The 114,259-nt window shown below is 69.7% G+C and carries 97 protein-coding genes and 5 tRNA genes; 31 read left to right on the top strand and 71 right to left on the bottom strand.

Features of this window, described 5'->3' with window-relative positions; all coding sequences use genetic code 11:
- Positions 1 to 22: 22 nt before the first annotated feature.
- Both OOK40_RS32425 and OOK40_RS32420 read right to left on the bottom strand, forming a co-directional pair.
- Entirely contained in the window at positions 23 to 1,036 is a 1,014-nt protein-coding gene (locus tag OOK40_RS32425) for an NAD(P)H-dependent glycerol-3-phosphate dehydrogenase (protein WP_266488746.1), read from the bottom strand.
- Complete coding sequence (locus OOK40_RS32420; RefSeq protein ID WP_266488744.1) at positions 1,033 to 1,785, bottom strand: 1-acyl-sn-glycerol-3-phosphate acyltransferase; 753 nt, start codon at positions 1,783 to 1,785, stop codon at positions 1,033 to 1,035. The genes OOK40_RS32425 and OOK40_RS32420 overlap by 4 nt, the downstream gene beginning before the upstream one ends.
- Positions 1,786 to 1,933: 148 nt before the next feature.
- On the opposite strand from OOK40_RS32420, the gene cofC reads away from it, so the two are divergent.
- Together cofC and OOK40_RS32410 are read left to right on the top strand one after the other, a co-directional pair.
- The gene (gene cofC, locus OOK40_RS32415; RefSeq protein ID WP_266488741.1) at positions 1,934 to 2,611 is read left to right on the top strand and encodes a 2-phospho-L-lactate guanylyltransferase; all 678 of its coding nucleotides are present in this window, start codon (positions 1,934 to 1,936) and stop codon (positions 2,609 to 2,611) included.
- Positions 2,612 to 2,833: 222 nt separating this feature from the next.
- The gene (locus OOK40_RS32410; RefSeq protein WP_266488739.1) at positions 2,834 to 3,037 is read left to right on the top strand and encodes a hypothetical protein; all 204 of its coding nucleotides are present in this window, start codon (positions 2,834 to 2,836) and stop codon (positions 3,035 to 3,037) included.
- A 73-nt stretch (positions 3,038 to 3,110) separates the two neighbouring features.
- On the opposite strand, the gene OOK40_RS32405 is transcribed toward OOK40_RS32410, so the two are convergent.
- The 4 genes from OOK40_RS32405 to leuC form a co-directional block, all read right to left on the bottom strand.
- Positions 3,111 to 3,776, bottom strand: coding sequence for an HU family DNA-binding protein (locus OOK40_RS32405; protein ID WP_266488737.1), 666 nt, complete (start codon positions 3,774 to 3,776; stop codon positions 3,111 to 3,113).
- A 143-nt stretch (positions 3,777 to 3,919) separates the two neighbouring features.
- Positions 3,920 to 4,147 carry a hypothetical protein gene (locus OOK40_RS32400; RefSeq protein ID WP_142213448.1) on the bottom strand — a complete coding sequence of 76 codons (228 nt, stop codon included), beginning with the start codon at positions 4,145 to 4,147 and terminating at the stop codon, positions 3,920 to 3,922.
- Positions 4,148 to 4,251: 104 nt separating this feature from the next.
- Positions 4,252 to 4,845: a 3-isopropylmalate dehydratase small subunit gene (gene leuD / locus OOK40_RS32395; protein WP_266488736.1), complete on the bottom strand. Its 594-nt coding sequence runs from the start codon at positions 4,843 to 4,845 to the stop codon at positions 4,252 to 4,254.
- Between the two features lie 5 nt (positions 4,846 to 4,850).
- Positions 4,851 to 6,275, bottom strand: coding sequence for a 3-isopropylmalate dehydratase large subunit (gene leuC / locus OOK40_RS32390; RefSeq protein WP_266488734.1), 1,425 nt, complete (start codon positions 6,273 to 6,275; stop codon positions 4,851 to 4,853).
- Positions 6,276 to 6,418: 143 nt separating this feature from the next.
- Between leuC and ndgR the strand changes: the two genes are divergently transcribed.
- Complete coding sequence (ndgR, locus tag OOK40_RS32385) at positions 6,419 to 7,135, top strand: IclR family transcriptional regulator NdgR (RefSeq protein ID WP_058942291.1); 717 nt, start codon at positions 6,419 to 6,421, stop codon at positions 7,133 to 7,135.
- Positions 7,136 to 7,199: 64 nt separating this feature from the next.
- Here ndgR and OOK40_RS32380 read toward each other — a convergent pair whose 3' ends face one another.
- The 11 genes from OOK40_RS32380 to OOK40_RS32330 form a co-directional block, all read right to left on the bottom strand.
- Positions 7,200 to 8,168: an MEDS domain-containing protein gene (locus OOK40_RS32380; protein WP_266488728.1), complete on the bottom strand. Its 969-nt coding sequence runs from the start codon at positions 8,166 to 8,168 to the stop codon at positions 7,200 to 7,202.
- Entirely contained in the window at positions 8,158 to 8,511 is a 354-nt protein-coding gene (locus OOK40_RS32375; RefSeq protein ID WP_266488726.1) for an STAS domain-containing protein, read from the bottom strand. The genes OOK40_RS32380 and OOK40_RS32375 overlap by 11 nt, the downstream gene beginning before the upstream one ends.
- Before the next feature lie 96 nt (positions 8,512 to 8,607).
- Positions 8,608 to 8,680: transfer RNA gene (locus OOK40_RS32370), tRNA-Glu, on the bottom strand.
- A 21-nt stretch (positions 8,681 to 8,701) separates the two neighbouring features.
- Positions 8,702 to 8,773: transfer RNA gene (locus tag OOK40_RS32365), tRNA-Gln, on the bottom strand.
- A gap of 16 nt (positions 8,774 to 8,789) precedes the next feature.
- A tRNA-Glu gene (locus OOK40_RS32360) sits at positions 8,790 to 8,862 on the bottom strand.
- Positions 8,863 to 8,946: 84 nt separating this feature from the next.
- Positions 8,947 to 9,019: transfer RNA gene (locus OOK40_RS32355), tRNA-Glu, on the bottom strand.
- 21 nt (positions 9,020 to 9,040) lie between these two features.
- Positions 9,041 to 9,112, bottom strand: a tRNA-Gln gene (locus tag OOK40_RS32350).
- A gap of 86 nt (positions 9,113 to 9,198) precedes the next feature.
- Entirely contained in the window at positions 9,199 to 9,918 is a 720-nt protein-coding gene (locus OOK40_RS32345) for an HAD family hydrolase (protein ID WP_266488724.1), read from the bottom strand.
- Positions 9,919 to 10,058: 140 nt separating this feature from the next.
- Positions 10,059 to 11,534: a glutamate--tRNA ligase gene (gltX, locus tag OOK40_RS32340; RefSeq protein WP_266488721.1), complete on the bottom strand. Its 1,476-nt coding sequence runs from the start codon at positions 11,532 to 11,534 to the stop codon at positions 10,059 to 10,061.
- Complete coding sequence (locus OOK40_RS32335; RefSeq protein ID WP_266488719.1) at positions 11,527 to 12,318, bottom strand: fumarylacetoacetate hydrolase family protein; 792 nt, start codon at positions 12,316 to 12,318, stop codon at positions 11,527 to 11,529. The genes gltX and OOK40_RS32335 overlap by 8 nt, the downstream gene beginning before the upstream one ends.
- 107 nt (positions 12,319 to 12,425) lie before the next feature.
- Positions 12,426 to 12,599, bottom strand: coding sequence for a hypothetical protein (locus OOK40_RS32330; protein ID WP_266488717.1), 174 nt, complete (start codon positions 12,597 to 12,599; stop codon positions 12,426 to 12,428).
- A 582-nt stretch (positions 12,600 to 13,181) separates the two neighbouring features.
- On the opposite strand from OOK40_RS32330, the gene OOK40_RS32325 reads away from it, so the two are divergent.
- From OOK40_RS32325 to OOK40_RS32290, 8 genes are all read left to right on the top strand, one after another.
- The gene (locus tag OOK40_RS32325) at positions 13,182 to 16,745 is read left to right on the top strand and encodes a sensor histidine kinase (protein WP_266488715.1); all 3,564 of its coding nucleotides are present in this window, start codon (positions 13,182 to 13,184) and stop codon (positions 16,743 to 16,745) included.
- Between the two features lie 9 nt (positions 16,746 to 16,754).
- Entirely contained in the window at positions 16,755 to 17,168 is a 414-nt protein-coding gene (locus tag OOK40_RS32320; protein ID WP_142214992.1) for a roadblock/LC7 domain-containing protein, read from the top strand.
- Between the two features lie 128 nt (positions 17,169 to 17,296).
- On the top strand, positions 17,297 to 17,701 hold the full coding sequence (locus tag OOK40_RS32315; RefSeq protein ID WP_142213456.1) for a DUF742 domain-containing protein: 405 nt from the start codon (positions 17,297 to 17,299) through the stop codon (positions 17,699 to 17,701).
- On the top strand, positions 17,682 to 18,263 hold the full coding sequence (locus tag OOK40_RS32310; protein ID WP_266488710.1) for an ATP/GTP-binding protein: 582 nt from the start codon (positions 17,682 to 17,684) through the stop codon (positions 18,261 to 18,263). The genes OOK40_RS32315 and OOK40_RS32310 overlap by 20 nt, the downstream gene beginning before the upstream one ends.
- A gap of 348 nt (positions 18,264 to 18,611) precedes the next feature.
- On the top strand, positions 18,612 to 21,776 hold the full coding sequence (locus tag OOK40_RS32305) for a nitrate- and nitrite sensing domain-containing protein (protein WP_266488707.1): 3,165 nt from the start codon (positions 18,612 to 18,614) through the stop codon (positions 21,774 to 21,776).
- Positions 21,777 to 21,786: 10 nt separating this feature from the next.
- The gene (locus OOK40_RS32300) at positions 21,787 to 22,200 is read left to right on the top strand and encodes a roadblock/LC7 domain-containing protein (protein WP_037649449.1); all 414 of its coding nucleotides are present in this window, start codon (positions 21,787 to 21,789) and stop codon (positions 22,198 to 22,200) included.
- Positions 22,201 to 22,298: 98 nt separating this feature from the next.
- Positions 22,299 to 22,862, top strand: coding sequence for a DUF742 domain-containing protein (locus OOK40_RS32295; RefSeq protein ID WP_266488705.1), 564 nt, complete (start codon positions 22,299 to 22,301; stop codon positions 22,860 to 22,862).
- Positions 22,843 to 23,424 (top strand): ATP/GTP-binding protein, encoded by a 582-nt coding sequence (locus tag OOK40_RS32290; RefSeq protein ID WP_050791473.1) that lies wholly within the window; start codon positions 22,843 to 22,845, stop codon positions 23,422 to 23,424. The genes OOK40_RS32295 and OOK40_RS32290 overlap by 20 nt, the downstream gene beginning before the upstream one ends.
- Positions 23,425 to 23,766: 342 nt before the next feature.
- On the opposite strand, the gene OOK40_RS32285 is transcribed toward OOK40_RS32290, so the two are convergent.
- The 4 genes from OOK40_RS32285 to OOK40_RS32270 all read right to left on the bottom strand — a co-directional run bounded on the left by OOK40_RS32285 (position 23,767) and on the right by OOK40_RS32270 (position 32,007).
- Entirely contained in the window at positions 23,767 to 23,985 is a 219-nt protein-coding gene (locus OOK40_RS32285) for an acyl-CoA carboxylase subunit epsilon (RefSeq protein ID WP_266488702.1), read from the bottom strand.
- Positions 23,986 to 24,013: 28 nt separating this feature from the next.
- Positions 24,014 to 25,597, bottom strand: a complete 1,584-nt coding sequence (locus tag OOK40_RS32280; protein ID WP_266488701.1) for an acyl-CoA carboxylase subunit beta — start codon at positions 25,595 to 25,597, stop codon at positions 24,014 to 24,016.
- Positions 25,598 to 25,751: 154 nt separating this feature from the next.
- The gene (locus OOK40_RS32275) at positions 25,752 to 28,034 is read right to left on the bottom strand and encodes a polysaccharide lyase 8 family protein (RefSeq protein WP_266488699.1); all 2,283 of its coding nucleotides are present in this window, start codon (positions 28,032 to 28,034) and stop codon (positions 25,752 to 25,754) included.
- Positions 28,035 to 28,137: 103 nt separating this feature from the next.
- A complete protein-coding gene (locus OOK40_RS32270) occupies positions 28,138 to 32,007 on the bottom strand; it encodes an endo-alpha-N-acetylgalactosaminidase family protein (protein WP_266488697.1) in 3,870 nt (1,289 codons plus the stop codon).
- Between the two features lie 232 nt (positions 32,008 to 32,239).
- Between OOK40_RS32270 and OOK40_RS32265 the strand changes: the two genes are divergently transcribed.
- Positions 32,240 to 33,451, top strand: a complete 1,212-nt coding sequence (locus OOK40_RS32265) for a glycoside hydrolase family 64 protein (protein ID WP_266489278.1) — start codon at positions 32,240 to 32,242, stop codon at positions 33,449 to 33,451.
- Positions 33,452 to 33,621: 170 nt separating this feature from the next.
- Here the strand turns inward: OOK40_RS32265 and OOK40_RS32260 are convergent, their stop codons facing one another.
- The 4 genes from OOK40_RS32260 to OOK40_RS32245 form a co-directional block, all read right to left on the bottom strand.
- The gene (locus tag OOK40_RS32260) at positions 33,622 to 34,371 is read right to left on the bottom strand and encodes an SDR family NAD(P)-dependent oxidoreductase (protein ID WP_266488694.1); all 750 of its coding nucleotides are present in this window, start codon (positions 34,369 to 34,371) and stop codon (positions 33,622 to 33,624) included.
- A 97-nt stretch (positions 34,372 to 34,468) separates the two neighbouring features.
- Positions 34,469 to 34,900, bottom strand: coding sequence for an Rrf2 family transcriptional regulator (locus tag OOK40_RS32255; protein WP_266488692.1), 432 nt, complete (start codon positions 34,898 to 34,900; stop codon positions 34,469 to 34,471).
- Positions 34,901 to 35,064: 164 nt separating this feature from the next.
- Positions 35,065 to 36,558 (bottom strand): transposase, encoded by a 1,494-nt coding sequence (locus tag OOK40_RS32250; RefSeq protein ID WP_266484976.1) that lies wholly within the window; start codon positions 36,556 to 36,558, stop codon positions 35,065 to 35,067.
- A gap of 295 nt (positions 36,559 to 36,853) precedes the next feature.
- Positions 36,854 to 37,366, bottom strand: coding sequence for a hypothetical protein (locus tag OOK40_RS32245; RefSeq protein ID WP_266488691.1), 513 nt, complete (start codon positions 37,364 to 37,366; stop codon positions 36,854 to 36,856).
- 241 nt (positions 37,367 to 37,607) lie between these two features.
- On the opposite strand from OOK40_RS32245, the gene OOK40_RS32240 reads away from it, so the two are divergent.
- Complete coding sequence (locus tag OOK40_RS32240; RefSeq protein WP_266488689.1) at positions 37,608 to 38,222, top strand: YceI family protein; 615 nt, start codon at positions 37,608 to 37,610, stop codon at positions 38,220 to 38,222.
- A gap of 91 nt (positions 38,223 to 38,313) precedes the next feature.
- On the opposite strand, the gene OOK40_RS32235 is transcribed toward OOK40_RS32240, so the two are convergent.
- A complete protein-coding gene (locus OOK40_RS32235; RefSeq protein ID WP_266488686.1) occupies positions 38,314 to 39,504 on the bottom strand; it encodes a S8 family peptidase in 1,191 nt (396 codons plus the stop codon).
- Positions 39,505 to 39,680: 176 nt separating this feature from the next.
- Here OOK40_RS32235 and OOK40_RS32230 point away from each other — a divergent pair, with 176 nt between their 5' ends.
- From OOK40_RS32230 to OOK40_RS32220, 3 genes are all read left to right on the top strand, one after another.
- Positions 39,681 to 40,502, top strand: coding sequence for a helix-turn-helix transcriptional regulator (locus OOK40_RS32230; protein WP_266488683.1), 822 nt, complete (start codon positions 39,681 to 39,683; stop codon positions 40,500 to 40,502).
- On the top strand, positions 40,499 to 40,741 hold the full coding sequence (locus OOK40_RS32225) for a DUF397 domain-containing protein (protein WP_266488681.1): 243 nt from the start codon (positions 40,499 to 40,501) through the stop codon (positions 40,739 to 40,741). The genes OOK40_RS32230 and OOK40_RS32225 overlap by 4 nt, the downstream gene beginning before the upstream one ends.
- Positions 40,742 to 40,879: 138 nt before the next feature.
- Positions 40,880 to 41,263, top strand: coding sequence for a hypothetical protein (locus OOK40_RS32220; protein ID WP_266488679.1), 384 nt, complete (start codon positions 40,880 to 40,882; stop codon positions 41,261 to 41,263).
- Positions 41,264 to 41,334: 71 nt separating this feature from the next.
- On the opposite strand, the gene OOK40_RS32215 is transcribed toward OOK40_RS32220, so the two are convergent.
- The 4 genes from OOK40_RS32215 to OOK40_RS32200 form a co-directional block, all read right to left on the bottom strand.
- Positions 41,335 to 41,604: a DUF1876 domain-containing protein gene (locus OOK40_RS32215; protein WP_266488677.1), complete on the bottom strand. Its 270-nt coding sequence runs from the start codon at positions 41,602 to 41,604 to the stop codon at positions 41,335 to 41,337.
- Positions 41,604 to 42,938, bottom strand: a complete 1,335-nt coding sequence (locus OOK40_RS32210; RefSeq protein WP_266488675.1) for a hypothetical protein — start codon at positions 42,936 to 42,938, stop codon at positions 41,604 to 41,606. The genes OOK40_RS32215 and OOK40_RS32210 overlap by 1 nt, the downstream gene beginning before the upstream one ends.
- A 353-nt stretch (positions 42,939 to 43,291) precedes the next feature.
- Entirely contained in the window at positions 43,292 to 46,390 is a 3,099-nt protein-coding gene (locus tag OOK40_RS32205) for a glycoside hydrolase family 3 N-terminal domain-containing protein (protein ID WP_266488673.1), read from the bottom strand.
- A 53-nt stretch (positions 46,391 to 46,443) separates the two neighbouring features.
- The gene (locus OOK40_RS32200; RefSeq protein WP_266488672.1) at positions 46,444 to 47,418 is read right to left on the bottom strand and encodes a LacI family DNA-binding transcriptional regulator; all 975 of its coding nucleotides are present in this window, start codon (positions 47,416 to 47,418) and stop codon (positions 46,444 to 46,446) included.
- Positions 47,419 to 47,675: 257 nt separating this feature from the next.
- On the opposite strand from OOK40_RS32200, the gene OOK40_RS32195 reads away from it, so the two are divergent.
- A complete protein-coding gene (locus OOK40_RS32195; protein ID WP_266488670.1) occupies positions 47,676 to 49,547 on the top strand; it encodes a ricin-type beta-trefoil lectin domain protein in 1,872 nt (623 codons plus the stop codon).
- A 41-nt stretch (positions 49,548 to 49,588) separates the two neighbouring features.
- Here the strand turns inward: OOK40_RS32195 and cimA are convergent, their stop codons facing one another.
- The 5 genes from cimA to ureA form a co-directional block, all read right to left on the bottom strand.
- On the bottom strand, positions 49,589 to 51,187 hold the full coding sequence (gene cimA, locus OOK40_RS32190) for a citramalate synthase (RefSeq protein ID WP_266488669.1): 1,599 nt from the start codon (positions 51,185 to 51,187) through the stop codon (positions 49,589 to 49,591).
- Positions 51,188 to 51,610: 423 nt separating this feature from the next.
- Complete coding sequence (locus tag OOK40_RS32185; RefSeq protein ID WP_266488667.1) at positions 51,611 to 52,219, bottom strand: TetR/AcrR family transcriptional regulator; 609 nt, start codon at positions 52,217 to 52,219, stop codon at positions 51,611 to 51,613.
- A gap of 75 nt (positions 52,220 to 52,294) precedes the next feature.
- Positions 52,295 to 53,314, bottom strand: a complete 1,020-nt coding sequence (locus OOK40_RS32180) for an agmatine/peptidylarginine deiminase (protein ID WP_266488665.1) — start codon at positions 53,312 to 53,314, stop codon at positions 52,295 to 52,297.
- A gap of 10 nt (positions 53,315 to 53,324) precedes the next feature.
- Complete coding sequence (locus tag OOK40_RS32175; protein ID WP_266488663.1) at positions 53,325 to 55,007, bottom strand: urease subunit alpha; 1,683 nt, start codon at positions 55,005 to 55,007, stop codon at positions 53,325 to 53,327.
- Positions 55,007 to 55,693 carry an urease subunit gamma gene (gene ureA, locus OOK40_RS32170; protein ID WP_266488661.1) on the bottom strand — a complete coding sequence of 229 codons (687 nt, stop codon included), beginning with the start codon at positions 55,691 to 55,693 and terminating at the stop codon, positions 55,007 to 55,009. Before ureA ends, OOK40_RS32175 begins: the two co-directional genes overlap by 1 nt.
- 130 nt (positions 55,694 to 55,823) lie before the next feature.
- Between ureA and OOK40_RS32165 the strand changes: the two genes are divergently transcribed.
- Positions 55,824 to 57,254, top strand: coding sequence for a cytosine permease (locus tag OOK40_RS32165; protein WP_266488659.1), 1,431 nt, complete (start codon positions 55,824 to 55,826; stop codon positions 57,252 to 57,254).
- 83 nt (positions 57,255 to 57,337) lie between these two features.
- On the opposite strand, the gene OOK40_RS32160 is transcribed toward OOK40_RS32165, so the two are convergent.
- Positions 57,338 to 58,426 (bottom strand): branched-chain amino acid aminotransferase, encoded by a 1,089-nt coding sequence (locus OOK40_RS32160; RefSeq protein ID WP_266488657.1) that lies wholly within the window; start codon positions 58,424 to 58,426, stop codon positions 57,338 to 57,340.
- Between the two features lie 230 nt (positions 58,427 to 58,656).
- Positions 58,657 to 59,700 (bottom strand): 3-isopropylmalate dehydrogenase, encoded by a 1,044-nt coding sequence (locus OOK40_RS32155; protein WP_266488655.1) that lies wholly within the window; start codon positions 59,698 to 59,700, stop codon positions 58,657 to 58,659.
- A gap of 148 nt (positions 59,701 to 59,848) precedes the next feature.
- Between OOK40_RS32155 and OOK40_RS32150 the strand changes: the two genes are divergently transcribed.
- The gene (locus OOK40_RS32150) at positions 59,849 to 61,447 is read left to right on the top strand and encodes a metallophosphoesterase family protein (protein ID WP_266488652.1); all 1,599 of its coding nucleotides are present in this window, start codon (positions 59,849 to 59,851) and stop codon (positions 61,445 to 61,447) included.
- A gap of 27 nt (positions 61,448 to 61,474) precedes the next feature.
- Here the strand turns inward: OOK40_RS32150 and OOK40_RS32145 are convergent, their stop codons facing one another.
- The 3 genes from OOK40_RS32145 to OOK40_RS32135 all read right to left on the bottom strand — a co-directional run bounded on the left by OOK40_RS32145 (position 61,475) and on the right by OOK40_RS32135 (position 63,944).
- A complete protein-coding gene (locus OOK40_RS32145) occupies positions 61,475 to 61,603 on the bottom strand; it encodes a hypothetical protein (protein ID WP_266488649.1) in 129 nt (42 codons plus the stop codon).
- A 296-nt stretch (positions 61,604 to 61,899) separates the two neighbouring features.
- The gene (locus OOK40_RS32140) at positions 61,900 to 63,183 is read right to left on the bottom strand and encodes a phosphatase PAP2 family protein (protein WP_266488647.1); all 1,284 of its coding nucleotides are present in this window, start codon (positions 63,181 to 63,183) and stop codon (positions 61,900 to 61,902) included.
- Positions 63,184 to 63,401: 218 nt separating this feature from the next.
- A complete protein-coding gene (locus OOK40_RS32135) occupies positions 63,402 to 63,944 on the bottom strand; it encodes a GNAT family N-acetyltransferase (RefSeq protein WP_266488646.1) in 543 nt (180 codons plus the stop codon).
- A 104-nt stretch (positions 63,945 to 64,048) separates the two neighbouring features.
- Between OOK40_RS32135 and OOK40_RS32130 the strand changes: the two genes are divergently transcribed.
- Positions 64,049 to 64,504 carry an SRPBCC family protein gene (locus OOK40_RS32130; RefSeq protein WP_266488643.1) on the top strand — a complete coding sequence of 152 codons (456 nt, stop codon included), beginning with the start codon at positions 64,049 to 64,051 and terminating at the stop codon, positions 64,502 to 64,504.
- Entirely contained in the window at positions 64,501 to 64,851 is a 351-nt protein-coding gene (locus OOK40_RS32125; RefSeq protein ID WP_266488641.1) for a helix-turn-helix transcriptional regulator, read from the top strand. The genes OOK40_RS32130 and OOK40_RS32125 overlap by 4 nt, the downstream gene beginning before the upstream one ends.
- Positions 64,852 to 64,970: 119 nt before the next feature.
- On the opposite strand, the gene OOK40_RS32120 is transcribed toward OOK40_RS32125, so the two are convergent.
- From OOK40_RS32120 to OOK40_RS32110, 3 genes are all read right to left on the bottom strand, one after another.
- On the bottom strand, positions 64,971 to 65,210 hold the full coding sequence (locus OOK40_RS32120) for a hypothetical protein (protein WP_266488639.1): 240 nt from the start codon (positions 65,208 to 65,210) through the stop codon (positions 64,971 to 64,973).
- Between the two features lie 115 nt (positions 65,211 to 65,325).
- Positions 65,326 to 66,957: an L-glutamate gamma-semialdehyde dehydrogenase gene (gene pruA / locus OOK40_RS32115; protein WP_266488638.1), complete on the bottom strand. Its 1,632-nt coding sequence runs from the start codon at positions 66,955 to 66,957 to the stop codon at positions 65,326 to 65,328.
- Between the two features lie 35 nt (positions 66,958 to 66,992).
- The gene (locus tag OOK40_RS32110; protein ID WP_266488636.1) at positions 66,993 to 67,919 is read right to left on the bottom strand and encodes a proline dehydrogenase family protein; all 927 of its coding nucleotides are present in this window, start codon (positions 67,917 to 67,919) and stop codon (positions 66,993 to 66,995) included.
- 175 nt (positions 67,920 to 68,094) lie between these two features.
- Here OOK40_RS32110 and OOK40_RS32105 point away from each other — a divergent pair, with 175 nt between their 5' ends.
- Entirely contained in the window at positions 68,095 to 69,333 is a 1,239-nt protein-coding gene (locus OOK40_RS32105) for a CdaR family transcriptional regulator (RefSeq protein ID WP_266488634.1), read from the top strand.
- Here the strand turns inward: OOK40_RS32105 and OOK40_RS32100 are convergent.
- The gene (locus tag OOK40_RS32100; RefSeq protein ID WP_266488633.1) at positions 69,328 to 69,915 is read right to left on the bottom strand and encodes a TetR/AcrR family transcriptional regulator; all 588 of its coding nucleotides are present in this window, start codon (positions 69,913 to 69,915) and stop codon (positions 69,328 to 69,330) included. The genes OOK40_RS32105 and OOK40_RS32100 overlap by 6 nt on opposite strands.
- Positions 69,916 to 70,011: 96 nt before the next feature.
- Here OOK40_RS32100 and OOK40_RS32095 point away from each other — a divergent pair, with 96 nt between their 5' ends.
- A complete protein-coding gene (locus OOK40_RS32095) occupies positions 70,012 to 71,586 on the top strand; it encodes an MFS transporter (protein ID WP_266488631.1) in 1,575 nt (524 codons plus the stop codon).
- A gap of 56 nt (positions 71,587 to 71,642) precedes the next feature.
- Here the strand turns inward: OOK40_RS32095 and serA are convergent, their stop codons facing one another.
- From serA to OOK40_RS32065, 6 genes are all read right to left on the bottom strand, one after another.
- Positions 71,643 to 73,235 (bottom strand): phosphoglycerate dehydrogenase, encoded by a 1,593-nt coding sequence (serA, locus tag OOK40_RS32090; RefSeq protein ID WP_266488629.1) that lies wholly within the window; start codon positions 73,233 to 73,235, stop codon positions 71,643 to 71,645.
- A gap of 261 nt (positions 73,236 to 73,496) precedes the next feature.
- A complete protein-coding gene (gene ilvC / locus OOK40_RS32085; protein ID WP_266488627.1) occupies positions 73,497 to 74,498 on the bottom strand; it encodes a ketol-acid reductoisomerase in 1,002 nt (333 codons plus the stop codon).
- A 73-nt stretch (positions 74,499 to 74,571) separates the two neighbouring features.
- Positions 74,572 to 75,096 carry an acetolactate synthase small subunit gene (gene ilvN / locus OOK40_RS32080; RefSeq protein WP_266488625.1) on the bottom strand — a complete coding sequence of 175 codons (525 nt, stop codon included), beginning with the start codon at positions 75,094 to 75,096 and terminating at the stop codon, positions 74,572 to 74,574.
- Positions 75,097 to 75,122: 26 nt separating this feature from the next.
- Positions 75,123 to 77,009 carry an acetolactate synthase large subunit gene (locus OOK40_RS32075; RefSeq protein ID WP_266488622.1) on the bottom strand — a complete coding sequence of 629 codons (1,887 nt, stop codon included), beginning with the start codon at positions 77,007 to 77,009 and terminating at the stop codon, positions 75,123 to 75,125.
- Between the two features lie 204 nt (positions 77,010 to 77,213).
- Positions 77,214 to 80,042, bottom strand: coding sequence for a bifunctional diguanylate cyclase/phosphodiesterase (locus OOK40_RS32070; protein ID WP_266488620.1), 2,829 nt, complete (start codon positions 80,040 to 80,042; stop codon positions 77,214 to 77,216).
- A gap of 349 nt (positions 80,043 to 80,391) precedes the next feature.
- On the bottom strand, positions 80,392 to 81,342 hold the full coding sequence (locus tag OOK40_RS32065; RefSeq protein WP_266488618.1) for a 2-hydroxyacid dehydrogenase: 951 nt from the start codon (positions 81,340 to 81,342) through the stop codon (positions 80,392 to 80,394).
- Positions 81,343 to 81,423: 81 nt separating this feature from the next.
- On the opposite strand from OOK40_RS32065, the gene OOK40_RS32060 reads away from it, so the two are divergent.
- Both OOK40_RS32060 and OOK40_RS32055 read left to right on the top strand, forming a co-directional pair.
- Entirely contained in the window at positions 81,424 to 82,422 is a 999-nt protein-coding gene (locus OOK40_RS32060; protein ID WP_266488617.1) for an aldo/keto reductase, read from the top strand.
- 111 nt (positions 82,423 to 82,533) lie between these two features.
- Entirely contained in the window at positions 82,534 to 83,682 is a 1,149-nt protein-coding gene (locus OOK40_RS32055) for a sorbosone dehydrogenase family protein (RefSeq protein ID WP_266488616.1), read from the top strand.
- Positions 83,683 to 83,748: 66 nt separating this feature from the next.
- Here OOK40_RS32055 and OOK40_RS32050 read toward each other — a convergent pair whose 3' ends face one another.
- The 3 genes from OOK40_RS32050 to OOK40_RS32040 all read right to left on the bottom strand — a co-directional run bounded on the left by OOK40_RS32050 (position 83,749) and on the right by OOK40_RS32040 (position 87,993).
- Positions 83,749 to 86,802 (bottom strand): helix-turn-helix transcriptional regulator, encoded by a 3,054-nt coding sequence (locus OOK40_RS32050; protein WP_266489275.1) that lies wholly within the window; start codon positions 86,800 to 86,802, stop codon positions 83,749 to 83,751.
- Positions 86,803 to 86,869: 67 nt separating this feature from the next.
- Positions 86,870 to 87,043: a hypothetical protein gene (locus tag OOK40_RS32045; RefSeq protein ID WP_266488615.1), complete on the bottom strand. Its 174-nt coding sequence runs from the start codon at positions 87,041 to 87,043 to the stop codon at positions 86,870 to 86,872.
- Between the two features lie 167 nt (positions 87,044 to 87,210).
- Positions 87,211 to 87,993 carry a GNAT family N-acetyltransferase gene (locus OOK40_RS32040; protein ID WP_266488614.1) on the bottom strand — a complete coding sequence of 261 codons (783 nt, stop codon included), beginning with the start codon at positions 87,991 to 87,993 and terminating at the stop codon, positions 87,211 to 87,213.
- A 161-nt stretch (positions 87,994 to 88,154) separates the two neighbouring features.
- Between OOK40_RS32040 and OOK40_RS32035 the strand changes: the two genes are divergently transcribed.
- Positions 88,155 to 89,138, top strand: a complete 984-nt coding sequence (locus OOK40_RS32035) for an IS481 family transposase (protein ID WP_266486907.1) — start codon at positions 88,155 to 88,157, stop codon at positions 89,136 to 89,138.
- Positions 89,139 to 89,308: 170 nt separating this feature from the next.
- Here the strand turns inward: OOK40_RS32035 and OOK40_RS32030 are convergent, their stop codons facing one another.
- From OOK40_RS32030 to OOK40_RS32015, 4 genes are all read right to left on the bottom strand, one after another.
- The gene (locus OOK40_RS32030; protein ID WP_266488613.1) at positions 89,309 to 89,878 is read right to left on the bottom strand and encodes a hypothetical protein; all 570 of its coding nucleotides are present in this window, start codon (positions 89,876 to 89,878) and stop codon (positions 89,309 to 89,311) included.
- A gap of 66 nt (positions 89,879 to 89,944) precedes the next feature.
- Positions 89,945 to 90,520: a GNAT family N-acetyltransferase gene (locus tag OOK40_RS32025; protein ID WP_266488611.1), complete on the bottom strand. Its 576-nt coding sequence runs from the start codon at positions 90,518 to 90,520 to the stop codon at positions 89,945 to 89,947.
- A gap of 25 nt (positions 90,521 to 90,545) precedes the next feature.
- Complete coding sequence (locus OOK40_RS32020) at positions 90,546 to 92,750, bottom strand: MMPL family transporter (RefSeq protein WP_266488609.1); 2,205 nt, start codon at positions 92,748 to 92,750, stop codon at positions 90,546 to 90,548.
- Between the two features lie 202 nt (positions 92,751 to 92,952).
- Positions 92,953 to 95,055 carry a phosphocholine-specific phospholipase C gene (locus tag OOK40_RS32015; RefSeq protein WP_266488606.1) on the bottom strand — a complete coding sequence of 701 codons (2,103 nt, stop codon included), beginning with the start codon at positions 95,053 to 95,055 and terminating at the stop codon, positions 92,953 to 92,955.
- Positions 95,056 to 95,317: 262 nt separating this feature from the next.
- Between OOK40_RS32015 and OOK40_RS32010 the strand changes: the two genes are divergently transcribed.
- Positions 95,318 to 96,217 (top strand): hypothetical protein, encoded by a 900-nt coding sequence (locus OOK40_RS32010; protein ID WP_266488603.1) that lies wholly within the window; start codon positions 95,318 to 95,320, stop codon positions 96,215 to 96,217.
- Between the two features lie 409 nt (positions 96,218 to 96,626).
- Here the strand turns inward: OOK40_RS32010 and gatB are convergent, their stop codons facing one another.
- From gatB to OOK40_RS31970, 8 genes are all read right to left on the bottom strand, one after another.
- On the bottom strand, positions 96,627 to 98,135 hold the full coding sequence (gene gatB / locus OOK40_RS32005) for an Asp-tRNA(Asn)/Glu-tRNA(Gln) amidotransferase subunit GatB (RefSeq protein ID WP_266488600.1): 1,509 nt from the start codon (positions 98,133 to 98,135) through the stop codon (positions 96,627 to 96,629).
- Between the two features lie 16 nt (positions 98,136 to 98,151).
- Complete coding sequence (locus OOK40_RS32000) at positions 98,152 to 98,394, bottom strand: hypothetical protein (protein WP_266488598.1); 243 nt, start codon at positions 98,392 to 98,394, stop codon at positions 98,152 to 98,154.
- On the bottom strand, positions 98,391 to 99,896 hold the full coding sequence (gene gatA / locus OOK40_RS31995; RefSeq protein ID WP_266488596.1) for an Asp-tRNA(Asn)/Glu-tRNA(Gln) amidotransferase subunit GatA: 1,506 nt from the start codon (positions 99,894 to 99,896) through the stop codon (positions 98,391 to 98,393). The genes OOK40_RS32000 and gatA overlap by 4 nt, the downstream gene beginning before the upstream one ends.
- 5 nt (positions 99,897 to 99,901) lie before the next feature.
- Positions 99,902 to 100,198 (bottom strand): Asp-tRNA(Asn)/Glu-tRNA(Gln) amidotransferase subunit GatC, encoded by a 297-nt coding sequence (gatC, locus tag OOK40_RS31990; RefSeq protein ID WP_016642027.1) that lies wholly within the window; start codon positions 100,196 to 100,198, stop codon positions 99,902 to 99,904.
- A gap of 131 nt (positions 100,199 to 100,329) precedes the next feature.
- The gene (locus OOK40_RS31985) at positions 100,330 to 102,471 is read right to left on the bottom strand and encodes a bifunctional diguanylate cyclase/phosphodiesterase (RefSeq protein ID WP_266488583.1); all 2,142 of its coding nucleotides are present in this window, start codon (positions 102,469 to 102,471) and stop codon (positions 100,330 to 100,332) included.
- Positions 102,472 to 102,787: 316 nt separating this feature from the next.
- Complete coding sequence (gene ligA, locus OOK40_RS31980) at positions 102,788 to 104,971, bottom strand: NAD-dependent DNA ligase LigA (RefSeq protein ID WP_266488582.1); 2,184 nt, start codon at positions 104,969 to 104,971, stop codon at positions 102,788 to 102,790.
- Between the two features lie 15 nt (positions 104,972 to 104,986).
- Positions 104,987 to 105,982, bottom strand: a complete 996-nt coding sequence (locus OOK40_RS31975) for a methionine synthase (RefSeq protein WP_266488579.1) — start codon at positions 105,980 to 105,982, stop codon at positions 104,987 to 104,989.
- Positions 105,979 to 106,677 carry an SDR family oxidoreductase gene (locus OOK40_RS31970; RefSeq protein ID WP_266488576.1) on the bottom strand — a complete coding sequence of 233 codons (699 nt, stop codon included), beginning with the start codon at positions 106,675 to 106,677 and terminating at the stop codon, positions 105,979 to 105,981. The genes OOK40_RS31975 and OOK40_RS31970 overlap by 4 nt, the downstream gene beginning before the upstream one ends.
- A 57-nt stretch (positions 106,678 to 106,734) precedes the next feature.
- Here OOK40_RS31970 and OOK40_RS31965 point away from each other — a divergent pair, with 57 nt between their 5' ends.
- Positions 106,735 to 107,064 (top strand): DUF427 domain-containing protein, encoded by a 330-nt coding sequence (locus OOK40_RS31965; protein WP_266488574.1) that lies wholly within the window; start codon positions 106,735 to 106,737, stop codon positions 107,062 to 107,064.
- Positions 107,065 to 107,118: 54 nt separating this feature from the next.
- On the opposite strand, the gene mnmA is transcribed toward OOK40_RS31965, so the two are convergent.
- Positions 107,119 to 108,249 carry a tRNA 2-thiouridine(34) synthase MnmA gene (gene mnmA / locus OOK40_RS31960; protein WP_266488572.1) on the bottom strand — a complete coding sequence of 377 codons (1,131 nt, stop codon included), beginning with the start codon at positions 108,247 to 108,249 and terminating at the stop codon, positions 107,119 to 107,121.
- 61 nt (positions 108,250 to 108,310) lie between these two features.
- Here mnmA and OOK40_RS31955 point away from each other — a divergent pair, with 61 nt between their 5' ends.
- Positions 108,311 to 109,024 (top strand): N-acetylmuramoyl-L-alanine amidase, encoded by a 714-nt coding sequence (locus OOK40_RS31955; protein WP_266488569.1) that lies wholly within the window; start codon positions 108,311 to 108,313, stop codon positions 109,022 to 109,024.
- A gap of 28 nt (positions 109,025 to 109,052) precedes the next feature.
- Here the strand turns inward: OOK40_RS31955 and OOK40_RS31950 are convergent, their stop codons facing one another.
- From OOK40_RS31950 to OOK40_RS31940, 3 genes are all read right to left on the bottom strand, one after another.
- Positions 109,053 to 110,216 (bottom strand): cysteine desulfurase family protein, encoded by a 1,164-nt coding sequence (locus OOK40_RS31950; protein ID WP_266488567.1) that lies wholly within the window; start codon positions 110,214 to 110,216, stop codon positions 109,053 to 109,055.
- A gap of 133 nt (positions 110,217 to 110,349) precedes the next feature.
- A complete protein-coding gene (locus OOK40_RS31945) occupies positions 110,350 to 110,712 on the bottom strand; it encodes a DUF4190 domain-containing protein (RefSeq protein WP_266488565.1) in 363 nt (120 codons plus the stop codon).
- 20 nt (positions 110,713 to 110,732) lie between these two features.
- Positions 110,733 to 110,888, bottom strand: coding sequence for a hypothetical protein (locus tag OOK40_RS31940; RefSeq protein ID WP_266488563.1), 156 nt, complete (start codon positions 110,886 to 110,888; stop codon positions 110,733 to 110,735).
- 103 nt (positions 110,889 to 110,991) lie between these two features.
- On the opposite strand from OOK40_RS31940, the gene OOK40_RS31935 reads away from it, so the two are divergent.
- Positions 110,992 to 111,606, top strand: coding sequence for a TetR family transcriptional regulator (locus tag OOK40_RS31935; RefSeq protein ID WP_266488561.1), 615 nt, complete (start codon positions 110,992 to 110,994; stop codon positions 111,604 to 111,606).
- On the opposite strand, the gene OOK40_RS31930 is transcribed toward OOK40_RS31935, so the two are convergent.
- Positions 111,575 to 112,564, bottom strand: a complete 990-nt coding sequence (locus OOK40_RS31930; protein WP_266488559.1) for a YafY family protein — start codon at positions 112,562 to 112,564, stop codon at positions 111,575 to 111,577. The two genes, OOK40_RS31935 and OOK40_RS31930, sit on opposite strands and share 32 nt — an antisense overlap.
- Before the next feature lie 96 nt (positions 112,565 to 112,660).
- Between OOK40_RS31930 and OOK40_RS31925 the strand changes: the two genes are divergently transcribed.
- Positions 112,661 to 113,230, top strand: coding sequence for a TIGR03086 family metal-binding protein (locus tag OOK40_RS31925; protein WP_266488556.1), 570 nt, complete (start codon positions 112,661 to 112,663; stop codon positions 113,228 to 113,230).
- Between the two features lie 315 nt (positions 113,231 to 113,545).
- Here OOK40_RS31925 and OOK40_RS31920 read toward each other — a convergent pair.
- Positions 113,546 to 114,259, bottom strand: a 714-nt coding sequence (locus OOK40_RS31920) for a thioesterase family protein (RefSeq protein ID WP_266488554.1), incomplete at its 5' end; no start/stop codon positions are given.

The raw sequence follows: 114,259 nt of genomic DNA, 5'->3' as shown, positions 1-114,259 counted from the left end.
CTACCCGCTGGCTTGAATCACGTCAGTGCCGCTCCGCCTTGGCGCTGCGTGACATCAGTTCCTTCAGCGCGACGACCGGCGGCTTGCCCTCGTGGACGATGCCGACGACCGTCTCGGTGATCGGCATGTCGACGCCGTGCCTGCGGGCCAGATCCAGTACCGATTCACAGGACTTGACGCCCTCGGCGGTCTGCTTCGTGGCCGCGATGGTCTCCTCGAGCGTCATCCCGCGGCCGAGGTTGGTGCCGAAGGTGTGGTTGCGGGAGAGCGGCGAGGAGCAGGTCGCGACCAGATCGCCCAGTCCGGCGAGCCCGGAGAAGGTCATCGGGTCGGCGCCCATCGCCAGGCCGAGGCGGGTGGTCTCGGCGAGGCCGCGCGTGATCAGCGAGCCCTTGGCGTTGTCGCCGAGGCCCATGCCGTCCGCGATGCCGACGGCGAGGCCGATGACGTTCTTGACGGCGCCGCCCAGTTCGCAGCCGACCACATCGGTGTTGGTGTACGGGCGGAAGTACGGGGTGTGGCAGGCGGACTGGAGCCGCCGGGCGACGCTTTCGTCGCGGCTGGCGACCACCGCGGCGGCGGGCCGGCGCTGGGCGATCTCCTTGGCCAGATTGGGGCCCGTGACGACGGCGACGCGTTCGGCGGAGACCTTGGCGACCTCTTCGATGACCTCGCTCATGCGCTTGGCGGTGCCGAGTTCGATGCCCTTCATCAGGGAGACGAGCACGGTGTCCGGCGCGAGGAGCGGTGCCCACAAGGCGAGATTGCCGCGCAGGGTCTGGGAAGGGATGGCCAGCACGGTGAACTCGGCACCGGCCGCGGCCTCGGCGGGGTCGCTGGTCGCCCGTACCGCCTCGGGCAGCTCAATTCCCGGCAGATAGTCGGGGTTGGTCCGGGTGGCGTTGACCGATGCGGCGAGTTCGGCGCGGCGGGCCCACAGGGTCACCTCGCAGCCGGCGTCGGCGAGAATCATGGCGAAGGCCGTGCCCCAGGAGCCGGTTCCGAATACTGCTGCCTTGGTGGCGGCGCGCGTCACTTGGTGCCCTCCTCGGCGGCCTTGCGGCGCTGGTGCGCGAGGACTTCGCGCAGATCGTACGGCTTGTCGGGGGCCTTCTCGCCGCGGATCTCCTCCAGCAGCGCGGTGATCGCGGCCATGATGTCTTCAGTCGCCGCCTTCAGCACCTCGGGGGTCGGCTCCTGACCGTAGAAGCGGTCGAGGTCGACCGGCGGGCCCGCCTTCACCTGAAGCGTCTTGCGCGGGAAGAAACGGACCTTGTTCTCCTTGGCGTACGGCGGCATCGCCAAGTTGGCGCCCCACTGGGCGATCGGAATGACCGGCGCCTTGGTCAGCAGCGCCGCACGCGCGACTCCGGTCTTCGCGGTCATCGGCCACATACCGGGATCGCGGGTGAGCGTGCTCTCCGGGTAGAAGGCGACGCATTCACCGCGCTCGATGGCCTCGACGGCCGCGCGGAAGGCGCCGAAGGCGTTGGAGGACTCTCGGTAGACGGGAATCTGACCGGTGCCCCGCAGGAGGGTGCCGACAACGGGCGCCTTGAAGAGCACGGCCTTGGCCAGGAATCGGGGCACACGTCCGCTGTTGTACTGGAAGTGCCCGTAGGAGAACATGTCGAGGTACGAGTTGTGATTGATAGCGGTGATGAATCCGCCGTCCGCCGGAATGTGTTCCATTCCCTGCCAGTCCCGCTTGAACAGAACCAACAGCGGCGGTTTAGCGATGACCGCCGCCAGGCGGTACCAGAAGCCGATTCTACGGCGGGACACTCGGACACCTTCCTCTATTGCCGGGCTACCGCCCGGCTGCTGGGGGTCAAGTGTCGCCCCAGGCCCCTGGTCTGTCGAGAACACCGTACGCCTCGGCTCCGGGCCCGGGCCTCCGGCTCATCAAAGGCTCGCGCCACAATGGGGCCCGATGCGCATGGACGGAGAGCTCGCCACGAACACCGACTCGACGGACGGCTGGTCCCTGGTGGTCCCGCTGAAGCCCCTCGTTCTGGCCAAGAGCAGGCTCGCGGGGGCCGCCGACGGCATTCTGCGGCCGCATCTCGCGCTCGCCTTTGCCCAGGACACGGTGGCCGCGGCGCTGGCGTGCGGCGTGGTACGGGATGTGGCGGTCGTCACGGACGATCCGGCGGCGGGCGGCGAGCTGGCCGCTCTGGGCGCGCGGATCGTGCCGGACAGCCCGGGCGCCGGCCTCAACGCGGCGCTCGCGCACGGGGCGGAGGTGGTGCGGGCGCTGCGTCCGGGCGCGGCCGTCGCGGCACTCAACGCCGATCTGCCCGCATTGCGCCCCGAGGAATTGGCCCGGGTACTGGTTCGCGCTTCGGTATTTCCCCGGGCATTTCTGGCGGATGCGGCCGGAATCGGCACGACTTTCCTCTCCGCGGCACCGGGCACGGAATTGCGTCCGGCTTTCGGTGGCCGATCCCGCCGTCGGCATTTGGCGTCGGGGGCCGCGGAAATCCTGCTCGACGGCGTGGATTCGGTCCGGCAGGACGTGGACACGGGGGACGATCTGGCGGCCGCGCTGGCTCTGGGAGTGGGACCGCGGACCGCTGAGCGCTGGGCCGCGGGCGCCCGCACCCTCTAGGCCCTGTCTGACAAATAGCGCCGTCCGCCCGCAGGGCGGGGTGCGCGGCGTCCGGTGCGTGCAATCGCAAGGCGGAGGATCATCCTCGTACTGGACGTACTTGGATGACTCCGACAACGCAGCGAGTGTGCGTGCCGGGCGTCGCGCGCCAGGCGAGATTTGTCAGACACGGCCTAGTGCCCACACCCTCTGGATTCCGAGGACACCCCCTAAGCTGCCGGTATGCAGGCGACCTCGTACACCTACGACTCCGAAACCCGCAGCGGGAGTGTGCTGCTCGACGACGGCACCCCGGTGGAGTTCGATGCCGCGGCCTTCGACGCGGGCGGTCTGCGGCTGCTGCGGCCGGGCCAGCGGGTCCGTATCGAGACCGAGGGCCAGGGTGAGGCCCTGCGCATCACGCTGGTGACACTGGCAACCCTCTGAAACGCCGCGGGCCGGGCTCCCCGAGGGGAGCCCGGCCCGGCGCGTGAGTGGCCCTGTGACCTTGTGCCGCTTACTACCTGGCGGCGCTCTTCTTGGCGGCGGTCTTGCGCGCCGTCGCCTTCTTGGCGGGCGCCTTCTTCGCCGTCGCCTTCTTGGCCGGCGCGGTCTTCTTGGCGGCGGCCTTCTTCGCCGTCGCCTTCTTGGCGGGCGCCTTCTTCGCCGGAGTCGCCTTCTTGGCGGCGGCCTTCTTCGCGGTCGCCTTCTTGGCGACCGTCTTCTTCGCCGCGGTCTTCTTCACTGCCGCCGCCTTCTTGGCGACCGTCTTCTTCGCGGCGGCCGCCTTCTTGGCGACGGTCTTCTTGGCGGCCGCCTTCTTGACGGTCGTACGGGCTGCGGCGACGCCGCCCGTGAGACTCCCCTTGGGAGCCTTCTTGACGGCGACTTCGCCGCCCCTGGGGAGCTTCTTCGAGCCGCTCACCAGGTCCTTGAAGCCCTGCCCCGCACGGAAGCGCGGAACCGAGGTCTTCTTGACCCGCACGCGCTCACCCGTCTGCGGGTTGCGGGCGTAACGGGCAGGACGGTCGACTTTCTCGAACGAGCCGAAGCCGGTGACCGAAACCCGGTCTCCGCCGACAACTGCGCGGACGATCGCGTCAAGTACCGCGTCGACAGCGTCTGCGGCCTGCTGACGGCCGCCGACCTTGTCGGCAATCGCTTCTACGAGCTGCGCCTTGTTCACGTCTTCCCCTTCGGAGACATTGGCCGGAACGAATGCGTCCAGGCTTTTTCGCACGTTAGGCAGATATATACCGCAAATCAAACACGAAACGGGCTAATCACCCTAGTGCCGCAACGAAGTCGACCTTCGCGGAACTTCGGGTGTCAGTCGCCTTCAGGGAATCGGCCCTCGTCGAGGTCCTTCATCAAGCGGTCCAGGCGCCTAGCCGCATCCGGGAGATCGTGCTTCGCCGCTGCCGTGACGACCAGCAGCTTCCGGGACAGCGCCATCCTTACGCCCTCCGGGACTTGCAGTGCGCGCACTCTTGTGTGCGCTTCCTTCAGTCGGGCGGCGACTGCCTCGTAGAGCTCGAGTTGGCTGTCGCGTTCCATGCACCGATTGTGCCATCTGGGGCGAGTTGTCGCCCGGCAGGGTCTCAACAAGCGACTGCGCCCCCCACCGGACGGTGGGGGGCGCAGTACGGGAAAAGCGCTGCTCAGGCCTGAATTGTGCGGGGTTTGAAGGCCGGTCGGGAGGCCTCGTAAGCCGTGATGTCGGCTTCGTTCTGAAGGGTGAGGCTGATGTCGTCCAGCCCGTTCAGCAGCCTCCACCGGGCGTTCTCGTCAAGGTCGAAGTCGGCCGTGATTCCTTCGGCCAAAACCTGTCGCTTCTCCAAGTCCACGGTGACGTCCGCTGTCGGGTCGGCTTCGGTCAGCTCCCAGAGCGCGTCCACGACCTTCTGGTCCAGAACCACGGTCAGCAGACCGTTCTTGAGCGAGTTGCCGCGGAAGATATCGGCGAACCGGGAGGAGATGACGGCCTTGAAGCCGTAGTTCTGCAGGGCCCACACGGCGTGCTCGCGGGAGGAGCCGGTGCCGAAGTCGGGGCCCGCCACCAGAACCGTGGCGCCCTGCCGCTCGGGCTGGTTGAGGACGAAGGAGGAGTCCTTGCGCCAGGCCTCGAAGAGCCCGTCCTCGAAGCCGTCGCGGGTGACCTTCTTCAGCCAGTGGGCCGGGATGATCTGGTCGGTGTCGACGTTGCTGCGGCGCAGCGGGACGGCCCGGCCGGTGTGTGCAGTGAAAGCTTCCATGGTGCTCAGACTCCGACGGTCGCGGGGGCTTCGGACAGGTCGGCGGGCGAGGCCAGATGGCCCAGTACCGCGGTGGCGGCGGCGACCTGCGGCGAGACCAGATGGGTGCGTCCGCCCTTGCCCTGCCTGCCCTCGAAGTTGCGGTTGGAGGTGGACGCGGAGCGCTCGCCGGGGGCCAGTTGGTCGGGGTTCATGCCCAGACACATCGAGCAGCCCGCGTGCCGCCATTCGGCGCCCGCCTCGGTGAAGACCTTGTTCAGGCCCTCCTCGACGGCCTGCAGCGCGACCCGTACGGAGCCGGGGACCACCAGCATCCGTACGCCGTCGGCGACTTTGCGGCCGTCCAGAATGGCGGCGGCCGAGCGCAGGTCTTCGATGCGGCCGTTGGTGCAGGAGCCTACGAAGACGGTGTCGACCTTGATGTCGCGCAGTGGCTGGCCGGCGCTCAACCCCATGTATTCCAGGGCCTTTTCGGCGGCGTGGCGCTCCGAAGCGTCCTCGTACGAAGCCGGGTCGGGGACGCTGGACGACAGGGGCGCGCCCTGGCCGGGGTTGGTGCCCCAGGTGACGAACGGCGCCAGTTCGGTGGCGTCGATGAACACCTCGGCGTCGAAGACGGCGTCGTCGTCGGTGCGCAGCGTCTTCCAGTACGCGACGGCGGCGTCCCAGTCCTCGCCCTCGGGGGCGTGGTCACGGCCCCGCAGATAGTCGAAGGTGGTCTGGTCCGGGGCGATCATTCCGGCCCGGGCGCCCGCCTCGATCGACATGTTGCAGATGGTCATCCGGGCCTCCATCGAGAGCTTCTCGATGGCGGAGCCGCGGTACTCCAGGATGTATCCCTGGCCGCCGCCGGTGCCGATCCGGGCGATGATGGCCAGGATCAGGTCCTTGGCGGTGACGCTGTCGGGCAGTTCGCCCTCGACCGTGATGGCCATGGTCTTGGGGCGGGCCAGCGGCAGCGTCTGGGTGGCCAGGACATGCTCCACCTGGGAGGTGCCGATGCCGAACGCCAGCGCGCCGAACGCGCCGTGGGTGGAGGTGTGCGAGTCGCCGCAGACCACGGTGGTGCCGGGCTGGGTCAGACCCAGCTGGGGGCCCACGACGTGGACGACACCCTGCTCGACGTCACCCAGCGGGTGCAGCCGTACACCGAAATCCGCGCAGTTCTTGCGCAGCGTCTCCAACTGGGCGCGGGAGACCGGGTCCGCGATGGGCTTGTCGATGTCGATCGTCGGGGTGTTGTGGTCCTCGGTCGCGATGGTGAGGTCGAGACGCCGCACCTGCCGGGCATTCTGGCGCAGCCCGTCGAAAGCCTGGGGGCTGGTGACCTCGTGCAGCAGATGCAGGTCGATGTAGAGGAGGTCGGGCTCGCCCTCGGCGCGCCGGACGACATGGTCGTCCCAGACCTTCTCCGCGAGTGTCCTACCCATCGCTTTCCCTCCGGCCGGCTGTTCGCCGACGCAACTAGAGATCTTGTGCAGAGCCCGTTGGTCCGCGGGCCGCCACTACAGAGTCGCAAGTTCGCGGGAAATTTGAACTTGCGTTTCACAGTGTGAGACGTGAATATCGTTGCATGGACAACTCTAGCGGCGTCGGCGTTCTCGACAAGGCAGCTCTGGTACTGAGCGCTCTGGAGTCCGGTCCGGCCACCCTCGCCGGGCTGGTCGCGGCGACAGGGCTTGCACGACCCACGGCACATCGCCTTGCCGTGGCACTGGAACACCACCGGATGGTGGCGAGGGACATGCAGGGCCGGTTCATCCTGGGCCCGCGGCTGGCCGAGCTGGCCGCGGCGGCGGGCGAGGACCGGCTGCTCGCCACGGCGGGACCCGTTCTCACGCATCTGCGCGATGTGACGGGCGAGAGCGCGCAGCTCTACCGCCGGCAGGGCGACATGCGTATCTGCGTGGCAGCGGCGGAACGGCTGTCCGGACTGCGGGACACCGTGCCGGTCGGCTCCACGCTCACCATGAAGGCCGGGTCGTCGGCCCAGATCCTGATGGCCTGGGAGGAGCCGGAGCGCCTGCACCGGGGCCTGCAGGGCGCCCGTTTCACGGCCACGGCCCTGTCCGGCGTACGGCGCCGGGGCTGGGCCCAGTCGATCGGTGAACGCGAGCCGGGCGTGGCGTCCGTCTCGGCGCCGGTGCGGGGGCCGTCGAACCGGGTCGTGGCCGCGGTGTCGGTCTCGGGCCCGATCGAGCGGCTGACCCGTCACCCCGGCCGGATGCACGCGCAGGCGGTCATCGACGCGGCGGGCCGCCTGAGCGAGGCGCTGCGACGCTCGGGCTGACCCCCGCCGTCCTCGCCCGCGGCGGGGGGTCGGCCTGATGTTCAGTCCGACCCCGGCGGGAAACTCAAGGCCAGTGCAGGGCGCGCGCGCCCGCGCAGCGGAGCCGCAGTCGCAGACCGCCGTCGGTCATCGCACGGATCTCCACCGCCTCGCACAGGCTCCGCACCAGCCACAGCGCGTCGTCCGCCGACGGCTGCGGTCCCGGTGGGACGAAACCAGCGAAGCACCCCGGCACGGTCGCCTGCCGCCCCAGGCCCAGCAGGTCCCAGACCACCGCGCCCGGCTCCTCCCAGACCCGCAGCTCCGCATCGGACGCCCCGCGCGCGAGCAGCCAGGTCAGCGCCTCGTTCACCCGGGTCTCGGCCTGCGCGACGCGCTCCTCGTTCAGGCTCGCCGTCTCTGCCCGCAGCCGCGCGAAGCGCCGTACCGCGTCCAGCGAGGCCGGTGGCTCCAGGAGCGCGGCGTGCGGGGGCGGCGGCGGGAGCGGGCTGTCCCTGGACGCGGCGTAGGTCTCCGGTTCGGTGTAGGTGCCGCAGGGCAGCACCAGGTCCCCCACCACATGGCGGGGATGGGTCGCCCAGGCCGCCTCCACGACGTGGTCCGGCACGCTGCGGGTGTCGTACGGGCAGATCAGCCGAGCGTCGGTGTGGGCGAGCAGGACATTGAGCCCGGACTCCAGCCGCTTCCAGTCGTTGATCTGCCGGGTGCACTGCCCCGCCCAGACCGGTTCGACGATCATCCGCACCGGGCGGCCCCGCGCCCGGAAGCTGTCCGTGTACCGCAGCAACGCGGCGACCCGGTCAACCGGCAGGCGGCCGAAGCAGGCGATCTCGGCGGTGTCGAGGGCGTGCGCCCGCTCCCCCAGCGCGTCCCGCAGGAGCGCGATGTTCGCGGGGGTCGTGGCAGCGAGCACCGGCTCCCCCGCGGCCAGCCCTTCGTCGGCGAACGGCACGGCCATCGCCAGGAACTCTTCCTCGTCGCCGTACAGACAGGCCTGGTGCTCAAAGCCGCCCGGGACCCGGTCAGTTGACACGGCGGTCTCCCAGCCGCAGACCGGGTGTGTCGTCCCAGCCCACGAGCGCGATCACATTCCGCAGATGCGGGGCGAGTCCCGCCAACTCCACATGGTCGCCCGGCTTTCGGGTCCGGGCCAGGCCTATCAGCAGGCGCAGTCCGCCGAGGTCGAGGAACTCCAGCCCCGAGAGGTCGAGTTGGAGATCCCCTTCGACCGAGGCGATCACGTCGAGAGCGCCGCTCAGGTGTCGGTGGGCATGGACGTCGACGATGCCCTCGATCCTCAGCCCCGGGGGCTGTTGGATGCGGGAGATGCGTAACTCCGCGGTACGTACGAGAGGTTCCGCGCCGACAGCATCCATGGGCGGAGTATCCGCCAGGGGCTGCCGCCGCAGGAAGGTCCGTACGCGAAGAACGCGAAGAGGCCCTCCGCGATGGCGGAGGGCCTCTTCGATGCGTACCCCCGACCGGATTCGAACCGGCGCTACCGCCTTGAGAGGGCGGCGTGCTAGGCCGCTACACAACGGGGGCTTTGCGGATGAGCTCCGCGAGCTGGCCTACCAGGACTCGAACCTAGAATGACGGTACCAGAAACCGTAGTGTTGCCAATTACACCATAGGCCATGGTGGTTTAGACCAGTACCCCCGACCGGATTCGAACCGGCGCTACCGCCTTGAGAGGGCGGCGTGCTAGGCCGCTACACAACGGGGGCCCTAGCGATCCCACCCGGCAGAGCCGGGTGATGTCACTGCGCGGTCATCGGGTGCGACCCTGAATGATCAGCAGGATGGATCTGTACCCCCGACCGGATTCGAACCGGCGCTACTGCCTTGAGAGGGCAGCGTGCTAGGCCGCTACACAACGGGGGCTTTGCAGAAGAACTCTGCGAGCTGGGCTACCAGGACTCGAACCTAGAATGACGGTACCAGAAACCGTAGTGTTGCCAATTACACCATAGCCCACCAAAACTCAACCCCGAGAGGGGGTTTGTTTGGTTTGCGCTCCCCGGCCGGACCTCTCGGCCCACTCGGGCGGCGCAGGAAGAACATTACCTGAAGGTGTCCGGCGCTCCAAAACGAGTATCGCGCCGCAGCAGGCCGGGGAGCTGGGCGAGACCGGTGATACGCGTGAGTTCAGGACGCCCTCCGAGGCCGGTGCGGTCCAGCCAGATACCGGTGAGACCCGCGGCCACGGCCCCCAGTGCGTCGATGTCCGGCTGGTCCCCCACGTACGCGACCTCTTCGGGCGGCAGCGCGAGGGCCTCGCAAGCCGCGTGGAACGCCTCGGGGGCGGGCTTGGACACACCCAGCTCGGCCGCGCACACGACCGCCTCGAACCGGTCGCGTACGCCAAGGACGCGCAGCTTGCGGTCCTGGTTGTGGAGCGAGGAGTTGGACAGGACCGCATGGCGGTAGCCGTCGGCGAGCAGGTCGAGCGCGGGGACGGCGTCCGGGAAGAGCGACCAGGCGGCCTCGAAGTGCACGATGTAGCGCTGGAACCAGGCGTCGGCCTCGGCATCGCCGAGTGGCCGGCCGGTGAAGGACCGCACGCGGTCGCGGCGCTGCCCCTGCCAGTCGGTCTCACCGGCGGAGAAGCGCGCCCAGTGCTGGTCGGTGATCTCGCGCCAACGACCGAGGGCCTGGTCGACGGAGTCGTATCCGTCCACCAGGCCCTCGGCTTCGAGGTGCCGCTGCATTCCGGCGCGGTCGGCGCGGGCGTAGTCGAAGATCGTGTCGTCGATGTCCCACAGGACCGCGCGGATCGGCATGAGCCGACCGTACCCGCCGCGCCGCCCCCTGCTGGGGGTTCGGGGGTTATCCCCCGATGAGTGCAGTGTCGATGTCCCACAGGACCGCGCGGATCGGCATGAGCCGAGCTTAGAACGCGGGCTTCGGCGGTGCCTCGGAGTCAGGACGCGAGCTTCTCCAGCGCCGCGTCGATCCGCGCCAGCGTCTTGTCCTTGCCCAGGATCTCCAGCGACTCGAACAGCGGCAGGCCCACCGTGCGGCCCGTGACCGCGACGCGTACCGGGGCCTGGGCCTTGCCGAGCTTCAGGCCGTGCTCCTCGCCCGCCGCCAGGACCGCGTTCTTCAGGGACTCGGGGCTGGACCAGTCCGCGTCGGCCAGCTTCTCGCGGGCCGTGCGCAGCAGCGCGTCGGAGCCCTCCTTCATCGCCTTCGTCCAGGACGCCTCGTCCTCGACCGGGGCGTTCAGGAAGAGGAAGTCGACATTGGCCGTGATGTCCGAGAGGACGGTCACCCGGGTCTGGGCGTGCGGGGCGATCGCCTCCCAGGCCGCCTGGTCGAACTGCTCCGGGGCCCAGTTGGCGTGCGGGGCCCGCAGCCAGGGGCCGCACGCCTCGGTGAAGGCCTTCACATCGAGGCGGCGGATGTGGTCGGCGTTGATCGCCTCGGCCTTCTTCAGGTCGAAGCGAGCCGGGTTGGCGTTGACGTCCACCACGTCGAACTTCGCCACCATCTCCTCGATCGAGAAGACGTCCTGGTCGGCCGAGAAGGACCAGCCGAGGAGGGAGAGGTAGTTGAGCAGGCCCTCCGGGAGGAAGCCGCGCTCCCGGTAGATGTTCAGGGACGCCTGGGGGTCGCGCTTGGAGAGCTTCTTGTTGCCCTCGCCCATGACGTACGGGAGGTGACCGAACGCGGGGATCTCCTTGGCGATGCCCAGCTCGATCAGCGCCTTGTAGAGCGCGATCTGGCGCGGGGTCGAGGAGAGCAGGTCCTCGCCGCGCAGTACGTGCGTGATCTCCATCAGCGCGTCGTCGACCGGGTTGACCAGCGTGTACAGCGGGGCGCCATTGGCGCGGACGATGCCGTAGTCCGGCACGTTGTCCGGGGTGAAGGTCAGCTCGCCGCGGACCAGGTCGGTGAAGGTGATCGGCGCGTCGGGCATCTTGAAGCGGACGATGGCCGGGCGGCCCTCGTCCTTGTACCGCGCGATGCGCTCGGCGGAGAGGTTGCGGCAGGTGCCGTCGTAACCGGACGGCTTGCCGGCCAGACGGGCGGCGTCGCGGCGGGCCTCCAGCTCGACGGCGGTGCAGAAGCACTCGTACGCGTAGCCGCCGGCCATCAGCTTCTCGGCGACGTCCTGGTAGACGTCCATCCGCTGCGACTGGCGGTAGGGGGCGTGCGGGCCGCCCGCCTCGGGGCCCTCGTCCCAGTCCAGGCCCAGCCAGCGCATCGAGTCGAGCAGCTGGTTGTACGACTCCTCGGAGTCGCGGGCCGCGTCGGTGTCCTCGATACGGAAGACCATGGTGCCGCCGGTGTGCCGGGCGTAGGCCCAGTTGAACAGGGCGGTGCGGACCAGGCCCACATGGGGGTTGCCGGTCGGGGACGGACAGAAACGTACGCGGACGTTCGCGTTAGCCACGCTTGATCACCTTGTTGGTGAGAGTGCCGATGCCTTGAATGGTGACGGCGACCTCGTCGCCGACGTTGAGCGGGCCGACCCCGGCCGGTGTGCCGGTGAGGACGACGTCGCCGGGGAGCAGTGTCATCGCCTCGGAGGCATTGACGATCAGCTCCTCGATGGAGTGGATCATCTGGCTCGTACGGCCGAGCTGGCGCTGTTCGCCGTTGACCGTGCACTGGATGGCAAGGTCGCTCGGGTCGAGGTCGGTCTCCACCCAGGGGCCGAGCGGGCAGGAGCTGTCGAAGCCCTTGGCCCGGGCCCATTGCTTCTCGCGCTTCTGGACGTCGCGGGCGGTGACGTCGTTGGCGCAGGTGTAGCCGAGGATGACGTCCTTGACCCGCTCGAGCGGGACCTCGCGGCACATCCGGCCGATGACCACGGCCAGTTCGGCCTCGTGGTGCAGTTCCTGCGAGAAGGAGGGGTACGCGATGGGGTCGCCGGGGCCGATCACCGAGGTGGACGGCTTGAAGAAGGCGAACGGCGCGTCGGGGACCTCGTTGCCGAGCTCCGCGGCGTGCTCCGCGTAGTTGCGGCCGAAGGCCACGACCTTGCTGGGAAGCACGGGCGGCAGCAGCCGGACCCTGTCCTTGGAGCCGGGAGCCAGCGGGACCTTGGTGCCGGAGAGCTCGAAGTCCGCGAACGGGATGCCCTTGATGATGTCGAGGACGAGGCCGTCGGGGCCTTCGCCCTCGACCGCGCCGAAGGCCACATTGCCGTCGATGGAGAACCTGGCGATGCGCACGGGATGCGGGTGCCCCTCTTTTGATGACGCTGGCTGGAGTCTGACGCTCCAGGCTAACGCGGGTGCGGGGACCGCCTCGCGTATTGGTGGGGGCACCGCCTCGCGTATTACTGGGCGGGGGCGTCCATCAGGACCGTGCGGCGGGGGTTGGCCGTCTGCATGGGAAGATCGATCGCGTGCTCCGGCTGTTCCGGCATCTGCAGTTCGTCCGCGTCCGTGAGGTGCGCGAGCGTGGTACGCCGGGGGTTGGCTATGTTGCGGAACATCATCGTCGTCTTCATCGGTTGTTTCAGACCTTGTCGGTGTGCGGGCGCTGCGGTTAACGCCGGGTTGACGGATTTCCCATCCCTGTAAAGCGTCAGGCTAAACATCCAATTCCCCGGGAAAGCCCGGAAGACTCAGCGATCTACGTGTGAGTTTCCTCACGAGTTGACAGTCAATTCGGACATTCCGGATGACGGGTCAGTTGAGGGAAACGGACATTGCGCCACTGAAGCGACCATTCCGCTCCTGATCATCGCTACTGGGACACCCCCCACCCCTAAGCGACTCGTACGGAAAAGTCCGTTTCATCCGTGAACCATTTCTACGTCTTGTGACGCGACGCTCACACCGCGTCATCCAGGTCACAGGCCGGTACACGGCTCTTGTTGGAGATCCTGCACTGTGCTGGAATTCCACGCACCGCCGCGGTTTCAGGCCGGCGCGCATGGGGCGCAACGCAGCGCCGAGTGGCGGCGGGAAAGGGGGAGCAGCGCCGGTCACTCAACGACCACCATGGGGCACCATATTTTCGCCCCGAGACGCCGACACCGTCCCGCCGTGAGAGCGGAGGGACGCCTGGTCCAGAGGTTGCGACGCTAGTGCAGGGACGTTTCAAGAGGGATGGCAGCGCTGCGGCGGAACAGGAGCCGCGCGGCGGGACCGACCGCGGCTCCTCGCCCCAGCACACCCAAAACCAGGGACCGGCAGCGCCCGGCGACAGCGGCGAACGTGCCGCGCGCCCCGGCACTGCGGCACCCGGCGGCGAGAGGCCCACGGCCCCGCTGAAGCCGAAGGGACCGACGGACACCGGGCCGCGAATAGCCCTGCGCAACTGGCGCATCAGCACGCGCCTTGTCTCCCTGCTGACCCTGCCGGTCGTCGCAGCGACCACGCTGGGCGGACTCCGTATCAACGAGTCCATGGAAGACATGAAGCAGCTGGATCACATGCAGCTGCTCACCAAGATGACCAAGCAGGCGACCGAACTGGCGACGCAGCTCCAGACGGAGCGCGACCTGTCGGCGGGCCCGATTCGCAACGACCCTGCCGCCGTCACCGACTTCAAGGTCACAGGTCCCCGCACCGCGACCGACCGGGCCAGGAACGCCTTCCTCGATGCCACCCGCGACATCCCCAACACGGATGAGGACGAGGCCCTGGAGAGCATCCGGGCCAACGCGAACCAGATCGCCGTCCAGGTCCACGAACTCAACGGCATCCGGGCCAACGCGTACAAGGCGGAGCAGCCGACCTCCCTCACCATCGACAAGTACAGCCGGCTGATCGACGCCCTGCTGAGCCTGTCCCAGGACATGGCGCAGGCGACGAACAACCCGGAGATGATCAAGCGGACCCGCGCCCTGGCGGCCTTCTCGTCCGCCAAGGAGTACGCCTCCATCCAGCGCGCCGTCATCGCCGCAGCGCTCCCGATCGGCGACAAGGGCGTGGTCCCCGGCCTGACCGAGTCCGACCGGCAGTACGGCCAGGCCGCCCGCGAGCAAGGCGAGACCCAGCTCAAGGCCTTCAAGGCGGTCTACGAGTCCTCCGGCGGCAACGCCGACGAGCTGACGGAACCGATGGAGGACGGCAACCCGACCATCGAGGCGGCCGAGCTCTACGCCAAGCGCGTGCTGGACACCAAGAACGGCCTGGCTTCCCAGAAGCCCATTCGCTCGCACCTGGACTGGACCGACGACTACACGGTCCGCATCAACGCCATGAAGACCATCGAGGCCACGCTGCTCGGCCAGATGGAGACCAAGGCCCGTGAGCTGCGTGAGGCCTCGCAGCGCGAGGCGATCATCAACGGTGCACTGATCCTCATCGTCCTCGGTGTCTCCCTCGTGGGCGCCTTCGTCGTGGCCCGCTCCATGATCCGCTCGCTGCGCCGGCTGCAGGACACCGCGACCAGGGTCGCCCAGGACCGTCTGCCCGAGCTGGTCAAGCAGCTGTCCGAGTCGGACCCGCAGGACGTCGACACCTCCGTCGAGTCCGTCGGTGTGCACTCCCGGGACGAGATCGGCCAGGTGGCCGCGGCCTTCGACGACGTGCACCGCGAGGCCGTCCGCCTCGCCGCCGAGCAGGCCCTTCTGCGGGGCAACGTCAACGCGATGTTCACCAACCTCTCGCGCCGCAGCCAGGGTCTTATCCAGCGTCAGCTCTCGCTCATCTCCGAGCTGGAGTCCCGCGAGGCCGACCCGGACCAGCTGTCCTCCCTCTTCAAGCTGGACCACCTCGCGACCCGTATGCGCCGGAACGGCGAAAACCTCCTCGTCCTCGCGGGCGAGGAGCCGGGCCGCCGGTGGACCCGGCCGGTCCCGCTGGTCGACGTGCTCCGTGCCGCCGCCTCCGAGGTGGAGCAGTACGAGCGCATCGAACTGGCCTCGGTCCCCGGGACCGAGGTCGCCGGACGCGTCGTCAACGACCTCGTGCACCTCCTCGCCGAGCTGCTCGAGAACGCGACCTCCTTCTCCTCGCCGCAGACCAAGGTCCGCGTCACCGGTCACGCACTGCCCGACGGCCGTGTGCTGGTCGAGATCCACGACACCGGCATCGGCCTCTCCCCCGAGGACCTCGCCGCGATCAACGAGCGGCTGGCGTCGCCGCCCACCGTGGACGTCTCGGTCTCGCGCCGCATGGGTCTGTTCGTGGTCGGCCGGCTGTCCCTGCGACACGGCATCCGCATCCAGCTGCGCCCCTCCGACTCCGGTGGTACGACCGCGCTGGTCATGCTCCCCGTCGATGTCGCCAACGGCGGCAAGAAGCCTCCGACGGGCATGCCCGGTGCGGGCGGCCAGGGCGCCGTTCCCCCGGGGCCGGGTGGTCCGGCGGGTATCGGCGGCCGTCCCGGCGGTACGGGCGGCGGCCGTCCCGGTCTCGGCGGCGGCCCCGGCGCGGGTCCCGCAGGGGCTCCCGCGGGCGGTCGGCTCGGTACCGGTGCGCCGCGCGGCCAGGTCGGTGCGGGCTCGGGTGCGCGTGCCGCGCTGCCGGCCCGTGACGGTGCTCCGGGCCAGGGCCAACAGGCCTCCCAGGGGCAGGGCCGCGGTCTCGCCGGGGCCTTCGGCTCCGGTGCGGGACGTGGCGCGCAGAACGCCCCGGCCCGCAACGAGCGGCAGAACGGCTTCCCGCAGAGTGCGCCGGGCGCGGGCGACCGCGGCCGGCAGCTGCCGGCGTCCGGCGGTCCGCGCGCCGAACTGCCCGGCAGCCCCCGCCGCGAGGAGCCGCAGCGCCCCCAGGCCACCAGCTGGGGCAACGAGCAGCAGGGCGCCCCTCGGCGCCATGCCGCGGACTCTCCGCGCGGGCACGAGGACAGCGACTCCGGGCGCGGTGCGGGCTCGACGTCGGAGTTCGCGCGGCCCGACTACAACGCGGGCCCGCCGCGCGGTGGTGCCGGTGCCACCGGGCAGTTCGTACGGCCCGACGTGTTCGGCGCTCCGGACTCCTCGTCCACGGGTCAGTACGCCCGCCCGGACGTGAACGGCTCGGGCGCCGGTTCGCAGGACCCGGCGTCCACCGCGCAGTTCGCGCGTCCGGACTTCAACGCCCCGCCCGCTCCCGCCCAGGCTCCGCGTCCGCGCGGTGGCCAGGACGGCTTCCGCGCCCCGCGCCCCGCGAATGCGCTGCCTCCGCAGCCGCAGCCCGAGGCGCTGCCGCCGGCCGGTCCCGGCGACGGCCGTACTCCGCTGTACGACACGCTGGAGACGAACTGGTTCCACGGTCCGCAGAGCGGTCAGTCCGCGCAGCAGCAGCCGCAGGGTCCGTCGGCAGCTGTCCCGCAGCAGCCGGCGGAGCGTCCCGTTCCGCCGATGCCGCAGCGCGCCCCCGCGCAGAGCCCGGCGACCCCGGGCAACGCGCCCAACGCGAGTGGTGCCGCATGGCGCTCCTCGCCCAATGACGAGTTGGTACGCCAGGCCGAGCGGGTCAGGAAGCCCGCGGCGGGCGGCGTCACCACCTCTGGTCTGCCCCGTCGGGTCCCGCGCGCCAACCTTGTGCCGGGAACCGCCCAGGAGCAGAACCACCAGGCCGGACCGCAGGTTTCGCGTGCACCCGATGATGTACGCGGCCGGCTGACCAATCTCCGTCGTGGCATTCAGCAGGGCCGTCAGCAGAATTCGACGACCGGCAGCTTCAACCTCGGCCCCACTCACCAGCAGGAGCACTAGTTGAGCCCGATGAGCCAGGCGGCGCAGAATCTGAACTGGTTGATCACCAATTTCGTGGACAACACCCCTGGGGTGTCCCACACAGTGGTGGTCTCCGCCGACGGTCTTCTGCTGGCAATGTCAGAAGGTTTCCCGCGCGACCGCGCCGATCAGCTGGCGGCCGTGGCCTCCGGGCTGACCTCGCTGACCGCGGGCGCCTCCCGGATCTTCGAAGGCGGCCCGGTCAGCCAGACCGTGGTCGAGATGGAGCGCGGTTTCCTGTTCCTCATGTCCGTCTCCGACGGTTCCTCGCTGGCCGTGCTCGCACACCCCGAGTGCGACATCGGCCTCGTGGGCTACGAGATGGCCCTCCTGGTCGACCGGGCGGGCAGCGTCCTCACTCCGGACCTGCGCGCCGAGCTCCAGGGGAGCCTGCTGCACTGATATCCGCCTCCCCCACGAGGTGTTTCAGATAGACGCCACCGCACAGTTACCGTCAGGCCGCCCACAGGCCCCCCACCGGCTCCACTCAGACGGCACGCAGACCACTTGCTGTCACGCCCGGAGGATTCATGACCCCGCCACCCGCCTCTCACGATCCGTACGGCGCCTCAGTCGACGCGTCGTACGGAGAAGGCGATCAGCCGCTGGTCCGTCCGTACGCCATGACCGGCGGCCGGACCCGGCCGCGCTACCAGCTCGCGATAGAGGCACTGGTCAGCACCACGGCCGACCCGGCGCACCTGGCCGGGCTGCTGCCGGAGCACCAGCGGATCTGCCACCTGTGCCGTGAGGTCAAGTCGGTGGCCGAGGTCTCGGCGCTGCTGTCGATGCCGCTCGGGGTTGCCCGTATCCTCGTCGCCGACCTGGCGGAGGCGGGCATGGTGGCCATCCATCAGCCGGGCAACGGAGAGGCCGGCGGCACGCCGGATGTGACACTGCTCGAAAGGGTGCTCAGTGGACTTCGCAAGCTCTAGCGGCGGCGCTGCCCGATCGACAACCAGCGCGAAGATCGTGGTGGCGGGCGGCTTCGGCGTGGGCAAGACCACGTTCGTCGGCGCCGTCTCGGAGATCAACCCGCTGCGTACCGAAGCCGTGATGACGTCTGCGTCCGCGGGCATCGACGACCTCACGCACACCGGGGACAAGACCACCACGACGGTGGCCATGGACTTCGGCCGTATCACCCTGGATCAGGACCTGATCCTGTACCTGTTCGGCACTCCCGGACAGGACCGCTTCTGGTTCATGTGGGACGACCTGGTCCGCGGCGCCATCGGCGCCGTCGTCCTCGTCGACACGCGCCGTCTCGCGGACTGCTTCCCGGCGGTCGACTACTTCGAGAACAGCGGACTGCCCTTCGTCGTCGCCCTCAACGGCTTCGAGGGACATCAGCCGTACAATCCGGAGGAAGTGCGGGAGGCGCTGCAGATCGGCCCGGACACCCCGATCATCACGACGGACGCCCGTCATCGTGCCGATGCCAAGTCCGCGCTGATCACGCTGGTGGAGCACGCCCTGATGGCCCGCCTCAAGTAGACACCGACATACGGCAGTTGTCGTAGTTATGCGTGGGCGGACTGTGTCCTTTGACACGGTCCGCCCTCGTGTTCATAACGTTTCGACAGAGAATTAAGATGGCTCGGCCACCCGGTGCATCCGGCCGGTGTCCCTGCGCTCACTTTTTACCCGCAATTTGACGCCACTTGCTCTATATGCCCGAAATATCTCGGGTCTGCACACACGGAATGGCCAATTCCAACTGTTTGGAACGGGGCCCCTCCGCGTGCTGGAATTCGACGAACTCCCGAGTAGTAGAGCTCTGAACGAAACACGGCACAGCGTAGGTGCCGACGCCGAGAGGTTGTTGGTCGAGTGAGGCGAAGCATGACGAGCTCCGCAGAGCAGCAGGCGCGGGGTAACTTCACCCCGCCGCCGCGCACAGCGGCGTCGCCTGCGGATGCGCCCGGTCCGTCCCCGGCCACCGGAAGCTCCAGCCGGCTGTCCCCGCGCAACTGGCGGGTGCCCACCCGTCTGAACGCGATCCTGCTCATACCCGTGCTCGTCGGGCTGGTGATGGGCGGCTTCCAGGTCAAGTCGTCCATCGACACCTGGCAGGAGGCACAGGACGCCGAGAAGACGGCGCTGATCGTGCGCGCCGCCTCGGAGTACGGCCAGGCGCTGCTCAACGAGCGTGACCTCACGGCGCCCAAGCTGCTCGCCGGTGCCCGCCAGGATCCGGAAGTCACCAAGGCGTACGCGAACACGGACAACGCGAAGAGTAAGTTCGACGAGGCCGTCAAGGTTCTGCCCGAGAAGCAGGGCCTGGAGCGCCGTCTGAGCCTCTTCCGGGCCGAGGAGCCCGGCCTCGCCGACATCCGCAAGTTCGCCTACACCGAGGCCGTCGAGAAGAAGTCCGCGGTCGGCACCGAAGAGAGCTACGTCAAGGTCCAGCACTCGCTGATGGAGTTCTCCAACGAGCTAGGCCTGGGCACCGGCAACATCACCAGCTACGGCCGTACGGTCTACGCGGTCCAGCTGGCCAAGGCCGCCGCGTCGCTCCAGCGCTCCATCGGTCTGCACCTGCTGATCCGGCCCAGCCAGGACGACACGATCCGCGCGAAGCAGACCATCGCGTTCAACTCGTACAACTACCTCGAGCAGATCGCGCTCGCCGAGTACGTCTCCGGCGGTACGCAGGACGACGCCGACAAGCTCGAGCAGATCATGACGGCCAAGGCCGTCGAGGGCGGCAAGAAGCTCAAGGCCGCCGGCCTCAACCCGCCGAAGGACGACAAGGGCTCGGTCCTGGCGGGCATGTCCGCCGCGATCGGCCAGGGGCTCAGCCCCAAGGAGCTGAAGCAGGGCGGCACCACGCCCGAGGTGTGGATGGGTGCGGCCACCGCCAAGTTCGACGGCTACACCGAGATCGAGAACGACCTCCTCACCAAGTCCGTGACCGAGGCCGCCGAGATCTCCGACGACGCCAAGCGCGACGCCATCACCACCGGCGCCATCGTCGTGATCGCCCTGCTCACCGCCTTCATCCTGGCCGGTCTCATGGCCCGCCAGATGAGCCGCTCGATGCGCCAGCTGCGCACCGCCGCCTTCGGCATCGCCGAGCAGCGCCTGCCGATGCTGGTCGACCAGCTCTCACGTACGGAGCCGGGCCGCGTCGACACCCGGGTGCAGCCGATCCCGATCGACACCCAGGACGAGATCGGCGAAGTCGCCCGCGCCTTCGACCAGGTCCACCGCGAGGCCGTGCGGCTCGCCGCCGAGCAGGCCATGCTCCGTGGCAACGTCAACGCGATCTTCACCAACCTCTCGCGCCGCAACCAGTCGCTGATCGAGGGCCAGCTGACCCTGATCACCGACCTGGAGAACAACGAGGCCGACCCGGACCAGCTGGAGAACCTCTTCCGGCTGGACCACCTGGCGACCCGTATGCGCCGCAACGGCGAGAACCTCCTCGTCCTCGCGGGCGAGGAGCCCGGCCGCCGCTGGAACCAGCCGGTGCCGCTCGTCGACGTGCTGCGTGCCGCCTCCTCCGAGGTGGAGTCGTACGAGCGCATCGAGCTCACCGGTGTCCCGGAGACGGACATCCACGGCCAGGCCGTGACCGACCTCGTGCACCTGCTGGCCGAGCTTCTGGAGAACGCCACGACGTTCTCCTCGCCGCAGACCAAGGTTCGGGTGACGGCAACCCGTCTCCCCGACGGTCGAGTCATGATCGAGATCCACGACAAGGGCATCGGCCTGACTGCCGAGGACTTTGCCGACATCAACCACAAGCTGGCCAACCCGCCGACCGTGGACGCCGCCGTCTCGCAGCGCATGGGCCTGTTCGTGGTCGGCCGCCTCGCCGACCGGCACGGCGTCCGCGTCCAGCTGCGCCCCTCCGGCGAGCAGGCGGGCACCACCTCGCTGGTCATGCTCCCCGACGCCATCACCCACGGTGGCGGTGGCGAGGCGCTCCCCGAGGACGACTTCACGGTCTCCCAGATCATTCCGGAGCAGCAGTCCTACGAGCACCCCCCGCTCCAGAGTGCGCCGATGCGCACGGCGGCGGAGCTCGGCTTCGACGACTCGCGGTACGAGGAGCAGTCCGAGGGCTCTCCGCAGCTCGACCCGGTGGGCCGCTCGCTGATGCGCGAGGAGCGCCGTGCGGCGCTGGAGGCGCAGGCTCAGGGCGGTGAGCGCCCCCTCTTCCGCGACGAGGCGGACTACCCGCAGGAGCAGCAGCAGTACGGCTCCGAGTACGGCCAGGAGTTCCAGGAGCAGGGTTACGCCCAGGACCAGCAGGCGTACGACGGCTACCAGACGCCCGGTGGCTACCCCGAGCACCAGGAGTACCAGGAGCAGCAGGACCAGCCCGCGGGCGCATATGCGGAAGCCAATTACCAGGCTTCGCAGGGGTCCGACGCTCAGTACGACGGTCAGTACGACACCCCGTCCCACCAGGCGGAGTGGCAGGATCAAGGTCCGTACCAGGGTGCGTACGAGCCGGAGTACCGGGCGGAAGCGGAATCTGCCCCCGGCGCTCCCGCGAACGCTCCCGACCGCGTAGGCTTCGACCGACCCGGGCCCGCTCCGAGCAGCAGCCACGCGATGACCAACGCCGGTCTCCCGCGGCGCGGCAGCACCCAGCAGCCGCAGTCCGAGCAGCAGTGGCAGCAGCCGGCGGAGCAGGACCGACAGGCTCCGCAGAGCGATCAGACCGAGGCGCCCGGCAACAGCATCAGCGCCACCGGCTCCGAGGACTGGCGCTCGACCAACGACGAGCGCTGGCAGCGGGCGGAGAAGCTTCGCGATCCGAAGGCGGGCGGGGTCACCTCCTCCGGCCTTCCGCGGCGGGTGCCCAAGGCCAATCTCATCGAGGGCACCGCGGAGCAGACGCCCCAGGGCGGCCCCCAGGTCTCCCGCGCCCCGGACGCCGTGCGCGGCAGGTTGAGCAACCTGCGGCGCGGTGTCCAGCAGGGACGCAGCGCGGGAACGGACACGAACGGACTGGGCTTCGGCCCGGGCAGTACCTACAACCAGGAGCGTTAGTGTGAGCCCGATGAGCCAGGCGGCGCAGAATCTGAACTGGTTGATCACCAACTTCGTGGACAACACCCCTGGGGTGTCCCACACAGTGGTGGTCTCCGCCGACGGACTCCTGCTGGCGATGTCCGAGGGTTTCCCGCGGGACCGAGCCGATCAGCTGGCGGCAGTTGCCTCCGGTCTGACCTCGCTCACCGCGGGGGCGTCCAGGATCTTCGAAGGCGGTGCGGTCAACCAGACGGTGGTGGAGATGGAACGAGGCTTCCTCTTCCTCATGTCCATCTCCGACGGTTCCTCGCTGGCCGTACTCGCACACCCCGAGGCCGACATCGGTCTGGTGGGTTACGAGATGGCTCTGCTGGTGGACCGTGCGGGCAGCGTGCTGACGCCGGACCTCCGTGCGGAGCTCCAGGGAAGTCTTCTCAACTAACAGACAGACAGTGCGTTTCACGCCACCGCACCATAGGGTGCGGTGGCGCGGGCTCCACAGGGACATGGAACCGGCGAGCGGCAGTCGGAGGAGGAAACGTGGCAACACCCCCGGGCGGACGCCCCTATGACGGTGCTCACCAAACGCCTGGTGATCACTCTCAGAACCGTTTCAACTTTCCTTCTACGCCGAGCAGACAGGGCGCCCAGCAGCCCTACCAGCAGCCGCAGTCGCCGTACGACCCGTCGTACAACCAGCCGCAGCAGCCGCGTATTCAGCCGGTGCAGCCCCGGCGGGCGCCGGAGGCCGCACCCGCGGCGCACAACCCGTTGGTGCGTCCCTACGCCATGACCGGCGGCCGTACGCGGCCGCGCTACCAGCTCGCCATCGAGGCACTGGTCAGCACCACGGCCGATCCCTCCCGGCTGCAAGGGCAGTTGCCCGAGCACCAGCGGATCTGCCGGCTGTGCATCGAGATCAAGTCGGTCGCGGAGATCTCGGCGCTTCTCACCATTCCCCTCGGCGTTGCCCGGATCCTCGTCGCCGACCTGGCGGAGGCCGGACTTGTCGCCATTCACCAGCCCGGCGGCGACGAGTCCGCCGGCGGCCAGCCAGCCGTGACACTGCTCGAAAGGGTGCTCAGTGGACTTCGCAAGCTCTAGCGGCGGTGCAGCCCGCTCAACCACCAGCGCGAAGATCGTGGTGGCGGGCGGCTTCGGCGTGGGCAAGACCACGTTCGTCGGCGCCGTCTCGGAGATCAACCCGCTGCGTACCGAAGCCGTGATGACGTCTGCGTCCGCGGGCATCGACGACCTCACGCACACCGGAGACAAGACGACGACCACCGTCGCGATGGACTTCGGCCGTATCACCCTGGACCAGGACCTGATCCTGTACCTGTTCGGCACGCCCGGACAGGACCGCTTCTGGTTCATGTGGGACGACCTGGTCCGCGGCGCCATCGGCGCCGTCGTCCTCGTCGACACGCGCCGCCTCGCGGACTGCTTCCCGGCGGTCGACTACTTCGAGAACAGCGGACTGCCCTTCGTCATCGCCCTCAACGGCTTCGACGGACACCAGCCGTACAACCCGGAAGAGGTGCGGGAGGCGCTGCAGATCGGCCCCGACACCCCGATCATCACGACGGACGCGCGGCACCGCGCGGACGCGAAGAGCGCGCTCATCACCCTGGTTGAGCACGCGCTGATGGCGCGCCTGCGGTAAGCCGCCTGCCGCGGTCGCGTGTCTGTCTCTGTGGGGAAGCCCCCGCGCTCCTTCGGGAGGGCGGGGGCTCTCTGCTGTACGGGGGGGCGCCTGCGGCGGGCCTGTTCCCCACCCCGCCCCTTCCCGAACTGGGGGCAAGCCCCCAGCCCCCCGACGGGGCTCCGCCCCGAACCCCGTATGCGACCTTCGGCCGCATGTCCTCAAACGCCGGACGGGCTGAACTTCAGCCCCGCCGGCGTTTGAGGCGCGGGGGTCCGGGGGCAGCGCCCCCGGGAACAAACAACGGCCCCGTCCACCAACACCGGTGGGCGGGGCCGCAGAAGGCCGTAGGAAGGCCGGGCGTCAGCCCTGCCAGCTGTGGGAGGGCTGGAAGCCCCGCTGGCGCTCCAGGCGGCGCCAGCCGGCCGTGGAGCGGCCACGGTGCGCGGCCGGAGCCTCAGGCTGCGCGGCCGCACGCGCGAGCAGCACCGCGGTGATCGCGGCCAGCTCCTCGGGGTCGGCTTGACCCTTCTCGACGCGCAGCAGAGAGGAGGACAACGGGCTTTCGGCGGAAGTACTCATGGGCGATCAGGCTCCAGTCTTCGCAGGATCACTGCGGGGGGTTGCCGTGTTTGCGGGAGGGCAGGTCGGCGTGCTTGGTGCGGAGCATGGCCAGGGATGCGATCAGCACCCCGCGGGTCTCGGCCGGGTCGATGACGTCGTCGACCAGACCGCGCTCGGCGGCGTAGTACGGGTGCATCAGCTCGGCCTTGTACTCCTTGACCATGCGCACCCGCATCGCCTCGGGGTCCTCGGCATCGGCGATCTGCCGGCGGAAGATGACATTGGCGGCACCCTCGGCGCCCATCACCGCGATCTCGTTGGTCGGCCACGCGTAGGTCAGGTCCGCGCCGATGGACTGGCTGTCCATCACGATGTACGCCCCGCCATACGCCTTGCGCAGGATCAGCGAAATACGGGGCACGGTGGCGTTGCAGTACGCGTACAGCAGCTTCGCGCCGTGCCGGATGATCCCGCCGTGCTCCTGGTCCACCCCGGGCAGGAACCCCGGCACGTCCAGCAGCGTCACGATCGGGATGTTGAACGCGTCGCACATCTGCACAAACCGGGCCGCCTTCTCGGAGGCCTCGATGTCCAGCACCCCGGCCAGCGACTGCGGCTGGTTGGCCACAATCCCCACCACCTGCCCGTCCAGACGGGCCAGCGCGCAGATGATGTTGCGGGCCCAGCGCTCGTGGATCTCCAGGTAGTCGCCGTCGTCGACGAGCTCCTCGATCACCTTGTGCATGTCGTAGGGCCGGTTGCCGTCCGCCGGCACCAGGTCCAGCAGCGCCTCACTGCGCCGGTCGGCCGGATCGTCCGAAGCCACCACCGGCGGGTTCTCCCGGTTGTTCGACGGCAGCATCGCCAGCAGATAGCGCACCTCGGCGATGCAGGTCTCCTCGTCGTCGTAGGCGAAGTGCGCCACCCCCGAGGTCTCGGCGTGCACATCCGCACCGCCCAGCCCGTTCTGCGAGATCTCCTCACCCGTCACCGCCTTGACCACATCCGGCCCGGTGATGAACATCTGCGAGGTCTCCCGCACCATGAACACGAAATCGGTCAGCGCCGGACTGTAGGCAGCCCCGCCCGCGCACGGGCCCAGCATCACCGAAATCTGCGGGATCACCCCCGACGCACGGGTGTTGCGCTGGAAGATCCCGCCATACCCGGCCAGCGCCGAGACACCCTCCTGGATCCGCGCACCCGCACCGTCGTTCAGCGACACCAGCGGCGCACCCGCCGAGATCGCCATGTCCATAATCTTGTGGATCTTCGTGGCATGCGCCTCACCCAGCGCCCCGCCGAAGATCCGGAAATCATGCGCGTACACAAACACCGTGCGGCCCTCGACCGTGCCCCACCCGGTGATCACACCATCCGTGTACGGCTTCTTCGCCTCCAGACCGAACCCCGTCGCCCGGTGCCGACGCAACTGCTCGACCTCATGGAACGACCCCTCATCCAGCAACAGCCCGATCCGCTCCCGCGCCGTCAGCTTGCCCTTCGCATGCTGCGCCTCGGTCGCCCTCTCACTCGGCCCACGACGGGCCTCCTCACGAAGGGCATGCAGTTCGGCCACGCGTCCGCGCGTGTCACTCGGCTCGCTGGTGGTCTCGTCCAAAACGGTCATGCATCGACCCTACGGATCCGACCAAGAAAACAGTCCCGTCGACTCCACACAGTCTCCGGAGCGTTCTCCTGTCACCACCGAACAGAACGCTTGCCCACTGCAGCCCTAGTACCAGCTGAGTGCCACCAAGCTTTGTGGAGGTTCAACAAGGCGTTCACCTGAGAGCCACTTCACAGTGTTGGGCGGCTCCGGCGGTGCCGCCGGTGATCCGCAGCCGCAGCGAGTCTCCCGTGGAGAGGACTTCGACCGACGCGTCCTTGCTGGTCACCTTACGCACCGGGTGGTGCCAGGTGATCTCCAGCGGCGCTCCCGTGCGCGGCGGCTCGCTGACATGCAGGCTCGCAGTGTGCCGATTACTCCGAACGAGGGCACTCGCCGGTGCCGTCACGGTGAGGGGGCCCACCGTACCGGGCTGCCAGAAGTTCGCCGCGGTCAGTCCCAGGGAGCGGACGGCGACGGCCTGGCAGGCGCCGCTGTTGGCGAGGATCCGCAGCCATCGTTCGTCCCCTGCGCGGGCGGCGAGCGCGCGGCGTCCCGCCCCGGGCATCAGCAGATACGCGTACGAGGCGTCCACCGGGTCGGTCCCGTGGTCGAGCCAGAGGGTCTGGTAGCGGCGGGTGACGCGCTCGGTCGAGCTGGTGGTGTTGATGTCGCTCCAGGCTCCGGTGCGCTCCTCGCGCAGGGTGCGCAGTCGCTGCGTACCGCACGGGAAGACCCAGCCGCCGTGGCCTTCGAGGTGGGCCCAGCCACGGCCGAGGGTGAGTTCGTTTCTGCCGTCGGCGCCGAGGTTGCGGTTGTCGACGATCGTCTCGACGGGTAACCCGTCGGTGCTGGTGATGCCCGCGCCCAGGCAGATGACGGCATCCGCGACGCAGAACCACGACTTGCGGGCCTGGAGGGTGGAGCCGAGGCCGAGCAGATGCTGGCCGACGGCCGCGAATTCGCCGTCGCTCGCCCCGCCGACCCACGTCGCGGCGGGCTTGGGTTCACCCCATTCACCGCCCGCCCGGTCGGCAAGTCGCTTGGTCGACACGGTCGTTCCGGGCAGCCGGTAGAAGTCGACGGTGGGCCAGAACCAGTCGGTGTACTGGCCGCCGTTGCCGGGGGTCCACCAGTAGGTCATCCCGGCTCCGGTGTGCCAGCCACGAGGATTCTCGCCGTTGCCGCACTCGTAGTACGCGATCCGCTCCGAGGCCATGGCGATGTTCGCGGCCCAGCCGGGCCGGCGGTGCACGGCCCGGTCCATGGAGGCGAAGAGCTGATGGCCGACCGGCTCGGGCGCCGCGGCCACGGGCGCGGCGGCGACCGCGTGCAGCCGGGAGAGGTCGGCCACGCCGAACTGGCCCGCGGTGAGGATCGGGGTGATGGTGTCCCGCTCGATCCAGCCCTTGATCCGGGCGTGCCACCTGTCCCGCTCGGCGGCCGATGCCCCGCCCGCGAGCAGCGCGATCGCGGCGATGAGCCCCTGCCCGTGGAAATGATCGCTGCGCATGAGCCTGCGGTCGTCGCTCTTGAGGTAACCCCGGCTGATGGCACGGCCGTTGACGCTGTCCATCATCAGCCCGTCGTGGATCAGCGGCGCGTACGCGTGCTCGACGCTGTCCAGGATGATCTGCCGGCCTGGGTCGGTGACGGCCCAGGCCGAGCCCGCGAGCAGGGCGAACAGGCGGCCCAGACCGTCGAGCATGACCTGTCCGTACGTGCCGGAGTAGGCGACCCAGGTGTGCTGGACGAACGAGCCGTCGGCGTAGAGGCCGTCGCCCTTGGTGACGTAGGGGAAGACGGGCGAGAGGGCGTCCCGGGCGAGGGCGATCTTGGCCGGGTTCCGGCCGAGGACGCCGCGCAGCACGACGGAGCGGCACAGGTCGACGCGGTTGGCGCCCGTGGAGGTACCGCTGTAGTCGCCGAGCACCGCGTCGGGGATGAAGTGGTCGACGGCGGCGAAGGCGGCCTCGCGCTGTGCGGCGGTGAGCCGGTCGTACAGGACGGTGACGGTGTCCATGAGGAGGCGGGGGCTGCCTATCCGCCAGTCCCACCAGTTGCCGTAGCGGGTGGTGGACGGGTTGTAGATCTTCGCTGCGAGATGGTCGAGGCCCCGGACGATGTCGGCGAGGAGTCCGGCGTCACCGGTGAGGCCGGTGCCCGGCTGTGCGTACGCCTGGGTCATGGTCCACAGGCGGCTGTAGCTCTGGGTGATCCCGGCGGACGGGTTGAAGGGGTAGCCGGGCCACAGGGAGGTGTCGGTGGGGGCCATGGAGGTACGGAATCCGGCGGCGAGCCGCCCGGTCTCGGCGAGGCGGGACGCGTAGGGCTCGGCTGCCGGGTCGTAGCCGGTGCCGAGGCTGATCTCCAGCCACCGCTGCCGCAGGGTCTCGTACTCGTCGTCGGCCATGGCGGGTCCTGGAGAGGCGAGGACGAAAGCGCTCGCTGCCATCATCCCGAGAACGGTTCGGCGTGACCACACGGCAGCCTCCTGAAAGGGGTGGGAAGCGCTTGCCCCTCGGTTTCCGCATTCCACACGAGGGGCAAGCGCGGCTCAGTTACCCCGGGGCTCCGCATTTGAACCGCGCACTGCCCCAGTCGGCGTGGTCATTGCCGTTCCCGTCGCCGCCGTCGCCGACGACCAGATCGGCATACGAGGCGCCGGTGACGTCCGCGGTCAGCTGCCAGGCGGCGTCCGCGGCCTTCAGGACCGGCGACTTCACCTTCTCGGCGCCGTCCGCCAGCACGCTGAACTGGACGCTGCCGCGCGAGGTCTGGACGTCGTCCACCCCCACCTCGGCGGTGAAGGACGTGCACTGCCCGCCCAGGTAGTAGCGGACCTTCGCCGGAGCGTGCGTGCCGAGCCCCTTGGCGTACGCCACTGACCCGATCGTCAACGGGCTGCCGTCACCCGTCCCCGTCTCGCCGTTGGAGACATCGCGCTCGACCGGCCCCCAGCCGTTCTCCGCGGACGTCCAGTCGATGTCACTGGCCCAGGCGTCGGCGGCGGGCGGTGGCGGAAGGGTGCGTACGGAGGTCGAGGCGGTGAGCTTCCGCGCGGAGGCGCCCACGGTGTAGGTGACCTGTGAACCCAGCGTGTACGTCTGGTACTTGGCGTCGGCGGGCGGTGTGACCTGCCAGGCGGCGGTGACCTTCGCACCCGGTGCGACCGCGTCGAAGAAGACCGGCCCGGCGGGCTCAGCCGTCCACCCGTCGGGCAGTGCGAGAGCGATCGAGACACCGGTCGCGGGCTGCGCCTCGTAGCTGGTGAACACCGCCTTGACCTCGTTCTTCCGGCCGGGCTCCAGGGTCTCGGCGGCCGGTTCGACGCTGAGCGTCCCGCAGGCCGCCTGCCCGTCCGCCGGACCCAGGTCGGTGACGGTGAAGCCGTCGAGGACGAAGTCGGCACCGTCCGGGGCGTCGTCCCGTTTGCGCAGACCGGTCCAGGTGTCGCCGCAGCCCGCCGTGACGGTCTCGGTGAAGTGCCTGGTGGCGCTCCCCCAGCTACCGCTGGGAGGTGCCCCCAGCTGCCCGATCGGAGTACGGCGGGTCTCGACGGAGGCGGGGGCCCCGTCCGCGCCGATCCGGTCGTATCCGGTGACCCACTCGTACGCGCCCGCATGGCTCGACTGGTAGTCGTACTCGACCCTGTAGCTGTGCCCGTTGCTCATCGGCACGGTCCAGGGTGCCGTGCGGTAGACCAGACCGGTGTTCTCCTCGTGGGACTTCAGGGACTCGGCCCCGCCCAGCACGTCGTCGATCAGCTTCCCGTTCCAGCCCGTCTGGGTGTACGGGGCGTGCTTCTGCGCGATGTGGGTTCGCGGGTCGGTGACGCCGCCCGCGTCGCCCTTGAGGAAGGGGCCCCAGCCCTGGTCGACGGCCTCGAAGTCCTCGTACGCCACCGTGCCCGGCCTGGTCGCGGGTGCGTTCTTGACGACGCGCACGTCGTCGATCCGCACCCGCGCCGAACTGCCGCTCGCCGCCTCGGCCTTGAGGGTGGCCGTGCCGTCCGCGGGCGCGGCGAAGGTCAGCTTGGCCCGCTGGAAGTAGGTGTCGTGCCGGTCGGACGCGGCGACCTGGTCCTTCGCCGTCGAGCGCTCGACTGTGACGGACGCGCCGCCGGCGGACAGGGTCGTACGGCGCTCCTTGCCCGGCTGGACCTCGATCCAGGCGGACGCGCTGTAGCGGGCCCCGGGTGTGAGCCCGGTCAGCCGCTGGGAGAGCGAGGCGGCGGACGTCCCGCTGAGCACGGCACTGTTGCGGCCGTGGTCGTCGGTGTCCCGGGCGACCGTGCCGCGCGTGGACCAGTCGTCCAGGCCCGCGTCGTTGAAGCCGGGGTCGGCGACCGGCCCGCCCTCGCCCCACCGCGGGTCCGCGGGGGCGGGCGCGCGGTCCGGGTAGAGGACGTACGGCTGCCCGGCGGCCGCGGTCAGGCTGATCCTTCCGCCGACCGCACGCACGGTGCCGGTCTTGACGCGCCCGTTGTCGGTGAGCTTGTAGACGGTGTACGAGGCTGCGCCGCCGACGGCCCAACTGCTGCTGCCACCGGCCTTGTTGTAGTGGTAGAGCTTCCTTCCGCCGTCCCACGGCAGCAGATAGGCGTCGCCGTCCAGGACCTTGCGGCCGTGGTCGTAGAAGGTGCGGCGGCCGTCCTCGACCGCGCCCCGCACGCCGCCGGTGAAGGTCAGATCGTTGCCGTTCCAGCGGGTGATCTTCTCCTGCTGAAGATATTTGGCGGGCAGGTCGCGCTGCCAGACATTGGCGTAGAAGGCGTTCCAGTCGCTCTCGCCCGTCCAGCCCTCGAAGTCCTCCAGGGCGGTCTGGCCGAGGACCGGGTGGTTGTTCCAGACGTCCTTCTCACCGTTGCGGATGAAGCGGATGATCCGGGAGTTGAGGCCCTTGTTGGTGGCCCCGCCGTAGTCGAGGTCGTTGGCCCAGTGCGACCAGAGCGAGGCCCGTTCGAACTTGTCGGCCCATTCGGTGCCGACGTTCCAGCCCTGTGCCTGCACGGCTCGCATGGTCTTGTCGGCGATCCAGCCGTGCGTGTAGTAGACGTCGATGTAGAGGAGGGAGAGATTGCGGTCAGTCTCGTCCCTCAACTGCTGGAATCTGCGGGCCAGATCACCGCTGTTGATGTCCCGGCGCTGGTCGATGTAGTAGCTCTGGTTCAGCCAGTTCCAGCCGGGCTTGGTCTTGTCGACGAGGCTCTCGCTGAAGTGGTGCGCCTCCGGGTACGACTCGGTGGCGTTCACATGCACACCGAAGGTCGCGCCCCACTTCTTGCCGTGCTTGAGCAGCGTATTGAGGTCGGTGAGTCCGCCGGCCCGCTTGTTGTAGTTGCCGCCGTAGTCGGGATGCGCGGAGTCGTGGCCCTCGGAGCCGTATCCCTTGAGCAGCGCCAGCTGGCCGAGCCCGTCGGTGGCGAGCGAGATCCGCTTGACGTCGTCCAGGGTGCGCAGGAAGGGGTGGGTGGCCTGGCTGGCGAAGTTGAACGGGATATGGGTGATCACCCGGTCCGGCGTCTGCTCGCTGCCCGGGGCCCTGACCCCGATCGAGCGGAAGGCGACGGCTCCGTCCTGCCAGTCGACCTTCTTGTCGCCGTTGGCGTCGGGGGTGACGACGACCTTCGCCCAGGGCAGGTCCCTGCCGCTCTCGGGCTTCGGGGCGCCGCTCCCCCGGTAGGTCCACTGCCCCGACCAGACGCCGACGCGCGTGCTGCCGTCCGGCGCTTTGCGGGCCTGGTGCCAGAAGCGGGCGTCGTCGCCGCCGGTGGCGCCGCTGGGCCTGTCGTAGCTGGAGTTGGACTCGACGGCGGCGGCGAGGGAGCCGGTGTTGACGAGGGCGTACGAGGCGCCGACCGGTGCCGCGTCCGGCGCCGTCTGGTCGGTGACCCTGCCGAAGACGTCGGCGGTCCGCGTCGAGTCGGGGTCGAGTCGCGTGAAGGCGGTCTCGGCGCCGGAATCCGTACTGCCGACCGAGACGAGGTCGTGTCCGGGGATGTCGATCGTGCCCACGCGGAAGGCCTCGGTGTCGCGGACCGCGGTGACCTTGAAGGTCAGGGCCCGCCCCGCGACGGTCAGCCTCGCGTCGATCTCGACCCCGGGCAGCGCGGCGAAGGCCAGGATGTACGCGGCACTCGACGCCGTGAGGGTGGGCATGCCCTTCAACTGCACCGCGTACGCCGTGCCGTTGAGGGTGACCTCGGTGACCGCGCTCGTACTCCCGAGGAGCGTGGCCCCACCGGTCCGGTCGGTGTACGTCAGGACCCGCGGAAAGTCCTTGGCCACGGCGACCGAGAGCTGCGGCGAGCCGATGACGGCAGGGGCTTCGTCCTCGCCCGCGGCGGCCGGGAGCGCGGGTCCTGCGAGGGCGAACACGGCGGATGAGACGGCGGTGAGGGCGCACGCCGCACGGAGTCTTCGTGGCATGGGGACTGAGTAGCCCTCCGTTCTCGCCATCGTCAACGAAGTCGTGCGCTCCGGCGAGCGGTAGTCCAACAACCGCCGCGCGTTAGTCCAAGTCGCCGCCCGGACCGTCAGGTTGTGAAGCCCGAAAGAATCTGAGAGCGCTCTCAGTCACAACTCTTGACGGCTGCTTCACGCGTCGCAAGAGTGGGCTTCCCCCCACAACTCCAGGAGTACATCCGTGATATCCCGACGTATGTTCCTGACAGGAACAGCCGCTGCAGCGACCGCACTCACCTATCCGGCCTGGGGAAGCGCTCTCAGCCCCCGGGCCAAGGCCGCGCCCCCCACCTGCGAACTGGCCCTGGAGAACAGGTCGCTGCCCGGCACGGTCCACGCCTATGTCACCGGCCACGCACAGGACACCAACCAATGGGTGCTGCTGCGCGCGGACGGAAGCGTCTACCGGCCCGACTCCCCCTCCGCGCCGCAGACCCCGCTCCCCGTCGACTGTGCGATCCCGCTGAAGGGGGCGGGCGCGGGCCCGGTCGTGCTGACGCTTCCTCAGATGTACGGCGCGCGCGTCTACTTCGTACGCGACAGCAAGCTGGACTTCTTCCTCAACCCCGGGCCCTCCCTCGTCGAACCCGCCTTCGCGACGGAGGCCGACCCCAACTACGGGCGCACCTGGTCCTTCTGCGAGTTCACCTTCAACCCGCAGCAGCTGTTCGCCAACATCAGCTACGTCGACCTGGTGACCGCGCTCCCCATCGGCCTCACGCTCGAAGGCGACGAGACCCACACCGTCGCGCCGCTCCCCGACGGCGCGCTGAAGAAGATCGCCGACGACCTCACCGCGCAGGCCGCGCACGACGGGCAGCCCTGGGACAAGCTGATCATCCGCGGGTCGGACGGCGAGGTGCTGCGGGTCATATCACCGCAGACCGTAATGGCGCCCTACTTCGACCGGCCGGCCGAGATGCCCTTCCGGGACGTCTTCGACGACTACATCGACAAAGTCTGGGAGAAGTACCGCTCAACCGACCTCAAGGTCGACCTCCAGGGCGGGCGCGGCGTGCTCACCGGCCGCGTGAACGGCGACGTCCTCAGCTTCACCGGGGGGCACAGCTTCGCCAGGCCCGCCTCGAAGGACATCTTCACCTGCAATCACGGGCCCTTCGCGAACAACCCGGGCGACCCGGACGACAAGAAGGCCCTGCTGGCCAGGATCGCGGCCGCCTTCAACCGGACGACACTGCTGACGCATCCCGACCAGCCGAACGGTGCGACCACGGCGGACTACTACCTGGACCCGGCCACCAACCACTGGTCGCGCGTGGTCCACGCGAACACCCCGATCGGCTATGCCTTCCCGTACGACGATGTCCGGCCGGACGGACAGCCGGACGTGTCGGGGGCGGCGTTTGACGGGAACCCGAGGCGGTTCACGGTGACGGTCGGGAGCTGACGGCAGGGCGGGCTGGGTGTGCGGCCGCGCCGCACACCCAGCCCGCCCATCAGTAGGACGTGTGAAGGTCGGAGTCGGTCAGGATATGGACGGACGGAATGTTGGTTCACCCGGCGTCGGCGTTGCGGGCCATGGAGAACATGCCGACCCGATGGGAGGAGATGGGCCGTTCAGATCTGGGTGATGCCGCCGTCGACGAACAGTTCGGCTCCGGTGGTGAAAGAGCTCTGGTTCGTGGCGAGGAAGAGGGCCGCGGCGGCGACTTCGTCGGGGTGCCCTACCCGGCCGAGCGGGATCGCGGGCGCGGGGCCGCCCTCCTCCTGCTGGGCCTGCGCCATCGCGGCCCTCGCCTGATCTCCGCCGGGGGTCGCGACCGGTCCGGGGGTGAGTGTGTTGACCCGGATGCCACGGCCCGCCAGCTCGGCCGCCCAGGCGCGGCCGAAGCTGCGGATGGCGGCCTTGGTAGCGGCGTAGACGCTGAGCCCCGGGATGCCCTGAACGGCAGAGCTGGAGGAGAGCAGGATCACTGAGGCGCCGTCCGGAAGCAGCGGCAACGCCTTCTGGACGGTGAAGAGCGTTCCCTTGCCATTGATGTCGGAGGTCTTGTCGTAGCTTTCCTCGGTGATCTCCCCGAGCCGGGCATACTCGCCGACGCCCGCGTTGGCCACCACGACATCCAGTCGTCCGCTGCGGGCGTCGATCGTCGCGAAGAGCCGGTTGAGATCATCGAGCTTCGACACGTCGCTTTGCACGCCGATGGCCTTATCCCCGACGGCATCGACTGCCGCGTCAAGCTCGGCCTTACGCCGGCCGGTGAGGTAGACGGTGGCTCCTTCGGCGGCGAAGCGGCGGGCAATGGCGAGACCGATCCCGCTTGAGCCACCGGTCACGAGCGCCACCTTGCTGTCGAGCTGTCCCATGATTTCCCTCCTCGATGTAACTATTTTTGTTACATCTCTAGGCGTTCGGAAGTAGGGTGTCGCCTCCGGTTCTTCGTGCCCCGGAGGCCCAGGTGAACTATCGGGCGGCCAGCACGCTCCGCAGCACCTCCGCGAGCGTGGTGCGGGCCAATTCGCCTCGCACGGCGCCCTCGATCCCGTCGTAGATGCGCTGCATCGCCGGCTGGATGCCGGAGCCCACCGGGCACTCCTGGTTCGGAGTGGCACGGTGCATGGCGAACAGCGCGCCGGGTTCGACGGCCTCATAGACGTCCAGAAGCGTGATGGCCTCCAGCTCACGCGTCAGCGTCCAGCCCGCGCCCGCCCCGCGCCGGGACTCGACGAGCCCCGCCTTGCGCAGCTCCGCCAGCAAGCGTCGGATGACCACAGGATTGGTGTTCACGCTTTCCGCGATCTGCTCAGAAGTGGCGACCTCTCGGCCGTAGCGCTTGTTGAGCTCCATCCATGCCAGGGCATGGGCCGCGATCGTCAGCCTGCTGTTCGCACTCACTCGCTCTCCTCACCTCCCTACAGTCGTAACGTTAAGTGTTACGACTGTAGGGCGTCAAGCCGTTACGCAACCCACTCAGGCGGCCTGCCTCGACGTCCGCCGGGGGTTCAGGAACATCCGCGCCCACATCCTGAGGCTGTCGCACGGCTCCGGCCCGGTGAAGGTCAAGAGTGCTTCTTGGGCGTGTGATTGATGAGCTTGTTGAGGTTGTGTACCGTGCCGAGGAGCTTGATCTCGGCGTCCACCGCCTGGCGGCCGCGGTAGTTGAGGTGTCGTCCGAAGCGTTGGAAGATCTGGGCGAATCCCGGCTCGACCAGGGCACTGCGTTGACGGTACTGGGCCCGTCCTGTTGGGGTGGCGAGGCGGGCCGCCATGTCCTGCTGGCCGGCAGGGGCCTGCTGACGTTTCGCGGGAAAGCCTGCCTGGTCGGCATCGCTGGTGACCGAGACCAGTAGCGGGAGGTCGGCGAGGGCCTCGAAGGACGCGGCGGAAGCGTACCCACTGTCGGCGAGCCAGAGTTGGATGTCGCCGGGGAGCCGTGCGGCCTGGTGATTGTGCTGGGTCTTCTTCACCATCAAAACGAGGGCCGTCCTGTCCGAGGGATTGTCGTGCGCTTCGATAGCCAGCAAGAATTGACGGCGGGCGCACACGATCTGGATGTTGTATCCCTGTAGGTAGCCGCCGCGTTTGCCGGGAATCAGCCGGGAGTCGGGATCGCTCAGGCAGGCACGGGACTCCGGGGAGGGGGCCGGTCGGGGTGTGCGGGCCCGCTCCAGCCAGGCCCGCATCTTCACCAGTCGCGTTCGCTGGCGAACGAGGACGGTCTTTTGCTCCATCGGGACCGGCGGCCGTCCGTTCGCTCCACGACGTCCTGCCGCCCGGTCCTCTCGGACGCGGAGCTCGTACTTCTTCAGCTTCTCCTGGTGAGCCTCGGTTTCGGCAGCCAGGCGCTTCTCCGCGCGGGCCACCATCCGCTCGGCGGCTTCGACCTTGATCCGGATCTCGGTGGGTGAAGGCATAGCCCGTTCATGCAGTCTGTCCCTGGCCAAGTGGGCCCGGGTGAGCCGGTCGCACAGCCGGGACAGGCGAGGCCAGTTGTCGCACGCGTCCTCGCCATCGCCCTGTGCTGCCGAGCCATCGGCCTCGACGCTCAGCGCGTGGTCGACTACATCCTCCATCAGCGCGTGGATCTCTTTCTCGCACTGGGAGATGGTCTCCTCCAGGCGCTGGAGCCGCTGGTTGGCGTCGCGTGAGGCGTTCGCCTCCATCGGTGAGCCGTCCACGGCCACTGCCGAAAGATCGACCAGGCCACGTCGGCCGCACAGCGACAACACCTGCACGAACAGCGAGTTCAAGGCGGCACGGTGGCGTCGTACGAACCGCGCGACGGTGGAGTGGTCCACTCGGCGGTTCGCGGTGATGATTCGGCAGCCCACGTCGTCCCAGCAAGCCTGCTCGATGCGACGGGAGGAACGCACTCCCTTGCTGTAGCAGTACAGGAGCAACGCAATCAGGCTCGCGGGAGGGTAGGCCACCCCGCCCCGCCCGTCGTCACGGTAGCTGTTCTCGAACGCCGATAGGTCAAGTAGCTCGACGACGTCGAGAACCTTCCAGCACAGGTGCTCGGGCGGCAGCCACTCCCGGACATCCCGCGGCATCTCAAGATCACATTCACGGTCGCACGACAAGAAGTTCCGCCCCACCAGCCAAGATTCCGACGCTTCCCTAATCCTCGGAACCGAACAACGAATCGCTCTTGACCTTCACCGGGCCGGAGCCGTGCGACAGCCTCTCCTCTGCCCGGCCCATGTTCCCAAACCCACCGGCACCTGCCCGGGACGACAGCCCGGCGTCAAGAACCATCATCGGGCACCTCGCTACGACGTCGGCAATACCGTCAAACGCGAAGTCACCGTCGCAGCGCTTCAAGCGACCTGAAGATAAAGAACAAGCTCAGCAGCCGCCGCAGTTGTAGTACAGGACGTCCCAGTGGCTGCCCTCGTCCGCGTAGATGTTCCCCGACCCCGACTTCCACTGCGGAGCCCCGTCACCGGGCCGCGCCCCGATGTACGTGAAGGTGTTCCTGATGTAGTTCCCGACGCACGTGTACTTGCTGTAGTCCAGCTTGTAGCCGTTCCAGTGCGAGTACGTCCCGCTCGCGTGCCCGGCTTCCGTACCCCCGGTGATGTTGAGCGCGCACCCGCTCGCGCTCCTGAGCGTCTGCGCCCCCTTCGCGGTCGCGAGGTTCAGCTGCTCGAAGGACGTACACGTCGGGTTGTTGCGGTCGGAGCAGCCGCCGGACGAGGACCACGTGATCCCGGACGAGCGGAACATCGACGTCGCCGTGGCATGGCTGATCTTGGTGACCGCGTGAGCATCGGTCGCGCCGGTGATGACGCCGAAGCCGGGCGCGAAGAGCGCGCCGGTGACGAGCGCGAGGGCGGTTGTTACGGAGCGGATTTTCATGGGGTTCCCTCCTGCTGATGACTTTTGAGGACCGTGGATTCCTGGGGGACGGCCGTGCAGGTGGAGCGCCGTGCAGGTGGAGCAGAGAGATGGTCCCGACTTCTACGCGCGTCCGCCAGAGCGCGGTCGCGACCTCCGGGTGAACCTCTCGCGAAGATGTTGAACTTTGAAGGGAATGCATCTACAGTCGATGTCGTTGAAGCTTAAACAACACGCCACCACGTCCCCCAAGGAGTGCGTCATGGGTCTCTTCAACCGCAAGGCCGACACCGCTGCAGCCACCGCCACCGCCACCCGCGAGGTGGACCCGGCGCTGATCGCCCTCACCGGCGACTACAGCATCGACCCGGCCCACAGCAGCATCGGCTTCACCGTCCGCCACGCCATGGTCACCAACGTCCGCGGCTCGTTCGGGGACTTCTCCGGCAGCCTGCACCTCAACGGCGCCGACCCCCACCACTCGACCGCCGAGATCGACGTCAAGATCGCCAGCATCGACACTGGGATCGCCGACCGCGACGGCCACCTGCGCAGCGCCGACTTCTTCGAGGCCGAGCAGTACCCGCTGATGACCTTCCGCTCCACACAGGCCGAGCAGCTGGGCGGCGACACGTACCGCATCACCGGTGACCTGACGATCAAGGACGTCACGCGCCCGCTCGCCATCGACCTGGAGTTCAACGGCTCCGCCACCGACCCCTACGGCAACGAGCGCGTCGGCTTCGAGGGCAAGGCCGAGATCCTGCGCTCCGACTGGGGCCTGACCTGGAACGCGGCGCTCGAGACCGGCGGCGTCATGGTCAGCGACAAGGTCAAGCTGACCTTCGACATCTCCGCCATCAAGGCCGCCGCCTGATCCTCGGCGCCCCACCCCCTGAGCGCGCCCGCCCTGCCGTCCCCCGCGGCCGGGGCGGGCGCTCGGTCGTGCGGCCGCCTGATCCCGCGGCTCAGAGGCCGTCGGTGTAGAGGAGCTTGTTGGGCGACCCGGGGCTGACACTGGTCAGGACGTTCTTGGTGGACCAGATTCCCAGCCAGGCCGCGACCTGGTCCGGCGCCGCGGTCGGGTTGATCGCCTTGTAGAGCGCGGCAGCCCCCGCGACATGCGGAGAAGCCATGGACGTGCCGCTCAGGGCGACGCTGCCACCGCCGAGCTTCGCGGAGACGATGGCGGCGCCGGGAGCATAGAGCGAGACGCATTCGCCGTAGTTCGAGAAGTCGGTCTCCTCGTCGCGGCGGCCGGACGCGGCGACCGTGACCACGCCGTCCGCGGACGCCGGCGAGACGCTGCAGGCGTCCGTCGCCTCGTTGCCCGCCGCGACGACCGGCAGGACTCCGCTGTCCGCGAGCGCGGTCGCCGCCTCGTTCACCGTGACGGACTTGTCGCCGCCGAGGGAGGCGTTGAGCACGGCGGGCTGCACGGCGTGCTCGGCCACCCAGTCGAACCCGGCGAGGACCCCCGACCAGGTGCCCGTGCCCTCACAGTCGAGTACGCGGACACTCACCAGCGACACACCGCGCGCGACACCGTAGGTCGCGCCGCCGACCGTGCCCGCGACATGCGTTCCGTGCCCCTGGCAGTCCCGGCCGCGCTGCCCGTCCCCGACGACGTCATAGCCGTACGTGGCGCGCCCGCCGAACTCGCTGTGGCCGAAGTCGATTCCTGTGTCGAGGATGTACGCGGTGACACCCGTGCCGGTGCCATGCACGCTGTACTGGGTGCTGAGCGGCAGACGGCGCTGATCGATCCGGTCGAGACCCCAGGACGCGGACGATACTCGCGGCGCACGGACCTCCTCCGTGGGCAGCACGGAGACCTCGGCATCCTCCTCGACGGCAGAAACACCGGGCATCGTGCGCACCGTCTTCAGCTGAAGCGCGGTGAGCGTGGTGGCGAAGCCGCGCAGTGCGGACTTGTAGGAGTACTGCGACGTCAGGCCGAGCTTGCGCACCAGCTCGTCCGGGTCGGCGCTCGCGCTGAGCGACACGATGTAGCGGCCCTTCAGTGCCTTCGCGGAGTGGTACAGCGGGGCCGGGCTGGGGGCGGACGGCTCGGCGGACGCGGAGAGCGGTCCGGCGGACATCAGGAAGGCGGCAAGGGCCGCGGCGGCAAAGGCTTTGAGCCTCGTTCGGTTTGGCATGCGCACAAGTCAAGCGGGCAAAAACGATCACGGTCAATCACGTACGGTCGCTGTTCGAGCACTTTTAGTAGTGGTTCGATTTACGCCCCCCATGTGGACCGGTGCGCTGGGCCGTACGGCCAGTTCGTACGGCCCGTGACGGGTCAAGCGCGCTCTGCGATGGGAAGGGGGCCACCATGCACTCGGCTAAACGGCCCAAGCGGGTCACCTCTTGGCACGTCATCGGCGCGCAGCTCGCCGTCTTCCGGAACGCGGCACGTTTGACCCAGGCGGAGCTCGCGCGGCAACTGGGCGCGGGGGAGGAAACCATCGCGTCCATCGAGCAGGGACGCAGGCCGCTGAAGCTGGACCTGGCGGAGATCCTGGACGAGCTGCTCGAAACGAAGATGGCGTTGCAGACGGCGGTACGGAAGGTGCCGGAACGGGAGCGGTTTCCGGCGTTCGCGCAGGACTTCGTGGACCACGAGCAGGAGGCGCTTACCTTGCTCTGGTACGAGAACCAGGTCGTACCGGGACTGCTCCAGACTGAGGAGTACGCCAGAGCAGTCTTCGGCTGCCTCTATCCGCCGCTTGACGAAGAAGAGCTGGAAGAGTGGGTCTCCGCCCGCCTCAACAGGCAAAGAATCCTTGAGCGCAAGCCCCGGCCAATGGCCAATTTCCTGCTGGAGGAGGCCACTTTGCACCGCCCCATCGGGGGCCACTGCGTACTGCGCAACCAGATCCGGCACCTGCGGCAGTGCGCCGAACTCCCTTTTCTGGGGCTGCAGATCATGCCGACCAAACGAGAGAAGCACGCAGGGCTAGCGGGCCCCATGGTGCTCTTGGAGACTCCCGACCACGACCAACTGGCCTATATCGAAGGGCCCCTGGTCAGTTTCCTACATGATGATCCAGACAAGGTCAGTGTCCTTCAGCAGAAATATGGGATGCTGCGTTCGCAGGCCCTCTCCCCCGCGGAGAGCATGGGCCTGCTGGACGAACTGCTAGGAGAATCATGAACTGGTTCAAGTCCAGTTACAGCAGCGATCAAGGTGGAGACTGCGTCCAAGTTGCCTACGACTGGCGGAAGTCGAGCTACAGCAGCGACCAGGGGGGCGCGTGCGTAGAGGTCTCCGCGCACCCCCTCGCCGTCCACGTCCGCGACTCCAAGAACCCCACCGGGCCCATCCTCACCGTGACCCCGGACGCCTGGGCCGCCTTCGTGCCCCAGGTGTCGCGTTCAGACCAAACAGAGTAGAATTCGCCCTGATTCGAGCTTTTTTGAGCCGAATGACGCGCATACGTTACGACCGTAACGGTCCCTCAACGTTTTCACACTCATGCGTGCACCAAGTGGTGATTCTCCATGCGACGCGTATTTCTCCTCATATCTGCTGTGCTGCTCGGCATCGCGGGTATGTTCGCTCCGAACGCCTGGGCCGGTAGCGCCCACTTCGTTTCTGTTGACGGTTCAAGGTCCGGCAACACCTTGACTGTTACCGGCAAGGAAGCCGGGCTGGGCAACCTGGAACAGGTCAACATCACACTGGACGCCACCGCCAACTGCATCAATCCTGGTGGTCACGGCCCCAAGGCTGCCAACAAGCAGTCCTTGAACTCGTCGGTAGACGTCCCGGTGCAGAACGGCAAGGCCATCTTCAGCCTGTCCGTTACTGCCTCGTTCAGCCCTGAATGCAGCCCGCCGATGACTGTCACCTTCACCAACGTCGTGGTTACCGACACGACCAACGGCATCTCGAAGAACCTGGGCAACTTCTAGAGCCGACAACAGCAACAGAACGACCCGCGACGCGACCACGCTCGCGGGTCGTCCGTTGCTCGCCCACAAGCTCAGGCGCGGAGGTGATCCACCCGCTGGCCGGTGTGGGTCTCGATCTCCGATGCCGCTTCGTGCAGCAGCCGATGAGTCACCTCGCTGAGGGCACGGGCCACGGCCAGTTCGTCTCCGATGTGCGGGACGTTCTGGTCCGCACGATTACGGTGCGCCGTGCCCTCCCCGAGGATCAGTTCCGAGTTCTGACCTCGCAGCCTGGCCTCGGCCTTGGTCAAGTGGTCGTTCTCCGTGATGACGATCTCGACATTCCACTTCTTGGTCTGCATCAGAAGCCACCTCCTCCGTCGAATCCGCCCCCGCCTCCGAAGTCTCCGCCGCCACCCCAGTCGCCTCCGCCGAAGTCGGAGGAGCTGAAGTCGGCCCCGGAGTAGTCACCGCCGCCGTAGTCGCCGCCGCCGTATTCCGCCGCGTACGCCGGGGTGGAGAGCGCGCTGCCCAGCAGCGTGCCGACGAGCAGGCCGGGCAGGAGGCCGCCGCCGAAGTAGCCGCCCGCCCACGGGCCGTAGGCGGGGCCCGCCTCCCAGTACGGGCGGCGGCCGGACGCCGTATCGACCGTGCGGGCCATCGGGTCCTCGCCGTCCTCCAGACGGGCGGCGTCGGCGGCGCAGACCGGGACCTGGCGGGGGAAGCCGCCCGCCGGGGTCCAGGTCATGTCCGCCGTCGAGGGGCCATGGCGCGGGTCGAAGAAGCACGGAGACCGGCGCTCCGGAATGGCCTCGCCCGTACGGCGGGCGTCCAGGACCGCGAGTGAGAACCGGCCGTCTTCGAGGGCTTGCGTGACCGGGCGTACGTCACTGGGGTGTTCGGCCGCGCCCATCAGGGATTTCGCCTTGTCGTACGAGTCGAGTGCGCGCTCGTAATCGGCGCGCATGGCGTCGTCCGCGCCCTTCTCCGAAGGGTGGAAGTCGAGCCGGTCGAGCTCCTCGCCGAAGGCGGTGATGTCCTCGTCGACGACCACGCGCAGCTTGTCGAGCGCGGCCCGCTCCTCGGCGGCCTTCCTCTGGCGCTTGCGGCGGACGATCGTGTACGCGCCCGCGCCGCCGGCGGCCACGACCGCGCCGAGCACGATCAGGGTTCCGTAGTTCGAGCTGTCGTCGGGGCCGGTGCCCCAGGAGGACGGGGCGCTGCCGCGCAGCTGGGGCAGGGCCTGGTCGACGAAGTTGTTCAGCTGGGTCGCGGCGTCGGCGCCGGGGGGCGTCTTGACCGCGGTGACGAGGTTCTGCACGGCCTGGTTGGACATGACGCTGCGGTCCGCGCCCGCGTTGAAGCCGTTGCCGAGGCGGACGGCGTACAGGCCGGTGATGCCGGTCTCGGTGCGGAGGTTGCGCAGGACCGAGTCCGGGGGGAACTCGGCGGCGTTGGGAAGGACGGCCACGAAGAGGGGCTTGTCGGCGTCCTTGATCTTCTGGGTGAGGGCGTCGGCGTCGGCCTTCGAGAGCTGGCCGGAGGCGCGGGGATCGACGTAGACCGGGCTCTTCTTCAGCGCTTCGGCCACGGTCTCGGGGCCGGTGGCGGCTTGCGCTTCCGTCGCCGCAAGGAGGGCGGTGGCGGAGAAGGCGAGCAGCAGACCGGACAGTGCGGTGAGCAGCCGGGTCTTCATACTTCGACGCTACCCGAATCAGGGCGAATCTGGGCAAGCACGGGCCTTACGGAACCGGGACGCGGTCCCGGGGCCACCGCCCCGGCCCCCTTGCGGAGGCTCCGCCCCCGAACCCCTGCGCCTGCGCCTGCGGCGGGCCTGTTCCCCTACCCGCCCCTTCCCGAACCGGGGGCGCTGCCCCCGGACCCCCGCGCCTCAAACGCCGGCGAGGCTGAATGTGAGGCCCCGCCGCACATTCAGCCCGTCCGGCGTTTGAGGACATGCGGCCGAAGGTCGCATACGGGGTCCGGGGCGAAGCACCGTCGGGGGTCTGGGGGCTTGCCCCCCGTTACGGGAAGGGGCGGGATTGGGGACTAACCCGCCCTGAACGCCGCCGTCAGCTTCGCCACCGCCCCCCTCACCTCACCCCCCAGCGCCAAGTGATCCGCCTCCGCGAACGGCTTCGCCGACGCCGGCGTCACGTGCTGGCCGATCTTCTGCTGGGCGATCAGGCGGGCCTGGGAGACGAGCGCCCGGGCCTCCGGGGAGTCGCCGCGGCCCGTCGCCTCCAGAACCCTTGCCGCGAGGGCGATCGCCTTGAGGGTGAGCTCCCCTCCCGACGGGGGCTTGCGGAGCGTGGTCAGGCCCCAGCCGTAGGGGTACTGCGGGTCGTACGCCGCGTCGCCGACGTTGATCGGCAGCTGGTCGGCCGACTTGGGCCAGGTGACCGGCAGCTGCCCGGTGAAGGGCCGCTTGCCGTAGAGGACATCGGCGACGCCGTCGCCCTCTGTGCCGGGGAGCCAGGAGGCGACGAGCGCGTCGATGTCGCCGAGACGGTCGCCGATGAGCTGGGGGCGGCCCGAGACGATGAGGACCGCGCACTTCATGGCCCCGCAGACCTTGTCGACCGCCGCCTTGTCCGCGGCGCCGAGCTCCAGGTCGTGGCCGTTGCCGACGTCGCCGATGCCCTCCGCGTACGGGGTCTCGCCGACGACGACCACGCCGACGTCATGGCCGTCCGTCGGCGCGGAGGCGTCCTTGGAGTAGGTGAGGGCCGCGTCCGGCGCGGCCTTCTTCATGGCCTCCAGGATCGTCGTGCCGGTGGTGATCTTTCCTGAGGAGCCCTGCCAGGTGACGGTCCAGCCGCCGGCCTGGTTGCCGAGGTCGTCGGCGTTGGACCCGGCGACGTACACCTTCTGCGACGGCTTCAGCGGCAGCACCGCGCCGTCGTTCTTCAGCAGGACCTGGGACTTGGCGGCGGCCTCGCGGGCGACCGCGCGGTGTGCGGCCGAGCCGACCGTGCCGATGTTGGCGGTGTCCGCGTACGGCTTCTCGAAGAGGCCGAGCGTGAACTTCTGGGTCAGGATCCGGGAGACCGCGTCGTCGATCCTGGCCCGGCTGATGCGGCCCGCGTTCACCTCGTCCAGAAGGGTCTTGTGGAAGTCGGGGTACGCCGTCGGGACCATGATCATGTCGAGTCCCGCGTTCACCGACGTGCGGACGTCACTCGCGTAGTCGCCGGGAATCTGGTCGATCGCCTGCCAGTCGCTGATGACGAAGCCCTTGAATCCCATCCGGTCCTTGAGCACGCCGTTGATCGTCTCGGCACTGGCGTGCATCTTCACGGGGCCCTGGTCGTCGCCGACGATGTCGAGCGAGGAGTACGAGGGCATGACCGAGCCGGTACCGCGCTTCACCGCTTCGGCGAAAGGCGCGAGGTGGACCGCTTCCAGCTCCTGACGGGTGACCTTCGTAATGCCCTGGTCGATCGTGTACGAGCCGGTGGCGGACGAGCCGTACTCCGTGCCGCCGTCGCCGACGAAGTGCTTCGCGGTGGTCAGCACCTTGTCGTTGCGGTCGAGGTCCTTGCCGGAGGGCGGTCCCTGCATGCCCTTGATGACGGTCTCCATGGCGGTGACCAAGGCCGGGTCCTCGCCGAAGGCCTCGTACGAGCGGCCCCAGCGCTCGTCGCGGGTGACGCAGAGGCAGGGTGCGAAGTCCCACGGAATGCCGGTGGCGCGTACTTCCTTCGCCGTCACCGCTCCGGTCTTCTCGGCGACGGCCGGGTCACGGGTGGCTCCGATGCCGATGTTGTGCGGCATGATCGTCGACCCGATGACATTGTTGTGGCCGTGGACCGCGTCCACGCCGTAGATCAGCGGGATCTGGAACCGCGTTGCCTGGGCGCGCAGTTGGTAGGCGTCGACCATCCTGGCCCAGGCCTCGGGGGCGTTGGGCGTGGGCACCGAGCCGCCGCCGGAGAGCAGTGAGCCGAGGTCGTACCGTGCGATGTCACCCTGGGACTTGAGGGCGTTGCGCTCGGCCTGGGTCATCTGGCCGGCCTTCTCCGCGAGTGTCATCCGGGAGAGGAGGTCGGCGACGCGCTTCTTCACCGGGAGCCCGGCGTCGAGATACGGCAGTCCGTGGGCGTCGACGACGACCTGCGGGGTCTCGGCCGGCGGCTTGGCGCCGGTGACGGTGAGTTTGAGCGGGATCGTCTCGGCGGACTCGGCCGCGGAGTCCTTCTTGGTGGCGACTGTGACGGTCTTGGACGTACCGGAGACCGATCCGGCCGGGAAGGTGACGGTGCCGGAGACCGGGGCGTAGTCCGTGCCCGCTTCGGCGCTGCCGCCCTCGGTCGTGTACGCGACGGTCACGGGCTCGTCGATCGGGCCGGAGCCGGTGGTGGCGACGGAGATCTTCACCTGGGCGGTGCCGCCCTCGTCGACCGGGTACACGGCGGCGTCGGTGATGACCTTCGCCTTCAGGGCCGGGTCGGCCTTTCCGTACAGCTCGACGCCGTCCATCGCGAACCTTCCGGGCTCGCCGGGCGGCAGGGTGAGCGCGTATCCCCACATCTCGTTGAGTCCGAGGATCTGGTCGATGCCGCCGACGGGCTGGTAGTCGGCGCGGTAGACGAAGTCGGCGAAGGGGATCTCGACGAGGTGCCAGCCCTCCCAGTCGTCGGTGAACGACGTGGTCCACAGCTCGGACGCCTCGCCGTTGGCGCCGCCGTCCTTGAGCTCGAAGTTGATGCGCTTGCCGGAACCGGGCGGCAGGGGTGCGGTGTTCTGGCCGTACCACCAGAAGCGGATGCCCTTGTGCACCGTCCAGTCGTGGGCGGGCTTGTCGAAGGCGAAGTCGTGGGTGAGTCCGCCCCAGCCGCTGATGTCGTAGCTGCCTTCGAGGACCTTGGCGCCTTCGGGGGCGTCGGCTCGCTCCTTGAGTTCCAGCCTGGGCTGGTCGTCGGCGTCGCTGCCCCAGGTGAAGATGCCCTCGGCGGGCGGGTTCGCGAAGGGGACCTCGCCCTCGAAGCGGTCGACGGCGACGGGGGCGGGGTCGTCGGCGGCGGCACTGGGGACGGCGGCGGCCAGCAGACCGGCGAGCACGGCGGTCGCGGCGAGCACCGCGGTTGTGGTCCTGGTTCCGGTTCCGGCTCTGCTTTTGAAGCGCGTGCGGGTGCGGGGTGGCATTGCGGCTCCTTCGTAGGTCATGACGCAGGAACAGGTCAGGGAGCGGCGACAGGTCAGGGAGCGGAGCGGCGGACGACCAACTCCGTTGGGAGGACGACCGGTTCGTCCGGCGCCGGGGTGCCGCCGAGGTGGGCGAGCAGCATCCGCGCCGCCGTTTCGCCCATCTCCCGCATGGGCTGGCGCACGGTCGTCAGGGGCGGTTCGGTGTGCTGCGCGACGGGGAGGTCGTCGAAGCCGACGACGGCGATGTCGTCGGGCACGCTCCGGCCGGCGGCACGCAGGGCTCTCAGCACGCCGACCGCGCTGAGGTCGTTGTGCGCGAAGACCGAGTCGAAGGGGGTGCCGTCGGCGAGGTGCCGTTCGACCGCGAGCTGTCCGGAGAGCTCGGTGAAGTCGCCCTCGGCGATCGTGCCGGTCGGCAGGACGTCCCGGAAGCCGTCCAGCCGGTCGCGTACGCAGCCGAAGTGGCGGCGGCCGGTGACGATCAGCGGGCGGGTGCGGCCCGAGGCCAGCAGATGCCGGGCAGCCGAGGCTCCGCCCTCGCGGTTGGTGGTCGCGACGGAAGGGAATTCGGGGTGGTGGCCGCGGTCGTCGATGAGGACGACCGGGAGGCCCTCGCGGTGCATCGCGGTGATCGTGCCGAGGGTGTTCTCCGGTTCGATCACCAGCAGTCCGTCGAAGGCGCGGGCCGAGACCTGGCTGGTGAAGCGCTCGACGGACTCGGCGCCGCGGTTGCAGGTGAAGAGCAGCAGCCCGTATCCCGCGGCCTCGACGGTGTCGACGACTCCCTGGAGGACCTCGCCCATCCAGGGCCAGGTGAGCGGGGGCGTCAGCATCCCGACCGTACGGCTGGTGCCGCGGGCCAGGCCGACGGCGCCGCTGCTGGGGACATAGCCGAGGCTTGCGATCACTTCACGAACACGGGAAGCGGTGCCGGAGTCCACCTCGCCCTTGGTGTTGAGGACGCGGGACACGGTGGTCTTGCTGACCCCCGCCTCACGTGCGACGTCGGCGATCGTGACTCGCATCGGGGGCCTCCGCGTCGAGGGCTTGGGCGGGTGCTGGGACCGGTTCCGGAACCGGTCCCGGGGTCTGGGCGGTGAGTTAACCCCTGGCGAAGAGTGCCGTCAATACTTCACGCCGAGATTGGTCCGAACCCAACTTCTGGGCGGATCTTGGCCGTTGTGCGTTCAGATCCTGAATGCGCAATCCCTTGACGGCCATACCCAACGGCAGTTCACTCTGGCCTCGACCCCCACACCACTGCCGGAGAGGGCCCCAGCCCATGGCACGACGCAGAAGAACGATCAGGATCCTGCTCGCATCCGCCCTGGCCGCCGCCGGACTGACCGGTCTGACGACCGGCTCGGCGCAGGCCGCGGGCGAGCAGGTGAACATCTGGCTCACCACCACCGACGACGCCGGCGGCAGGCATGTCACACGAGGGCTCCAGCAGCAGACGCCCCTCACCTTCCAGGCGGGCAGCGGCGGTTCGGGAACCAACATCACCGTCGACGAGAGCACCCGCTTCCAGACCTTCACCGGCGGCGGAGCCTCCTTCACCGACACCGCGGCCTGGCTGATGAAGAGCAGCGGCGCACTCTCGCAGGCGACCCGCGACGAGACGATGAAGAAGCTCTTCTCCCCCACCGAGGGCATCGGGCTCTCCTTCGTACGCAATCCGATGGGCGGCTCCGACCTGGCCCGCTTCGGCTACACCTACGACGACGTCCCGGCAGGCCAGACCGACCCCTCCCTGTCGAAGTTCTCCGTCGCGCACGATCTCGCCGACGTACTGCCGCTGACCAGACAGGCCAAGCAGCTCAACCCCGCGCTGACGACGGTGGCATCGCCGTGGACCGCGCCCGCGTGGATGAAGGACAGCGGAGAGCTCAACGGCGGCTGGCTGAAGTCGGAGTTCTACGGCGCCTACGCCGACTACTTCGTGAAGTATCTGAACGCCTACCGCGACCAGGGCATCCCGGTCGACTACGTCACCGCTCAGAACGAGCCGACCTGCTGCGCCGGTTATCCGTCGATGAGCTGGAACGCCTCGGGTCTGGCCTACTTCACCAAGAGCGAGCTGCTGCCCAAGCTCCAGTCCGCGGGCCTGCCCACCAAGGTGCTCGCGCACGACTGGAACTGGGACACCTACGACGCGTACGCCGCGGCGACGGTGAACGACGCGGCGGTGCGCAGCCACCCGAACTTCGGCGGGATCGCCTGGCACGGCTACGGCGGCAATGTCTCCCGGCAGACCGAGGTGCACAACCAGTACCCGCAGCTGGACGCCTTCCAGACCGAGCACTCGGGCGGCACCTGGATCGGCAACCAGCAGCGCGAGGACATGCTGAACATCGTCGACTACACCCGTAACTGGGTGAAGTCGGTGACCAAATGGTCCCTGGCCGTCGACCAGAACCGGGGTCCGCACAACGGCGGCTGCGGCGGCTGCGACGGGCTGATCACCGTCCACAACGGGGACAGCCGGCACGGCCAGGTCGACTACATGATCGAGTACTACACGATGGGCCACCTCACGAAGTTCGTCCGGCCCGGCGCCCAGCGGATCGCCTCCACGGCGAGCGCGGCCGTGCCGAACGTGGCCTGGCGCAACCCGGACGGCTCGAAGGCGCTGATCGCGTACAACGACTCCTCGTCGGCGCAGTCCCTCACCGTCAACTGGGGCGGGCAGCACGCCACGTACTCGCTGCCCGGCAAGACGTCCGCGACCTTCACGTGGTCGGGCACGCAGGGCGGCGGTACGGACTCGACGGGGAGCCTCGTCGGGCTGGCCGGAAAGTGCCTCGACGTGGCGGGCGGCTCCGGCGCCGACGGCACGGCCGTACAGCTGTGGGACTGCAACGGCACGGCTGCCCAGCGCTGGACGGTCCGCTCCGACGGCACCGTCCAGGCGCTCGGCAAGTGCCTGGACGTGACGGGAGGATCGACGGCCGACGGCACGAAGGTCCAGCTGTACGGGTGCAACGGCTCGGGCGCGCAGCAGTGGCGGTGGCAGGCGTCCACCGGCGACCTGGTGAACGCACCGGCCGACAAGTGCCTTGACGTGACAGGCAATTCATCGGCGAACGGGGCCCGGGCGCAGATCTGGTCGTGCACCGGAGCCGCCAACCAGAAGTGGCGGCTCCAGACCTGAGCCCTCAGCCCTGACCCGGCAGCGCTGAACCTGTCCGGCCGCTACTCGGCGGGCTCGACCCCGGCGCGCAGCAGGCCGTAGGTGTACGCGTCCTCCAGTGCCTGCCAGGAGGCGGCGATGACATTGTCGGCAACGCCGACCGTGGCCCACTCGCCGCCTCCGTCGCCCGTGGTGATCAGGACGCGGGTGGTGGACTCGGAGCCGTGGCGGCCTTCGAGGATGCGGACCTTGTAGTCGATCAGCTCCAGCTTGGCGAGCTGCGGATAGATCTTCTCCAGCCCGACCCGCATCGCCCGGTCCAGCGCGTTGACCGGGCCGTTGCCCTCGGCGGTGGCGACGATGCGCTCGCCCTTGGCCCACAGCTTCACCGTGGCCTCGTTGGCGTGCGTGCCGTCGGGGCGGTCCTCGACGATGGCCCGCCAGGACTCCGTACGGAAGTAACGGCGCGCCCGGCCCTCCGCCTCCTCGCGCAGCAGCAGCTCGAAGGAGGCGTCCGCGGCCTCGTAGGTGTAGCCCTTGAGCTCGCGCTCCTTGACCCGCTCGACGACCCGGCCGACCAGCGCGCGGTCGCCGCCGAGGTCGATGCCGAGCTCTTTGCCCTTGAGCTCGATGGAGGCGCGGCCCGCCATGTCGGAGACGAGCATCCGCATGGTGTTGCCGACCTGCTCGGGGTCGATGTGCTGGTAGAGATCGGGGTCGACTTTGATGGCGGAGGCGTGCAGCCCGGCCTTGTGCGCGAAGGCCGAGACCCCGACATAGGGCTGGTGGGTCGAGGGCGTGAGGTTGACGACCTCGGCGATGGCGTGCGAGATACGGGTCATCTCGGCCAGCGCGCCCTCGGGCAGCACCTTCATCGCGTACTTGAGCTCCAGCGCGGCCACGACCGGGAACAGGTTGGCGTTGCCGACGCGCTCGCCGTAGCCGTTGGCGGTGCACTGGACGTGCGTCGCGCCGGCGTCGACGGCGGCGAGGGTGTTGGCGACGGCGCATCCGGTGTCGTCCTGGGCGTGGATGCCCAGGCGCGCGCCGGTGTCCGCGAGGACGGTGGAGACGACGGCCTGGATCTGGGCCGGGAGCATGCCGCCGTTGGTGTCGCACAGCACGACGACATCGGCGCCCGCGTCGGCCGCGGCGCGGACCACGGACTTGGCGTACTCCGGATTGGCGCGGTAGCCGTCGAAGAAGTGCTCACAGTCCACGAAGACGCGGCGGCCCTGTTCGCGCAGGTGGGAGACGGTGTCGCGGACCATCTCCAGGTTCTCTTCGAGGGTCGTGCGCAGGGCCAGCTCGACATGCCGGTCGTGCGATTTGGCGACCAGGGTGATCACCGGAGCGCCCGACTCCAGGAGGGCCCTGACCTGCGGGTCCTCAGCGGCCCTGGCGCCGGGGCGGCGGGTGGCGCCGAAGGCGACGAGCTGGGCGTGCTGGAAGGTGATCTCCTGCTGGGCACGGGAGAAGAACTCCGTGTCCCGGGGGTTGGCACCGGGCCAGCCGCCCTCGATGAAGCCCACGCCGAATTCGTCCAGGTGCCGCGCGATGGTCAGCTTGTCCGCGACGGTGAGGTTGATGCCCTCGCGCTGGGCTCCGTCGCGGAGCGTCGTGTCGAAGACATGGAAGCTGTCGTCGGTCTCCGTGGTCATGGCTGAGTTGACTCCTGTCGGATTCGTGGCTCCGGAAGTTCTGGCTCCACTTGCCCCCATCTTCGCGCGGTTCGCTCCTTGGCCGGGGTGGGGCCGTAAAACGAAAAAACCTCTCGCGGGTGCGAGAGGTCTGCGCGCGGGTCTGGGGCACGGTGCCGCTGCCGCGGGGGGTTACTGTCCACGGGTCAGCGGTCACTGCGGACCGGCGCGCTCTTGCCGATAATCATGGCGAATGAGAGCACGGTGGCAGTGTGCCACAGCCCGGGCGGGTGTGGACGACAGTCTCACGATGCGGTCGCCCACGCGCCGGGGCAGCCCATTTCAGCCCGTCCGGCGTTTGAGGACATGCGGCCGAAGGTCGCATACCGGGGGTCCGGAGCGAGGCCCCGTCGGGCGCAGCGGCCTCCCGAGGAGCTGCGGGGCCTACGCTCCCGAGAAGAGCGAGTCGTCGAGGAACTCCCTCACATGGGCCAGAACCTGGGGCCGCCCGGTGCCCGGTATGCCGACGGCGACATGCACGCTGAAGCCGTCGAGGAGGGCACGGAGCCGGGCGGCGTAGCGGTCGGCGTCGACCGCGCGGAACTCGCCGCGCGAGATCCCCTCGGCGAGCAGCGCGACCAGATCCCGGTGCCAGACCCCCTCGATGGCGGCCTGGCGGGCCCGCGCGTCGGCGTCGGCGCTCTGCGAGCGGTTCCAGACTTCGAGCCAGAGCGTCCAGTGGGGGTCGCGCGGCCCGTCGGGCACGTACAGATCGACGTATGCGTCGAGCCGCTCGCGCACCGGGCCCTGCCGGGAGAGCAGCGCACCGCGCTCGGCGCCGAGGCGGCCCTCGCTCCACTCCAGTGTCTGCAGCAGCAGTTCGTCCTTGGTGCGGAAGTAATAGAGCAGATGCCCGCTGCTCATCCCGACCTCCCGCCCGAGCCCGGCCATCGTCAGCCCGTCGAGCCCGCGCTCGGCGATGGTGGCCATGGCGGCTGCGAGCACGGACTCTCGGGGCGGCGCGATATTGCGGCGGCGCGGGGCGGGGGTCATACGGCGGCAACCGCACTCAGGAACACGTTCACCCGTATGTTCTACCGGATCGCGAACCGTCAGGAGGGCGGACGATCAGACCCTCGGCTGCTGCTGCGTGATGCAGTGGATGCCGCCGCCCCCGGCGAAGATCGTCCGGGCGTCGACCAGCGTGACCGTGCGGTCCGGATAGAGCCTGCGGAAGATGCCCGCGGCGATCTCGTCGCGCGGGTCGTCGAAGGAGCACAGCACCACACCCCCGTTGCAGACGTAGTGGTTGATGTAGGAGTAGTCGGCCCAGCCGCCGTCCTCGTCCCGTGTGACCGTGGGCGCGGGGACCTCGATGATCTCGATGCGGCGGCCGCGGGCATCGGTCTGGAGCCTGAGCATCTCCACGTTCTCCTTGCAGAGCTCGTGGTCGGGGTGGGCCGGGTCCGGCTGGGTGTGGGCCACTATGACGCCCGGCCCGGCGAAGGCGGCGACGATGTCGACGTGGCCCAGGGTGCCGAAGCCGTGCGGCGGGTAGTCGGCACTCAGTCCGCGCCGCAGCCAGATCGCCTTGGTCGTGCCGAGCTTCCCGTGGATCTCGGCCTCGACCTCGTCCTTCGTCCAGCCGGGGTTGCGCTCGGGGCCCAGCTGCACCGTCTCCGTGAGCAGCACCGTGCCTTCTCCGTCGACGTGGATGCCGCCGCCCTCGTTGACGAGGGGCGAGCCGTGCACGGGCACCCCGGCGAGGTCCGCGACATGGCGGGCTATCTTCGCGTCGTGGTCCCAGCTGGCCCAGTGCTGCGCGCCCCAGCCGTTGAACACCCAGTCCACGGCGGCCAGTTGCTTCCCGTCGGTGACGAAGGTCGGGCCGATGTCGCGCATCCACGCATCGTCCAGTTCACGCTCGACGAGGTCGATGTCCGGGCCGAGGAGCGCGCGGGCTTCCGTCGCCTGGCCGGGCCCGACGACCATGGTGACCGGTTCGAAGCGGCGTACCGCCTGGGCGACGGACGCCCAGGCGTGGCGGGACTCGGCGAGGTCGTCCCCGGTGAAGGTGACGTTCGGGCCGGGCCAGGCCATCCAGGTGCGCTCGTGCGGGGCCCACTCGGGCGGCATACGGAAGGTCATCGGTGATCCCTTACAGGAAGTAGAGGCGGTTGAGGGAGATCGATTCGGCGGGCTCGGACCGCAGCGGTTCGCCGTCGAGCGTGACCAGGCCGGTGCGGCCGTCCACCCCCACGTCGCCGGTGCGGGAGTTGAGCCGCAGGTCGGCCGGGCCGATGCCGCGGGTGCCGCGCACCGCGACCCGGCGGCGGCGCGTCGGCATCATGTCGGAGCCCAGTTCGGTCGCGGCCCCGGCGACGAAGGCGACCGAGATGTCCGCGGCCGTTGCTCCGTACGACCCGAACTGCGGCCCCAGGACCAGTGGTTCACAGGTGTCGGTGGCGGCGTTCGGGTCGCCCGTAACCCCGTAGGCCGGGAAGCCCGACTTCAGTACGAGCTGCGGTTTCGCCCCGAAGTACTGCGGCTTCCACAGCACGATGTCCGCGAGTTTGCCGACCTCGATGGAGCCGATCTCGTGGGCGAGCCCGTGCGCGATGGCGGGGTTGATCGTCAGCTTGGCCATGTAGCGCAGTACGCGCGCGTTGTCGTCGTGGGCGCCGTCGCCCTCCATGGGGCCCAGCTCGGCCTTCATCTTCCCGGCCATCGCGAAGGTGCGGCGTACGGTCTCGCCCGCGCGCCCCATGCCCTGCGCGTCCGAGGAGGTGATACCGATCGCGCCGAGGTCGTGCAGTACGTCCTCCGCGCCCATCGTCCCGGCCCGGATCCGGTCGCGGGCCATGGCGGCGTCGCCGGGAAGGTCGGTCTTGAGGTCGTGTACGGAGACGATCATCCCGTAGTGCTCGGCGACCGCGTCCCGGCCGAAGGGCAGGGTCGGGTTGGTGGAGGAGCCGATGACGTTCGGCACACCGGCCATCTTGAGCACGTTCGGTACGTGGCCGCCGCCGCAGCCCTCGATGTGGAAGGCGTGGATCGTACGGCCGTCCAGGACCTTCAGGGTGTCCTCGACGGACAGGCATTCGTTCAGGCCGTCGCTGTGCAGGGCTACCTGGACGTCGTACTCCTCGGCCACCCGAAGTGCGGTGTCGAGGGCGCGGGTGTGCGCGCCCATGTCCTCGTGGACCTTGAAACCGGACGCGCCGCCCTCGGCGAGCGCCTCGACGAGCGGCGCGTCGTTCGAGGACGAACCGCGGGCGAGGAAGCCGATGTTGACGGGCCAGGCGTCGAAGGCGTTGAAGGCGTGCCGCAGGGCCCACGGCGAGTTGACGCCGACGCCCCAGACCGGCCCGAACTCCTGGCCGATGACGGTGGTGACGCCGGAGGCGAGCGAAGCCTCCATGATCCGCGGCGAGAGCAGATGGACATGGGTGTCGACGGCACCGGCCGTGGCGATCATGCCCTCGCCGGGGACGATCGAGGTGCCCGTGCCGACGACGACGTCGACGCCGTCGAGGGTGTCGGGGTTCCCGGCCCGCCCGATGGCCGCGATACGGCCCTCGCGGATGCCGACGGACACCTTGCGGATGCCCTGCACGGCGTCGATGACCAGCACGTTGCTGATCACGACATCGCAGGTCTCCTGGACGGCCGCGGCCTTGAGGTGCAGTCCGTCGCGCGCGGTCTTGCCGAAACCGGCGAGGAATTCGTCGCCGTGCTTCTGGGCGTCCGACTCGACGCGGACGACGAGTCCGCTGTCGCCCAGGACGACGCGGTCCCCGGCGCGGGGGCCGTGCACGGATGCGTACTCGTACGGGTCCATCAGGTGCCCTCCGCGCCCAGGTAGCCGCATGCCGCCGCGCGTCGCAGGGCGTCTTCCTTCGCGCCCGGCCCGTCCAGCGGGCCGTCGACCAGTCCGGCGAAGCCGATCGCGATCCGGTCACCGCCGATGGGCAGCAGGCCGACCTCGGCCTCGCCGCCCGGGTCGAAGCGGACGGAGGATCCGGCGGGAGCGCACAGGCGCATGCCGTAGGCCGCGGCCCGGTCGAAGTGGAGCCGGGGGTTGGCCTCGAAGAAGTGGAAATGCGAGGTGACGCTGACGGGGACGGCCGCGGTGTTGCGCACGGTGAGCCGCAGTGCGGGCTCGGGCTCGGCGTCCGCGGGGCCGGGTAGGAGGGCGCCGGGTGCGCCGGCTCCCAGACCGGCGCCGCCGATGGGGTCGGAGACCACGGCGAGCCGTGATCCGTCGTCGAAGACGGCCTCCACATGGACCTCGGTGACCACGTCCGCCACACCGGGAAGAACGTCGTCGGGGCCCAGCACGCCGCGCGCGGCCTCGATCGCCTCGGCGAGCCTGCGTCCGTCGCGCGCCGCCTCGCAGACGGTGTCCGCGATGAGCGCGGTGGCCTCGGGGACATTGAGCCTCAGGCCGCGGGCCCGGCGGGCCCGCGCAAGTTCGGCGGCGCCGAAGATCAGCAGCCGGTCCCGCTCGGTCGGGGTCAGTCGCACGTCACCACACCTCCAGTTCGAACGACACTCTAACGGCGAGTTTCCTTTCACGGAAGCATTGACGTACCACCATTGCCTCAGTCACATTGAGCGTCACTCAAACAGTCGCCGACCGAGCAGGGAGTCCCCCATGCCGATAGAACAGCGCGGAGTCGACACGATCCCCGACGAAGAGCGCACAAGTGGGCCCCGCGACCTCGTGTCGATCCTTCTGGGCTCCAACCTCTGCCTGGGCGTCATCGTCTTCGGCTGGCTGCCGCCGTCATTCGGGCTCGGCCTGTGGCCGTCGGTGACCGCGATCGTCATCGGCACGCTGGCCGGCATCCTCGTCACAGCGCCGCTCGCCCTGATCTCCCTGCGCACGGCGACCAACCTCTCCACGTCCAGCGGCGCCCAGTTCGGCGTACGCGGCCGGCTCGTCGGCTCGGTCGTCGGTCTGCTGCTCTCGCTCGGGTACACGGCCCTGACGCTGTGGATCGGCGGCGACGTCATGGTCGGCACCCTGTCCCGGCTGATCGGCCTGCCCGAGGGCGGAGCGACCCGCGCCCTGATGTACACGCTGCTCGCGGGCTGCACCGTCGTCGCCGCGATCTACGGCTACCGGCTGCTGCTCCGCCTCAGCAAGGTGCTCTCCATCGGCATGGTCGCCCTCCTGCTGCTCGGAGTCTTCGCCTACGCGGGCGACTTCATCACGGCCGCGCCGCCCGACACCCCGTATCTGCTCGGCTCCTTCTGGCCCACCTGGCTGCTCGCGGCCGTCGCCGCCGGGCTCAGCGGCCCGGTCGCCTTCATCACGCTGCTCGGCGACTACACGCGCTACATCTCACCGCGCCGCCACAGCACCCGCACGGTGTATTGGGCGAGCTGTCTCGGCCTCCTGCTGGGCCTGCTGGTACCGCAGCTGTTCGGTACGTACACGGCGCTCGCCGCCCGCGCAGGTCTCGAGTACGCCGGGCCGCTCGTCGACGCCGCGCCCTTCTGGTACCTGGCGCCGCTGCTTCTCGCGGCCTCGGCGGGCTCCGTCGGCAACGCCGGTCTGATGCTGTACTCGATGGGCCTCGACCTGGACGCGATCCTGCCGAAGGCCACGCGCACCAGGGCCACGGTGATGGCCGCCGTCGTCGCGACCACCTTCGTGTTCCTCGGCTCGTTCGCCTGGGACGTTCAGTCGGCCATGACATCGTTCGTCCTGCTGCTGACCGCCATCGGCACCCCCTGGGCGGTCATCACGCTGATCGGATACGTGCGCTGCGGCGGCCGGTACGACCCCGACGCCCTGCAGGTCTTCAACCGCCGCGCCCGGGGCGGCATCTACTGGTACCGCGCGGGCTGGAACATCAGCGCCACGGCCTCCTGGGCCCTGGGCGCGGCGGTCGGCCTGGCCGCGGTCTCCACGACCGTCTACGAAGGCCCGCTGCTCGCCCTGACCGGCGGAGTGGACTGCAGCTTCATCCTCTCGGGCCTGGTCGGCGGACTGACCTACCTGCTGCTGACCCTGCGGGCTCCGGTTACGGCCGCAGTCGCCGCGCCGGAACCGTCCACGGTCGAGGCGTCCGCCTGACGGCGGCGGCCCCCGGGACCACGAAGGCCCGCCACCGGTTCGAACCCGGGGGCGGGCCTTCGTACGTACCGCACAAGCCGGCGTCAGCCCAGCTGGTGGGTCCAGCCGTGGATGTCCTCCGCCTTGCCCGTCTGGATGTCCAGCAGCGCCTTGCGCAGCTTCAGCGTGACCTCGCCCGGCTGCCCGCCGGACTGCTTCCACTCGCCGCTCGCGGACTTGACCAGGCCGACCGGGGTGATGACCGCGGCCGTGCCGCAGGCGAAGACCTCGGTGAGCGTGCCGTTCTCGGTGTCGGCCTTCCACTGGTCGATGGAGACGCGGCCCTCCTCGGACTTGTAACCGAGATCCTTGGCGAGCTGCAGAAGCGAGTCACGGGTGATGCCGGCGAGCAGCGAGCCGGTGAGCTCGGGGGTCACGATGCGGTTCCCGTACACGAAGTACAGGTTCATGCCGCCCAGTTCCTCGACCCACTTGTGCTCCACGGCGTCGAGGTAGGCGACCTGGTCGCAGCCCTTCGCGGCGGCCTCGGCCTGGGCGAGCAGGGACGCGGCGTAGTTGCCGCCGGTCTTGGCGTCGCCCATGCCGCCGGGGACGGCGCGCACGCGGTCCTCGGACAGCCAGATGGAGACCGGCTTGACGCCGCCGGGGAAGTAGGCGCCGGCGGGCGATGCGATGACGATGAAGAGGTACTCGTTGGCCGGGCGCACGCCCAGGCCGACCTCGGTCGCGATCATGAACGGGCGCAGGTACAGCGACTCCTCGCCGCCGTGCGCGGGCACCCAGGCGCTGTCCTGCCGGACCAGCGCGTCACAGGCCTCGATGAAGGTCTCGACCGGCAGCTCCGGCATCGCCAGGCGGCGGGCCGACCGCTGGAAGCGCTCGGCGTTGGCCTCCGGGCGGAAGGTCACGACGGAGCCGTCGGGGCGGCGGTAGGCCTTGAGGCCCTCGAAGATCTCCTGCGCGTAGTGCAGCGTCATATTGGCCGGATCGATCGACAGCGGCGCGTACGGGACGAGCTGTGCGTCGTGCCAGCCACGCCCCTCCGTCCACTTGATCGTCACCATGTGGTCGGTGAAGTGGCGGCCGAATCCGGGGTTGACCAGCATCGCCTCGCGCTCCGCGTCGGACAGCGGGTGCGAGGAGGGCTTGAGCTCGATCGTGGGCGTCGTCATGAGTGCAGTGTCCTTCACCGGTTGTTGTGACGGACCGCGCTCACGCCGCTGCGACTGCTAGGACGTCCGAGCTTTCCCGCATGCCGCGGCCCGCGTTCGATTATCGCCCGCGGGGCACCGTGCACGAAACGGGGTGAATGCGGTCCAGGGATGAATGGTGGCACCCGGAGGCCGCACAGGAGAAGCCGCCGGGTGCGGTTGCGACCCGGCGGCTTGGTGGAAGCGTCGGGTCAGCGCGCTACTCGTACCGCGAGCGCGTCGCCGATCTCGTCCGTCGTACGGACCGTGCTGCCGTCGCGTCCCGCGAGGTCCCCGGAGACGGCCTCCTCGATACGCACAGCCTCGGCCTGGAAGCCGAGGTGGCGCAGCAGGAGGGCGACGGACAGGATCGTGGCCGTCGGGTCGGCCTTGCCGGTGCCCGCGATGTCGGGCGCCGAGCCGTGGACGGGCTCGAACATCGACGGGAAGGTCCCCGTCGGGTTGATGTTGCCGGACGCGGCCAGGCCGATACCGCCGGTCACGGCAGCGGCGAGGTCGGTGAGGATGTCACCGAAAAGGTTGTCGGTGACGATGACGTCGAAGCGCTCCGGCTGGGTGACGAAGAAGATCGTCGCCGCGTCGACGTGCAGATAGTCGGTGGTGACCTCGGGGTATTCCGTGCCGACCCGGTCGAAGATGTTCTTCCACATGTGGCCGGCATAGACGAGGACGTTGTTCTTGTGGACCAGCGTCAGCTTCTTGCGGGGGCGGGCGCTCGCCCGCTCGTACGCGTCACGGACGACACGCTCGACACCGAACGCCGTGTTCAGGCTGACCTCGGTGGCGACTTCGTGCTCGGTGCCGGTACGCAGCGAACCGCCGTTGCCGGTGTACGGGCCCTCGGTGCCCTCGCGGACGACGACGAAGTCGATGTCGGGGCGGCCGGCCAGCGGGGTCGCGGTGTTGGGGAACAGCTTCGACGGACGCAGGTTGACGTAGTGGTCGAAGGCGAAACGGAGCTTGAGCAGCAGCCCGCGCTCCAGCACACCGGACGGCACGGACGGGTCGCCGATCGCGCCGAGCAGGATCGCGTCGTGGTTCTTGAGGGAGTCGAGCTCAGCGTCGGGGAGGGTCTCTCCGGTGCGGTGCCAGCGCTGGGCGCCGAGGTCGTACTCCTTGGTCTCCAGCTTCACATCCTGCGGGAGGACGGCCGTCAGGACCTTCAGGCCCTGGGCCACGACCTCCTGGCCGATGCCGTCACCGGGGATCACTGCGAGATTGATGCTGCGAGACATGTCGGCACCCTAACTCCGCGTCCCATCCAATGACACTTGATGTCCACCATCTGGACGACCCGGGCTCCACGGATCAACCAGCTCCGGTTTGACTTTCGTTCATCCGGCGTCTGGCGGGGAGTCGTAAGTTACTGGCAAGTTTTCGGCCATGACTGAGGACACCCCCCACGTCGGGATTCCCGAGCAGCTGGCCCGCCGGATGAGCATGCCGGAGCAGCACGAGTACCTGCGCGCCCGGCACGCCCGCCCCAAGCTGTCCCGGCGCGGCGCGCTGGCCGGCGGGCTCGCGGCCGGCGTGGCGGGCGGCGCCGGACTGCTGCTGGGGCGCTCGTCCACCGCGAGCGCGGCGTCGCCCGAGCTCGCATCGGCCCCGGCGACCGCGCACGTGGACGGTTCGGTGGTCGCCCCCTTCGGACGGCATCTCGCCTTCGGCGCCGACCCGAAGACCCAGATGCGGATCTCGTGGCAGGTGCCCTTCGCGGTGAAGAACCCGTATCTGCGGGTCGGTGTCACCCCCTGGGAGCTGAGCCGCAAGATCGAGGCCGAGGTGCGCGCCCTGCACACGCCGTCGCTCTCCAGCAAGCTGCCCGCGGTCGATCAGTACTACCTGCATGTCGGCCTGGACGGGCTGAAGGCGGGGACGACGTACTACTACGGGATCGGGCACGACGGCTTCGACCCGACGACGCCCGAGCGCATGTCCACCATCGGGTCCTTCCGCACGGCTCCGGCATCCCCCGAGAAGTTCGTCTTCACGGCCTTCGGCGACCAGGGCGTGAGCTATCACGCGCTCGCCAACGACCAGTTGATCCTCGGTCAGAACCCGTCCTTCCATCTGCACGCGGGCGACATCTGCTACGCGGACAGCAGCGGGCAGGGCAAGGAGTCCGACACCTACGACGCGCGGGTGTGGGACCAGTTCCTGGCGCAGACCGACAGCGTGGCCTCGCGGGTGCCGTGGATGGTGACCACCGGCAACCACGACATGGAGGCGTGGTACTCGCCGAACGGCTACGGCGGACAATCGGCCCGCTGGTCGATGCCCGAGAACGGACCGGATCCGGCGAACGCGCCCGGCATCTACTCGTTCGTGTACGGGAACGTCGGCGTCGTGGCGCTGGACGCCAATGACGTCTCGTACGAGATTCCCGCCAACAAGGGCTACACAGAAGGAAAGCAGACGGCCTGGCTCGACAAGCGCCTGGCCGAACTGCGGGCGCAGCCGGGGATCGACTTCGTGGTGGTCTTCTTCCACCACTGCATGTACTCGACGTCGACCCACGCCTCCGACGGCGGGGTGCGCGACGCCTGGCTGCCGCTGCTGACCAAGCACCAGGTCGATCTGGTGATCAACGGCCACAACCACGTCTACGAGCGGACGGACGCGATCAAGGGCGGCGAGGTCGGCAAGCCGGTGCCTGTCGGGGCGTCGACCGACCCGACGCGGGACGGCATCGTGTACGTCACGGCGGGCGGCGCCGGCAAGGAGCTCTACAGCTTCGGGCTAGGGGTCAAGGACAGCTACGAGGGCAATGTCCATGACCACGACACCATCCTGACCTTCCACTGGACCAAGCTGCGGCTGCCGGACCCGGACACGGTGGAGTGGTCGCGGGTGCGCTACACCGGCTTCTCCTTCCTCGCGGTGGAGGCGGAGTCCGGTACGGCGCCGGTGCTGAAGGTCTCCGCGCTCGCCGAGAGCGGCAAGCGCATCGACTACTTCGAGGTCAAGCGGTCCTCGAGCTGACGGCGCTTTAGTGGACCGACGGCTTTTCTAGTGGCCGGTGGAGCCGCCGTTGTCCCTGCGGTCGAGGGCTCGCTGCAGGGCGGCGGCGGCATTCTTGCGGTCGGACTCGCTCGTACGGGAGGAACGGCGGACGCGGCGTGCGGTCTCAGCGGGCATGGTGATCGACTCCTTGGAATCACACTTTGATTCGAGGCGCCGGAAGGGGCGGGGAGCGGTGCCGCAGGGGTTGCCTGCTTGGGGGCACGTGCTCACGACCGCCATTCGCTGGATCGAGCGAGACGTTCGGCTTCTACAAAGCTAGGACAGGTACGCGCTTCTGTCTCCACAGTTAGTCGGACTTCCTACTATCTGAGACGGCGATCACCTGAAGAGCGCCCTCAGCTCGCGGATCACGGCCCTGACGGCGACACTTCTCGGTTACGCCGACCGGCAATCTCGACCGGCCACATGACTCAAACCAGCTCGGGCTGCGGTTCGCGTCGCGGTTCCGGCACATGCGCCGACGCCGCCTGCCGATCCCACAGCTTGGTGGTCCGTACGTAGCCGTAGACCACTGAGGTCATCGCCAGAATGAGCAGCGGCCCGAACACCCACGGATATTCGGCCATCTCCATCGACAGATAGCGATACGACGCCAAGAGCGCAGCGAAGACCACGGCACCGTAGACGACCAGCTGGATTCCCGTCCGGTCCCAGCCGCGGTCTCGCGAGCGCAGCGCCGTCTCGATCGTGAGCGTGAACACCACACCGGCGATGATGTCCGCGCCGTAGTGGTAGCCGAAGCCCAGCGTTGCGCCGAGCGTGGCGATCAGCCAGAACGTGCCTGCGAATCGCAGCGCCCGCGGGCCCTTGCGGGAATGAATGAAGATCGCGGTAGCCCACGCCGTGTGCAGACTGGGCATGCAATTGCGCGGGGTGATCTCGTCGAAGGGCATCGGGTGTGGGGTACCGACAGGCGGCGGCGTGTCCGGCCACAGGTTGGCCACCGCCCAGTGCCCCCCGTCGGCACCGTAGGCGAAGATCGGTCCGACCACCGGGTAGATCATGTAGATGCCCGGCCCGAGCAGGCCGATGACCAGAAAGGTGCTCACCAGGTGATGGCCCGGGAAGCGGCGCTCGACCGCCACGTTGCGCAGCTGGTACACCGCGACGACGACGGCGCCCACCGCGAGCTGAACGTAGACCCAGTTGAGAACCTGGGCGCCGACCGTGCCGGTGGCCGCGACAATCCGGCCTACCAGCCACGACGGATTGCCCAACGCGTGATCGGCGGCTGCCACGTACTGGTCGAGCACCGCCGGGCGGGTCTTCGACGTGATCAGCAGCCAGGTGTAGCCGGTCTTGCGGCCGGCCACCAGCAGCAGGGCCAGTCCGACGCCTTTCAGCAGCAGGACGCGGTCCCGGCCGGTGCGGCGCGTGAGGGCGATGACGGCACAGGCCAAAGTCACCCACAACGCGCCGTTGCCGTACATCATCTCGGCGTCGACGGCTCTCCTCACGAGCCAGAAGACGACATCGATTCCGATCGCGGCGCCGACTGCGATGAACCGCTGCCGCCAGGTGAGCACCACCATCATCAGCGCCATACTGACGTACAACACCGTGCCCGATTTGGGGGCGAATATCACCTCTCGCGCCTGGTCGGTGATCGGCCCCCGCTCGCCGTACCGACGCGCGGCGATCTCCAGTGCAACGAGGAATCCCAGGCCCACCACAGTCACCGCGCCCCACAGCATGACGCGTGGTTGACGCCATGCAGCCAACCGAAGGCTGCCCTCTATTCGCTCTCGCGTTACCGCAGATATCAATTTTCAGCCGATTTGTCATATTTCATGTGATCGTTTTGTGAGCTCGAACATGCTAGCGGAGCGGGTGAGTTGCACAGATCCCGGGTATGTCGAATAACCGTCGGTGCGGACGGCGCGGGACGCCGGCGATCTGAGCCGCTGCCGGATCAGAGGACGTCGCCGTCGCGCCAGTCGAAGAGCAGCGCGGCGGACGGGTCGGGCAGCGGCCGGGCGGCGGACGGCCGCAGGTAGGTGGTGCCCTCCTCGTCCGGGAGGTGCACCACTCCGCTCGGGCCGAGCGCTTCGATCCGGCCCCGCCACAGCTGCCAGCCGCGCGCCCGGTACAGCTCGGCCCCGTCGTCGGAGGCGGAGAGCGCGCCGAAGTCGTACGCCCCGTCGATCACCCGCTCCAGCATTTCCATCACCAGGCCGCCGAGCCCGCGCCGCCGCCGGTCGGCGCGTACGGCCACGGCCTCGATGTATCCGATACGCAGTGAGCGGCCCCGGTGGATCACCCGGCGCTGGATCACGCTGCCGTGCGCGACGAGATCCCCGTCCTCGTGCACCAGCACATGGACGCCTCCCAGGCCGTGGTCCCAATCGTCGTCGCTGAAGTTCCCGTGGAACGCGTCCGTCAACAGGGTGCGGATCTCAAGGAGTTCGGCGGGGCTGAGTTCGAAGGTGTGGCCGGTGCGCAGCGTCTCACTCATGCTCGGCACCCTCCCAGGCCTCTAGTGCAACCGAGGGGTTGCACGAGCCTCCGGGACGTGCAACCATTGAGTAGCACGTTACGGCCGAACAGGAGGCAGGGATCATGAGCAGGGATCGCATCGAACGAGAGATCACCATCGCCGCACCGGTGGAACGCGTGTGGGCCGTCCTCACGGAGCCCGAGCACGTCGGCTCGTGGTTCGGCCAGGGCAGGCCGACCCCGGTCGACCTGCGCCCGGGCGGGACCATGCAGCTCGACCACGGCGAGTACGGGCAGTTCCCGACCACGATCGTGAAGGTCGACCCGCCCCACCACCTCTCGTACCGCTGGGCGAGCGCCTTCCCCGGGGAGCAGGCCGTCGAGGGCAACTCCACGCTGGTGGAGTTCACCCTCACCCCGGACGGCGACGGCACCCATCTGCGCGTGGTTGAGACGGGCTTCGCCGCCCTCGCCATCCCCGAGGACAAGGCCGCCACCGCCGGATACGACAGCCACTCGACGGGCTGGACCGAGGTGGTCGGCAACCTCCAGAAGTACGCGGAGCAGCTCGCCGCATGACAACGGAATCGAGCCAGGACGCCGTGACGGAGGTCCTGTCGGCGCTGGCCGACCCGACCCGCCGCCGGATACTCGACGCCCTCGCCGCGCACGGCGAGGCGACCGCCACCGTCCTGGCGACGGAACTGCCGGTCAGCCGGCAGGCCATCGTCAAGCATCTCGCGGTCCTCGCCCGGGCCGGCCTGGTGGCCGGACACCGGGAGGGCCGCGAGGCGCGCTATACGGTGCTGCCCGCGCGGCTGGGTGTCACGGCGCGGTGGATGGACCGTGTGGCCTCGGAGTGGGACGCCCGGCTTTCGGCGATCAAGCGCCTGGCCGAGGAAGCCGCCGAGGCCACCGGCGACTGAGCCGGATGCCCTGTCCGGCAGGGCATCCGGCTCGGCCGGATCGCCGACCACGGCTCCGGTCGAGCGCCACCGGGCGTTTCGGGACTGCTTCCTGACGCGCCGGACTTCCCCGGGGCAGCTCAGGCCTTCACCCTGCGGCTCAGCTCCCGCGCAAGCCGGTCGACCCACTCGGTGAACTCCTGCCGGTGCTGGACCTGTCCGCCGCACAAGGCGCTGACCTGCGCATCAGTGAGCCGGTTCGGCCCGTCCACGGTCAGCAGACCGCTCAGCTCCCGCAGTACGGAGGCCAGCCGCACCGCGTCGGTGTGCTCGATCGGATCGACTCCGTGTCCGGCCTTCAGCGTCGTTGATCCCGGCATCACGCCCTCCTTCCGGCGTCCCTTCCAGCAGCGTAGACCCGCCGAACGTGAGCCGCCCCCGGCCGGGCGGGGGGCCGGGACGGGGGCGGCGTACAGGGGGGCGACGCGGAGGGCGTCAGCCCATGTGCGGGTAGGAGTAGTCCGTCGGCGCGACCAGCGTCTCCTTGATCGCGCGGGTCAGCGTCCAGCGCATCAGGTTCTGCGGGGCGCCCGCCTTGTCGTTGGTGCCCGACGCACGGCCGCCGCCGAAGGGCTGCTGGCCGACCACCGCGCCGGTGGACTTGTCGTTGATGTAGAAGTTGCCCGCGGCGTACCGCAGCTTCTCCATCGTGTGGGCCGCCGCCGCACGGTCGTTGGCGATGACCGCGCCGGTCAGGGCGTACGCCGACACCGACTCCATCTGCTCCAGCATCGCGTCGTACTGGTCGTCCTCGTAGACGTGGATCGCGAGGAACGGGCCGAAGTACTCCGTCGTGAAGACCTCGTTGGCCGGGTCCGAGCACTCGACGACCGTCGGGCGGACGAAGTAGCCGACCGAGTCGTCGTACGTCCCGCCCGCGACGATCGTGCAGCTCGGGTCCGCCTTCGCGCGGTCGATCGCGCCCTTGTTCTTGGCGAAGGCCCGCTCGTCGATCACGGCGCCGATGAAGTTCGACAGGTCCGTGACATCACCCATCTTGATCCCGTCGACCTCGGCCGCGAACTCCTCCTTGAAGCCGGAGTTCCAGATCGAGGCGGGGACGTAGGCACGCGAGGACGCCGAGCACTTCTGGCCCTGGAACTCGAAGGAGCCACGGGTCAGCGCGGTCTTCAGCACGGCGCGGTCGGCGCTCGGGTGGGCGACGACGAAGTCCTTGCCGCCCGTCTCACCGACGATGCGCGGGTAGGAGCGGTACTTCTCGATGTTGGTGCCGACCGTCTTCCACAGGTGCTGGAAGGTCCTGGTCGAGCCGGTGAAGTGGATACCGGCCAGGTCGGGGTGGTTCAGCGCCACCTCGGAGACGGCGATGCCGTCACCGGTCACCAGGTTGATGACGCCCTTGGGCAGGCCCGCCTCCTCCAGGAGCTGCATCAGCAGCACGGCGGCGTGCGTCTGCGTCGGGGACGGCTTCCACACCACGACATTGCCCATCAGGGCGGGCGCGGTGGGCAGGTTGCCCGCGATCGCGGTGAAGTTGAAGGGCGTGATCGCGTAGACGAAGCCTTCGAGCGGGCGGTGGTCCAGACGGTTCCACACACCCGGCGAGTTGGCCGGCGGCTGCTCGGCGAGCAGGTCGCGGGCGTACTTGACGTTGAAGCGCCAGAAGTCGACGAGCTCGCAGGGGGTGTCGATCTCGGCCTGCTGCACGGTCTTCGACTGACCCAGCATGGTGGAGGCGGCGAGCGTCTCGCGCCACGGACCGGCCAGCAGCTCGGCCGCGCGCAGGATGATCGCGGCACGGTCGTCGAAGGACATCGCGCGCCAGGCCGGGGCGGCGGCGAGCGCGGCGTCGATCGCGTCCTGCGCGTCCTGCTGGGTGGCCCCGGCGAAGGTGCCGATGACCGCCTTGTGGTTGTGCGGCTGTACGACGTCGAAGCGCTCGCCGCCGCCCATCCGCCTGACGCCGCCGATCGTCATCGGCAGCTCGATCGGGTTCTCGGACAGCTCCTTGAGCTTGGCCTCCAGACGGGCGCGCTCGGGGGAACCGGGGGCGTAGCCGTGCACCGGCTCGTTGACCGGGGCGGGGACCTGGGTCACAGCGTCCATGAGTTCCGTTACTCCTTTATGAGGGGTGGGAGGGCTCAGCCCTTGGTGATCATCGACCGGACGAAGAACAGCAGGTTGGCCGGCTTCTCGGCGAGACGGCGCATGAAGTAGCCGTACCAGTCGGTTCCGTACGCCGTGTAGACGCGCATCCGGTGGCCCTCCGCCGCGAGCCGGACGTGCTCGTCGCTGCGGATGCCGTACAGCATCTGGAATTCGTACTCGTCCAGTTTGCGCCCGGCGCGGCGGGCGAGCTCCTGGGTGACGGCGATGAGGCGCGGGTCGTGGGACCCGATCATCGGGTAACCCTCGCCCTCCATGAGGATCTTGAGGATGCGGACGTACGCCTTGTCGATCTCGGCCTTGCTCTGGTACGCGACGGTCGCGGGCTCCTTGTACGCGCCCTTCACGAGGCGGACGCGGCAGCCGGCCTCGGCGAGCCGGCGAGCGTCGTCCTCGGTGCGGAAGAGGTACGCCTGGATCACACAGCCGGTCTGCGGATAGTCCTTCCGCAGCTCCTCGTGGATGGCGAACATCGAGTCGAGGGTGGTGTGGTCCTCGGCGTCCAGGGTGACCGTGGTGCCGATGGAGGCGGCGGCCTCGACGACCGGGCGGATGTTGGCGAGCGCCAGCTCGTGTCCGCCCTCCAGCGACTGGCCGAACATCGACAGCTTGACCGACATCTCGGCCTTCGCGCCCAGGCCGAGGTCTTCGAGGTGCTCGATCAGTTCCATGTAGGCGTCGCGCGCGGCGTAGGCCTGCTCGCGGGTGGTGATGTCCTCGCCGACGACGTCCAGGGTGACCTCGAGGCCCTTGGCGACGGTCTCCCTGACGATCGGGATGACCTGCTCGACGGTTTCACCGGCGATGAACCGCGAGACGACCTGCTTGGTCCCGGGGGCGGCCGAGACGAAACGTCGCATCTTGTCGCTGCGGGACGCGGCGAGGATCACGGGACCCAGCACGGGGCACCTCCACGGAAACAGGGGCAGAAGGAGGCCGGAACCGAACGAATCGGGAACGGCACGAAGAACCACCGTGAAACCTAAGGATCGCTCCGATCCTCTGCCATCGACAGCTGTCACGCATCCGTGGTCCGGATCTCAGACATATGTCTGAAAGAGGTGCGAGAATGTGCGGATGAAGGGCGATTACCAAGACCTGGTCGACGAGATCTCGGCGCTGCTGGCCGTCCCCGCGACGCTGGAGAACCGCGACTTCGGGCTGATCGCCTTCGGCGCGCACGACAGCGACGACGACACCGCGATGGACCCCGTCAGGACCCGCTCGATCCTGACCCGCAAGTCCACACCGGCGGTCCGCGCCTGGTTCGAGGGCTTCGGCATCGCCCGCGCGACAGGCCCGGTCCGCATTCCGGCGGCTCCGGACGCGGGGGTCAACCGGGGCCGGATCTGTCTTCCCGTACGCCACCGGGGCATCGTGCTCGGTTACGTATGGCTGCTCGACGCGACACCCGGCCCCACCGAGGCGCAGCTTGCCGCGGCCATGGAGGTCACGGCGAAGATCGGCACGCTGCTCGCGGACGAGGAGCGGGCGGGGGCGGATCTGTCGCGGGAGCTGCGCGCGGTCCTGACGGCGGAGCGCGGCTGGCAGTACGACATGGCGGTCGCCGCGCTGCGCACGGCTCTCGGGGACGCGGGCGCGGACGGGCTGCACACGGTGGTGTGCGTGAGCCCGTGGGCCGCGGCCGACGCCCCTTCGGCCCGCTCCCTGCCGGGGACGGCGGCGCTGTGCACGGTGCGATGGGGCACCGGCTCGCCGGGCGACGGCGCGGCTTCGGGTACCGAGGTGGACGCTGCTGCGGTCGGCGGCCCGAAGGCGGCCCCCGACGGGGGCGACGTCCCGGGCGCGTCCGCGCTCGCCGTGCTCGTACGCCTGCGGTCGGCCGACGCGCTCTCCCCCGTCCGCACCTCAGCGGACCGGCTGCGCGCCGACGCGGGCGCGGCCGGGGCGACCGCCGGGCTCGCGACCCCACGCCGCGGGCTCGCCGACCTCAACACCGCCTGGCTGGAGGCGACTTCCGCGGCCCGCGCCGCACGGGCGCAGCCCGGGCTCGGCCCGGTGGCGCAGTGGTCGGAGATCGGCCCGTTCCGCATGCTGACCGCGCTCCCCGCGGACCGCCCGCAGGACCCCGCCGTACGCAAACTGCTCGACCGGTCCCACACCGAACTGGCCCGCACCGCCGAGGTGTTCCTCGACCACTCGGGCCAGGCGGGCCGCACGGCGGCCGCGCTCGGCATCCACCGGCAGACGCTCTACTACCGGCTCTCCCGCGTCGAGCAGCTCACCGGCCTGGACCTGGCGGACGGCGAGGACCGGCTGCTGCTGCACATGGCGCTCAAGAGCGCGCGGCTATGAGGACTCGCCGGCCGCCTTCATCAGGCGCCGCAGCCCCTCGGTGAGCTCGTCCGCCCGTGTGGCCGTGCCGGGGTCGAAGGTCCACTGGGCGATCAGGCCCATCATCAGGGTCATGTAGAACTTGCCGAGCGTGTCGACGTCCTTCTCGGAGACGTCAGCCTCCTCACCGCCCATCAGCATGGGGATGATCCCTCGTGCGCCCTCACGCTGGGCATGGGCCAAGTGATCGCGCACCGCGGGCAGTTGGTCACCCATGACAACGATCTCCATGCTGAGGCGCCACAGGGAGTCGGGCCCGGACATGGTGGCGATGACGTTCGTCCAGACCTCCTCGAACCTCTCCAGCGAACCCGGTCGCGTCCCGGTCGTCGCCCGCTCCGTCGCGTCGAAGTCGTCCGAGACGCCCTCGACCAGGGCGATGTACGCCTCGGCGAGCAGCGCGTCCTTCGAGCCGTAGTGGTAGCCGATGGACGCCAGGTTCGTCCTGGACTCCCTGACGATGTCGCGCGCGGTGGTGCGCACGAAGCCCTTCTCGACCAGGCAGCGCTTTGCGCCTTCGAGTAGATCCTCGCGATGTCCCATGTCAGCAGCGTACCGCCGCGCCATACGGCTGTCCTATACCTACGTTTTACACAAGCGTTCTAGACGGACGTTTAATACAGCCGTACATTGCTCTGCATGACGCTTCCCACCACCTCCGCACCGCGTGCGGGCCGCCGGGAATGGACCGCCTTCGTGGTCCTCCTGCTGCCCCTCCTCCTGGTCTCGATGGACGTCTCGGTCCTCTACTTCGCCATCCCGGCGATCAGCCGCGAACTGGATCCCAGCAGCACCCAGCAGCTGTGGATCTTCGACATCTACGCCTTCGCCCTCGCCGGGCTCCTGATCACCATGGGCTCGCTCGGCGACCGCATCGGCCGCCGCAGGCTCCTGCTGATCGGGGCCACGGCCTTCGGGATCGCCTCGGTCGGCGCGGCGTACGCGCAGAGCGCCGAAATGCTCATCGCCGCACGGGCGTTGCTCGGCATCGGCGGAGCCACCCTGATGCCCTCGACCATGGCCCTGGTCCGCAACATGTTCCACGACGACAAGCAGCGCGGTCGGGCCATCGGCATCTGGTCGGGTGCCATGGCCGGTGGGATCGCCCTCGGTTCGGTGATGAGCGGCGTCATGCTCAACCACTTCTGGTGGGGCTCGGTCTTCCTGATCAATGTGCCCGCAATGCTGCTTCTGCTGATCCTGGTCCCGGTGCTGGTGCCGGAGTTCAAGGACCCCGCCCCCGGCCGTTTCGACCTGTTGAGCGTGCCGCTGTCGATGGGAGCCGTCCTGCCGGTGGTGTACGGCCTGAAGGAGATCGCGGCCGAGGGCTTCAGCCTCGCCATGGCGCTGTACATCGCGGCCGGACTGGCCGTCGGCGCGCTCTTCGTACGCCGCCAGCGGAGCCGTACCGACGCGATGATCAGCCGGGAGCTGTTCCGGGACCGCGTCTTCGGCTCAGGGATAGCGCTCAACACCATCGCCGCCTTCGCGATGATGGGCTCGGCCTACTTCACCACCCAGTACCTGCAGTCCGTGCTCGGCATGGGCACTATGGAGGCCGCGCTGTGGAGCCTGGCCCCGTCCCTGGCCGTCGGTGCCGCGGCCCCCACCGCGGCGGCGGTCGGCCAGAAGATCGACCGGGCGTATGTCATCGCCGCCGGATTCCTCATCGCCGCCGTCGGGTTCGTGCTGCTCACCCTCACCGGCACGGACTCGCTCTGGATGCTGCTGGCCGGCGCGGCCGTCATCGGCTGCGGCATCGTCACCGTCATGGCGCTGATCTCGGACCTGGCGCTGGCCTCGGCCCCGGCGGAGAAGGCCGGTTCGGCCGCCTCGCTGCTGGAGACGGGCCAGGAGTTCGGCGGAGCCCTGGGCATGGCGGTGCTCGGCTCCATCGGTACGGCGGTCTACCGCGCGGACCTCACGGACTCGGCGCCCCAGGGTGTGCCGGCCGGGGCGCTGGCCACGGTCCGCGAGACGCTCGGCGGCGCGACGGCGGTCGCCGGGCAGCTGCCGGGGAAGCTCGGCGATTCGGTACTGGGCGCCGCGCGGGAGGCGTTCACACACGGGATGCAGCTGGCCTCGCTGGGCGCGGGGCTGCTGCTGGTGGGGGCGGCGATGCTGGCGGGGGTGCTGTTGCGGGGTAACTGGGGCTCCGCCCCAGACCCCGAATGCGACCTTCGGCCGCATGTCCTCAAACGCCGGACGGGCTGAATAACTCAGCCCCGCCGGCGATTGAGGCGCGGGGGTCCGGGGGCAGCGCCCCCGGCTCAGTCCGTCAGGTTCACCGATCGCGCCGACGCCGCGCCGATCTCGTCCGCGATCTCCGCCAGCACCGCCGGCGGCACCGTGTCGTCGACCGTGAGCACGACGACCGCCTCGCCGCCCTCCTCCGCGCGCGAGACCTGCATGCCCGCGATGTTCAGCCCGGCCTCACCGAGGATCCGGCCGACCGTGCCCACGACGCCGGGACGGTCCATGTACCGCAGGACGACCATGTGGTCGGCGAGCGCCAGGTCGATGTCGTAGTCACCGATGGCGACGATCTTCTGGAGGTGCTTGGGACCGGCCAGCGTGCCGGAGACCGCGACCTCCTCGCCGCCCGAGAGCGTGCCGCGGACGGTGACGACGTTGCGGTGGTCCGGGGACTCCGAGCTCGTCGTCAGCCGGACCTCGACACCGCGCTCCTGCGCGAACAGCGGGGCGTTGACATACGAGACCGTCTCGTCGACGACATCCTCGAACACGCCCTTGAGCGCGGACAGTTCGAGCACCTTGACGTCGTGCTGGGTGATCTCTCCGTACACCTCGACGTCGAGACGGACCGCGACCTCGCCCGCCAGCGCGGTGAAGATCCGGCCGAGCTTCTCGGCGAGCGGCAGACCCGGGCGCACGTCCTCGGCGATCACGCCGCCCTGGACGTTCACCGCGTCCGGCACGAGCTCACCGGCGAGCGCGAGACGCACCGAGCGGGCGACGGAGATGCCCGCCTTCTCCTGCGCCTCGTCGGTGGACGCGCCCAGGTGCGGGGTGCAGACGACCTGGTCGAGCTCGAAGAGCGGGGAGTCGGTGCACGGCTCCTTCGCGTACACGTCCAGGCCCGCTCCGGCGACCCGGCCCTCCTTGAGCGCCGAGTACAGGGCCTCCTCGTCGACGATCCCGCCACGTGCGGCGTTGACGATCCGGACCGAGGGCTTGACCTTGTGCAGCGCCTCGTGGCCGATCAGCCCGAGGGTCTCGGGGGTCTTGGGCAGGTGGACGGTGATGAAGTCGGAGACCTCGAGCAGCTCGTCGAGCGTCAGCAGCTTGACGCCCATCTGCGCGGCGCGCGCGGGCTGTACGTAGGGGTCGTACGCGACGATCTTCATGCCGAAGGCGGACATCCGCTGGGCGACCAGCACGCCGATGCGGCCGAGGCCGACCACGCCGAGGGTCTTCTCGCTCAGCTCGACACCGGTGTACTTGGAGCGCTTCCACTCGCCGTTCTTCAGGGCGGTGTTGGCCTGCGGGATGTTGCGCGCGGTGGCGACCAGCAGACCGCAGGCGAGCTCGGCGGCGGTGACGATGTTCGACGTGGGGGCGTTGACGACCATCACGCCGGCCTTGGTGGCCACGGAGACGTCGACATTGTCCAGTCCGACGCCCGCGCGGGCGACGACGCGCAGCTTCTTCGCGGCGGCGATGGCCTCGGCGTCGACCTTGGTGGCGCTGCGGACGAGGATCGCGTCGACATCGGCGATGGCGGGGAGCAGCTCGGCGCGGTCGGCGCCGTTGCAGTGCCGGATCTCGAAGTCCGGGCCCAGCGCGTCGACGGTGGCGGGCGACAGCTCTTCAGCGATGAGTACGACAGGTTTCGAGCTCACGTGAGTCCTCACAAATCCAGTGCGGACGGCCGTCCCGACGGCCGCAGGCGGTGGAGGGGGCTAGCCGCGTGGAAGACGCACGACACTGTGGGCCTGACGCGTATGTGGTTTAGAAGTGTAGTGGTGCCAAGCGGTACGTCTTGCGCCTCGAAGGCAGGATCACCCGTCCGTGGCTGGACAGGGTGGAGAAGCACCCGATCGCGGCGGAGCACGGTGGCGGGGGGCCGGAACACTCCGGTCCCGGCCCCCCGGCCCACTGGCTTACGCCTCTTCGTTGTCGACCCAGCTCATGAGCTTGCGAAGCTCCTTGCCGGTGGTCTCCAGCAGGTGGTTCTCGTCCTGCGTCTTGTACTCGTTGTACTTCTTCAGACCGCCGTGGTACTCGTCCATCCAGTTCTTGGCAAAGGTGCCGTCCTGGATCTCGGAGAGGACCTTCTTCATCTCGGCCTTGGTCTGGTCCGTGATGATGCGGGGGCCGGTGACGTAGTCGCCCCACTCGGCGGTCTCGGAGACCGACCAGCGCATCTTCTCCAGGCCGCCCTCGTACATCAGGTCCACGATCAGCTTCAGCTCGTGGAGGCACTCGAAGTACGCGATCTCCGGCTGGTAGCCGGCCTCGACCAGGGTCTCGAAGCCCGCCTTGACCAGCGCGGACGTGCCACCGCAGAGGACGGCCTGCTCACCGAACAGGTCGGTCTCGGTCTCCTCGGTGAAGGTGGTCTTGATGACGCCGGCGCGGGTGCCGCCGATGGCCTTGGCGTACGAGAGCGCCAGGGCGAACGCGTTGCCGGAGGCGTCCTGCTCGACGGCGGCGATCGCGGGGACGCCGCGGCCCTCCTCGTACTGGCGGCGGACCAGGTGGCCCGGGCCCTTGGGGGCGACGAGGGCGACGTCCACACCGGCCGGGACCTTGATGAAGCCGAAGCGCACGTTGAAGCCGTGGGCGAAGAACAGCGCGTCGCCGTCCTTCAGGTTGTCCTTGATGGACTCCTCGTACACCTGGGACTGGATCGGGTCCGGGATGAGGATCATGATGACGTCGGCCTCGGCCGCCGCCTCGGCGGGCGTCACCACGCGCAGGCCCTGCTCCTCGGCCTTGGCCTTGGACTTGGAGCCCTCGTGCAGACCGACACGGACGTCGACACCCGAGTCACGCAGCGACAGCGCGTGGGCGTGGCCCTGGCTGCCGTAGCCGATGACCGCGACCTTGCGGTTCTGGATGATGGACAGGTCGGCATCGTCGTCGTAGAACAGCTCGGCCACTGGGATATCTCCTTGGTGTGCAGTGTTGCGTCCCACCGTACGGCGGGAGGGGTGAGGAAGGTGAGGGGTCTCGCTAGGCGGAACGGTCGAGGGCCCGCAGGGACCTGTCCGTGATGGACCGGGCGCCGCGCCCTATGGCGATCGTGCCGGACTGGACGAGCTCCTTGATGCCGAACTGCTCCAGCATCTTGAGCATGGCGTCCAGCTTGTCCGCACCGCCGGTGGCCTCGATCGTGACCGCCTCGGGAGAGACGTCCACGGTCTTGGCGCGGAACAGGGAGACGATCTCGACGATCTGCGAGCGGGTCTCGTTGTCGGCGCGGACCTTCACCAGAACGAGTTCGCGCTGGATCGCACCGGCGGGCTCGAGTTCGACGATCTTCAGAACGTTGACGAGCTTGTTGAGCTGCTTGGTCACCTGCTCCAGCGGCAGGTCCTCGACATTGACCACGATCGTGATGCGGGAGATGTCGGGGTGCTCGGTGACGCCGACAGCGAGCGAGTCGATGTTGAACCCGCGGCGCGAGAACAGCGAGGCGATCCGGGCGAGGATGCCTGGCGTGTTCTCGACCAGGACGGAGAGCGTGTGCTTGGACATGGTCGTCGTTCCTCTTCCTACGGCTCTCAGTCGTCTTCGTTGTCGCCGAAGTCGGGGCGGACGCCGCGCGCCGCCATGACCTCGTCGTTGGAGGTGCCCGCGGCGACCATCGGCCAGACCTGCGCGTCCTCGTGGACGATGAAGTCGATCACGACGGGGCGGTCGTTGATCGCATTGGCCTCGGCGATGACCTTGTCCAGGTCGTCCGGGGACTCACAGCGGATCGCGTGGCAGCCCATGGCCTCGGACAGCTTGACGAAGTCCGGGACGCGGGTGCCCTTGCGTGCCGTGGTGCTCGCGCCGACCTGGGAGCCCGCCACATGGTGGCCCGTGTCGTCGGCGTGCAGGACGGTGCTGGAGTAGCGCTGGTTGTAGAACAGCGTCTGCCACTGGCGGACCATCCCCAGCGCGCCGTTGTTGATGATCGCGACCTTGATCGGGATGTTGTTCAGGGCGCAGGTGGTGAGCTCCTGATTGGTCATCTGGAAGCAGCCGTCGCCGTCGATCGCCCAGACCGTGCGCTCCGGCATTCCCGCCTTGGCGCCCATCGCGGCCGGGACCGCGTATCCCATCGTCCCCGCGCCGCCGGAGTTCAGCCAGGTGGCGGGCTTCTCGTACTGGATGAAGTGCGCGGCCCACATCTGGTGCTGGCCGACGCCCGCGGCGTAGATGGTGTCCTCGGGGGCCAGTTCGCCGATGCGCTGGATGACCTGCTGCGGCGAGAGGCTGCCGTCGTCCGGCTGGTCGTAGCCGAGCGGGTAGGTCTCGCGCCAGCGGCTGAGGTCCTTCCACCAGGCGCTGTAGTCGCCGGTGTGGCCGTCGCTGTGCTCGGCCTGGACGGCCTGGACCAGGTCGGCGATGACCTCGCGGGCGTCCCCGACGATCGGGACGTCGGCGGTGCGGTTCTTGCCGATCTCGGCCGGGTCGATGTCGGCGTGGACGATCTTCGCGTACGGGGCGAAGCTGTCCAGCTTTCCGGTGACGCGGTCGTCGAAACGGGCTCCGAGGGCGACGATCAGGTCGGCCTTCTGCAGCGCGGTGACGGCGGTGACCGCACCGTGCATGCCCGGCATTCCCACGTGCAGCGGGTGGCTGTCGGGGAACGCGCCCAGCGCCATCAGGGTGGTGGTGACGGGGGCTCCGGTGAGCTCGGCGAGAACCTTGAGCTCGGTGGTGGCGCCGGCCTTGAGGACGCCGCCGCCGACGTACAGGACGGGGCGCTTGGCCTGGACGATCAGCTTGGCGGCCTCGCGGATCTGCTTGGCGTGCGGCTTGGTCACGGGCCGGTAGCCGGGCAGGTCGGTCTGCGGCGGCCAGCTGAAGACCGTCTGTGCCTGCAGCGCGTCCTTGGCGATGTCGACCAGGACCGGGCCCGGCCGTCCCGTCGAAGCGATGTGGAATGCCTCGGCGATGGTGCGCGGGATGTCGTCGGCCTTGGTGACCAGGAAGTTGTGCTTGGTGATCGGCATCGTGATGCCGCAGATGTCCGCCTCCTGGAAGGCGTCCGTGCCGATCGCCTTGGAGGCCACCTGGCCGGTGATCGCGACCAGCGGCACGGAGTCCATGTGGGCGTCGGCGATCGGGGTGACCAGGTTGGTGGCGCCGGGGCCCGAGGTGGCCATGCAGACGCCGACCTTGCCGGTGGCCTGCGCGTAGCCGGTGGCCGCGTGGCCGGCGCCCTGCTCGTGGCGGACCAGGACGTGGCGGACCTTGGTGGAGTCCATCATCGGGTCGTACGCGGGGAGGATGGCGCCGCCGGGGATGCCGAACACCGTGTCGGCCCCCACTTCCTCAAGAGAACGGATGAGGGACTGCGCGCCCGTGACGTGCTCAACTGCGGCGGACAACTGTCCGCCGGTACGGGCCCGCGGCTGCGGATGGTGGGCCCCGGTGGCCTGCTCGGTCATCGGCATTCTCTTCTCGAAGCTGAGGGTTTTTGCGAGGGTTTGGGGTGTTCCAGTGCAACAAAAAACCCCTCGTGCCATGTGGCAAGCGAGGGGAGCGCGTCGGGAGGGGTCTGCAGGGTTTTCATGAGGCCCTGCTCAGCCGACGCGCTTTCCAAGTACGAGAATTCGGGTGCGCATGGCACTGACCCTCTCCCCGGCGCACTGTCAGTGTCAAGTGGGTGGGACGCGCGTCTCACTATTTGAGCCATTGCGGGCAGGGAACGCGCCACCCGTCAGCGCGGGCAGGGCGATTCCGCCGGGCACCGGGAACTCGCCGCGGACCAGGGCGCGGCGCAGCCGGTACTCGTCCAGTGCTCCGGAGAATGCCATGCCCTGGCCGTGCGTACACCCCATGGCGCGCAGGGCGAGCACCTGCTCCGGCACATCGACGCCGTCCGCCACGGACTGCATGCCGAGATCGCAGGCGATCCGCAGCAGCCCCGCGGTGATCTTGTGCAGCCGCGCGGACTCGACGACACCCTCCACCAGACCCCTGTCCAGTTTCAGTACGTCCACGGGGAGCCTGCGCAGTGCGTTGATTGCGGCGTAGCCGCTGCCGATGCCGTCCAGCGCGATCCGTACGCCGAGTCTGCGCAGCGCGACCAGACGCTGCTCCAGATCGTCGAAGGAGATCCGCGGATCGCTGTCGGCGAGCTCGATGATCAGGGCGCCCGACGGCAGCCCGTGCCGGGTGAGCAGGGCCTCGATGGAGCCGAGCGGCAGCGACTTGTCCAGCAGCCGTGGAGCCGAGAGCCGGACGGACACGGGCACCCGGTGGCCCAGCCTGCCGCGCTCGGCGGCCTGCTCCACGGCTTCCTCGAGCAGCCAGCGGCCGAGTTCGGCGGTGCGGATGCCCTCCTGGGTCTCCGCAGCGGCGTCCGCGACCCGCAGGAACTCGGCGGGCGTGAACAGGATCCCCTGGGCCGAGCGCCAGCGGGCCTGGGCGGCCACGGCGGCGACGCGCCCGGTGGCGAGGCTCACCACGGGCTGGTGCAGCAGCGCGAACTCGCCCTCGTGCAGGGCGCTGCGCAGCCGTGCGGCCAGCTCGCTGCGCCGTACCACCTCGGCCTGCATCTGCGGGGCGTACAGCTCGACCCGGTCCTTGCCCGCCGCCTTGGCGCGGTACATGGCGAGGTCGGCGTTGCGCATCAGGTCGGTGGGTGTGATGCCCGGCTCGGCGAAGGCCACCCCGATGGAGGCGGCCACCCGCACTTCGCTGCCGTCGATGCGGTACGGCTGGGAGAGGGTCAGGCGCAGCCGGTCGGCGATCTCCCGCACCTGGTACTCACGGGCCGACGCGTCGCGGGAGCCGTCGCCGACGATGAGGGCGGCGAACTCGTCGCCGCCGAGCCGGGCGGCCGTGTCCCCAGTACGTACCGAATCCTGGAGGCGGCGGGCCGCCTGGATCAGCAGCTCGTCGCCCGCCTGGTGGCCCAGGCGGTCGTTGACCCCCTTGAAGCCGTCGAGGTCGATGAAGAGCACGGCGGTGCCCGAGTCGCCCGCGCGGCGGCCGGTGAGCGCCTGGCGGACGCGCTCGGTGAACAGCGCACGGTTGGGCAGGTCGGTGAGCGGGTCGTGCTCGGCGTTGTGCTGCAACTGCGCCTGGAGACGGACCCGTTCGGTGACATCCCGGCTGTTGAAGATCAGGCCGCCCTGGTGGCGGTTGACCGTGGACTCCACATTGAGCCAGTCGCCGGTGCCGGACCTGAAGCGGCACTCGATCCGGGTGGTGGGCTCCTGGGCGGGAGGAGCGGCCAGAAACCGGCGCACTTCGCGGACCACCCGGCCGAGATCCTCCGGGTGGATGAGACAGGCCAGCTCGGATCCGATGAGCTCCTCCGCCTCGCGGCCGTAGACACCGGCGGCGGCCGGGCTGACATAGCGCAGAATCCCGGTGGGAGCGGCGATCATGATGACATCGCTCGATCCCTGCACCAGCGAGCGGAAGTGGTTCTCCTTCTGGGCCAGTTCATGGGTCAGGGCGATGTTGTCCAGGAGCATGATGCCCTGGCGGACGACGAGTGCGAGGACGACGGTGCAGCCGGTGAGGACGACGACCCGGTCCACACGGCGGCCCTCGATGACGTTGTAGAGGATCCCGAGGGTGCACACGGCGGCCGCGAGATACGGCGTGAGGGCGGCCAGCGAGCCCGCGACGGGGCGGCTGGGGTGGCGCGGGCCGCGCGGCGGGCGCGTCGCCTCGACCGGACGGCGGGCGCCCCAGGGGGCGTATGCCAGCAGCAGCGAACCGGCGAACCACCCGGCGTCGAGGAGCTGGCCCGAGCGGTAGCTGTCCTGCAGCAGCTGCGAGGTGAACAGCGCATCGCACAGGACGGTCAGGGCGAGCGCGGCGATGGCGGTGTTCACCGCGGCGCGGTTGGCGGCCGGGCGCCGGAAGTGCAGCGCGAGCACCATGCTGACCAGCACGATGTCGAGCAGCGGATAGGCGAGCGCGAGGGCGGCGGGAGCCACGCTCTCGCCCTGCACGTGTGCGGTGTGGGCGAGCGCGAGACTCCACGACAGGGTCAGCAGCGAGCCGCCGATCAGCCAGGCGTCCAGCGCGAGACAGACCCAGCCGGCTCTGGTGACCGGTCGCTTGGCGAGGACGAGGAGGCCGACGATGGCCGGCGGTGCGAAGCAGAGGAAGAACAGATCGGCGATGGAGGGGCTCGGTACCTCCTGGTGCAGCACGACCTCGTACCACCCCCAGACGGCGTTGCCGCCGGAGGCCATCGCGGAGGAGAGCGCGAACAGCAGCCAGGCGGGCCGAAACCGGCCCTTCCCCGGGCGGGCGTAGAGAAGGCAGGAGACGGCGGCGATCAGGGCCGCTGCGCTCAGCCCGAAGTCGCCCATGATCAGAGCGACTTCGGGCGAGCCCCAGCCGAAGGCGGCGCCCACGCCGTACCCGGTGCAGACCCCGGCGAGGAGGAGCCGGGGCAGCAGTCCCGTGCCGCCGCCGGGAACCGTCTGCCGCTCCAGGAGCGCACTCGGGGCGCTCACCGGGCTGCCCCGGGGAGCACCGCCGTCTGCCTGACCGTCGCCGGTTCGACCGGCGCCGTATCGGGTCTGTCCTCAGGAGCGTGCGGGGGTCGCCGTCGGCAATCCTGCCGCGTCGGATCGTCTCTCCAGTGGCCGTGCATCACCCGTCGCCCCCCTCAAAGTCTGATCGGCACTCAGGTCGCGTTGCAGCACCGCCCCTTGCTTGGTGCAGCCCCCAGGTCGGGACGATACACCAGGATGGTCACTCAGGGACATAGGTCCTCTACTCTCCGTGACGATCAGCGTCATGAACGGCACGCGGCGCATTCGAGTGACTTCACAGAGTGCCCGAAGTGGACGGCCCAGGCAGCTATTCGGTGGTGAACACCACGTTGCGAACCGGCTCGCCCGCGGCGAATCGCGTGAGTTGTCCGGCGAGCAGCCGCTTGGCGCGCGGCATGAACGCCGAGGTGGAGCCGCCCACATGGGGGCTGATGAGCACACCCGGGGCGTGCCACAGGGGGTGCCCCGCAGGCAGCGGCTCCGGGTCGGTGACATCCAGCGCGGCGGTGATGCGTCCGCGCTCCACCTCGGCGAGCAGCGCCTTGGTGTCGACAACCGGGCCGCGCGCGACGTTGACCAGCAGCGCACCATCCTTCATCCGGGCCAGGAAACCGGCGTTCGCGAGGCCCTTCGTCTGCTCGGTGAGCGGGGTGGAAAGGATCACAATGTCTGCTTCGGGCAGCAAAGCGGGCAGATCGGCGAGTGCGCGCACTTCGCCGCGCTCCGTAGTGCGGGCAGAGCGCGCGACGCGCGCCACCCGCGCGCACTCGAACGGCGCGAGCCGGTCCTCGATCGCGGCACCGATCGACCCGTAGCCCACGATGAGCACCGACTTGTCGGCGAGCGCCGGATAGAAGCCCGCGCGCCATTCCTCCTTGTCCTGGCCGCGCACGAAACCGGGGAGGCCGCGCAGGGAGGCAAGGATCAGGGCGAGGGTGAGCTCGGCCGTCGAGGCTTCATGGACGCCCTTGGCATTGCACAGGCGTACGCCGGAGGGAAGCGAGCCCAGTCCCGGCTCCACATGGTCTATCCCGGCGGAGAGGGTCTGGACGACGCGTACGGACGTCATCGCGGCCAGCGGACGGACCGCGATCTCCATGCCCTTCATGTACGGGACAGCGTAGAAGGCGCAGTCGGAGGGGTCGGCGGGAAAGTCCGGACCGCCGTCCCAGAACCGGTATCTGAGGCCCGAGTCCGAGGGGTCGGGAAGTCCCTCGATCTCGTCGGCCGGAATCGGGAGCCACACGTCTGCAGTCATGGTCAGGAGGCTATGCGAAGGGCCGCGCTCCGCATTGGTTAGTTTGGTCGGCCGGACGGGCCTGAGGAGGGGTACGGGCAGGTGGAGCGCAGGACAATCGGTGCGGCGGCGCTCGAAGTGGGTGCGATCGGGCTCGGCTGTATGCCGATGAGCTGGGCGTACACCGGCTCGCAACAGCGCGGGGACCGCTCGCTGCGTACGGTGCACGCCGCACTCGACGCCGGCTCCAGCCTGCTGGACACGGCCGACATGTACGGGCCTTTCACCAATGAGCTGCTGATCGGCCGCGTGCTCAAGGAGCGGCGACGGGACGCGTTCGTGTCGACGAAGGTCGGGCTGCTCGTCGGCGATCAGCATGTGGTCGCCAACGGGCGGCCGGGGTATGTGAGGCGGGCTTGTGACGCCTCGCTGCGACGGCTCCAGACGGATGTGATCGACCTCTATCAGCTCCACCGGGCGGATCCGGAGATTCCGGTCGAGGAGACCTGGGGCGCGATGGCGGAGCTGGTGAGCGCGGGGAAGGTACGGGCGCTGGGGCTGTGCGCGGTGGGAGCGCGCGCCTCGCGGCGCGGCCGGGCGGACCTGTACGACGGAACGATCCGCCAGCTGGAGCGGGTGCAACAGGTGTTCCCGGTGAGCGCGGTACAGGCGGAGCTCTCGGTGTGGTCGCCCGAGGCGCTGGAGCGGCTGCTGCCGTGGTGCGAGGCGCGGGGGGTCGGCTTTGTGGCGGCGATGCCGCTGGGCAACGGCTTCCTGACCGGGACGCTCACTCCCGGCCATGGCTTCGAGCCGGACGACGTGCGGGCGCGGCACCCGCGGTTCACGGCCGAGATGATGGCGGCGAACCAGCCGGTCGTGGCGGGGCTGCGGCGGATCGCGGAGCGGCACGGCGGGGGCACGACTCCGGCACGGGTGGCGCTGGCGTGGGTGCTGGCACAGGGACGGCATGTGGTGGCCGTGCCGGGGGCGAAACGGGAGGAGTGGGCCATGGAGAACGCGGGTGCGGCGGGGCTGGAGCTCACCGGGCGGGATGTGGCTGAGATGGCGGGACTGCCACGGGCGAGGGGATCCTGGGACTGAGTGCAACGCAATGTTCCGGTGATCGGGAACCTATGAGGCGGCTGCGGTGTAAGAACAGTAGTCAGGCAGCCGACAGCCGTCGAAGGGATCAGACCTGTGCAACGTCCTGCTGTGACCGCCGTGTTGGCCGCTGCCGCGCTTCTGCTCGCGGCCGGGTGCTCGTCCGGTGACGACAAGGCACCGGCGGGCCGGACGGGGGCGGCATCGGCACCGGCTGCCCCCTCGTCCGGCGCGGGCGGCTCGCCGAGCCCCACGAGCCCGCCCGCGAAGGGCTCGGTGAAGGTGGTTTCCACACTGACCCAGGGCCTGAAGTCTCCATGGGGCGTTGCCCCGCTGGCCGACGGCGATCTGCTGGTCGCCTCTCGCGACGAGGGGACGATCACCCGGGTCGACTCGGAGAGCGGCAAACAGACTCAGATCGGCTCTGTGCCGGGAGTCTCGCCGGGCGGTGAGGGCGGGCTGCTGGGCCTGGCCGTCTCCCCGTCGTTCGCCTCCGACCACCAGGTGTACGCGTACTTCACCACCGAGTCGGACAACCGCATCGCGCGCATGCTGTACGACGAACAAAAACCGGCCGGTCAGCAACTGGGCGCGCCGGACACGATCTTGAGGGGCATCCCCAAGGGCAGCATCCACAACGGCGGGCGGATCGCGTTCGGCCCGGACAAGATGCTCTACGCGGGCACGGGCGAGACGGGTGACATGTCGCTCGCCCAGGACAGGAAGTCGCTGGGCGGCAAGATCCTTCGGATGACCCCGGACGGTCGGCCGGTCCACGGCAATCCCGAGGCCGACTCCATCGTCTACTCCTGGGGCCACCGCAACGTGCAGGGGCTCGCCTGGGACTCCGACAAGCGGCTGTGGGCGGCGGAGTTCGGCCAGAACACCTGGGACGAGCTCAATCTGATCGAGCCGGGAAAGAACTACGGCTGGCCGGAGGTGGAGGGCAAGGGCAGCAAGCCCGGCTTCGTGGACCCCGTGGCCCAGTGGCGGACGGCGGACGCGTCGCCGAGCGGCATCGCGTACGCCGAGGGCTCGATCTGGATGGCCTCGCTGAGGGGCGAGCGGCTCTGGCGCATCCCGCTGGCGGGCACGAAGCCGTCGGCGCAGCCCCAGTCGTTCCTGCAGGGGACGTACGGCCGACTGCGCACGGTCGTCTCGGTGGGTGGCGCGAAGCTCTGGCTCGTGACGAGCGAGACGGACAACCGGGGCACACCCGAGCCGGGCGACGACAAGATCCTCCAGCTGGAGGTGAAGTAGGGCCCGTCCGGCGTTTGAGGACATGCGCATACGGGGTCGGGCCCCCCAAGCAGGCGCCTCCGCGCGTCACGCCGACGCCGCCACGCCCCCCACGTCCGGAGGCGGGAACAGCCGCAGCCGGTGCGCCAGCGCCGCCGCCTCGCCGCGGCCCGAGACGCCCAGTTTCGCCAGAATGTTGGAGACATGGACACTCGCCGTCTTGGGCGAGATGAACAGCTCCTCGGCGATCTGACGGTTGCTGCGGCCCGCCGCGACCAGCCGCAGAACGTCCTCCTCGCGGCGGGTCAGCCCCAGCGCCGACCCTGGGGGCAGCGCGGCCGGAGTCGGCGGGGACGGCTCGTCCGTCAGGGAGACGCGGGCCCGTTGCGCGAGCAGCGCGATGTCCTCGGACAGCGGCCGCGCCCCCAGCTCGCGGGCCGTCGCCGCGGCCTGCCGGAGCAGATCCGTGGCCTGTGCCCGGTGGGACTGGAGCAGGGCTTCCGCCCAGCGGTGGCGGACCCTCGCCAGGTCGTACGGCCGCTCCAGCGCCTCGAAGGCCGTCGCGGCCTCGGCCCAGTCGAGGGCCGTGTCCTCGCCACCGGCGCGCAGCAGTTCGGCCCGGGTCCAGCGCTCGTGAGCCATCCAGACGGGCACCGCGGTGGCCATGGACCTGGCCGCCTTGCGGATCCGGTCGAGCGCCTCGGCGCGGCCGGGCTCCGCCGCGGGCAGCCCGCGGGTGTCCGCCTCCAGCGCGGCCGCGGCCCGCAGCAGCGGCCAGCCGTACCGCTGGGTGCCCGGCGGGAAGCCCGCCGTCGCGGCCCGCTCGAACTCCGCCCGGGCGTCCAGCACACGCCCCTGCGCGGCGGCAATGCTCAGTGCCAGCGTGTGCATCGGTATCGAGCTCTGCGGCATCGGGTCGTGCGGCCCGAAGTGCTCGCGCGCCGCCTGAACATACTCGTCCGCCTTCGCCGCGTCGCCCCGCTCCAGGGCCAGAGCGGCACACTTGAACGCGGCGAATCCCCGCGGCTTGGGGCTCAGCGCGATCCGCGCCGCCCGGCCCGCCACCTCGGCCGTATCGGTCCAGCGCCCCAGTGAGAAATACGATTCGGCCAGGTTGTTCAGGACCCAGGCCTCGGTGTCCAACAGGCCATACTTACGGGAGAGTTCGACCCCTTCGCTGAGGACTTCCACGGACGCCCGCGAGCGGCCGATGCCCTCCAGCACAGACGGCAGATTCACATGGGTGCGCCCCACCAGTGAGGCCGTGCCGAGGGCGACGACCCGCTCCTTGACCGCGTACATCTCCGCGAGCCCGGCCTCGACCTGGCCCGCGTCGACCATGAGGCTGCCGAGGATGAGCCGGGCGCGCAGTTCGTTGTCCTCCTCGCCGACCATGCGCGCGTATTGCACCGCGCGCTCGGCCGTCGCCAGGCTCCCAGGCCCGGGATCGTGCACCATGCCCCAGCCCGCCGCCTCCGCGAGCACCTGCGCGTGGACTGCCGACGGCGGCAGTCCGCGCACCAGTTCCTGCGCTTCGGCGAGCTCCGCCCAACCGTCGCCGCGGCCGAGTGCGGAGGCCAGCAGGGAGCGCTGGAGGGTGAACCAGGCGGTGCGCAGCGGATCGTCCTCCGCCTCCGCCAGCCGCTGGCCCCGCTTGGCGATCTTCAGCGCGCGTTCGCGTTCACCGCTGAGCCGGCCCGCGACGGACGCCTCGGCCATCAGGTCGAGGAAGCGCAGCGGTGTGGTGGCGGGGTCGCAGCCGCAGGGAGGGTACGCCTCGGCGTAGTCCACGGGCCGCAGCGCCGCCCGCACCTCGTCCGGAGCGGTGTCCCACAGTTCCATCGCCCGCCCCAGCAGGCTGAGTTGCTCGGCGTAGGCATGCCGCCGCCTGGCCTCGACCGAGGCGCTGAGCACGGCCGGAAGGGCCTTGGCGGGGTCGTGTGCCTGGTACCAGTAGCTGGCGAGCCGCGTGGCCCGCTCCGCGTCCCGTACGAGGGAGGGATTGGCCTCCAGCGCCTGCGCGTACCGCAGGTTGAGCCGGGAGCGCTCGCCGGGCAGCAGGTCGTCGCTGACGGCCTCGCGCGCGAGGGAGTGCCGGAAGCGGTAGCCGTCCCCGTCGGGCGTGGCCTGCAGGATGTTCGCGCCAACCGCGGCCCGCAGCGCCTCGATGAGGTCGTCCTCGCCCATCCGGGCCACGGCGAGCAGCAGACCGTACTCCACGGTCGAGCCGCCCTCGGCGACGATCCGTGCGATCCGCTGGGCGTCCTCCGGCAGTGCCTCGACGCGTACAAGAAGGATGTCGCGCAGGGAGTCCGACAGGCCCGTGAGGCAGTCCTCGACGATGCTGCAGGCGAGCTCCTCGACGAAGAAAGCATTGCCGTCCGAGCGCTCGAAGACCCGGTCCACCAGGGCCGGTTCGGGCTCGGTGGCCAGGATTCCGGCCATCTGGCGGTGCACCTCGCCGCGGTTGAAGCGGGTCAGCTCTACGCGCTGCACGGTGCGCATCCGGTCGAGCTCGGCAAGGAAGGGCCGCAGCGGATGGCGCCGGTGGACGTCGTCGGAGCGATAGGTCGCGATCACGACGAGCCTGCCGCGGCGCAGCGTACGGAAGAGATACGCGAGCAGGTGGCGGGTGGAGGCGTCGGCCCAGTGCATGTCCTCCAGGACGAGGACGACCGTGCGGTCGGCGGCGACGCGCTCGAGGAGACGCGCGGTGAGCTCGAAGAGGCGGGCCGTGCTCTCTTCGTCGTGCCGGATGTGGGCCGCCGGCGCTTCCCCCAGCTCGGGCAGCAGCCGCGCCAGCTCGTCCTCCTGCCCGGCCGCGGCCGCCGCCAGCTCCTTGGGCAGCTGACGGTGGAGCGCGCGCAGGGCGGTCGAGAACGGCGCGAACGGAAGCCCGTCCGCGCCGATCTCGACACATCCCCCGACCGCGACGACGGCCTGGCGCCGGCACGCCTCGGTGAGCAGCTCCTCGACGAGCCGGGTCTTGCCGACCCCGGCCTCACCACCGATGAGCAGCGCCTGCGGCTCGCCCGCGGAACCCGTGGCGGCGCGGGTGAGCGCGTCGCCGAGCACGGTCAATTCACCGGCACGGCCTACGAACACGGGGCTGACGGACCTGGTCTCCACGCTGCCGAGCATCGCACAGCCCTCTGACAACGCGGCACCGTTGATCGGGACGACCGTCATCACGCGCGGCCACGCCTCATCACGCGGCGCGCTCGTAGCGGGTGCTGTCGTGACTCACCCGGCCCTCCCCCGTGTCCTTGGCGGACCGTCTGGCGGCGCGGCGGGCCTTGCGCACCTGCCGGACGAGGCGCGCGGTCTCGGCCTCACGCAGCAGATCGGCCAGCCGGAGCTCCTGCATCTCGTACTCGAACATGTCGTACTCCCTGGTTGCGAGTTGTCTCGGCGTCTTGCGATGCCTCAACTTTCGTCTCCCAGGGGGGTCCGCCACATCGGGAAGGTTCCGCATCTCGGCGGCGGCGGGGTCCTTAGACGTGCCCAGGTAGGCAAGTCCGCGGCCTAAGGCCCCTGCCGGCGGGGGCCTCAGGGCTTCGGGCCACTGCTCGTCGACGTCTCGTAGACGTACGGAGTGGTGGTGCTCAGCGCGGCGAAGCCGAGCCGCTGCAGGATGGGACGGCTCTGGTCGGAGGCGTCGACCTGAAGGAAGCGGTAGCCGTTCGCGGCGGCGATACGGGCCCGGTGGGCGATCAGTGCCCGGTAGATGCCGCGGCCCCGCCAGGCGGCCACGGTGCCGCCGCCCCACAGACTGGCGAAACCGGTGCCCGGGTGGAGCTCCATGCGGGCCCCGCAGACCGGACGGTCAGCGGCCATCGCGACGGTCATGAGGACGGTGTCCGGGGTCTGCGCAAGCTGGGTGAGGAGCTGCTCACGCAGCCGGGCGCCGCTGGTACCGAAGGCCTGCTCGTGCACGTCCACCAGCAGTTCCACGCCCGCCGCGTCGGTGACCGCCTCCAGCCGGATGCCGTCCGGGAGTTGGACGCCGGTGGGCAGATCGGCGATCTCGGCGACCATCACCGTCTCCTCGGGCTCGGGCGTGAAGCCCGCGGCCCGCAGCCGGGTGCCCAGGTCGTCCGGCTGGTCGTACCCGTACAGCTTCCACTCGAAGTCACGCCCCAGGGCGGTGAAGTACCGCACCTGCCGGGCGATCGCCGCGTCGGCCGTGGCCGGGTCCAGGCCGGACCAGACGATGCCGTTCCAGTCGCCCTCGGCGCCGACCTGCCGGACCACGTCGCCGATCCGTTCGCCCCCGTCTGCGTGTTGTCGCATCCGGCGGTCGAACAGGGTGAGCACGTCGGCGTGATCCATCCGCTCATTGCAGCACCGCGCGGAAGGAGGCACCAACGAGTTTTCGGGGCTCCCTAGGTGTATTGATCACGAGCGTTGTTAACAGTGGTGGGTCTTGATCATGGCGAAGACCTCCGGTGTGGTGGAGGTGTCTAGGCTCCACACCACGCACGGAGGTCTTCGTGTCCCACCGTAATGCCCGGCTGACTGTCTTCGGGAGGCGGCTGCTGGTCGAACGTGTCCTGGCTGGCAGTCCGGTTGCTCATGTGGCGGCCGAGATGGGTGTCTCGCGGCCGACCGCTCACAAGTGGATGCGTCGGTGGCGGACGGAGGGCGAGGCGGGTCTGCACGACCGCTCCAGCCGGCCGCATACGACCCCGCACCGCACAGCGCCCGAGGTGGAGGCCCGTGTCTGTGAGCTGCGGCAGGCCCGCAAGCTGGGCCCGGCCCGCATCGGCCCCATCATCGGGCTACCCGCCTCTACCGTGCACCGCATCCTGACCCGGCACGGCTTGCACCGGCTGGCCTGGCTGGACCGGCCGACCGGCGAGCCGATCCGCCGCTACGAGCGGGCCCGGCCGGGTGAGCTGGTCCATGTCGACATCAAGAAGCTCGGCAACATCCCCGACGGCGGAGGGTGGCGCACGGTCGGCAGGGCAGCCGGCGACCGCAACCGGCAGGCCGCCACCGACCAGCGCAAGAGCTGCAAGCCGGTGATCGGCTACAGCTACATCCACTCCGCCGTCGACGACCACTCCCGCCTCGCCTACAGCGAGGTCCTGGCCGACGAGCGCAAGGAGACCGCCGTGGCCTTCTGGCAGCGGGCCCACGCCTTCTTCACCGGCCACGGCATCACCGTCGAACGGGTGCTGACCGACAACGGCTCCTGCTACAAGTCGTTTCTCTGGCGGGACACCCTGTCCGCAGCAGGGATCGCGCACAAGCGCATCCGGCCCTACCGGCCGCAGACCAATGGCAAGGTCGAACGCTTCAACCGCACCCTGCTCGACGAATGGGCCTACCTGCGGCCCTACACCAGCAACACCGAACGGACCGCAGCCCTGGCAGACTTCCTCCACACCTACAACCACCACCGCTGCCACACCGCACTCGAAGGCAAGCCACCCATCAGCCGCGTAAACAACCCTGCAGGCCAATACACCTAGGGAGTGTCTTCAAAGTAGCGTCGTCCGCCCGAAGGGCGGGCCCGGCGGCGTCTGGTGCGTGCGATCGCAAGGCGGAGGAAGGAGTCCATGCGGAGCATCGGCGACTGACGACAACGCGGCGAGCGTGCGTGCCAGGCGTCGCCGGGCAGACGGGACTTTGAAGACACGACCTAGGAGCCGGTGGTGGGCAGTGACAGGAGGAGATCGAAGTACATCCCGGCGGAGACGATCATCCCCAGGACGCCCAGTGCCACTCCGGCCACGGCGAACGCACGTACCCAGCCAGCCTTCTGCGGCACGGCCAGCACGGCCACGCCGACGATCAGGGCGAGCAGCGCGAAGACGCCGTTGACCAGGGCGGTGGTGTGCCAGGCGTCGCCATAGACCGCGGCGATCTGCTGGGCGGGGGTGCCGCCCTGCGAGGTCTTGATCTGGCCGATCAGGGTCTGGCGCTCGGCGGCGACCTTCCCGACCCAGGTGCCGCTGAGCGCGACGACGCCGAGACCGGCGGCCACCACGGCCGCGGCGGCGGCTGCGATGCCGGACGAAGCACGCGGAGTGTCCTCGGCGTCCTCGGTCTCGGCGCCCTCCGTCTCGTCGTCGAGGGCCTGGGCCTCGGACGTGGCGTCGGCGTCGGTCCCGACCGGCTCGGCGGCCGCGCCGTCGCCCTCGTCCTTCACCACGGTCGAGGTGGTCGCCTCGGTCGGTTCGGTGGTCTTTTTGGTCTCGGTGGAGTTCATGCGCCGCACGCTAGGCGGCCTGTCTGAGAGTCCCCTTAACGAGTCCCCTCAACGACGAGAGGCGCTCTATCGAGGGGAGGCCGCGTCGGCCGCCCGCAGCTCCCGCCACTGGGGCGCCAGCACGGACCAGACCTCCATGTCGTGCCGTACGCCCCGGTACGGATAGGCCTCCCGCAGCACCCCGTCGCGCGTCATCCCCAGCCGCTGCGCCACCTTGAGGCTCGCCGTGTTCCCGGCCGCGGCCATCCACTCGACGCGGTGCATCCCCCGCTCCAGTACCGCCCAGTCGATCAACACGCGTACGGCACGGGTGACCAGACCGCGGCCCGCCCCTGAGGGCTCCAGCCAGCAGCCGACCTCGCAGTACTCCAGGGCGGTGTCGAAGACCCGGAAGAGGACCCCGCCGACGAGGGTCCCGTCCAGCCAGATCCCGTAGATCCGGCCGCCGTCGGCGGCCTGCTTCTCAGCGTGCGACTGGAGGAAGCCGCGCGCCGATTCGATGTCGGTCGCGGCGGCCGCAAGGCCGATGTACTGGCCGATGAATTCCCGTCCGCGGTCGATGTGGGCCAGGAACTCCTCGGCCCGCCACGGCTCCAGGGGGCGCAGTTCCGCTCCGTCGTCGCCCAGGGATATCGCGAACATCGTTTTCCTCCGGCCCGTTGACGCCCTACGGCACGAGCTGGGATTCCTCGCTCGCGCGCTGCCCAGGGATCTTCGCATGGACGCGGCACTCGGGCGGTTCGATGCTGATGCGGGGCAGCCTGCGGTCGAGCCAGCGTGGCAGCCACCAGTTCGCGCCGCCCAGCATGTGCATCAGGGCGGGCACCAGGAGCGTACGCAGCACGAAGGCGTCCAGCGCGACCGCCGCCGCGAGCGCTATGCCGAACATCGCTATGACCCGCTCGCCGCTGAGCACGAAGGCGAGGAAGACCGAAATCATGATCACGGCCGCGGAGTTGATCACCCGGCTGGTCTCGGCGAGGCCGACCCGAACCGCCCGGCGGTTGTCGCCGGTCTCCAGCCACTCCTCGTACATCCGGCTCACCAGGAAGACCTGGTAGTCCATCGAGAGCCCGAAGAGCACCGAGACCATGATCACCGGCAGGAAGGGCTCGATCGGGCCGGCCCGTCCGAGCCCGAGCAGCTCGCTGCCCCAGCCCCACTGGAAGATCGCGACGACGATCCCGAAGGAGGAGGCGACGGCGGCCACATTCATCAGGGCGGCCTTGAGCGGGATACCGATCGAGCGGAAGGCCAGCAGCAGGAGCAGACAGCCGAGGGCGATGACGACACCGACGAAGAGAGGGAGCTTGCCGATGATGATCTCGGCGAAGTCGTCGTAGCTCGCCGTCACCCCGCCGACGTGGACCTGCAGCGATGTGCCGTCCGTCGCGGTGGGCAGGACGTCGTCGCGCAGCCGGTCGACGAGCTCGCTGGTCGCCTTCGACTGGGGCGCCGAGTCCGGTACGGCGGTGAGCACCGCCGTGTCGCCGCTGCCGTTGTACGTCACCGGACCGACGGACTCGATGCCCTTGGCGCCTCGCAGGGCGTCGGGCAGCTTGTCCATCGCCAGCCGGTCGTCGGCGCCGTCGAGATGCGCGACCAAGGTGAGGGGGCCGTTGACGCCGGGGCCGAAGCCTTCGGCGAGCTGGTCGTAGGCCTGGCGGGTGGTGGAGGTGGCGGCGCCGTTGCCCTGGTCGGAGGTGCCGAGGTGGAGCGAGAACGTCGGCAGGGCAAGCACCAGCATGACCACCGCGGCGACGGCTCCGAGCAGTTTCGGATGGCGTTCGACGAAGGCGGACCAGCGGGCGGCGAAGCCGGTCGGCAGCTCGGGCTGCGGGCCGTGTTCGGCGAGCCGGCGCCGTTCGCGCCTGCTGAGGGCCCGCATACCGATGAACGACAGCAGTGCGGGCAGCAGCGTCACCGAGGCCGCCACGGTGAGGACGACGGTCAGACAGGCAGCGATCGCGACGCCGTTGAGGAAGCTGAGCTGCAGGATGAGCATGCCGAGCAGGGCGATACAGACGGTGGCGCCCGCGAAGACGACGGCACGGCCGGTGGTGCGTACCGCCTCCCGGGCCGCTTCGGCCACCGGCAGTCCGCGCCGCAGTCCCTTGCGGTGTCTGGTCACGATGAACAGCGCGTAGTCGATGCCGACGCCGAGCCCGATGAGCATGCCGAGCATCGGGGCGAAGTCGGCGACGCTCATCACATGCCCGAGCAGCACGGTGCCCGCATAGGCGGTGCCGACCGAGACGAGCGCGGTGGCTATGGGGAGCAGGCTGGCGGCGAGCGAGCCGAAGGCGAGGAAGAGGACGACGGCGGCGACGACCACGCCGACGATCTCGGCCACATGGGCCGTGGACGCTTCGGTGAGCGCGATGGCGCTGCCGCCGAGCTCGACCTGGAGCCCGCCGGTCTCGGCCGCCTTCGCGGTGGCGACGACCGCCTCGGCCTGCGCCTCGGGGATGGCGTCGGCCTGCTGGTCGAAGGTGACGGTGGCGAAGGCGGTGTGCCCGTCCGCGCTGGTCTGGCCGATGCCCTCGTTGCCGTACGGGCTGGTGACGGAGGCGACCCCGTCGAGCCCCGCGACCTTGTCGAGCATCTGGGAGACGGGCTGCTGGACGCCCGCGGCGCGGACGCTTCCGGTGTCCGTGTGCCAGACGATGGCGTCGCTGTCGCCGCCCTGGCCGTGGAAGCCCTCCTGCAGGAGGGCGGTGGCACGGCCGGACTCGGTGCCCGGGACTTCGTAGTCGTTGGAGTAAGCGGTGCCCGCGACGCCCGCGGCGACTGCGACGCCGACGAAAGCCAGCAGCCAGAGCACTACTGCTACGAGTCGGTGCGTGATGCACCACCGTGCGATTGCTGCCAACGGACTGCTCCCTGGGTGGTTCGTGGATCTTTGATCGGGAACAGCCCGCAAAGAACTCATGACCAACGAAACCTACGAAGGGACACTCTTGCAGCAGAACCTGATCCTTTGCCCCTTTCGTGGCCTTCCTCACAGCAGCTCCAGGGGGCCCGGATTCAGCTCCCGGACCCCCTTTTCACCTGCGGTTACGCAGGCTCTGCGTTCAGCCCGAGACGCTCGCTCGCCCGTTCTCTATGTGACCCATCAAACGGCGACGGAAGCCGGATTCGCGGTCGGCGGTCACCTCGATGTCGTACCAGCCGTGCGCGTCGGCCGCCGAGTGGACGACGCTGCGGCTGCGCCCCGGCTTGACCGTGACCGTGCGGGTCCAGTCCTCGAGGTCCGCCTCGTCGACGTAGGCCAGCGGCCGGATGGTGAAGGTGACCGGCTTGCTGCCGTCGTTGCGCAGGGTGAGGTGGAGATCGCGGTCGTGGTGGTCGATGGACGAGGACACTTCGGCCGCGCCGCCCACGCTGCCCGCGAACTCACGGCGGAAGCCGTTCGGCCCGGTGATCGTGAAGCGGTAGGCGTCCTTGGTAAGGGGCACCGACCATTGCGCCTTGCCCCTTACGTCCTTGTGCTGGGGCATGGGGAACTCACCGGCGTACGGATAGAGCGCGAAGTGCGCGCTCCCCCCGCCGCTGTTGCCGAGGAAGACCGTGAAGGTCCTGCCACCGCCGGTGATCCTGCCGTGCGCGTCGGGCTGGTACGGCAGCGGCCGCGCGGGCCGTGTCCCCTCCTCCTGGACGGGCATGTGCTGCACCAGCGGCGGCACGGGCCGCCAGCGGCCGGTGAACGGCGGGATCGCGCCGGGCTGGTCCACATCGGGCTGCGGCCTGCCGCGCCGGAAGTCTAAGGCGGAGGTCAGATCTCCGGTGACGGCGCGCCGCCAGGGGCTGATGTTGGGCTCCTCGATGCCGGTCCACTTCTCCAGCAGCCGGATCACCGAGGTGTGGTCGAAGACCTCGGAGCAGACGTAGCCGCCGACCGACCAGGGCGAGACGACCAGCATCGGCACCCGCACGCCCAGCCCGGTGGGCTTGCCGTTCCACTGCTCGTCGGTGACCTCGGGCGGCGCGACCGGCGGCGGGACATGGTCGAAGAAGCCGTCGTTCTCGTCGTAGTTGATCAGGACGACGGTGTGCCGCCAGACGTCGGGGTGCGAGCCGAGGGCGTCGAGCACCTTGTAGACAATCGTCGCGCTGTGGATGGGCGAGGAGACGCTGGGGTGCTCGGAGTCGACAGCGGACGGCACCAGATAGGAGACGGCCGGCAGGGTCCCCGCCGCGACGTCCTTGGCGAACTCCTCGGCGAGCGTGCCGGTGGGCACACGGCGCAGCCCGCGCTCGAAGAGCCGTCGCTCGGCGGGGGTGAGGCCCGCGACCCCTTCCTCCAGCAGACCCAGCAGCCGATCGCGCTCGGCGGTGTCCTGCGTGTCACGGACGGCCGCGTAGAACGACTCCATGAAGGTGTGGCCGCCGGTTTTGACGAGCGCCTTGCGGGCGATCGCTTTGAAGGTGGTGAAGAACTCGATCTGGTTGTCGGTGAAGTTCTCCCACTCGGAGTACGTCTTCCAGCTCCGCCCGGCCTTCTCCAGCCGCTCGGCGTAGGTGCACCAGTCGTAGCCGGGATGCGTGCCCTCGTCGTAGGCATCGTTGTCGACGGCGCGCTTGCCGTCGGCCTCGAAGCCGGTCTTCCCGCTCCACAGGTGGTTGCGGTTCGGGCTCGTCGACGTATGGATCGAGGAGTGGTAGGCGTCGCAGATGGTGAAGGTGTCCGCGAGCTCGTAGTGCAGCGGAATGTCCCGGCGGTCGTAATAGGCCATCGTGGCGGCCGACTTGGCGGAGACCCAGTTGTTCATCCAGCCGTCGGCCCAGGCCTTGGCGCCGCCGTTCCAGGAGTGGTCGAGGGCGCCGATGTACTGGAGGTCCTTCTTCTGCGTCTCGGCGGCGCCCCGGACGGGGAAGGGCAGCACGCTGCTGCCGAGCGGGCCGGGCTGCTCGAAGACGGGCCTGCCGGAGGGGAGTTCGACGGCGTTGCGGTCACCGAAGCCGCGCACGCCGCGCAGGGTGCCGAAGTAGTGGTCGAAGGACCGGTTCTCCTGCATGAGGATCACCACGTGCTTGACCGCGTGCAGCCCGCCGGGCGCGGGCTCGGCGGCCAGCGCTGCCTGGAGGGACGGGGGCAGCAGCGACCCGGCCGCCGCGGCGCCGAGCGTGCCTCCGCCGAGTGCGAGCAGACGCCGCCGTGACATGTCCGTGGTCAAGTGATCCTCCCGATTCCGCTGTTACCGCCCGGAACGTAATGAAGCCGGATGACTTGAGGAAGTCCCATGGAGGGCGCAGCGGTGAACGTCCAAGAGTCCGTGCGAAGAGTCCAAGACGCCGGGACTGCCGGGGGCGTTACCGGCCGTTACCCACCCCCAGCCGTCCCGAGACTGTGCGCCTGCCGTACCCGTGCTGTTCCGGGGCCGTAAATCCCCATCCGTACGGCCGGCGTTGTCGGTGGCGGCTGGCACGATGGGTGACATGGAAAACACGGGGACCAACCAGCCGATCGTTTGGCCCGGCGACGCCGCGGAGTTCGCCCTGACGCTCCATGACACACCCGATCCGTACTTCGACCGGGCTCCGGTTCCGGTGCTGGCGTACGACCCGGGGGCCTCGCTGCGGGACCGGCGGGAGGCCTTCCGGGAGGTGTACGCCGCGATCGTGGCCCGGATCGGCGAGCCGACGCTCTACGGCGGCTCGGCGGAAGGGCCCAATATCCGCTGGCGGGACAGCAGAAGGGTCGTGCTGCTCGCGGGCAACCGCCACCGCGCGCAGCTGTCGGTCCACGACACGGACACCTTGGAGAGCGACGAACGGCGCATCTTCGACTGGGGCGGCGCCTGGTCGGCGGACGAGCAGCACGACTTCGCCTTCCTGCCGTACGTCTGGCAGCTGGACCGGAGCGGGCCGGGCGTTCGGCCCATCGAGCGGCCGGGCGGGAGGATGGCCTCCAGCCTCGAACACTTCCAGAGCGCGCTGGAGTTGCTGCTCACGGCCTGGGTGGAGCAGCTTTCGGTGCAGGTCGGCGGCGACTGGGCGAGCTTCAGCGTGACCAGCGGGGCGGACCGCGGCCGTCAGCTTCAGATCTCGTACGCGCTGGAGGACGGGCTGCATGTCTCCGTCGACGACCGCGACGGCGAGGACAGCCCGGAGCGGGCGGGCTTGATGCGCTCACGCGGCTGGCAGTCCCGCGACCGGGGCTGGTGGCAGACGGACTTCCCGGAGCCGGAGCGCCCGGAGGTGGCGGCGGTGGCCCGACTGGCGGTCACGGAACTGCGGGCACGCGGCACGAAGGAGCCGGAGGAACTGCGCGCGAGGGATGTCAGCTGCAAGGACCGCGGCGAACTGTGGCTCCCGGGCCTGGGCATACGCCACTGATCCACCGGGCAACGCCGCGCCCGAGGCGGGTGCCTCCGCGTTGCCCGAGCCCCGGCGCCCCCGTCCCCTCGTTCGGCACCCGGGCCTCACCGCCAGGCACGCACGCCGTTTCTCGGCGCCCTGCCTCCCGGCACCCCGGCCCGAGCTCCCCGCGTCCGGCACCCGGGCCTCGGCACAGCCCGCCGTTTCTCGGCGCCCTGCCTCCCGGCACCCCGCCCTCAGCGTGGCGCGTCCGGCGCCCGTGTCCCGGGGCGCCCCCGGTCATAGCTTCCCGGGTCTCGGCTCCCGGGCCTCGCCGGCCAGGCGGGCCGCCGCATCCGGCACGTCGGTGGCGCGTAGGGCGGCGGCGCTCGGAACGCCGGAGGCGGCCCGCACCCGCAGGTGCGAACCGCCTCTCGTTGCGCGAGCGTCAGCCCTCGACGCCGAGCTTCTGCAGGATGAGCTCCTTGACGCGCGCCGCGTCCGCCTGGCCGCGCGTCGTCTTCATGACCGCGCCCACCAGCGCGCCGACCGCCGCGACCTTGCCGCCGCGGATCTTGTCGGCGATCGCCGCGTTGCCCGCGATCGCCTCGTCGACCGCCGCGCCGAGCGCGCCCTCGTCCGAGACGACCTTGAGGCCGCGCTTCTCGACGACGTCGTCGGGGCCGCCCTCGCCCGCGAGTACGCCCTCGATGACCTGGCGGGCCAGCTTGTCGTTGAGGTCGCCGGACGCGACCAGCGCCGCCACCCTGGCCACCTGGGCAGGCGTGATGGGCAGCGAGGAGAGCTCGACGCCCTCCTCGTTGGAGCGGCGGGCGAGCTCGCCCATCCACCACTTGCGCGCGGACGCGGCATCCGCACCCGCGTCGATCGTGGCGACGATCAGGTCGACCGCACCCGCGTTGAGGATCGACTGCATGTCGTGCTCGGAGACGCCCCACTCCTCGCGCAGCCGGTTCCGCCGCACCCGCGGGAGTTCGGGCAGCGTGGCGCGAAGCTCCTCGACCCACTCGCGCGCAGGCGCGACGGGGACGAGGTCGGGCTCCGGGAAGTACCGGTAGTCCTCCGCCTCCTCCTTCACGCGGCCGGACGTCGTGGAGCCGTCCTCCTCGTGGAAGTGGCGGGTCTCCTGGATGATCGTGCCGCCGGACGAGAGCACCGCCGCGTGGCGCTGGATCTCGAAGCGGGCCGCTCGCTCGACCGACCGCAGCGAGTTGACGTTCTTCGTCTCGGAGCGCGTGCCGAACTTCTCGACGCCGTGCGGCCGGAGCGAAAGGTTCACGTCGCAGCGCATCTGGCCCTGCTCCATGCGGGCCTCGGAGACACCGAGCGCCTTGATGAGCTCGCGCAGTTCGGCGACGTACGCCTTGGCGACCTCCGGCGCGCGCTCGCCCGCGCCCTCGATCGGCTTGGTGACGATCTCGATCAGCGGGATGCCGGCGCGGTTGTAGTCCAGCAGCGAGTGGGACGCGCCGTGGATACGGCCGGTGGCGCCGCCGACGTGCAGAGACTTGCCGGTGTCCTCCTCCATGTGGGCGCGCTCGATCTGCACGCGGAAGACCTCGCCGTCCTCCAGCTGAACGTCCAGATAGCCGTTGTAGGCGATCGGCTCGTCGTACTGCGAGGTCTGGAAGTTCTTCGGCATGTCCGGATAGAAGTAGTTCTTCCGGGCGAAGCGGCACCACTCGGCGATCTCGCAGTTCAGCGCGAGGCCGATCTTGACGGCCGACTCGACGCCGATCGCGTTGACGACCGGGAGCGAGCCGGGCATGCCGAGACAGGTCGGGCAGGTCTGCGAGTTGGGCTCGGCGCCCAGCTCGGTCGAGCAGCCGCAGAACATCTTGGTCTTGGTGCCGAGTTCGACATGGACCTCGAGGCCCATGACGGGGTCGTAGGCAGCGAGGGCGTCCTCGTACGACACCAGTTCAGTGACGGTCACGGTGAAACTTTCCCTCTCAGCCCAGCAGGACGTCGTCGTCGCCCAGGCGCCTCAGCTCGCGGTAGAGCAGGGCCAGGCCGGTGACGATGGCGGCAGCGGATACGGCGGCGTCGATCAGCCGGAGCGTGTCGCCCTCGTTGCGGGCCTTCTTGGCCTGCTTGGCGACGCTGATCGCACCGAAGGCGGTGGTGCCGATCGACAGATACGTCCCGGTCTTGGACTTCTTGAAGCCCTTTGCCTTGGTCAGTGCCTTGGTCACAGCGACGGAGCCTCCTCGAGCAGCGGGTGGCCCCACTTTTCCACGAAGGCCGCCTCGACGGCCGCGCCGACCTTGTACAGCCGGTCGTCCTTCATGGCGGGGGCGATGATCTGCAGTCCGACCGGCAGTCCGTCCTCCGGCGCGAGGCCGCAGGGCAGCGACATCGCGGCGTTGCCGGCCAGGTTGGTCGGGATGGTGCACAGGTCCGCGAGGTACATCGCCATCGGGTCGTCGGCGCGCTCGCCGATCGGGAAGGCGGTGGTCGGCGTGGTCGGCGAGACGATCACGTCGACCTGCTCGAAGGCCTTCTCGAAGTCCCGGGTGATGAGCGTGCGCACCTTCTGCGCGGAGCCGTAGTACGCGTCGTAGTAGCCGGAGCTGAGCGCGTACGTACCGAGCATGATCCGGCGCTTGACCTCGTCACCGAAGCCGGCCTCACGGGTGAGCGCGGTGACTTCCTCGGCGGACTTCGTGCCGTCGTCGCCGACCCGCAGGCCGTAGCGCATGGCGTCGAAGCGGGCCAGGTTGGAGGAGCACTCGGACGGCGCGATCAGGTAGTACGCGGAGAGCCCGAGGTCGAAGGACGGGCAGTCCAGCTCGACGATCGTCGCGCCGAGACCGCGCAGCAGCTCCACGGACTCGTCGAAGCGCTGGACGACACCGGCCTGGTAGCCCTCGCCGCGGAACTGCTTGACGACGCCGACGCGCATCCCCGCGACCGAGCCGTTCTTCGCGGCCTCGACGACCGGCGGGACCGGGGCGTCGATGGACGTCGAGTCCAGCGGGTCGTGACCGGCGATGACCTCGTGCAGCAGGGCCGCGTCCAGGACCGTGCGGGCGCAGGGGCCGCCCTGGTCGAGGGAGGAGGAGAAGGCGACCATGCCGAAGCGGGAGACGCCGCCGTAGGTGGGCTTGACGCCGACCGTGCCGGTGACGGCGGCGGGCTGGCGGATGGAACCGCCGGTGTCCGTGCCGATGGCCAGCGGTGCCTCGTACGAGGCGAGGGCCGCGCTCGACCCCCCGCCGGAACCGCCGGGGATACGGGTGAGGTCCCAGGGGTTGCCGGTCGGGCCGTAGGCGCTGTTCTCGGTGGAGGACCCCATGGCGAACTCGTCCATGTTGGTCTTGCCGAGGATGACGACGTCCGCCGCCTTGAGCTTCTTGGTCACCGTCGCGTCGTACGGCGGGATCCAGCCCTCGAGGATCTTGGAACCGACGGTGGTCGGGATGCCCTCGGTGGTGAAGATGTCCTTCAGCGCGAGCGGCACACCGGCCAGCGGGCCGAGCTTCTCGCCCGCCTCGCGCTTGGCGTCGACGGCGCGGGCCTGCGCGAGCGCTCCCTCACGGTCGACGTGCAGGAAGGCGTGCACCTTCTCGTCGACGGCCTCGATCCTGGCCAGGTGCGCCTCGGTGACCTCGACGGCCGTGAGCTCGCCGGAAGCGATCTTCGCGGCGATCTCTGCGGCGGTGAGCCTGATGATGGTGACGTTGGTGTCCGTCATGGTGATTAGTCCTCCCCCAGGATCTGCGGCACCTTGAAACGCTGCTGCTCCTGGGCAGGGGCGCCGGAGAGCGCCTGCTCGGGGGTGAGCGACGGACGGACCTCGTCCGCGCGCATGACATTGGTCAGCGGCAGCGGGTGGGAGGTCGGGGGTACGTCTTGGTCGGCGACCTCGGAGACGCGGGCGACCGCGCCGATGATGTCGTCGAGCTGTCCGGCGAAGTGGTCGAGCTCTTCGTCCTTCAGCTCCAGACGCGCCAGTCGGGCGAGGTGGGCGACCTCCTCGCGCGTAATGCCAGGCATGCAGCGATCCTCAGGGGTGAGTGTGTGGTTTTGAGCCCAATCCTATGGGGCACCGGCCACTCCCCACGAAACGGTTGTGCGGTGGGGACCTCCCCGGGCCCTGCTCCGGCGCCGCCCGGGACCGCGCCGGATCAGGGAACGACCTGGCCGGAGGGCTCGCTGGTCGGGCTCGCGGGAGGGTGCGTCGCCTCCGTGGCGGGGGGAAGTTCCGCCGCCCGGTGCCAGCCGCGCTCGCCCCGCGCCCGCAGCCACGCCGTGGTCTCCTGCGGCGGCATCGCGGCCGCGACCAGCCACCCCTGGACGGCGTCGCAGCCCAGATCGCGCAGCCGCTCCCAGGTCTCGTCGTCCTCGACGCCCTCGGCGACGACGAGCAGACCCAGCGAGTGGGCAAGGTCGACGGTGCAGCGGACGATCTCGGCGTCCTCGTTGTCGACGGCGAGCCGGGCCACGAACGAGCGGTCGATCTTGAGCTCGCTCACGGGGAGCTTGCGCAGATGCACGAGGGAGGAGTAGCCGGTGCCGAAGTCGTCCAGGGACATCTTCACGCCGTGGTCGGTGAGCCCGGCGAGCGTGTCCGCGGCGCGCTGGGGGTCCTCCAGGAGGACGTGTTCCGTGATCTCCAGCTGGAGGGAGCCGGCCGGGACACCGTGGCGGGCGAGGCGGGCGGCGACGGATCCGGCGAATCCGGGGGTGTGCACGTCGCGCGGCGAGACATTCACGGCCACCGGCACGTCCAGCCCCTGGGCGCGCCACTTGGCGACCTGCCCGAGGGCCGTGTCCAGCACGTACTCCGTCAGATGCGGCATCAGGCCCGAGGACTCGGCGATGGCGATGAACTCGTCCGGGGGGACCCGGCCGCGCTCCGGATGGACCCAGCGGACCAGCGCCTCCAGTCCGGCGACGTGGCCGTCGAAGCGGACCTTGGGCTGGTAGTGCAGCTCCACGTCACCGGCGTCCAGCGCCCGGCGCAGGTCGCCCAGCAGGCCGAGCCGGTCGGGGGTGTTGCTGTCCCGCTTGGACTCGTACACCTCCACGCCCGTGCGGTCCCGCTTCGCCTGGTACATCGCGACGTCCGCGCGCCGCAGCAGTCCTTCCGCGTCCAGTGCGTGCTCGGGGAAGACGGCGACGCCCGCGCTCGCCTCCAGGACGAGGGTGAGCCCGTCGAGATCGAGCGGCGAGGACAGCTCGGCGACCAGATGGCGGGCGACGCGCTGGGCGCTGGTGGTGGAGTCGGCCGTCGGGAGCAGTACGGCGAACTCGTCGCCGCCGAGCCGGGCCGCCTCGGCGCCCCGGGGCAGGGCGAGCCTCAGCCGGTCGGCTATCTGGAGCAGCAGCCGGTCCCCCGCGAGATGGCCGAGTGTGTCATTGACGGAACGAAAGCGGTCCAGATCGATCAGCACGAGAGCCGAACGGGCACCGCTGCCCTCCGCGTCCGCGAGGGCGGACCAGGTCCGCTCCAGGAGCCACTGACGGTTCGGCAGGCCCGTCAGGGGGTCGCGCAGCTGCTCCTCCGCTCTGGCCCGGGCGATCCACAGCGTGGAGTCGAGGGCGATCAGCGGTACGGCGAACAGGGGCAGCAGCAGCGGCAGGGCGACGGCGACAACACAGATCAGCGGGGCGATGCCGAGCAGGGCGACCGCGACAAGGCCCTGCCGAAGCAGGGCCGTACGAGCTGCTGTGGGCAGACCGCCCCCCTGGGGGGCCAGGACATACCACAACAGCAGCCGGGTGACCACGAGATAGGCGGTGGCGGCGAGGATCACTTCAGGGGCGGCCTCGATGCCCCATTCGAGTGGCGTCCAGGGCGCCTCGACGCTCGGCTCCACCCCGAACACCTCGAGGACGAGAGCGGCCGCGCCGATCCCGAGGATGTCCACGGAGCCGTGCAACACCCCCTGGCGCCAGCGGTGTCTGCGGGCGACGCCGACCAGGGCGACGACGGCGAGGCTGACCAGCCCGGCCGGCACCCAGCCGAACAGAAGCAGGACCGCGAGGGTGAGGGCGGCGCCGGACCCGGTGCCGCCCCACCAGCGATCGCGGCCGAGCGCGACAAGATGACCGACGATGATCCCGGAGAGAACGGCGAGCGACCAGCCCGCCGTGGAACCGGGGAAGAGCGCTCGCCCGTCCCCCACGGTGCTGAAGACTCCGAAGACGAGCAGTGCGGCGGCGCATACGACGACGGCGACAGGCAGTAGTCCCGGCGTCATGCCCGCAAGAGCCGCGAATCCACGCGGCCGTGAGACCGGGGCGGCGCTCTCGGTCGGTTTCATTCCCGTCCCTCTCACAGCCGGCGGTGCCGATGCCTCGCGATGGCTCCCGTTGTCATGCCACCACGACTGGAATCCCACCACGCAGCCGTGCACGACAGGCGCACGTCTCAACAGTAGGCCGCGGTGGGCTCGCACGGGCAGCGCTCTACTGCTCTTGCCCGAATGAGACCTGGCCACCCTTATCCATCTGGTATGCGCTGAACGGGTGACCTGTACCGGTCGTTCCGAGGCGGAATCCGGCGTCCGATTCCCGCCCTGTGCGCCCCCTCTTGGCCCTTTGACGAGCCCCTCCCAAGCCCCGCGCACGCCCCCTCCGTCACGCCTCTGGAGGCGCTGCGGCCTCACGGGCCGCGTCCGGGCCCTGTTCGAGCAGTACGGCGAAGCCCTCCTCGTCCAGCACCGGCACCTTCAGCTGCATGGCCTTGTCGTACTTGGAACCGGGGTTGTCGCCCACGACCACGAAGCTCGTTTTCTTCGAAACGGAACCGGCCACTTTCGCGCCACGGCTCTGGAGGGCTTCTTTTGCGCCATCCCTGGTGTAGTCGGCGAGGGTGCCGGTGACGACGACGGTGAGTCCTTCCAGCGGCCGCGGGCCTTCCTCCTCGCCCGCGCCCTCTTCCTCCATGCGCACGCCCGCCGCCCGCCACTTGCGCAGGATCTCGCGGTGCCAGTCCTCCTCGAACCACTGCTTGAGGGAGGCTGCGATGGTCGGTCCCACGCCGTCGACGGCCGCGAGCTCTTCCTCACCGGCCTGCTCGATCCGCTCGATCGACCGGAACTCCCGGGCCAGCGCCTCGGCCGCGACCGGGCCGACATGACGGATCGACAGACCCGTGATGATCCGGGCCAGTGGGCGCTCCTTGGCGGCCTGGATGTTCTCCAGCATCGCGAGGGCGTTCTTCTTCGGTTCGCCCAGCTGGTTGGCGAAGACCGTGACGACCTTCTCCTCGCCGGTCTTCGGGTCGCGCTTGGGCAGTCCGCTGTCCTGGTCCAGGACGTACGCCGTGATGGGCAGCAGCTGCTCGATGGTGAGGTCGAAGAGATCGCCCTCATCGCTCAGCGGCGGCTCGGCGGGCTCCAGGGGCTTGGTGAGCGCCGCCGCGGCCACATAGCCGAAGTTCTCGATGTCCAGCGACTTGCGGCCGGCGAGGTAGAAGAGACGTTCACGCAACTGGGCCGGGCAGGAACGGGCGTTGGGGCAGCGCAGATCGACGTCGCCCTCCTTCATGGGGCGCAGCCCGGTGCCGCACTCGGGGCACTCGGAGGGCATCACGAACTCCCGCTCGGTGCCGTCCCGCAGGTCCACGACCGGGCCGAGGATCTCCGGAATGACGTCGCCCGCCTTGCGCAGCACCACCGTGTCGCCGATCAGCACGCCCTTGGCCTTGACCACGTCCTGGTTGTGCAGGGTGGCGAACTCGACCTCGGAGCCCGCGACCGTGACCGGCTCCACCTGGGCATACGGCGTGACGCGCCCGGTGCGGCCGACGCCGACCCGGATGTTGACCAGCTTGGTGTTGACCTCCTCCGGGGCGTACTTCCACGCGATCGCCCAGCGCGGCGCCCGCGAGGTGGAGCCGAGCCGCCCCTGGAGCGGGATCTCGTCGAGCTTGACGACCACGCCGTCGATCTCGTGCTCCATGGAGTGCCGGTTCTCGCCGTAGTAGGCGATGAACTCCCGCACGCCCTCCAGCGAGTCCACGACCTTGTAGTGCTTGGCGGTGGGCAGGCCCCAGGCGCGCAGCAGGTCGTAGGCCTGGGACAGGCGGTCGATGTCGAAGCCCGCACGCGCGCCGATGCCGTGCACCACCATGTGCAGTGGCAGGGTCGCGGTGACCTTCGGGTCCTTCTGGCGCAGCGAACCGGACGCGGAGTTGCGCGGGTTGGCGTACGGCTGCTCACCGGCCTCCACCCGCCGGGCGTTGAGTTCCTGGAACTTGTCCATCGGGAAGAAGACCTCGCCGCGGATCTCGACGAGATCCGGGACATGGTCCCCGTGCAGCCGGTCCGGAATGTCCGCGATCGTACGGACATTGGGGGTGATGTCCTCACCGACGCGACCGTCGCCGCGGGTCGCCGCGCGGGTCAGCCTGCCCTTCTCGTACGTCAGGTTCACGGCGAGGCCGTCCACCTTGAGTTCGCACAGGAAGTGGTAGCCCGGGGAGCCCACATCGCGCGCGACGCGCTCGGCCCAGGAGGCCAGTTCCCCCTCGTCGAAGGCATTGTCCAGGGAGAGCATCCGCTCGCGGTGCTCGACCTTCGCCAGCTCCGTCTCGTACTGCCCCGCGACCTTCTGGGTCGGCGAGTCGGGCGTGCGCAGCTCGGGGTACCGCTCCTCCAGCGACTCCAGCTCGCGCAGCAGCTTGTCGAACTCGCCGTCGCTGATGACGGGGCTGTCCTTCACGTAGTACCGGAAGCGGTGCCCCTCGACCTGCTCGGCCAGCCGGGCATGCTTCTCCCGTGCCTCGGCGGGCACAGACCCTTGCTGTTCGACAGCCACCGTCTCGTCCTCCCGTTACTCAGGGTTGTCTGCGAGCGATCTCGCGGCCCGGACGCAGTGGGCGAGCGCCGCGCGTGCGTATGCCGGTGAGGCACCCGCGAGTCCGCATGTCGGGGTGATCACCACGGACTCGCTCAGAGTCCCCGGACTCAGCCCCAACCTGCGCCACAACGTCCTGACACCCATGACGCTACCGGCAGGGTCTGACAATGGAGCGTCGCTGGACGGCACGACGCCCGCAAACAGATGCGTACCGCCTTCGACGGCCTCACCGATCTGATCCTCGTCACGCTCGGTGAGCAGACCGAAGTCGAACGAGACTCCCCCGGCCCCTGCCCGGCGCAGCAGCGCGAACGGCACGTCCGGCGCGCACGAGTGGATCGTGACGGGCTCGTCGCTCACCCCGATCACATCCCGCAGCGTGCTCTCGACGACCTGGCGGTCCACCGCCCTGTGGGTGCGATACCCACTGGCGGTCCTGATCTGGCCCCGCAGTACAGCGGTGAGCGACGGCTCGTCGAGCTGCAGCACCACGCGGGCGCCGGGCACCCGGCGGCGTACGTCCGCCAGATGCGAGCGCAGCCCCTCGGCGAGCGAGTCCGCGAGGTCCCGTACGGCGCCCGGATCGCCCAGCGACGCCTCGCCGTTGCGCAGCTCCAGCGAGGCGGCGAGCGTCCACGGCCCCACCGCCTGGACTTTGAGCGGCCCCTCGTAGCCCTGGGTGTGCTCCTCCAGCGCGTCGAGATCCTCGCCGAGCCAGGAGCGGGCCCTGCGGGTGTCGCGCCCCGGCCGGTCGCTGATCCGCCAGCCACTGGGCTCGACATGCCCGTACATCTCGACGAGCAGCCCGATGGTCCGCCCGATCATGTCGGCTCCGGGCCCGCGGGCGGGCAGTTCGGGCAGATGAGGAAAGTCGTCGAACGATCCGGCGACGGTCTTCGCGGCTTCGCGGGCGTCCCCGCCGGGCATCGATCCGACGCCGGTCGCGGGGCCCCATGGGAAGGTGTTCATCGCCCGGGCCGCACCGTCACGTCGTTGATCTCGGCGTCGCGCGGCAGGTCGATCGCCATGAGGATCGTCGTCGCGACCGACTCTGGGTCGATCCAGCGGGACGCGTCGTACTCCTTGCCCTCCTGGGAGTGCACCTTGGCCTGCATCGGGCTCGCGGTGCGGCCCGGGTAGACCGAGGTCACCCGGACGCCGTTGCCGTGCTCCTCGTGGCGCAGGGAGTCGGCGAGCGCCTTGAGGCCGTGCTTGGAGGCGGCGTAAGCGCCCCATTCCGCATGGGCGTTGAGGCCGGCGCCGGAGTTGACGAAAACCACCTGGCCCCTGGCGGCCCGCAGGTGCGGAAGGAAGAGCCGGGTCAGCTCGGCGGGTGAGATCAGATTGGCGTTGAGCTGCTGGTGCCAGGTCTTGGGGCGCAGCTCCGCGATCGGGCCGAGGTCGAGAATGCCCGCGATGTGCAGCAGCGAGTCCAGATGCTCCGGCATGGGCTGCATGCCGAGAGACTTGGAAATGCGGTCGGGGTCGGCGAGATCGGCGACGAGGGTACGGGCGCCCTCGTAGCGAGCGGCGAGCTCCTTGGCGCGGCCGGCGTCGCGCGCCAGCAGGATCAGCTCGTCCCCGCGCGCGTGCAGGCGGCGCGCGACGGCCCCGCCGATGCCGGAGCCTGCCCCGGTGATCAGATGTGTAGCCATACGGGACATGCTCGCACTACGGCGGGAACAGGGAAGAAGTGCGGCCCTGCCGGTGCTGTCCCCGGTATGGCCAAAGGACACACGATCACCATCGAGCAGAGCACGGTCCATGTACGCGTCACACGCGGCGACGACATCCTCGCGGAGAGCCGGCGCCCGCTCGTCCTGCGCGAGACGGGCTCCCCCGTGCGCTACTACCTCCCCGAGGAGGACGTACGCACGGACCTGCTGAAGCCCTCCGAGACGCACACCTACTGCCCCTTCAAGGGGACGGCCTCCTACTGGTCGCTGCCGGACGCGCAGGACCTGGTGTGGGCATACCCCGAGCCCAAGGACGAAGTGGCGCAGATCAAGGGGCACTTCTGCTTCTACGACACCGAGGTCGTCGACGCCTGAGCGTTGGCGTTCAAAGGGAGAGACGACGCGTAGATCCGGCCGATCCGGCCGGATCTACGCGACCGACGCGGTCCCCGCCCGCTCGGTCGTCGCGATCGTCGCCGAGCCGACCACGCGGCTGCCGTCGTACAGCACGATCGCCTGGCCGGGAGCCACGCCCCGCACCGGCTCGGTGAACGAGACCTGGAGCTCGTCGTCGACCAGCTCGGCGGTCACCGGCGTCTCGCCGCCGTGGGCGCGCAGCTGCGCGGTGTACGTTCCGGGGTCCGCCGGGGCCACTCCGCACCAGCGCGGCTTGATCGCCGTCAGAGCCGTGACGTCGAGGGCCTCGACCGGGCCCACCGTCACCGTGTTGTTCACCGGAGAGATGTCCAGGACGTAGCGCGGCTTGCCGTCGGGAGCAGGGTGGCCGATGCGCAGCCCCTTGCGCTGGCCGATCGTGAAGCCGAAGGCCCCGTCGTGGGTGCCCAGCTTCGTGCCCGACTCGTCGACGATGTCGCCCTCCGCCGTGCCGAGGCGGTTCGCGAGGAAGCCCTGGGTGTCGCCGTCGGCGATGAAGCAGATGTCGTGACTGTCGGGCTTCTTGGCGACGGCGAGGCCCCTGCGCTCGGCCTCGGCGCGGATCTCACCCTTGGTGGTGAGGGTGTCTCCCAGCGGGAACATCGCGTGCGCCAGCTGCCGCTCGTCGAGCACACCGAGGACGTAGGACTGGTCCTTGGCCATGTCGGAGGCCCGGTGCAGCTCGCGGCTGCCGTCCTGGCCCGTCACGACCGTGGCGTAGTGGCCGGTGCACACGGCGTCGAAGCCGAGCGCGAGCGCCTTGTCCAGCAGCGCCGCGAACTTGATCTTCTCGTTGCAGCGCAGACAGGGGTTGGGGGTACGGCCCGCCTCGTACTCCGCGACGAAGTCCTCGACCACGTCCTCGCGGAAGCGCTCGGCGAGATCCCACACGTAGAAGGGGATGCCGATGACGTCGGCGGCGCGGCGGGCGTCGCGGGAGTCCTCGATGGTGCAGCAGCCGCGCGCGCCTGTACGGAAGGACTGCGGGTTCGCGGAGAGTGCGAGGTGCACACCGGTGACATCGTGGCCGGCCTCGGCGGCCCGGGCGGCGGCGACGGCGGAGTCCACGCCGCCCGACATTGCGGCGAGCACACGGAGGGGGCGCTGGGGAGTCTGAGGAGTCATAGCTCTACCAGGGTAAGGGGACCTGGGAACCGAAAGCTCGCGCGTATGCGTTGGGCATCTCATGGGGAGTGAATCGAAGCGCGGCGGCGAGCAGGGCAAGGGGCGGGGCGTGAGCCGGCGGGCCGTGCTGATCGGGGGCGGTGCCGCGCTGGTGGGCGCGGGTGTGCTCGCCCGGGACGAGCTGCGGCGTGCCTGGTGGCGGCTGCCGGGGATGGCAAAGCCACGCAAGGAGGGTGAGCTCGACCACCCGGGCGCGGAGTGGACGGCTGCGTCCCGGGCGAACTGGCGGCTCGCGGACCGGCCCGACGACTACGGCATCGACATGGTGGTGATCCATGTCGTCCAGGGCAGCTATCCGACGGCACTGAGGGTCTTCAAGGACCCGGGGCACGGGGCCGCGGCGCACTATGTCGTACGCAAGGACGGGCATGTGGCCCAGATGATCCGCGAGCTGGATGTGGCCTTCCACGCGGGCAACCGCTCGTACAACGAACGCAGCATCGGCATAGAACACGAAGGCTTCGTGGACCGCCCGGGCGATTTCACGGACGCGATGTACCAGGCGTCCGCGCAGCTCACGGCCGGGATATGCGCGCGGTACGACATCCCGGTCGACCGGAAGCACATCATCGGTCACGTCGAGGTGCCGGGGACGGACCACACGGACCCGGGGCCGCACTGGGACTGGAACCGCTATCTCGCGCTCGTACGCAAGGCGCTACCGAGGGCGCGGGAGGCCGCGAAGTCCGCCGAGGCCAGGTCAGGGACGGGCTGAGCCCGAAGTCCCCAAGCCCCGCCGTGCCCTAACTGAGCCCCGCTGTACGGGCCCGTTCCACCGCGGGGCCTATGGCCTCGGCGACCGCCCTTACGTCGGCCTTGGTGGAGGTGTGGCCGAGGCTGAAGCGCAGGGTTCCGCGGGCCAGGTCCGGGTCGGTGCCGGTGGCCAGGAGGACATGGCTGGGCTGGGCGACGCCGGCCGTGCAGGCGGAGCCGGTGGAGCACTCGATGCCCTGCGCGTCGAGCAGCAGGAGCAGGGAGTCGCCCTCGCAGCCCGGGAAGGTGAAGTGGGCGTTGGCGGGCAGCCGGTTGTCCGGGTCGCCGCCGAGGATCGCGTCGGGGACGGCCGTGCGCACGGCGTCGACCAGCTCGTCGCGCAGGGCGCCGATCTCGCGGGCGAAGTCCTCGTGGCGCTCGGCGGCGATGCGCCCGGCGACGGCGAAGGAGGCGATCGCGGGGGCGTCGAGGGTGCCGGAGCGCACATGGCGTTCCTGGCCGCCGCCGTGCAGGACGGGGACGGGGGTGTACTCGCGGCCGAGCAGCAGCGCGCCGATGCCGTACGGGCCGCCGATCTTGTGTCCGGAGACGGTCATGGCCGCGAGACCCGACGCGGCGAAGTCGACGTCGAGCTGGCCGAAGGCCTGGACCGCGTCGGCGTGCAGCGGCACGTCGAACTCGCTTGCCACTGCCGAGAGTTCGGTGACCGGCATGACCGTGCCGATCTCGTTGTTGGCCCACATCACGGTGGCGAGCGCGACATCGTCGGGATTGCGCTCGATGGCCTCGCGCAGCGCCTCGGGGTGCACCCGCCCGTACGCGTCGACCGGCAGGTACTCGACCCTCGCGCCCTCGTGCTCGCCGAGCCAGTCGACGGCGTCGAGGACGGCGTGGTGCTCGACGGGGCTGGCGAGGACGCGGGTCCTGGCCGGTTCGGCGTCGCGTCGCTGCCAGTACAGGCCCTTCACGGCGAGGTTGTCGGCCTCGGTGCCGCCGGAGGTGAAGACCACCTCGCTGGGGCGCCCGCCGAGGGCGTCGGCGAGCGTCTCGCGGGCCTCCTCGACCGTACGTCGGGCGCGGCGCCCGGCGGCGTGCAGCGCGGAGGCGTTGCCGGTGACGGTGAGCTGCGCGGTCAGCGCCTCGACGGCCTCCGGCAGCATGGGAGTGGTCGCAGCGTGGTCGAGGTAAGCCATGGTGGCCCCGATTCTACGAGGCCTTGTGGGGGCGCGGACGCGGCGCAGGGGTGCACGGGCGTGCGGGTGCCCTTTTTCTCCCGCTGCGGGGCCGTCCTCCGCGGCTGCAGTGCCGCTTCTGCGGCTGCCCGCGTCAGCTGCCGAAGCCCCAGGCGACGGTTCCGTTCACGGTGACCAGTACGGCGAGTACGGCCAGGTCGGCGACGCCGAGGGCGAGTCCCAGCAGGGCGCGGCCGCGGCGTGCGGTGCCCCGCCAGAGGGCGATGGCGGACAGGACGATGGCGATCGGGCCGAGCACGATGTTCATGACGAGCAGACCGACGAGGCCGAGGACGAAGGCGGCGACGGCCATACCGTCGGTGTCGCGCATGCCCACCGGCTTGGCGTCGGAGGTGGTGTCGGGCCTGGCCCCGGCGGTCTCCCGGACGGCGGCATCCCCGTGGGTGCTCTCGGTCCGTGCGGTGCGCGCGGAGCGTGCTGTGGCGGTGAGCTGCATGGCGGTTGGCTCCTTCCGGGTCAGTGGTGGTGACGTGCGCGGCGCTCGCGCACGGCGAAGACGAGCAGCCAGGCACCGATCAGGGTGCAGGCCACGAAGGTTACGGAGAGGGGAAGTTGGGCCACGGCGCCCAGCATGATTCCCAGGAGGAGAAGCGCTGCGACGAGGGCGATCATCGTCTTCCTTTCGAATTCCCGGTGAACACTTGGGAGTACGACTGTTCACTGACTCCTGAGTCTACACTTCCGTTCTTCGGAGAACGGTTGTTTACTGAATGGTATGAGTCACACCACCGGGATCCGTCAGGCCCAGAAACAGAAGACCCGTCAGGCCCTCCTGGACGCCGCGCTGCAGTTGCTGGAGGAGCAGAGCCTGAGCAGCCTCGGCCTGCGCGAGGTGACCCGGGCCGTGGGTGTGGCGCCGACCGCGTTCTACCGGCACTTCCGGGACATGGCCGATCTCGGCGTCGCGCTCGTCGAGGAGGCGCTCGGCAGCCTGCACGCCACGATCGGCGAGGCAATGGCCGAAAACGGCGACGATCTGCGGATCGACCGCACCGTCGCGCTCATCGCCGACCTGGTGCGTACGTCCCCCGGGCATGTCCGCTTCATCGCCCGCGAACGGCACGGCGGTGTGCAGCCCGTGCGCGAGGCGATCGGAGATCAACTGCGCCGGTTCGGCGACGAGGTGGCGGCAGCGTTCGCCCGGGAGCCCGAGACGGCGGGGTGGAGCGAGGCGGATCTGACGATGCTCGCAGGCGTGTACGTGGACCACATGGTGATGACGGCCTGCACCTTCCTGGAGGCCGGGCCGGACGGCGAGGAGCGGGTCTCCTCGGTGGCGCGCCGTCAGCTGCGGCTGATCAGCGTCGGCCGCCGTCACTGGCTGGACTGACGGAGCCGTCCCCGTACAACTCGACGACCGCGGCGGCCGCGCGGGCCAGCTCCGCGCGGGCCTCGGGCGGCGAGAGCACCTCCACACTCTCGCCGGAGGCGAGCAACGCGCGGGCCGCCATGAGGGCCGGGAGCGCGAGCTCGACATACGTCCACTCCCCCTCGGTGACGGGCTCGACGGCCAGCCGGCCCGCGTGGATCCGCAGAAACAGGTCCAGGTGATCGGCCCGCACCCGCGCCGTGACCCGTACGTCCGCGGGACGGTCCTCGACCCGACGGCGCAACACCGCCCAGACGTCCGCCAGTTCCTGGCCGGCGCGCCGCCGCACCGGCGCGTCGGTGAGCGTGGCGGCGACAACCCGGTCCGCGCGGAACAGCCGGGGCCGGGTCCGGTGGTCGGCGACCAGATACCAGACACCTGCCTTCACGACGAGTCCGTACGGATCGAGGGTGTACGTCCGGGGCTCGGTCGTCCCGCTGTGGCGGTAGCGCAGCCGCAGCCGCCGGTCGGTGAAGACGGCGGAGTTGAGTACGTCCAGGTCCACGGCGGGCCGGGGCGTCCTCATCCAGCGTGCCGGATCGACCAGGATCCGCCGGCTCGTCAACTCGGCCGCGGGCCGGTGCGGTTCGGGCAGCGCGGCCATCACCTTGCGCAGCGCCGAGCCGAGCGCCTCGTCAAGGCCGAGCGCAGCGTGCGCACCCTGGGCCGCCAGCACGAACAGGGCGCGGGACTCGTCGGCCGTCAGTCCGGTGACGTCGGTACGGAAACCGGGCAGCAGCGAGATACCGCCGTGGCGGCCGCGCTCGGCGTAGACGGGAACGCCGGAGGCGGAAAGCGCCTCGATGTCGCGGTAGATGGTGCGTACGGAGACTTCGTGCCGCTCGGCCAGCTCGGCGGCCGGGACGAGACCGCGGGTCTGGAGGAGCAGCAGGATCGAGAGCAGCCGGTCGGACTTCACGGGTCTGAGGGTCTCCGGAAAACATGACGGGGGATGTCAGGTTATCCGTGCAGAGTGCGGTTCGTCAGCGAGACCGATGTTGAGGAGACGGACACCATGAACGATCCGCGCCCCCTGTTCGAGCGTGCGGCCGAGCAGTTCGCGAGCCTGCTGAAGCTTGCGACGCCGCAGCGGCTGGGAGATCCGACGCCGTGTACGGAGTACGACGTACGCGCGCTGCTGTCCCATGTCGTGGGGGCCACCCACCGGATCGCCCTCATCGGCGAGGGCGGAGACGGCCTCTCCCTGCCGGCCCGCGTCGACGGCGTCGCCGACGACGGCTGGCCGGCGGCGTACGAGGCAGCCCGCGCCCGCTTCACCTCGGCATGGGCGGACGACACGAAGCTCGGCCGCGAGGTCACGGTCCCCTGGGGCGCGGTGCCGGGAGCCGGGGCGGTCGGCGGCTATGTGATGGAGACGGTCACCCATACCTGGGACCTCTCGCAGGCGCTGGGCCATCCGATGGCCCTGGACGAGGAGTTGGCCGAGATCATCCTGCCGATCGCTCGTGAGGTGCTCCCGGCGGAGGCGCGGGTGGAGGGGCTGCCGTTCGGGGTGGTGCGGGAGGCGCCGGAGGGGGCGGATGCGTATGGGAGGTTGGCGGCGTGGCTGGGGCGGACGGTGTGACGGTGCGGGTTCCGCTGCGCGGGGCTTGTCCCCCACCCCTTCCCGTAACCGGGGGCGCTGCCCCCGGTTACCCGCTCCTCAAAGCGCCGGAGGGGCTGAATTTCGCGTCCAGGACCACGCCTCAAACTCCCCCAGACTTCGTCCGGGGGGACCCCCACGGGGCTGGATTGTGCGGCTGGGCCGCACAATCAGCCCGTCCGGCGTTTGAGGACATGCGGCCGAAGGTCGCATACGGGGTCTGGGGGCTTGCCCCCAGTTCGGGAAGGGGCGGGGAGGGGAACAAGCCCGCCGCAGGCGCACCCCCCGCACCCCGGCTCAGCCGCGCGGCGCCTTCGCCAGTTGGCGGGACTGTGCGACCAGGCGGTCCGCACTGTCCCACACCTCCGCGTCCTCCTCCAGGAAGCCGCCCGCCAGGTTCCGCGTCCTGATCGACACCCGCAGCGGTCCCGGCGCCGGGCGGCAGCGGATGTGCGTGGTGAGTTCGACCGTCGGGGTCCAGCCCTTCAGGCCGAGCTCGAACGACGTCGGCGGCAGCGCGTCGACCGTGAGCAGCAGCGAGAACGGGTCCGGGTCGCGGCCGTCCGCGAGCGAGAACCAGCCGCGCATCTCGCCCTTGCCCGAGGGGGCACCGACAGCCCAGCCGACGGTCGCCGGGTCGAGCTTGATGTTCAGCCGCTCGGTGATCGCCGAGCTTCCGGGGATCGCCGCGGGGCCGTCGGACGGCCCGAGGCAGTTCTGAAGCGCGGGCATGGCGGGCGGGTTGGCGGTCGTCTGTACGTCGTCGGCCAGGTCGTCCAGATCGCCGTACGTCGCCAGCACGCGGATGCGCTCGACCTCGACGCCGTCCTCGTCGTACTGGAAGAGCGAGGCCTGGCCCGTCGAGAGCGTGCGCCCGGTGCGTACGGTCTCGGTGCGGACGACCGCAGGTCCCGGCTGCGACGCGCTCAGATAGTGCGCCGAGACGGTGAACGGGTCGGGGTGCGGCAACGCGTCGGCCAGCGCCCGGCCGAGCAGGGCCAGCAGGTAGCA

It is taken from the genome of Streptomyces sp. NBC_01481 (assembly GCF_026339995.1).
Lineage (GTDB): Bacteria > Actinomycetota > Actinomycetes > Streptomycetales > Streptomycetaceae > Streptomyces.
Note: the sequence above shows the minus strand (reverse complement) of the source record. Positions and strands in the feature narration are given on the sequence as shown.

Bases quoted from the DNA above. Each gene is read 5' to 3' on its own strand.
- cofC (WP_266488741.1), top strand. From the start codon at position 1,934: ATGCGCATGGACGGAGAGCTCGCCACGAACACCGACTCGACGGACGGC.
- OOK40_RS32410 (WP_266488739.1), top strand. From the start codon at position 2,834: ATGCAGGCGACCTCGTACACCTACGACTCCGAAACCCGCAGCGGGAGT.
- OOK40_RS32400 (WP_142213448.1), bottom strand. From the start codon at position 4,147: ATGGAACGCGACAGCCAACTCGAGCTCTACGAGGCAGTCGCCGCCCGA.
- leuD (WP_266488736.1), bottom strand. From the start codon at position 4,845: ATGGAAGCTTTCACTGCACACACCGGCCGGGCCGTCCCGCTGCGCCGC.
- leuC (WP_266488734.1), bottom strand. From the start codon at position 6,275: ATGGGTAGGACACTCGCGGAGAAGGTCTGGGACGACCATGTCGTCCGG.
- ndgR (WP_058942291.1), top strand. From the start codon at position 6,419: ATGGACAACTCTAGCGGCGTCGGCGTTCTCGACAAGGCAGCTCTGGTA.
- OOK40_RS32375 (WP_266488726.1), bottom strand. From the start codon at position 8,511: ATGGATGCTGTCGGCGCGGAACCTCTCGTACGTACCGCGGAGTTACGC.
- OOK40_RS32345 (WP_266488724.1), bottom strand. From the start codon at position 9,918: ATGCCGATCCGCGCGGTCCTGTGGGACATCGACGACACGATCTTCGAC.
- OOK40_RS32330 (WP_266488717.1), bottom strand. From the start codon at position 12,599: ATGAAGACGACGATGATGTTCCGCAACATAGCCAACCCCCGGCGTACC.
- OOK40_RS32320 (WP_142214992.1), top strand. From the start codon at position 16,755: ATGAGCCAGGCGGCGCAGAATCTGAACTGGTTGATCACCAATTTCGTG.
- OOK40_RS32315 (WP_142213456.1), top strand. From the start codon at position 17,297: ATGACCCCGCCACCCGCCTCTCACGATCCGTACGGCGCCTCAGTCGAC.
- OOK40_RS32305 (WP_266488707.1), top strand. From the start codon at position 18,612: ATGACGAGCTCCGCAGAGCAGCAGGCGCGGGGTAACTTCACCCCGCCG.
- OOK40_RS32300 (WP_037649449.1), top strand. From the start codon at position 21,787: ATGAGCCAGGCGGCGCAGAATCTGAACTGGTTGATCACCAACTTCGTG.
- OOK40_RS32285 (WP_266488702.1), bottom strand. From the start codon at position 23,985: ATGAGTACTTCCGCCGAAAGCCCGTTGTCCTCCTCTCTGCTGCGCGTC.
- OOK40_RS32280 (WP_266488701.1), bottom strand. From the start codon at position 25,597: ATGACCGTTTTGGACGAGACCACCAGCGAGCCGAGTGACACGCGCGGA.
- OOK40_RS32275 (WP_266488699.1), bottom strand. From the start codon at position 28,034: ATGATGGCAGCGAGCGCTTTCGTCCTCGCCTCTCCAGGACCCGCCATG.
- OOK40_RS32270 (WP_266488697.1), bottom strand. From the start codon at position 32,007: ATGCCACGAAGACTCCGTGCGGCGTGCGCCCTCACCGCCGTCTCATCC.
- OOK40_RS32265 (WP_266489278.1), top strand. From the start codon at position 32,240: ATGTTCCTGACAGGAACAGCCGCTGCAGCGACCGCACTCACCTATCCG.
- OOK40_RS32260 (WP_266488694.1), bottom strand. From the start codon at position 34,371: ATGGGACAGCTCGACAGCAAGGTGGCGCTCGTGACCGGTGGCTCAAGC.
- OOK40_RS32250 (WP_266484976.1), bottom strand. From the start codon at position 36,558: ATGCCGCGGGATGTCCGGGAGTGGCTGCCGCCCGAGCACCTGTGCTGG.
- OOK40_RS32245 (WP_266488691.1), bottom strand. From the start codon at position 37,366: ATGAAAATCCGCTCCGTAACAACCGCCCTCGCGCTCGTCACCGGCGCG.
- OOK40_RS32240 (WP_266488689.1), top strand. From the start codon at position 37,608: ATGGGTCTCTTCAACCGCAAGGCCGACACCGCTGCAGCCACCGCCACC.
- OOK40_RS32235 (WP_266488686.1), bottom strand. From the start codon at position 39,504: ATGCCAAACCGAACGAGGCTCAAAGCCTTTGCCGCCGCGGCCCTTGCC.
- OOK40_RS32230 (WP_266488683.1), top strand. From the start codon at position 39,681: ATGCACTCGGCTAAACGGCCCAAGCGGGTCACCTCTTGGCACGTCATC.
- OOK40_RS32225 (WP_266488681.1), top strand. From the start codon at position 40,499: ATGAACTGGTTCAAGTCCAGTTACAGCAGCGATCAAGGTGGAGACTGC.
- OOK40_RS32215 (WP_266488677.1), bottom strand. From the start codon at position 41,604: ATGCAGACCAAGAAGTGGAATGTCGAGATCGTCATCACGGAGAACGAC.
- OOK40_RS32210 (WP_266488675.1), bottom strand. From the start codon at position 42,938: ATGAAGACCCGGCTGCTCACCGCACTGTCCGGTCTGCTGCTCGCCTTC.
- OOK40_RS32205 (WP_266488673.1), bottom strand. From the start codon at position 46,390: ATGCCACCCCGCACCCGCACGCGCTTCAAAAGCAGAGCCGGAACCGGA.
- OOK40_RS32200 (WP_266488672.1), bottom strand. From the start codon at position 47,418: ATGCGAGTCACGATCGCCGACGTCGCACGTGAGGCGGGGGTCAGCAAG.
- OOK40_RS32195 (WP_266488670.1), top strand. From the start codon at position 47,676: ATGGCACGACGCAGAAGAACGATCAGGATCCTGCTCGCATCCGCCCTG.
- cimA (WP_266488669.1), bottom strand. From the start codon at position 51,187: ATGACCACGGAGACCGACGACAGCTTCCATGTCTTCGACACGACGCTC.
- OOK40_RS32185 (WP_266488667.1), bottom strand. From the start codon at position 52,219: ATGACCCCCGCCCCGCGCCGCCGCAATATCGCGCCGCCCCGAGAGTCC.
- OOK40_RS32180 (WP_266488665.1), bottom strand. From the start codon at position 53,314: ATGACCTTCCGTATGCCGCCCGAGTGGGCCCCGCACGAGCGCACCTGG.
- OOK40_RS32175 (WP_266488663.1), bottom strand. From the start codon at position 55,007: ATGGACCCGTACGAGTACGCATCCGTGCACGGCCCCCGCGCCGGGGAC.
- OOK40_RS32165 (WP_266488659.1), top strand. From the start codon at position 55,824: ATGCCGATAGAACAGCGCGGAGTCGACACGATCCCCGACGAAGAGCGC.
- OOK40_RS32160 (WP_266488657.1), bottom strand. From the start codon at position 58,426: ATGACGACGCCCACGATCGAGCTCAAGCCCTCCTCGCACCCGCTGTCC.
- OOK40_RS32155 (WP_266488655.1), bottom strand. From the start codon at position 59,700: ATGTCTCGCAGCATCAATCTCGCAGTGATCCCCGGTGACGGCATCGGC.
- OOK40_RS32150 (WP_266488652.1), top strand. From the start codon at position 59,849: ATGACTGAGGACACCCCCCACGTCGGGATTCCCGAGCAGCTGGCCCGC.
- OOK40_RS32145 (WP_266488649.1), bottom strand. From the start codon at position 61,603: ATGCCCGCTGAGACCGCACGCCGCGTCCGCCGTTCCTCCCGTACGAGC.
- OOK40_RS32140 (WP_266488647.1), bottom strand. From the start codon at position 63,183: ATGCTGTGGGGCGCGGTGACTGTGGTGGGCCTGGGATTCCTCGTTGCA.
- OOK40_RS32135 (WP_266488646.1), bottom strand. From the start codon at position 63,944: ATGAGTGAGACGCTGCGCACCGGCCACACCTTCGAACTCAGCCCCGCC.
- OOK40_RS32130 (WP_266488643.1), top strand. From the start codon at position 64,049: ATGAGCAGGGATCGCATCGAACGAGAGATCACCATCGCCGCACCGGTG.
- OOK40_RS32125 (WP_266488641.1), top strand. From the start codon at position 64,501: ATGACAACGGAATCGAGCCAGGACGCCGTGACGGAGGTCCTGTCGGCG.
- OOK40_RS32120 (WP_266488639.1), bottom strand. From the start codon at position 65,210: ATGCCGGGATCAACGACGCTGAAGGCCGGACACGGAGTCGATCCGATC.
- pruA (WP_266488638.1), bottom strand. From the start codon at position 66,957: ATGGACGCTGTGACCCAGGTCCCCGCCCCGGTCAACGAGCCGGTGCAC.
- OOK40_RS32105 (WP_266488634.1), top strand. From the start codon at position 68,095: ATGAAGGGCGATTACCAAGACCTGGTCGACGAGATCTCGGCGCTGCTG.
- OOK40_RS32100 (WP_266488633.1), bottom strand. From the start codon at position 69,915: ATGGGACATCGCGAGGATCTACTCGAAGGCGCAAAGCGCTGCCTGGTC.
- OOK40_RS32095 (WP_266488631.1), top strand. From the start codon at position 70,012: ATGACGCTTCCCACCACCTCCGCACCGCGTGCGGGCCGCCGGGAATGG.
- ilvN (WP_266488625.1), bottom strand. From the start codon at position 75,096: ATGTCCAAGCACACGCTCTCCGTCCTGGTCGAGAACACGCCAGGCATC.
- OOK40_RS32075 (WP_266488622.1), bottom strand. From the start codon at position 77,009: ATGCCGATGACCGAGCAGGCCACCGGGGCCCACCATCCGCAGCCGCGG.
- OOK40_RS32065 (WP_266488618.1), bottom strand. From the start codon at position 81,342: ATGACTGCAGACGTGTGGCTCCCGATTCCGGCCGACGAGATCGAGGGA.
- OOK40_RS32050 (WP_266489275.1), bottom strand. From the start codon at position 86,802: ATGCTCGGCAGCGTGGAGACCAGGTCCGTCAGCCCCGTGTTCGTAGGC.
- OOK40_RS32045 (WP_266488615.1), bottom strand. From the start codon at position 87,043: ATGTTCGAGTACGAGATGCAGGAGCTCCGGCTGGCCGATCTGCTGCGT.
- OOK40_RS32040 (WP_266488614.1), bottom strand. From the start codon at position 87,993: ATGGATCACGCCGACGTGCTCACCCTGTTCGACCGCCGGATGCGACAA.
- OOK40_RS32030 (WP_266488613.1), bottom strand. From the start codon at position 89,878: ATGAACTCCACCGAGACCAAAAAGACCACCGAACCGACCGAGGCGACC.
- OOK40_RS32025 (WP_266488611.1), bottom strand. From the start codon at position 90,520: ATGTTCGCGATATCCCTGGGCGACGACGGAGCGGAACTGCGCCCCCTG.
- OOK40_RS32010 (WP_266488603.1), top strand. From the start codon at position 95,318: ATGGAAAACACGGGGACCAACCAGCCGATCGTTTGGCCCGGCGACGCC.
- gatA (WP_266488596.1), bottom strand. From the start codon at position 99,896: ATGACGGACACCAACGTCACCATCATCAGGCTCACCGCCGCAGAGATC.
- gatC (WP_016642027.1), bottom strand. From the start codon at position 100,198: ATGCCTGGCATTACGCGCGAGGAGGTCGCCCACCTCGCCCGACTGGCG.
- OOK40_RS31985 (WP_266488583.1), bottom strand. From the start codon at position 102,471: ATGAAACCGACCGAGAGCGCCGCCCCGGTCTCACGGCCGCGTGGATTC.
- OOK40_RS31975 (WP_266488579.1), bottom strand. From the start codon at position 105,982: ATGAACACCTTCCCATGGGGCCCCGCGACCGGCGTCGGATCGATGCCC.
- OOK40_RS31970 (WP_266488576.1), bottom strand. From the start codon at position 106,677: ATGTCCCGTATGGCTACACATCTGATCACCGGGGCAGGCTCCGGCATC.
- OOK40_RS31965 (WP_266488574.1), top strand. From the start codon at position 106,735: ATGGCCAAAGGACACACGATCACCATCGAGCAGAGCACGGTCCATGTA.
- mnmA (WP_266488572.1), bottom strand. From the start codon at position 108,249: ATGACTCCTCAGACTCCCCAGCGCCCCCTCCGTGTGCTCGCCGCAATG.
- OOK40_RS31955 (WP_266488569.1), top strand. From the start codon at position 108,311: ATGGGGAGTGAATCGAAGCGCGGCGGCGAGCAGGGCAAGGGGCGGGGC.
- OOK40_RS31950 (WP_266488567.1), bottom strand. From the start codon at position 110,216: ATGGCTTACCTCGACCACGCTGCGACCACTCCCATGCTGCCGGAGGCC.
- OOK40_RS31945 (WP_266488565.1), bottom strand. From the start codon at position 110,712: ATGCAGCTCACCGCCACAGCACGCTCCGCGCGCACCGCACGGACCGAG.
- OOK40_RS31940 (WP_266488563.1), bottom strand. From the start codon at position 110,888: ATGATCGCCCTCGTCGCAGCGCTTCTCCTCCTGGGAATCATGCTGGGC.
- OOK40_RS31935 (WP_266488561.1), top strand. From the start codon at position 110,992: ATGAGTCACACCACCGGGATCCGTCAGGCCCAGAAACAGAAGACCCGT.
- OOK40_RS31925 (WP_266488556.1), top strand. From the start codon at position 112,661: ATGAACGATCCGCGCCCCCTGTTCGAGCGTGCGGCCGAGCAGTTCGCG.